Below are 112,543 nucleotides of genomic sequence, written 5' to 3' on the forward strand. Positions count from 1 at the left end.
GGCCAGAGCCCGCACACCCCCACGACCCGGGCCAGGTCGGCCCGCGTCCACACCCACCCAAGACCCGGAACAGCCCTAATTCAGCAGTCTCCTAGGGAGCGTCTGACGGACCCCCGCCGGCCCGCGACGCCCCAGGCGGGCACCCCGCGGCGTTGGCGCCGAACCCGAATACACCCGGTATGAGGGCTCGGCGCCGCCTTGCGGGGCACCCACCTGAAACGCCGCGGACTCGACGGCGATCCGTCAGACACTCCCTGGGGCCGTCAGCCCTCCCAGTCCGGGCCGCGGCGCAGGAGCAGGTGGGCGGTAATGCCTGCGACGGCGAGCAGGGCGAGGATCAGCGCGAGCGCCGGGGCGGGGCCTGCGGTGCGCACGATGAGCGCGCCGACCGTCGCCCCGACCAGCAACGCCAGCACCGCCGCGGCCCGGCGGTACACCGTCTGGCGGCGCAGGTGCCGGTAGTCCGCGGCGAGCCCGACCATGCTCATCGAGATCACGCTGGTGTTGAGGTCGGGTACCGCGATGCGGCGGGCCACCGCGTTCTGCAGACCCATGGCCAGGGCCGCGACCGCCGCGGCGATCACCGTCGAGGCTCGCGAGCTCGCGCCGGGGCCGGGCGGCCACACCAGCACGATCGCCAGGCAGAGGGCGAGCAGCACGATCTCGGCGCCGATGGCGAGCCGCAGGAGCTCCCCGCGGGACGGGAGGCGTTCGACCAGCGTCCCGGCCGCCGCCGCGCCGATGAGGAAGGCCGCGAGCGCAACACACGAGGTGAGCAGCGAGAACTCCGGTACGCCCGCGACCGCGAAGCCCATGATCACCACGTTGCCGGTCATGTTCGCGACGAACACCCGGCCGAGCGCGAGCAGGCTGACCGCGTCGATCACGCCGGTGACCAGCGTGAGCAGCAGTAGGAGGAGGGGGAGGGAACCGTGGCGCGGGTCCGCGAGGTGCCACCAGTGCCGTTCCGGCATGCGCGAAGTCAAGCAGCGGCCACCCCGTCGGCGACAGGGCTGCGCGGCCGAATCTCGCGTCGCGGGTGTCGCGGCCCGATCGAGCGTTCGCCGGGACTCGGTGGGCTTGCCGGCGCGCTCAGGGGGAACCCTGACCCGGATGGGGACGTTCTCCGGATGTCCCCGCCCGAGATCACGGGCAGGGTGGACGTGTGGCGGTGAGACCCGCCGCCCGCCGACGAAGGAGACTGACCCTGATGGCCTCGACGCTCACCCGCCCCCGCAACGGCACCGTGATCGCCGGTGTCTGCGCCGGACTGGCCCGCCGCTTCGGCTTGTCGCCGTTCGTGGTGCGGCTGCTGTTCCTGCTGTCGTGCCTGCTGCCGGGTCCGCAGTTCGTGATCTACATCGTGCTGTGGATCATCATGCCCAAGGCGGACTACTGAACGCGTCCGAGTGACGTCGGCGGGGCGGCCGTCCGCCCCGCCCGCACCTGTGGCATGCTGACCGCCGTGATGGACCGGACGAGCCGCCGCCCCCTCGCGGGCCGCTGCTGTCCGGGGTGTTGTCGCTTCTCCCGCTGACCACCCCGTCCGTCCCGCCGTCCCCGCACGGCACCGCACAGTCTGCGAGCTCATCCCGCTCATGGCCGTCACCGCGCCCTTCCCGTCCGTTCCCGCTCACGCTCCACTTCGGACCGAGCCCGACCTGCGCGGACAGACCGTGGTCGCGCTGCACCCGCACCCGGACGACGAGGCGATCTTCACCGGCATCACGTTGCGCAGGCTGGCCGACGCGGGCGCCCGCACCGTGCTGGTGATGGCCACCGGCGGCGAGCTCGGCGGCTCCCGGATCCCGCTGTCGGACGGCGAGACCGTGCGGCGCAGGCGGCTGCGCGAGCTGGAGCGTTCCGCCGAGCTCCTCGGCGTGTCGCGGCTGGTCCTGCTGAACCGGCGGGACTCGGGGCTGCCCGGCGGCCCCGACAACAGCCACGCCCGGGCGCTGGCGGGCGCCGAGCCGCTGTCGCTGGCCACCCGGGTGGCGGAGGTCGTCGACGAGGAGGGGGCGGGCACCCTGCTCGCCGACGACGAGCAGGGCGTCTACGGCCACCCGGACCATCGGATGGCGGGCGTCGTGGGCACCATCGCCGCCGAGCTCACCGGGGCGCAGGCCTACCTCGCGACGGTGGACCGCACCGGTCTCGCCGAGGGCGGCCACCTGGTCCACGGCGCGGCCCGCGCCGCCGCCGTCGGGTTCGGGAGGGCCTCGGACGAGATCGCCCTGACCGTCACCGGCGACGCCCGCCACCTCACCGTCAAGCGTGCCGCGATCCTCGCCCACGCGAGCCAGGTCGACCCGGCGGCGCTCCCCGAACAGGACTTCGCCGCGGCGTACGGCCGGGAGTGGTTCCGCCGCACGGGCGGCGCCGACGCCCCGGGCGTCCTCGACCTGCTCTGACCGTGCCCGTCACCGCGCTGGCCACCGCCCGGTCCGCGTTGGGCGCGATCCCCGTCGGTCCGGCCGATCTCGACCGGCCGATCCCGTGTGCGGAGTTCGACGTCCGGGGCCTGCCGACCCACGTCGTCGGCTGGCACCACGTCTTCGCCGCGTGCCTGGCGGGGACGGCGGCACCGGGTGATCCCACGCACGTCCTGCTGGACCCGGTCGCGGACCTCCGCGTCTCGTCGCGGCTCCTGCTGGACGCCCTCGACACCGCTCCCGACGAGGCCGAGCTGCCCTACCGCGGGCGCACCCCGGTCCCGCTGCTCGTGACCGAGCTGGTGGCCGAGACCGTGCTGCACGGCTGGGACCTCGCGACCGCGCTCGCCGCCCCGTTCGCCCCGTTCGCCGTGGACGGCCCGGTCCTGGCCGAGGCCGAGCGCGGGCCGGCGCTCCTGCGGGGCGAGGTGTTCGCCGCCGAGGCTTTCCACCCCGCCGCCGGGACGGGCGTCGGAGCGGGCGGGTTGCCCGGCCTCGTCGCCCGCAGCGGCCGCGACCCGGGCTGGAGACCTTCGTGACTTCGTCACCACGGCCTAGGCTCCTCTCGTGGCCGCCCCCGCCCTCGATCCCACCCCGCCGCCCGCCCGGACCCGGGTCGCCCGGCTCGGCGTGCGGCTGCTGCTCGCCGCCGCCGCGGGCGTGCTCCTGTACGTGAGCTTCCCGCCCCGGGACCTGTGGTGGCTCGCCCCACTGGTGTTCGCGGTCCTCGGGCCCACCCTGCGCGGCGTCCGCGCCCGGCGCGGGTTCCTGCTGGGCTGGGTGTTCGCCCTCGGGTTCCTCGTCCCCCTCCTGTCCTGGACGGGCGGGTTCGTCGGGGCGCTGCCGTGGCTGGCGCTGTGTCTGTTCGAGGCGCTGTTCTTCGGGCTCGCGGGTGCCGGGATGGCCGTGACCGCCCGCCTGCCCGCCGCGCCGCTGTGGGGCGCCGCGGTGTGGGTCGGCATGGAGGCCGTCCGCAGCCGGGTGCCCTTCGGCGGGCTGCCGTGGGGGCGGGTGGGGTTCGGGCAGGCGGAGGGCCTGTTCCTGCCGGCGGCCTCGGTGGGCGGCGTGCCGTTCCTGTCGTTCGTGACCGTGCTGGCCGGGCTCGCCCTGGGGGAGCTGGCCCGACGGCTGGTCCGCCGCGAGATCGGGGGCGCCGCCGTGCCCGCCGTGCTGCTCGTCCTGGCGCTGGCCGCGGGTCCGCTCGCCGCCCTGGTCCCGGTCACCGTCAACGCACCGGACCGACAGCTCACCGTCGCGGCGATCCAGGGCAACGTGCCGCGGCTGGGCCTGGACTTCAACGCCCAGCGCCGTGCCGTGCTGGACAACCACGTCCGGGTCACCGAGCAGCTCGCCGCGGACGTCGCGGCGGGTAGGCAGCCGCAACCCGACGTCGTGCTCTGGCCGGAGAACTCCTCGGACATCGACCCGTTCCGCAACCCGGACGCCGCGGCGGAGATCTCCCAGGCCGCGGCGGCGGTGCGCGCCCCGATCCTGGTCGGCACGGTGCTGGTCAACAGCGACCGCACCACGAGCAACTCGGTCCTCGTCTGGGACCCCGTGCAGGGTCCGGTGGCCCGCAACGACAAGCGCCGCATCCAACCCTTCGGCGAGTACATGCCGTGGCGGTCCTTCTTCCGGCTGTTCTCGTCCTACGTGGACCGGGCGGGCAACTTCGTGCCCGGCCCCGGGCCCGGGGTGCTGCAGGCGGGCGGCGCCGAGATCGGCATCACGATCTGCTGGGAGGTCGCGTTCGACGACCTCGTCGCCGACAGCGTCGACGCCGGCGCCACCCTGCTGGCCGTACCCAGCAACAACGCCACCTTCGGCCTGTCCGAGATGACCTACCAGCAGCTCGCCATGTCCCGGGTGCGGGCCGTCGAGCACGACCGGCCCACGGTGGTCGCCACGACGTCCGGCGTCTCGGCGCTCATCGACACTCAGGGCACAGTGACCGGACGAACCGGACAGTTCGTGCCCGGGACCCTGGTCGGTGTCGAGACGCTGCGGGACACGACTACGCTGGCCACTCGGTTGCGGTCCGGCCCCGAGTGGGCGCTGACCGCAGTGGGGGTCGCGGCGATCGCCGCCGCGGTCGTCGGTCGGCGTCGCGGTCGCGCGGGGTCGCACCCGGCGGGGACAGGAGAGGACATCGATGGCTGAGCCTCCGGGACCGGTCCTGGTGGTCATCCCGACGTACGAGGAGCGGGAGAACCTGGGGCGCGTCGTCGCGCGGCTCAACGCGGCGGTCCCCGCCGCGGACATCCTCGTCGTCGACGACGCCAGCCCGGACGGCACGGGCGAGCTCGCCGAGGAGATGGCGGCGGCCGACCCGCGGGTGCGGGTGCTGCACCGCGAGGGCAAGAACGGTCTCGGCGCCGCCTACCTCGCGGGCTTCCGGCACGCCCTCTCCGGCGAGCACCAGGTGGTCGTGGAGATGGACGCGGACGGCTCGCACGCCCCCGAGGACCTGCCGGCCCTGCTCGCCGCGCTGGACGACGAGGGCGACGACGGGGCGGGCGGCGCCGACCTCGTGATCGGGTCCCGGTACGTGCCCGGCGGGCAGGTGGTGAACTGGCCGCTGCACCGCCAGTGGCTCTCCCGCGGCGCGAACCTCTACGCCAAGCTCGCCCTGGGCGCACCGGTGCAGGACATCACCGCCGGGTACCGCGTGTACCGCCGCGAGGTCCTGGAGGAGCTCGACCTGGACTCGGTGATCTCGCAGGGCTACTGCTTCCAGATCGACCTGGCCTGGCGGGCGCTGCAGGCCGGGTTCCGCATCCGGGAGGTACCGATCACCTTCACCGAACGGGAGAAGGGCTCCTCCAAGATGGACGCCTCGGTGATGGCGGAGGCGTTCGTGAACGTCGCCCGCTGGGGCCTGGAGCACCGCACGTCGTGGCTGCGTCCGAGGGCGCGCGTGTGACCGACCCGGACGAGCGCGAGGTCCTGACCTGGGAGCTGTTCGGGCTCGCGGCCCGCGAGCTGGCCCAGGAGGTCGCCGACAGCGGTTACCGGCCGGACATCATCCTGTCCATCGCGCGCGGCGGGCTGTTCGTGGCCGGCGCGCTGGGCTACGCCCTCGACGTGAAGAACCTGCACGTGATGAACGTGGAGTTCTACACCGGCGTCGGCGAGCGGCTGGCGTTGCCGGTCATGCTGCCGCCGGTGCCGAACGTGGTCGACCTGTCGGGGCAGAAGGTCCTCGTCGCCGACGACGTCGCGGACACCGGAGCCACGCTGAAGCTGGTCCGGGACTTCTGCGGCGAGTATGTCGCGGACGTCCGCTGCGCGGTGGTCTACGAGAAGCCGCAGAGCGAGGTGCGGTGCGAGTACGTGTGGCGCCGCACCCCGCTCTGGATCAACTTCCCCTGGTCGACGCAGCCGCCGGTCGTGCCGAACGCGTCGGTCCTGGACGCGTAGGGCGCTCTAGAGCGCGGCCAGCTCGGCCTCCAGGTCGTCCAGCCCCAGCGAGCCCTGGGACAGGGCGGCCATGTGCCAGGCCTTCAGGTCGAAGCCCGGCTTGCGGGAGGCCGCCGCCCGACCCGCGAGCCAGGCCCGCTCGCCGAGCTTGTAGCTGATCGCCTGGCCGGGCCCGCCGAGGTAGCGCAGCAGCTCGGAGTCCAGGAACGCGGCGTCTCGTCCGCAGTGGGCGCCGAAGAACTCCCGGGCCCGTTCGGGCGTCCACGGGGCGCCCTCGTACTCGAGCTCCAGGTGCATGCCGATGTCGATGATCACCCGGACGATCCGCATCATCTGCGCGTCCAGGTAGCCCATGCGCTCGCCGGGGTCGACGAGGAACCCCAGCTCGTCCATCAGCCGCTCGGCGTAGAGCGCCCAGCCCTCGATGTTGGCGCTGACCATCCCCGCGGACGCCTGGAACGACGAGAGCCGGTCGCTGCACAGCGCCCACTGCGCCAGCTGCAGGTGATGCCCCGGCACCCCCTCGTGGTACCAGGTGCTGACCAGGTCCCACATCGGGAACCGGTCGCGGCCCAGCGTGGGCAGCCAGGTGCGGCCCGGCCGCGCGAAGTCCAGTGAGGGCTGGGTGTAGTACGGCGCCGCGGCGCTGCCCTCCGGGGCGATCATCGCCTCGACCCGCAGCAGCGGGGGAGCGAGATCCACGTGCGTGCCCTGCAGCGCCGCGATGGTCGAGTCCATGATCCCCTGCAGGCGCTCCCGCACGGCCGCCACGCCCTCGACGACCTCCCCGTGGGTCTCCAGGTGGGTCATCGCCTCGCGCGGGGTCGCGCCGGGGAGGATCTGCTCGGCCAGGACGGTCTGTTCCGCGTACACGCGGTGGAACTCCGTCCAGGCCCAGTCGTAGGCCTCGCGCGGGTCCGCGTCGGCGCCGTTCCAGCGGCGCACCGCCGCCCGGTACCGCTCCTCGCCGACGCCGTCCCGCACCCCGTCGGTGTGCGGGCGGTACTCCCGGGCCAGGAAGTCCCGCAGCTCCACGACCGCGGCGGCCGCAGCGTCCGCGGACCCGTCCGGCAGGCCGGCCTCGGCGGCGAAGTCGCCGAACCACCCCGCCCACGGCCCCAGCTGGTCGACCACCGCGTCGACCTGGCGCGGCGCCGCGAGCAGCCCGCGCGCGATCCCCTCCCGGAGGGTCGCGGTGTACCCGGCGAAGGCCTCCGGGACGGCGGCGAGCCGGGCGGTGAGGTCCGCGCGCTGCGCGGGGGTGTCGGTCGGCATGAGGGTGAGGACGGTGCGCAGGTCCTGGACCGGACCGAAGAGGATCTGCACGTTGCGGAGATGCTCACCGAGGGCGCGGGTGCCCTGGGCGCTGGTCAGTCGCTCCCGCAGCAGGCGGGCGCAGCGGCGCTCGTCGCCGTCCTCGTCGTCCGGGGTGCCCGCGGCGTCGAGGGCGCGCAGGGTCTCCTGTTCGAGAGCGGCCAGGGCCTCGTCGCCCGCGGGGGAGAGGTCGGGGAGACGGTCCTGGCCGGTGGGCAGGCCCAGCGAGGTGGCCAGCAGGGGGTCGAGCTCGGCGTGGGCGGCGACGTGGGCGTCGGCCAGGTCCCGGAACGTTCGTGCCATGTGGGAACCCTAAGGGGGAGGCGGTCGGCGGGCCGCCCCTCGGACACGACGAAGCCGGGCCCCACGGGAGGTGGCCCGGCTTCGTGGTTCGCGCGACGCGACCCGTTCGGGTGGGTCGGTCAGGCGATCTCGGCGCGACGCTCGCGCAGGAGGTCGAGGCGCTCGTCGAGCAGCTCCTCGAGCTCCTTGATGGAACGACGCTCCAGGAGCATGTCCCAGTGGGTGCGCGGCGGCTTGGTCTTCTTCTGCTCCGGCTCGATGCCGTCCATGCGGCGGCCGATGCCGCCCTGCGGCGACTCCCACGTGGCGGGAGCCTCGGCGTCGTTCGCGAACGGGACCTCGAACTCGAAGCCGTTCGCCGACACATAGCGGACCAGCTGCCGCGGTGCGAGGTCGTGGTTGCGGTCCGTCTCGTAGCTGACAGCCCCGAGTCGGCTGCCACGGAGCACGCGGTCGGCCATGTGTCTTCCTCCCGTTCTGCCGAGGGGCGAGCCCCTCGACTGTCGCATCACCACCGGGTGTAACGTCTGAGGAGCAGACGTACATTCCCCGGCGGGAGAATCTCCCGGGCTGCGTCGGTGGCGTGCGGCCACCGACAGCCCTCTCGTGTCCGAGGACAGAGTCTCCCCGAAGTCGCGCTTTGCCACACGCGATTGTGACGTGTCAGCCTTCTGTGACTTAGCTCACTACGCTGGCGCCGAGAGTTAACACAGCCGTCGGTCCGCGTTACCCGGGCGACCGTCCGGTTCGAGTTTCCGCAGGTCGGAGTGGTGGCACGTGGCAGCGTCCGTTCAGACGAGGGCGGGCGAGCGCACTCGCCAGAGCGCGACGAGCCCCGCCGCCAGCACCACGAGGATGCCCAGGATCCCGAGCTTCGGGGACACCAGTGCGAACACCCCGAACAGCGTCGGGGCGAGGAACGACACCGCGCGGCCGGTCGTGGCGTAGAGCCCGAAGAGCTGGCCCTCGTGCCCGGGCGGACAGAGCCTGCCGAGGAACGTGCGGGACGAGGACTGGGCGGGCCCCACGAACAGGCACAGGAACAGACCGAAGATCCAGAACATCGTGGGTCCGGACACGACCAGCAGGATCGTGCCCGCGGCGAGCAGCCCGACCAGGGAGCCGACGATCACCGGCTTGGGCCCGATCCGGTCGTCGAGCCAGCCCCCGCTCAGCGCGCCGAGGGCGGACACCACGTTCGCCGCCACCCCGAAGATCAGCACGTCGGCGGCGCCGATGCCGTACACCGTCACCGCCAGGACCGCGCCGAAGGTGAACACCGCGGCCAGCCCGTCCCGGAACAGCGCGCTCGCCCCGAGGAAGTAGACGGTGTGCGGCGAGGTCCGGTACAGCTCGCGCAGGTCGCGGACGAGCTTCCGGTAGGCGGCCGCGGCGGACAGCCGCTCCCCGGGGGCGACCGGCGGACGCTCCGGGACCAGCACGAACAGCGGGATCGCCGCGAGGACGAACCACGCCGCCGCGACGAGCGCGACCACGCGGATGTTCCAGCCGTTCTCGGTGGCGAGCCCGAGCGCCCCACCCTCCCCGGCGATGAAGAGCACGTACACGAGCAGCAACAGCACGATGCCGCCGAAGTAGCCCATCGACCAGCCGAAGCCGGACACCCGGCCGATGGTCGCCGGTGTGGAGACGCGGGCCAGCAGCGCGTTGTAGGAGACCTCGGCGATCTCGAACGTGACCGATCCCAGGGCGAGCAGCAGGACGCCGAGCCACAGCCAACGCCAGTCGTCCTGAACGAAGAAGCCGAGGGCGGTGGCGACGATCGTCAGCGCCGTCCACACCGCCGTGGACCGGACGACGTGCCCGCCCCGGTCGGCGGCCTGCCCCATGACGGGCGCGAGCACCGCGATCACGAACCCCGCGGCGCCGATCGCCCACGCGAGCCAGGTCTCGGCGCCGACCGTGCCCGGCAGGTCCGCACCGACGGCGTCCGTGACGTACACCGAGAACACGAACGTCAGGAAGATCGTGGTGTAGGCCGAGGAACCCCAGTCCCACAGCCCCCAGGCCGCCACCTGCCTGCGCGGGATGCTCACGCCGGTGACCCTAGTGCGGTGACCACGAACGTCCGTGGTCACCGCACTAGAGGTCGATCAGGAGATCCGGGCGGTCCGTCAGCAGCCCGTCGACGCCCAGGTCGAGCAGCGCGCGCATCTCGGCGGGGTCGTTCACCGTCCACACGTGCACCTCGACGCCCAGCTCGCGGGCGCGGCGCAGCACGGCGGCGTCGGTGACCGTGAGCGGGCCGACGCGGTGCGGGAGCTGGGCCAGCCCGCCTGCGATCGGCAGCAGCCGACGCCCGGTCCACGCCCAGGTCCGCAGGCCGAACACCGAGCCGGTGCCCATCGACGTCAGCAGGCGGGGGCCCGCGGCGCGGGCGCGGCGCAGCCGGGCGTCGCTCGCGGAGCCGAGGCAGACCCGGTCCCAGGCGTCGAGACGTTCGAGGACGGCCAGGGTCGGCGCGACGACGTCGTCGGACTTCAGCTCGATGGTGACCCGGGTGTCCGGCAGGGCGGCCAGCACGGTCTCCAGCCGCGGGACCGGCTCGCGGCCCCCGACGCGCACCTCGGCCAGTTCGTCCGCCTGGCGGGCGACCAGCGGACCGGACGCGTCCGTGGTGCGGTCGAGGGTGTGGTCGTGGTGGACCATCGGCACGCCGTCCGCGGAGGCGTGCACGTCGAGCTCGAGGTAGGCGTACCCGCGCTCGACGGCGTGGGCGAACCCGGCGAGGGTGTTCTCCAGGCCTGCGAGCTCCCCGACGTGCCAGCCCCGGTGGGCGTAGATCCGGGGATGGGGTCCGTCGAGGTAGGGGTGGTGATCGCTCACGACGGGGACCCTCCCATCCCACGGCGAGGCAGCCGTTGCCGCTCGGTGAACAGCAAGGGTTCCAGCAGGTCACCGTGCTCGTCCAGGCGCGCGGGCAGCGCGTCGGCGGTGAACACCAGTTCGCTCGCCCGCCGGCACGCCCGCACCTCCTCCCAGGTCACCGGGGTGGCCACCGTGGGCCGGGCGCGCCCGCGCAGCGAGTAGCTGGCGATGGTGGTCTTGGCGGTGTTGTTCTGGCTCCAGTCCACGAAGACCTTGCCGCGCCTGCGTTGTTTCGCCATCACCGACGTGACCGTGCGCGGTGACTCCTCGGCCAACCGCTCGGCCAGGGCCTTGGCGAACTCGATCGTCTGCTCCGCGCGGGTCACGGTGACCGGCAGGTAGAGCTGCAGCCCCTTCCCGCCCGACGTCCGCGGATAGGCGACGAGGGAGTCCTCCGCCAGCACGTCGAAGATCGACTCCGCGACCCGGCAGCACTCCACGACCGTGGTGCCCTCCCCGGGATCGAGGTCGAAGACGAGCAGGTCCGGAGCCTGCCTGCCGCCCCGGGGGCCCACCGTCCACTGCGGCACGTGCAGCTCCAGCGCGGCGAGATTCGCCGCCCAGGCCAGCCCCTCCTCGCTCTCGATCAGGGGGAAGTCCGCGGACTCCGAGCGGCCGCCGGGGGTGCCCACGCGCTCGGTGCGGATCCACGGCGGTGCATGGCGCGAGACGTCCTTCTCGAAGAACGAGGGCTTCTCGACGCCGTCCGGCCAGCGGACCATCGTCACCGGCCGGTCGGCCAGGTGCGGCAGCATCACCGGCGCGACGGCCCGGTAGTGGGCGAGGACGTCCGCCTTCGTGGTGCCGGTCAGGGGGTAGAGCACCTTGCGCGGGTTGGTCAGCCCGGCACGGCCGACGCCGCGGGTGGGTGCGGCCGCGGCGCGGGCTCCCGCCTCGACCCAGTCCGCGGACTCCGCCGCGGGCACGTAGGGCGAGTCCGCCCGCTTCGCGACCACGTCGAGGCCCTGCGCCCGGACCGCCTCGAGCACCGCGGGATCGGCCGGGTAGACGGGCGCGAGCCGCCGGTGCGGCCCGGCGAGCGGGAGCTCCTCGAGCAGCGCGTACCGGTCGGTGAAGGGCAGCGCGCAGGTGTCCCGCCCGTCGAGGAAGAGCAGGTCCCCGATCCACAGCTCACCCGCGGTGGTCAGTTCGGCGTCGAGCAGCATCGTCGTGGCGCCGACGGACGGGCCGAAGTCCGCGAGGGACCGCACGGTGATCTCGTCACCGTCGGCCAGCACGCGGACGCGGCCGCCGTCGAGCTCGACGAGCACCCGGCGGCCGCCGAACCGGACCTGCAGCCGCCACCCGTCCCCGGTCGGCGCCGCGCCGGACACCCCCCGCATGGGCGCGGTGTCGCGGGGGAGGGGGGTGGCGCCGGGTCGGGCCGGGTTCGGCTCCGTGCGCTTGAGCAGCCAGCCGTCCCGCCGGTCCCGTTCGCTCTTGATCAGCACGTAGCGGCCTGCGGCGCGGTCGCCGTGGAGCCGGAACGCCACCTCGCGCTCGGACCACTTCTCGGTCTCGTACCGGCCGGTGTCCCAGATGCTCATCGTGCCGCCGCCGTACTCTCCGCGCGGGATCTCGCCGGAGAACTCCAGGTACTCCAGGGGGTGGTCCTCGGTGCGCACCGCGAGCCGCAGCGTCTCGGTGTCCACCGGCAGGCCCTTCGGGACCGCCCAGGAGACCAGCACGCCGTCCCGTTCGAGCCGCAGGTCCCAGTGCAGCGCGCGGGCGTGGTGCTCCTGGATCACGAACCGGTCGCCCGCCCCTGTGACCTGGGGATCCTCCGCCGGGACGGGCTCCGGCGTGCGTGACCGGTCGCGCTTGCGGCGGTACTCGTCGAGCGGCACCCGGTCACTGTAGGCGGGGCGGCCTTGCCAGAGTCGATGATCAAATGTCAGCATAGGCATACCTCATTGATGGAAAGGGCGCCCTCGTGTACGTGTGCATCTGCTACGCGGTCACCGACGTCGAGCTGAGGGACCACATCGGCCAGGGCGCGCGGACCGTCGACGAGATCGGGGACGCCTGCGGCGCGGGCACCGGCTGCGGCACGTGCCTCGACCGCCTCGACGTGCTCCTCGCCGCGCAGCTCGCCCCCTCGGTGCTCTCCGAGCTGCCGATGCCGGCCTGAGGGCAGCCTGCCCGATCGTCAGTCCGTCCTTCGTGGATGCGGTGTGACCGGGGGCACTAGCCTGGGGGCATGCGCGGCGACCCGGAGATCATCAGCCTGCTCAACGAGCAGCTCACCAGCGAGCTCACGGCGATCAACCAGTACTTCCTGCACGCCAAGATGCAGCAGAACTGGGGTCTGACCAAGCTCGCGAGCTACACCAGGGCCGAGTCCATCGACGAGATGCGGCACGCCGAGAAGATCACCGACCGGATCCTGTTCCTGGAGGGCCTGCCGAACTACCAGCGGCTCTTCCAGCTGCGCATCGGCACGAACGTGCGCGAGCAGCTGCAGTCCGACCTCGCGATCGAGCTCGAGGTGGTGCAGCGGCTGCGCCCGGGCATCGCGCTGTGCCGGTCCAAGGGCGACATCACCACGGCGAACCTGTTCGAGGAGATCCTCGCCGACGAGGAGCACCATATCGACTACATCGAGACCAACCTCGAGCTGATGGACCGCCTCGGCGAGCAGCTCTACCTGGCCCAGCTGGTGGACCAGCCGCCGACCCCGGGCTGACCGCGATACCGCTTAGCATGAGCGCATGGCCGACCTGGAGGACCTGCGGCGGTTGCGGCGCGTCCGTGACCGGATCGATCGCGAGTACGCCCAGCCGCTGGACGTCGAGGCCCTCGCCCGCGGGGCGCACATGTCCGCCGGGCACCTGAGCCGCGAGTTCAAGCGCGCCTACGGGGAGTCGCCGTACTCCTACCTGATGACTCGCCGCATCGAACGCGCCATGGCGCTGCTGCGCCGCGGGGACCTGAGCGTCACCGAGGTCTGCTTCGCCGTGGGGAGCTCCTCGCTCGGGACCTTCAGCACCCGGTTCACCGAGCTGGTGGGGATCTCGCCGGGGGCGTACCGGAAGCAGCACGAGACGCTGGACGTCCCGTCCTGTGTGGCCCGCGTGGCCACGAGACCGGTCAGGAATCGAGAAGCCCCCGGTCCCGCGGCGCCGCTAGCGTCGGCGCCATGAGTTCCGACGCCATCACCTCAGACATCGTCATCTCCCAGACCTACCTCCCGCACAACGGCAAGGACGCGGCCATCGCGTTCTACCGGGACGTCCTCGGCTTCGAGGTCCAGCAGGAGGTCGGCTACAACGACCTGTACTGGATCACCGTCGCGCCTCCCGCGCAGCCGGAGATCGGCATCGTGCTGACCCCACCCGCCGTCGACCCCGGGGTCACCGACGAGGAGCGCCGGACGGTCACCGAGATGATGGCCAAGGGCACCTACGCCGCCATCAACCTGGCGACCAAGGACCTGGACGCGACGTTCGCGCGCATCCAGGCCGCGGACGCCGACGTCGTGCAGGAGCCGATGGACCAGCCCTACGGGGTCCGGGACTGCGCGTTCCGGGACCCGGCGGGCAACACCATCCGCATCAAGCAGGCCTGAACCGTTCCGACCCGGGGGGACCTCTCGTGAGCACGGCAGAGCGCACCGCACACGCCGCGGACAGGCACGACATGATCCGGGTGACCGGGGCGCGGGTGAACAACCTGAAGAACGTCAGCGTCGAGCTGCCCAAGCGCAGGTTGACGGTCTTCACCGGCGTGTCCGGCTCGGGCAAGAGCTCGCTGGTCTTCCACACGATCGCCGCCGAGTCGCAGCGGATGATCAACGAGACCTACAGCACCTTCGTCCAGGGCTTCATGCCCTCGCTGGCCCGCCCGGACGTCGACGTGCTCGACGGGCTGACCACCGCGATCATCGTGGACCAGCAGCGGCTCGGGGCGGACCCCCGGTCCACGGTCGGCACCGCGACGGACGCCCACGCGATGCTGCGCATCCTCTACTCGCGCCTCGGCGAGCCCAACCTCGGCTCGGCGCAGGCCTTCTCGTTCAACGTCGCGTCCATCAGCGGCGCGGGCGCGGTGACGATCGAGAAGGACGGCCGCACCGTCAAGGAGCGGCGCACCTTCTCGATCACCGGCGGCATGTGCCCCAGGTGCGAGGGCCGCGGCTCGGTGAACGACATCGACCTGGCCGCGCTCTACGACGAGACCAGGTCCATCAACGAGGGCGCCATCCGGATCCCCGGCTACAGCATGGACGGCTGGTACGGCCGGATCTTCCGGGGCTCGGGCTACTTCGACTGCGACAAGCCCATCGCGCGGTTCACGAAGCGGGAGCTCGACGACCTGCTCTACCGCGAGCCCACCAAGCTCAAGGTCGAGGGCATCAACCTCACCTACTCCGGGCTCGTCCCCTCGATCCAGAAGTCCATGCTGTCCAAGGACATCGACTCGCTGCAGCCGCACATCCGGGCGTTCGTGGAGCGGGTCGCCACCTTCACCACGTGCCCCGAGTGCCACGGCACCCGGCTCAACGAGGGCGCCCGCTCCTCGACGATCAGGGGCAAGTCCATCGCGGACCTGTGCGAGATGCAGATCAGCGACCTGGCCGAGTGGGTGCAGGACCTCGAGGAGCCGTCCGTCGCGCCGCTGCTCACCACGCTCCGGCACACGCTGAGCTCGTTCGTCGAGATCGGGCTCGGGTACCTGTCGCTGAACCGCCCGTCGGGCACGCTGTCCGGCGGCGAGGCGCAGCGCACCAAGATGATCCGGCACCTGGGCTCGGCGCTCACCGATGTGACCTACGTGTTCGACGAGCCCACCATCGGGCTGCACCCGCACGACATCGCGCGGATGAACGAGCTGCTGAAGGCGTTGCGGGACAAGGGCAACACCGTGCTGGTGGTGGAGCACAAGCCCGAGGCCATCGCCATCGCCGACCACGTCGTGGACATCGGACCGCGGGCGGGCAGCGCGGGTGGTGAGGTGGTCTTCGAGGGCACCGTCGAGGGGTTGCGCGCCAGCGACACCCTCACCGGGCGGCACCTCGACGACACCACCGCGGTCAAGGCCGAGGTCCGGACGCCGACCGGGGCCATCGAGGTGCGCGGCGCGGACACGCACAACCTGCGCAAGGTGGACGTCGACATCCCCACCGGCGTGCTGGTCGTCGTCACCGGGGTCGCGGGGTCGGGCAAGTCCTCGCTGATCCACGGCTCGGTGGCCACCCGGGAGGACGTCGTCGCGATCGACCAGGGCGCCATCCGCGGCTCCCGGCGCAGCAACCCCGCCACCTACACCGGGCTGCTGGAGCCGATCCGCAAGGCGTTCGCCAAGGCCAACGGGGTGAAGCCCGCGCTGTTCTCGGCGAACTCCGAGGGCGCCTGCCCGAGCTGCAACGGCGCGGGCGTGATCTACACCGACCTGGCGATCATGGCCGGGGTGTCGACCCCCTGCGAGCTGTGCGAGGGCCGCCGGTTCGACGGGTCCGTGCTCGAGTACCTGTTCGGCGGCAAGGACATCAGCCAGGTCCTGGCCATGTCGGTGGCCGAGGCGGAGGAGTTCTTCCGGGACGGCGCGGCGAAGCTCCCGGCCGCGCACCGGATCCTGGAGCGGCTCGTCGCCGTCGGGTTGGGGTACCTGACGATCGGGCAGCCGCTGACCACACTGTCCGGTGGTGAGCGCCAGCGGCTCAAGCTGGCCACGCACATGGGGGAGAAGGGCGGCACGTACGTCCTCGACGAACCCACGACGGGCCTGCACCTCGCGGACGTCGCGCAGCTGCTCGGCCTGCTCGACCACCTCGTGGACTCCGGCAAGTCCGTGATCGTCATCGAGCACCACCAGGCCGTCATGGCGCACGCGGACTGGATCATCGACATGGGTCCGGGCGCGGGCCACGACGGCGGCGCGGTGGTCTTCGAAGGCACCCCGGCGGACCTCGTCGCCGATGGGAGCACCCTCACCGGCCGGCACCTGGCCGAGTACGTGCGCTGACGCGCCCGTGCGTGGTAAGTGGTGCTCTGGCACCACTTACCACGCACGAGCGGCCGTAGGCTGCCGGCCATGAGCACGGAACGGCAGTTCGACCTGGTCCTGTTCGGCGGCACGGGGTTCGTCGGGACGTTGACCGCCGAGTACCTGGCCGGGGCGGCGCCGGACGGGCTGCGGATCGCCCTGGCGGGCCGGTCGCGGGACAAGCTCGAGCGGCTGCGGGCCACGCTGCCCGAGCGCGCGCAGGGCTGGGGGATCGTCGTCGCGGACGCCACCGAGCCGCGGGCGCTCGCGGAGTCCGCCCGCGTCGTCGTCACGACCGTCGGGCCGTACGCGCGGTACGGGATGCCGCTGGTCGAGGCCTGTGCCCGGGCGGGCACCCACTACGCCGACCTCACGGGCGAGGTCCTGTTCGTGCGGGCCGCGATCGACCGGTGCGACGCGCTCGCCCGCGAGTCCGGGGCCCGGCTCGTGCACTCGTGCGGCTACGACTCCATTCCCTCCGATCTCGGCCTGCTGCTGCTCCGCGACGCGGCGGGTGCCGACCTGGCGGACGTCACGGCCGTCGCGACGCTGCGCGGCGGCTTCAGCGGCGGCACCCTCGCCTCGCTGCTCGGCCACGTCGAGGCGGTGGCCGGCGACGCGGACGCCCGCCGGATCGCGGGCCGCCCCCACTCGCTGAGCCCCGACCCGACCGCCGAACCCACCCCGCGACAGCCCCGGGACACGAGCCCGCCGCGCCGCGAGCCCGACGGCGGCTGGACCGCCCCGTTCGTCATGGCGCCCTACAACACCCGGATCGTGCGGCGGAGCAACGCCCTCACCGGCTGGTCCTACGGGCGAGGCCTGCGCTACGCGGAGCGGATGGCGGCCGGGCGGGGCATCGGCGGGGCCGCCACCGCCGTCGGGATCACCGGCGGGCTGGGCGCCCTCGTCGGGGCCGCGGCGCTGCGCCCCACCCGCGCCCTGCTGGAGCGGGTCCTGCCCGCGCCCGGCACCGGACCCGACGAACGCGCCCGGGCCCGCGGGTTCTTCCGGCACGCGTTCACCGGGACCACCGAGGACGGCCGCACGGTCACCGCACGGGTCGCGGGCCCCGGCGATCCGGGGTACGCCGCCACGGCGGTCATGCTGGGGGAGAGCGCCCTCTGCCTCGCCCTCGGCGGCGCGGGGCTGCCCGACCGCGCCGGCTCCCTCACCCCCGCGACGGCGATGGGGCACGCCCTGGTCGACCGGCTGCGGGCCGCGGGGCATACCTACGAGGCGGCCTGATCCGGCTCAGGCGAGCAGCGCGCGAGCCTCCGCCCACATCCGGGTGACGATCTCGCCCGCCGGGTCGGTCGTGGCGAGCGCCGCGGACTGTCCGGCCCAGTGGTTCACCCGGTCCACCGTGGCGTCGCCGCGCCGCCACCGCCCGACGAGCGCCCGCTGCACCGGGTAATGGGCGGCCGGCGGCGCGTCGGGGGCGGCCCACGCGGCGACGTAGTCCGTGGCCGCGGCCCGGCCCAACCGCCCGGAGTAGGCGCGGGTCGGGACCGTCCGCTCGGGGGCGAGGCCCGCGAGCGCGGCCGACCATCCGGCGTCGATCGCCGCCTCGGGGGAGCGGAGCAGCGCCGTGCCGACCTGCACGGCGCTCGCGCCGAGGGCGAGCGCCGCGGCGACCCCGCGCCCGTCCGCGATCCCGCCCGCGGCGACGACCGGGACGTCGAGCCGGTCGACGAGATGGGGGAGCAGGGCGAACAGGCCGACGTCGGTGCGCTCGGCCGCCGCCGGATCGAAGGTCCCGCGGTGCCCGCCCGCCTCCATCCCCTGCGCGACGATCACGTCCGCGCCCGCGGCCTGGGCGGCGAGGGCGTCGGTGAGGGTGGTGGTGCAGGCGAACCAGGCGATCCCCGCCGCGTGCAGAACTCCGCGACTCGTGCGTGCACGCGCCGAACCTACCCGCGCGGGGCCGCGCGGGTGGGGAGCCGGGGTCAGCCCGAGCGCCGGCGGCTCCGGTAGGCGGCGACGCCGGCGCGGTGGGCGCAGGTCCGCGTGCAGTACTGCTTCGAGCCGTTGCGGGAGAGGTCCGCGAAGGTGGCCCGACAGGCCTGCCCGGCGCAGACCCCCAGGCGGTCCGGGCCGAGCGTGGTGATCACCGCGGCGAGCGCCCCGAGGGTGAGGGCGGCCAGGTGGGCCGCCGGGCGGTCGGGGTCGGCGGCGGTGACGTCCGCCGCCCATCCGTCCTCGTCCCGCCGGATCGCCGGCGTGACGCGGTGGTGGCGCAGCCCGGCGTTGAGGATCTCCGCGGCGCCCGCGGCGTCGGTCCCGGCCCGCTCCAGCACGGCCCGCACCGCCTCGCGTACCGCCCGGACCTCCCCGAGATCGTCGTCGGTGAGCGCCCACGACTCACGCCCCCCGGCAGGCAGCCGGCCGTCCAGGAAGGTCCGCAGCTGCGGCACGGTCGCGAGATCGTCCTCGCCCCGGATCGGCCGCCAGGTGTTGGCCAGGTCGACGGCGATGGCCACGCGGTCCCGGCTGCCACGCGCGTTCAGCATTTGACGGAGACTCCACTCGTTCCTAACGTGACACGCATAACGAGTCTAGCGTGTCACCGAAAGGTCATCTCATGACCGTCGAACAGTTCGAGGTCACGGTCTCCGACGCCGAGATCGCCGACCTCCGTGACCGGCTGCGTCGGACCCGGTGGCCCGAGCGCGAGCCGGTGGCGGACCGGTCGCAGGGCCTGCCGCTCGACGAGGCGCAGGAGCTGTGCCGCAGCTGGGCGGAGGACTACGACTTCGGGTTCGCCGCGCGGGTGAACGCCTTCCCGCAGTTCCGTACCACGATCGACGGGCTCGGCGTCCACTTCCTACACGTCCGCTCGCCCGAGCCGGACGCGTTCCCGCTGGTCCTCACGCACGGCTGGCCGGGCTCGGTGCTCGAGTTCCTCGAGGTGCTCGGCCCGCTGACCGACCCGCGCGCCCACGGCGGGGACCCGGCCGACGCGTTCCACGTCGTCGCCCCGTCGCTGCCCGGCTACGGATGGAGCGACAAGCCCTCGTCGACCGGCTGGGGTGTCGAGCGCACGGCCCGCGCCTGGGACGCGGTGATGGTCTCGCTGGGCTATCCCCGCTACGGTGCCCAAGGTGGCGACTGGGGCTCGGCGGTGTCCGGTGCACTGGGTGAGGTGGCCCCCGACCGGGTCGCCGGCGTCCACGTGAACCTCGGATCGGTCGCACTGGGCGGGTTCGACGACCCGACGCAGGCGGAGCGCGCCGCCGCGCAGGCCGAGCAGGAGTTCGCCCGCACCGGCCGGGGCTACTCGGCCCTGCAGGCGACGCGCCCGCAGACGCTCGGCTACGCCCTGACCGACTCCGCCGCCGGTCAGGCCGCCTGGATCGCCGAGAAGTACCTGGCCTGGAGCGACGAGGCGAGCGCGCTGTCGCGACAGGCGATCCTCGACGAGATCTCGGTCTACTGGTTCACCGCCTCCGCCACCTCCTCGGCCCGCCTGTACTGGGAGAGCTTCGCCCACTTCCGCGACCCGGTGCACGCACCGTCCGGGCTGTCGGTCTACCCCCACGACCTCACCCGGCCCTCACGACGCGAGGCCGAACGGCGCTTCACCGACCTGCGCTGGTACGCCGAGCTCCCGCACGGCGGCCATTTCGCGGCACTGGAACAGCCGGTGTCGTTCGTCGAGCAGGTGCGCGGCTTCTTCCGTCTCGTCCGCTGAGCGGGTCCTGCGGGCCGTCGGGGACGGGTGTCGGTTGGTCGGGCCTGGGACATCATCGCGTCGAGCCGATAATCGACGTTATGACAAGTGAGGTGCGGATCGACCCTCCCCGTGTCCGACCCTCCGGGCCGCCGGATACGTCTCGTCCCCGTCTCACGGGGTGAGGCGGCGGCCGACGACCTGCGTCGTCGCCCCACTGAGGTGGACGGAGGTGCTGACGGTGCACCCCCGGCGGCGATGGCGGCCCGCCGTCGACCGCCGCAGATTATGACAGGTCCATGACTCTGGTCGGTCCCGTCCCCTCGCCGGGCCGCGCCTATACCGTCAGGCGGTCCAGCAGCGTCCGGAGCGGGTCGAGGTCGCCGTTCACCGCAGCGCGGGAGGCGCTGACGTTCTCGCCGGGATCCAATGCCTCCCAGCGGATCCGGTGCCCGCACTCCTCCGCGAGCTGGCGCAGGAAGGTCCGTTGGGTGCGGCCGTTGCCCTCGCGGAAGGGGTGCAGCTCGTTGATGCCGGCGAGGAGCGCCGCGAGGCCCGCGACCGTGGCGGCGCGGTCGAGCCCGCGCAGATGGTCCACCGCCGCGAGTCCGTCGAACAGGGCGGTGGCTCGGACCCGGATCTGCTCCGGCGGACAGAAGGCGTGGCCGCCCTTGCCCATCCGCACGGTGCGCAGCTGCCCGGCCCAGGGGTAGACGTCTCCGAACAGGTGCCAGTGGAAGGCCTGCAGGTGCCCCAGGTCGAAACCGCCGGGAAGCGGGGACCGCTGCAGTCCGAAGATCCGCGCCGTCGTGTACTCGGCCTCGGCGGCGGCGAGCGCCGCGGCGTCGGTCAGGCCGAGGCGGTTGCGCAGGACGCCGGACTCGAGATCGAGGTAGGGGTCCCAGCTCATTCAGCCGCGGTAGTGCGCCGTGAGGCGGGCGCAGGCCTCCTCGGCGTCGATCTCGCCGCACGCCAGGGCCGCCAGGACCGTGTGTCCGAACGCGCTCGGCTCGAGGCCCTCCGCGCGAACCGATCCGAGCGCGTCCGCCATGGACTCCGCGCACGTCGGCGGAGCCAGCGGCTTCCGGGTCCTCGGCACGAGCGGAGAATACCCCATCAGGCGGTCGCGACGGCCTTCGACTGCTCGACGGCGAGTCGGTCCACCAGGTCGTTCATCTCGTCCCCGGAGTGCCCCTTCACCCAGCGGAAGGACACGTCACCGCGCTCGTTCACCAGGTCGACGAGCGGCTCCCACAGGTCCCGGCTCACCACGGGCTTGCGGGCGCTGGTCTGCCAGCCGCGGGCGATCCACCCCTTCCACCAGCCGTCGCGGAAGCAGTTCACGACGTAGGTGGAGTCGGAGACGACGACCAGCGGCCCCTCGAGCGCCCGCACGGCCTCGAGTGCGGCCTTGATCTCCATGCGCTGGTTCGTGGTGCGGGCCTCCCCGCCGGAGGCCTGCCTGCCGTCTCGGGTGGCCCAGGCCCAGCCGCCGGGGCCGGGGTTGCCCGAGCACGCGCCGTCCGTCCAGACCTCCAGGGCGCCCTCGACCGACGGCATCTCCGCCCGCGGGGCCTTCGCCGGCGGGTTCGCGGCGCACGCCACGTGCCCGTACCGCGATCCGGCCTTGGCGATCTCGTCGCCGGGGCTGATGGGCTTCGAGCAGACGCCGCAGGTGGTGGCGTACTTGGCGGTCATCGGCACGGCGACGACTCTACGACGACCGTCCGAGCGGCTACGGGCGGACCCGGACCAGCACCTCGCTGTCGGTCACCCGTTCGACGCCGACGGTGAACCCGGCCGCCTCGGTCTCCCCGCCGACCGGCACCCGGACCGTCTGCCCGGCGACGACGAGCTCCGCGGTCTGGTCCTGCACACCCACCAGGCGCGCCTCCACCCCGAGGACGGACACGGCCGCCTCGCCGGAGCGGGGGAAGGCGACGGTGCAGCCGTCGAGCCCGCAGTCGGTCGTCGAGCCCCCTCCCCCACACCCGGCGAGGGTCATGGTCAGGGCAGCGGCGACGACGGCGAGGCGGATGCGCACCGCGCGAGCGTATCGTCCCGTTCGCGAAGATCCACTTCGTGATGCGCGCCACGGCGGGGAAGCCCCGCGCACGGTTGAGCGCTCTACTGTTTCGTGACGACTTCGACCACTGCCCAGAGTCTGCCCGTGCTCGACGAGGCGGGCCGCGCCGCGTTGTTCACCGAGGCCCGGACGTCGAACACCTTCTCCCCCGAGCCCGTGACCGACGAGACGCTGCGCGCGGTGTGGGACCTGGCCAAGTGGCCGCCGACGGCGGCCAACACCCAGCCGCTGCGCGTGGTGTTCGTCCGCACCGAGGCGGGCAAGCGCCGGCTGCTCCCCCTGCTCAGCGAGGGCAACCGGGCCAAGACCGAGGCCGCGCCCGCGGTCGCGATCCTGGCAGCGGACCTCGACTTCCACGAGTTCGTGCCGCGGACCTTCCCGGCCCGCGCCGAGATGAAGGACTCGTTCGAGGCCTCCGGCCGCGAGGGCCGCGCGCCGATGGCGAGGTTCAACTCCTCGCTGCAGGCGGGGTACTTCCTGCTGGCCGCCCGCGCCGAGGGCCTGGCCACCGGGCCGATGGCCGGGTTCGACGCCGACGCCGTCACCGCCGAGTTCCTCCCCGGCGGCCGTGAGCAGGCCATCCTCGTCGTGAACCTCGGCCACCCCGGGGAGAACCCGTGGTTCCCGCGGCTGCCGCGGCTCGAGGAGGCGGACGTCGTCCGCTGGGCGTGAACGCCCTTCACGGTCGGTGAAAACCGGTCGTGGCGGCGCGGCGGGGCGAGTACGACTTACCGGCATGACCGGTCTCCTGCACCCCCACCTCGTCGACCGCCTCGCCCGTGACCACCACGCCGACCTGCTCCGCGAGGCGCGCGCCGCGACGCTGCGCAGACAGGCGAGACGCTCCCGGCAACGGGCGGGTCCGCTGCGGACCCGGGTGGGCTGGATGCTGGTCGAGGTGGGGCTCAGGCTGGCGGTCCCCACGGCCTGAGCGGCCCGTCGCCGACCTCCTCGGGCTGCGTGCCGCGCCGGAAGACGCGGGCGCGGCCCGAGAGCGTCACCGACTCCCCCGACACCCGCAGCAGGCCACCCTCGCGCAGCCCGACGACGGGGGTCTCGTTCTCCTCGTGGAACTCCCGGATCCGCTCGGCGCGGGTCTCCCCCATGTGCGTGGAACCCGGGAGCGGGTCGAGGTAGTGGGCGTTGACCTGGAAGTCGACCAGGCCGAGCGCGGCGAACCCGGCGGGCTCGACGATGGGCATGTCGTTCGTGGTGCGGATCGTCGGGCAGGCCAGGTTGGTGCCCGCGCTGGCACCGCCGTAGTGCGCACCCGCGGCCACCGCGGTGCCGATCGCGAGCAGCCCGTCGATCCGCTGGAGCGTGGCGAGGAGCCGGAACGTGTTGCCGCCGCCGACCCACACCGCCTCCGCCGCGGCCAGCGCCGCCGCCGGGTCGGTTTCGGTGTGCACGCTGCGCAGGGCCACGCCCGCCCGGGCGAACGCCTCCCCGATGCGGGTGGCGTACCCCGCGTGGTCGGCGAGCGCGTAGGGCACGAAGAGGACCGTGCGCCCGCCGTAGAACTCGGCCAGTGGGGCGTGGTCGAGGGGCTGCGCGCCGTGGTTCGTCGAGTTCGAGAGCAGCAGCAGTTCGCTCATGACGCGATCATCGCGCGCCGGGTCGCCCGCGCCGTACCCGACACCATCGCCTCCAGCGGCCCGCGCACCCGCAGCAGCCGCACGGCCGTCCCGATCGCCAGGCACCAGGCGACGTGCTCCAGGTAGACGGCGGGGCCCTCGCCGCCGAAGAGCGCCAGCGACACGACGTGCAACGCGTAGAGCGTCAGCGGCACCGCGCCGATCACCGCGAACGGGACGACGAGCCACGGCAGCGCCCGCGCCACGAGCAGACACAGGCCCAGGACCGCGAGCGCCGCGCCGGTGGTCTGCAGCAGGTCCAGGGGGGTGCCGGTGTGCGGCAGCTCGGTGGCGAACCACCACCACGTGTCGGTCGGGAGGGTCCCGTAGCGCTGCACGTCCAGCTGCCGGGCGCCGCCGATCGCCGCGAGCCCCTCGGGGGTCAGGAGCAGGTGCGACGCCCCCGTGGCGGCCGCGGACAGGGCGGCCCCGCCCCCGAGCAGCCACCCGGCCGTGCGCACCGACCGCAGCTCCAGCCGTCCGACGGCCATGCCCGCGAGCAGGTACGTCGTCCAGGTCAGGACCGGGTAGTACCCGGTCAGCAGCAGCGTGACGAGCTCAGGCCCGGGGTCGCCGAGCGCGGCGAACCCGACCTGTGCCCCCGGTCCCGCGGGCAGCCCGGCCCGCAGCAGCGCGCTGAGCACCGGGGTGCCGACCGCCGCGACCACCGCACCCGCGGCGAGCAGCGGGGTCGGCGCCCACAGCAGCGGGATCGCGACCAGGATCAGCAGCGCGTAGTAGGTGAGGATCACCGCCACGGGCGGGTCGAAGCCCACCAGCACCAGCCCGACGACGCCGGTCAGGACCGCCCGCACCACCAGGCCGGCCGCGGCGGGCCCCCGCGGCGCACGGGCGCCCAGCGAGATCCCGACCCCGAGGAGCACCGCGAACAGGGCCGACGCCCGACCCGCCGCGACCGCGCCGACGACCGTCTCCCCCGCCGCCGTGTGCAGGGGCAGGACGTGGGTGGCCATCATGCCCAGCAGGGCCAGGCCGCGCGCGGCGTCGACGCCCGCCAGCCGCGGGGCGGCGGTCGCCGCGGCGTCGATCCCCGCGGCGGGGCTGCCGCTCACGGCCGCGGCGACCCCGCGCCCACGGTCGTGCCGGCCGCCGGGACCCCGTTGCGCCGCAGCCACTCGTCGAGCTGCTGCTGGGTCGCGGCGAGGTCCGGCCTGCGGTTGGGGTCGCTGCGCAGCGCCTGCTTGAGCAGCGACAGGTGGGCGGTGCGCCGGGGCAGGTGCGTGAGCCGCGCGCCCGACGCCGCCGCCCGCAGCCCCGACAACGCGTCCGCGTGGCCGCCGCGCGGCGGGTACCCGGTCAACGCGAAGGAGACGGTGGCCGCGAGCTGCCAGACGTCCGAGCGGACGCTCGCCTTGGCGCCGCCCGCCACCTCCGGGGCCAGGTAGTCCGGCGTACCGAGCACGAACCCGGTCATGGTGAGCGTGGAGTCGCCTGCGCGCCGGGCGATGCCGAAGTCGATCAGGTGCGGGTGGCCCGCCGGGTCGACGATCACGTTGCCGGGCTTGAGGTCCCGGTGCAGCACGCCCCGCTGGTGGGCCGCGTCGAGCGCGCCGGCGACCCCCGCCCAGATGCGGGCGGCGGCCACGTCGTCCACCGGGCCGCGTTCCCGGACGAGCGTGGACAGGGGCACGCCCTGGACGTGCTCCATCACGATGACCAGGCCCTCGAGCTGCGCGAGTCCGGCGTCCGACCGGGCGTGGACGAGATCGTGGATGCGGACGCACAGCGGGTGCCGGACCGCGGCCAGTGCGGCGGCCTCGCGGCGGATCCGCTCCTCGGTCTCCGCGTCGGGGGCGTGGGCGGACTTGAGGGCGACCGTGCGGCCGAGCTTGGCGTCGTGGGCCAGCCACACCCGGCCGAACCCGCCCGCGCCGATGCGCTCGATGAGCCGGAAGCGCTGCCCGCGGGGCGCGGGCGGCGGGACGACCCCGGCGAAGGCCGGCGACGGACCGGCTGCGACGGGACCCACCGGGCCTCCGGCGACCGGACCGGCCGTGCCGCCCCCGGCGACCGGCGCGACCCGGGTCCCGGTCGGTCCGACCGGTCCGCCGGGGCGGCGGCCCGGGACGGGCGGGAGCGCCCCCGGCTCGGCGGCCAGGGGCGCGGAGGCGCGCTGCTCGGGGACCGGCGGTGTCGGCGGGGCGCTCGGGAGCCGGGCGCTGTCGAAGGTGGCGTAGGTCGGCTTGGGGCCGGTCGCGGCGGGCGGCGGGGTGCGCTGCACGATCGGCTGCATCCGCTCGCGCAGGTCCGCACGGGGTTGCGGCGGGACGCCCCGGGAGGCCGCGCCGGTCGCGCCCTGTAGGGACCGGCGGACGGTCTCCCGCGAGGGCGGCGGCACCGCGATCAGCAGCAGCATCCCCGCGAACGCACCGATGAGGGCCCCCGCCCAGAGGTGCTCGGCGGCACCGGCCGGGACCCGCGCGGTCAGCACCGCGAGCGCCAGCGCGGGGATCCAGAAGAACTTCGCGGGCCAGGCCGGGCCCCGGCGCAGCACCAGGCGCGCCTGCGCGGCGACGAAGAGCGCGGTCAGCACCGGCACGATCCCCAGCAGCAGGACGGCGACCCCGAGGCCCACCGGGTCGTTCGGGTCGAAGGCCGCGCGGACCGACCCTCCTCCCAGGTAGGCGCTCTGCGGCCCGACGAAGCAGGCGCTGGTCTCGAGCGAGCGGGCGGCGGCGCTGCCGAGGCCCGGCACCGGGCGGCCCGCCGCCGCGGCGGCGAACACCCGACCGGTCGCGACGAACAGCAGCAGCGGCAACACACCGGCGAACACCACGCCCACGGCGCCGAGGACCAGCCCGCGGCCACCGCCGTAGCCGGACCCCATCCGCCTGCGCAGGAGTGCCACGACGAAGGCCCCGACCGCGGGCAGCAGGCCGACCCCGAGGCCCAGCAGCGAGGTCGCCCAGGCCCAGACGCCGGGACAGAGGTCCGGCGCGGCGGCCGAGCGCAGGCCGGACAACAGCTGCCCGACCAGGGCGACCAGCGAGTCCACCGGCGCTCCCCTCCCGTCCCGACGGTCGTGTGGCGCGCCGCGCCCCGTCCCGTCCCGCTGCCCCCACTATGGCATCCCGGCGGGGTGGCCCGGCGCCCGCTCCGGGCGGCGGGCGTGTCTCGGGCCCGAGATCGGCTCGGCGCCGGCTCGGCGTCGGCTCGGCGCCGGCTCAGCGTCGGCTCAGCGGCCCCCGTGCGCCCGGTACTCGTCGAGGTCGGTGTTGAAGCGGGCCAACAGCGACCCCAGCAGGTCCCGGTCCTCCTGCGGCCAGCCCTCCAGCACCGCGTGGAGCGGCCCCAGCCGGGCGTGTCGCACCAGCTCGCGCTGGGCGGCGCCCTCGGGGGTCAGCGAGATGACCACCGAACGGGAGTCCCGCGAGTCCGGCCGGACCGCGACGAGCCCGGCGCGCGAGAGCCGCGAGACCTGCCTGCTCGCCGTCGGCTTGCTCACCCCGAGCCTGCCGGTCAGCACGGTCAGGGACTGCTCACCGTTCTCGTCCAGCGCGGCCAGGGCCGGGTAGGTGTAGCGGTCCACCGCCTCGTGGGCGCCGTACCCGCCGGACCACACCGGCTCCACGGTCCGGCGGATCAGCACGGTGATCTCGTGCTCCAAGCGGTGCAGGGAGTCCGGTCCGGTCTCCACCGGCGCGACGCTGCTCGGGCTCACGGGCCTCACCTCTCACAAATCGGGACATACAGCACGAATCATACACTTCGATTCCCGTCACAACGTTGCGCTGAACAACAGTCTCCCGGAACAGGACGCCGCCCGCCGCGGTTGGGGGTGACATGGGACTCACCCGCGCCGACGGACCGCTCGCGCCGAACCCGCCGCACACCGTCAACTACCGACTGGACGGCCCCGCCCACAAGCTGTTCGCCCAGCCCTTCCCACGCCGCGTGCGCGCCGAGCTGGGCGGGCGCACGATCCTCGACACCACCGCAGGCGTGCTGGTGCACGAGACGGCGCTGCTGCCGGTGCTCTACGTGCCCTTCGAGGACCTCGACGCGGACGTCCTGGTCCCGACCGACCACAGCACCCACTGCCCGTTCAAGGGAGACGCGAGCTACCACTCCCTCGTCGTCGGCGACCGGACCGTGGAGAACGCCGTCTGGTCCTACCCGGAACCCAAGCCCGAGGCGCCGTGGCTCAAGGGCTACGCGGCGCTCTACTGGTCTGCCGCGGACGCCTGGTACGACGAGGACGAAGAGGTCTTCGCCCACCTCACCGACCCCTACACCCGGGTCGACGTGCGCCCCACCAGCCGCCACGTCGAGGTGCGCCACCGCGGCGAGGTGATCGCCTCCTCGGACGCGCCGTTCGTGCTGAGCGAGACCGGCCTGCCCAACCGCTGGTACCTGCCCCGGGACGCGGTGCGGGTCCCGCTGCGGGCGTCGGAGACCCGGTCGCGCTGCCCGTACAAGGGCGAGGCCCGGTACTGGACCGCCACGCTGCCCGACGGCACCGAGCTCGCGGACGTGGCCTGGGAGTACCCCGACCCGCTGCCGGAGTCGGCCCGGATCGCGGGCCTGCTCAGCTTCTGGGGGGACGACGTGGAGGTCGTCGAGCAGCGGGGTTAGTCGTCGTCCTCGAGCAGGGCCTCGATCGCCGGCAGCGCCGCCCGGATTACCTCGCGCTGTCGGGGATCGAGCTTGCTCAGCCGCCGGGCGACGAGCGCGGTGCGGTGCGTCTTGATCTCGTCGAGGCGGGCCCGCCCGGAGTCGGACAACGTGATCAGCACGCCGCGGGCGTCCTGGGGGTCCGGGGTGCGCACGACGAGCCCCTGGTCGTCCAGCGCGCCCAGCACCCGGGACATGGTGGGTGCGGTGACCGCCTCGCGCTTGGCGAGCTCGGAGAGCCGCAGCGGCGCGTGCAGGGCGATCGTGCTCAGCGCGGAGAGCTGCAGGGGCGGCAGGGAGTCGCCGCCGTCGATGCGGATGCGTCGGCTCAGCCGCCCGACCGCGAGCCGCAGCCGGGTGGCCTCCTCGGTCAGCAGCGCGTCGTTCTCCGCGGACATGCGGACATCCTTGCAGGATGCGGGGGACGCCCCGGTAGGGGGCACTAGTGCCCCGTCCAGAAACGTTCAGGACCGAGCTCGGCGGCCACCGATTCCGGCCCCGACGTTCCTGGACGGGGCACTAGACCTTGCGGAGCCGGATCCGGGTCACGTCGTGGCGGGGGCCCTTCGTCAGCACGAGGCTGGCCCGGCCGCGGGTGGGCAGGATGTTCTCCGCCAGGTTGGGCCCGTTGATCGTGGCCCAGATGCTCTGGGCGTGCTTCACCGCGTCCTCGTGGTCGAGCTCGGCGTAGCGGCGGAAGTAGGACGCGGGGTCCCGGAACGCCGTCTCGCGCAGCCGCAGGAACCGCTCGACGTACCAGCGCCGCAGGTCCGCGGGGGCGGCGTCGACGTAGACCGAGAAGTCGATGAAGTCGCTGACCGTCAGCGCCGAGTTCGCGCCCGCCGGCTGCAGCACGTTCAGGCCCTCGATCAGCAGGATGTCCGGGCGGCGGACGACGAGCCGCTCGTCCGGCACGATGTCGTAGACGAGGTGGGAGTAGACCGGCGCCGTCACCTCGGCGCGCCCCGCCTTGACGTCGGTGATGAACCGCAGCAGCTTGCGCCGGTCGTAGGACTCCGGGAAGCCCTTGCGCTGCATGAGGCCGCGCGCCTCGAGCACCGCGTTCGGGTACAGGAAGCCGTCGGTGGTGACGAGCTCGACCCGGGGGTGCTGGGGCCACCGGGCGAGGAGCAGCCGCAGCAGCCGGGCGGTGGTCGACTTGCCCGCGGACACCGAGCCCGCGACGCCGATCACGAACGGCGTGCGCGCCGCCGTGCCGCCGAGGAAGGTGCGGTAGGCGCGGTAGAGCCGCCCGCCCTCCTGGACGTGCAGGTTCAGCAGCCGCGACAGCGGGAGGTAGACCTCGCGGACCTCGTCCAGGTCGATGTCGTCACCGAGGGACCGGACGCGCTCCAGCTCGCCCGCGGTCAGCGGCAGCGGGCTGGTCTCCCCCAGCCGGGCCCAGGACGCTCGGTCGAAGTCGATGAAGGGCGAGTGCCCCGGACCCCGGTGATGGTGCTGGAGGTGCTCCGGGAGCATGGTCGAGCCGTGCACCTGCGCCGTCGCGGGCATCCTGACCTCGGTCCTGTCTGAGGGCCGGTCCGGGCCTCTGCGCTCCGGACCGGACGGGTCGTCGATCTCTCCTCCGATGGTGGTCCAACCTAGACCGCCGGTCGGCCGTTCGCGGCCCGGACGTGCTGTGGACCACTCCGCGCCATCTCGCGGGTGTCGGGTTCGTCGGTGATGTTCCCCCGGTCCGCGTCGGGGGTATCCGGCCGCGGGCCTACGCTGACCCCGATCCCTTTCCGCTGAGGAGCCTCGTGACGGTCCTGCTCTCCCTCCTCGGGCTGCTGGCCGTCGTCGCCCTCACGCTCGGCACGGCGATCTCCGTCGCGTCGGAGTTCTCGCTGACCGCGCTCGAACGCAGCCAGGTGGACGCGCACGTCGCCGCGGTGGACGACCGCCGCGCCCGCGCCGTGCAGCGTGCCCACCGGACGTTGTCGTTCCAGCTCTCCGGCAGCCAGCTGGGCATCACGGTGACCACGCTCGCCACCGGCTACATCGCCGAACCCGCCATCGCCGAGCTGATCCGGCCCGCCCTGTCGGGGCTGAGCGAGAGCGTGGCCGCGGGCGTCGCCACGCTCGTGTCGCTGGTGATCGCCACCACGCTGTCCATGGTGTTCGGCGAGCTCGTGCCCAAGAACATCGCGATCGCCAAGCCGCTGGAGACCGCGCGGGCCGTGGTGTGGCTGCAGAGCGGGTTCGCGCGCGCCTTCCGCTGGCTGATCGACCTGCTCAACCGCAGCGCGAACGCGATCGTGCGCAGGCTCGGCGTCGAGCCCGCCGAGGAGCTGCGGTCGGCCCGCTCCCCCCACGAGCTCAGCTCGCTGGTCCGGTCCAGCGCCGAGCACGGCACCCTCGACGAGGGCACCGCCACCCTCCTGGACCGCTCCCTGCGGTTCACCGACCGCGTCGCGGAGGACCTGATGACGCCCCGGGTGCGGGTCGACACGCTCGACGCCGCGGACTCCGTCGCCGACCTGATCGGGCTCGCCCGCCGCAGCGGGCACTCCCGCTTCCCCGTGCACGACGGCGACCCGGACACCGTCCTGGGTCTCGTGCACGTCAAGCAGGCCTTCGGGGTGGCGCCCGAGGACCGCGAGTCCACCCCGGTGCGCACGCTGTGCCTGCCCGCCGAGACCGTCCCCGCGTCGCTCGACGGCGACGAGCTGCTCTCCCGGCTGCGCGAGACGGGCCTGCAGACCGCCGTCGTCGTCGACGAGTACGGCGGCACCGCGGGGCTGGTGACCCTGGAGGACCTGATCGAGGAGATCGTCGGTGAGGTGCTCGACGAGCACGACCGCGCCGAGCAGGCGGACGTCCGGCCGCTCGGGCGGGACTCCTGGCTGGTCAGCGGCCTGATGCGGGCGGACGAGATCGCCGAGGTGACCGGCTTCCGGATGCCCGAGGGCGACTACGAGACCATCGCGGGGCTGGTCCTGGAGCGCCTCGGTCGGATCCCCGCCGTCGGGGACGACGTCACGGTCGACGGCTGGCGGCTCACCGTGATGCGCCGGGACCGCAACCGGATCGCCGAGCTGCGCGTGGCCAGGATGGCGCATGTCTGACGTCTGGGCCGTTCTCGCCGCGATCGCCCTGCTCGGGGCGAACGCGTTCTTCGTCTCCGCCGAGTTCGCGCTGATCAGCGCGCGCAAGGACCGGCTCGAGGCGATGGCCGACCAGGGCGTGGGCGGGGCCCGCACCGTCCTGAACGCCACCGCCCACCTGTCCCGGATGCTGGCCGCGTCCCAGCTCGGCATCACGATCTGCTCGCTCCTGCTCGGGCGGCTCGGCGAACCCGCCGTCGCCCACTTCATCGAGGCGCCCCTGGAGTGGGTGGGGGCGCCGACCGCCGTGGTCCACCCGATCGCGTTCGCGCTGTCCCTCGCGCTGGTGTCGGTGGCGCACATCCTGCTCGGCGAGATGGTCCCGAAGAACATCTCCATCGCGGGGCCCGAGCGCGCGGCGATCCTGCTCGTGCCGCCGTTCCTGCTGTTCACGAACGTGATGCGGCCGTTCATCTCGCTGTTCAACGCCATGGCCAACGGCACGCTGCGGCTGCTGCGGATCGAGCCCAAGGACGAGCTGGAGAGCGCGTTCACCTCCGGCGAGCTGTCCGAGATGATCGCGGACTCCCGCCGCGAGGGCCTGCTCGACGACGAGGAGTCCACCCGCATCTCGCGGACCCTGCGGTCGGCCGAGGCCACCGTCGCGGACGTGGTGGTGCCCTCGTCGGATCTCGTGTCGCTGCCGGTGAACCCGCGGGTCGAGGACGTCCAGCGGGCCGTCGCCGCCACCGGCTTCTCCCGCTTCCCGCTGCGCGCGCCGGAGGGCCGGTTCACCGGATACCTGCACGTGAAGGACGTGCTGGACGTCATGGACGACCCCGGCGCCGCCATCCCCGTCGCCCGGGTCCGGGGCCTGCCGGAGATCCCCGCCGACGCCCGCCTCGACGAGGCCGTCGCCGCCCTGCGCACCACCCGGGCCCACCTGGCCCGCGCCGTCGACCGCACCGGCGCGACGGTCGGCATGGTCGCGATGGAGGACCTGATCGAGCGCTACGTCGGCACCGTGCGGGACGCCACGCACACCGGGGCGGAGTGACCCCCGTGCCGGCGCTGTCCGAGACCGAGTGGCGGGCCAGGGCCGCGGCACACCGCGCCCGGATGGAGCGCTGGACGGTCCCGCACCGCGCGCGGCGACAGCGCGGCGAGACGCACCCCGTCGAGGACTTCCTCTTCACCTACTACTCGCTGCGCCCGCAGCACCTGGAGCAGTGGCAGCCCGGGCCCGGGGTTCGCGCGGTCGGGTTCGCGCGGGCCGGGTACCGGGACGGGATGCTCGACGGTGTGTCCGACCGCGTCCGGCGCACGGCCGGGTTCGTGCACGGCCTGGTCGGCGCCACGGCGGCGCGCCCCGGCCGGTTCGGCTGCTTCGGCCTGCACGAGTGGGCGATGGTGTACCGCACCGCGGACCCCCGCCACCCCGTCCCGCTGCGGCTGGGCGCGGCGGGCACGGACGCCGTCGTCGAGTCGCTGCCGGTGACCTGCACCCACCACGACGCCTTCCGGTTCTTCACCGCGGCCGCCCGCCCGCTGAACACGCTGCAGCCCCGCCGGGAGGACCAGGCGGCGCTGGAGCAGCCCGGCTGCCTGCACGCCACCATGGACCTCTACAAGTGGGCCTACAAGCTCCTGCCCGCCACCCCGGCCGAGCTGCTCGGGGACTGCTTCGCGCTCGCCGCCGAGGTCCGGGAGCTGGACATGCGCGCCAGCCCCTACGACCTGCAAGAACACGGCTATGCACCGGTCCGCATCGAGACCGCGGAGGGGCGCGCCGAGTACGCGGCCGCCCAACGCGGGTTCGCCGACCGCGCGGCGCCGCTGCGCACCCGCCTCCTCGCCCTCTGCAGCACCCTCACCGAGGCCCCGACCCCGGCTGATCCCCCGGCGAACGGCGCGTCCGCTCACACCTAGCGAGCGAACGCGCCGTTCGCTCAGCTGGAGTACGCGTCGATCGGGGGGCAGCTGCAGACGAGGTTGCGGTCGCCGTGGGCGCCGTCGATGCGGCGCACCGGCGGCCAGACCTTGCGGTCGTGGACGCCGGGCGTCACCGCCATCGGGTACGCGGCCAGGTCGCGGGAGTACGGGTGGTCCCACTTGTCGACCAGGCAGGCCGCGGTGTGCGGGGCGCCGCGCAGCGGGTTGTCCTCCACCGGCCACTCCCCCGCCTGCACCCGCGCGATCTCGGCGCGGATGCCGATCATGGCGTCGACGAAGCGGGCGATCTCCGCGAGGTCCTCGCTCTCGGTGGGCTCGACCATCAGCGTGCCCGCGACGGGGAAGGACATCGTCGGTGCGTGGAGCCCGTAGTCGGCGAGCCGCTTGGCGACGTCGTCGACCGTCACTCCGGACTCCTTGGTGATCCCCCGCAGGTCGAGGATGCACTCGTGGGCCACGCCGCCGTCCGCGCCCGCGTAGAGCACCGGGTAGTGCTCGCGCAGCCGCACCGCGACGTAGTTGGCCGCGGCCACCGCGGTGAGCGTCGCCCGGCGCAGGCCGGGCACCCCCATCATCCGGATGTACGCCCACGGGATCGGCAGCACGCCGGGGCTGCCGAACGGCGCCGCCGACACCGCGCCGACGACCCCGCGGCCGGGCAGGAACTCCGCCAGGTGCTCCGCGACGGCCACCGGTCCGACCCCCGGCCCGCCGCCGCCGTGCGGGATGCAGAAGGTCTTGTGCAGGTTGAGGTGTGAGACGTCGCCGCCGAACGCCCCCGGCCGCGCCAGCCCCACCAGCGCGTTGAGGTTGGCCCCGTCCACGTAGACCTGCCCGCCCGCCTCGTGCACGGCGGCGCAGACCTCCCGGACGTCGGTCTCGTAGACCCCGTGCGTCGACGGGTAGGTGATCATCAACGCGGCCAGGGTGTCCCGGTGCGCGGCGATCTTGGCGCGCAGGTCCGCGAGGTCCACGTTGCCGAGCGCGTCCGTCGCCACCACGACGACCCGCATGCCCGCCATCACCGCGGACGCCGCGTTGGTGCCGTGCGCGCTCGACGGGATCAGGCAGACGTCACGCTGCTCGCCGCGGGACCGGTGGTACGCCGCGATGGCCAGCAGCCCGGCGAGCTCGCCCTGCGAACCGGCGTTGGGCTGCACGGAGACCGCGGCGTAGCCGGTCAGCTCGGCGAGCCAGCGCTCGAGCTGGGTGATCATCTCCCGGGTGCCCGCGCTGTCCGCGGTGGGCGCGAACGGGTGCAGGTCGGCGAACTCCGGCCAGGTGATGGGCTCCATCTCGGCGGTGGCGTTCAGCTTCATGGTGCACGAGCCGAGCGGGATCATCGTGCGGTCCAACGCCAGGTCGGCGTCCGCGAGGCGGCGCAGCCAGCGCATGAGCGCGGTCTCGGAGCGGTGCTCCGAGAAGGTCGGGTGGGTCAGGAACTCCGACGTCCGGTGCAGATCCGCGGGCAGGGCGTCGTCGGTGTCGGTCGGGACGGCGTCGATCCCGAAGGCGGTGAACAGCGCCTGCAAATGCGCAGTCGTGGTCAGCTCGGAGCACGCGAGGCCGAGCTCGGTGTCCGAGACCCGGTGGACGGAGATCCCGAGGTCGTGGGCCTTGTCCGCGACCGCCCCGGCGTCCGCCACCCGGACCCGGACGGTGTCGAAGAACTCCCCGTGCACGACGTCGACCCCGCTGGCCCGCAGACCGGCCGCGAGGATGGCGGCCATGCGGTGGGTGCGGCGCGCGATCCGGGTGAGCCCCTCGGCGCCGTGGTAGACCGCGTAGCACGCGGCGACGACGGCGAGCAGCACCTGCGCGGTGCAGATGTTCGAGGTCGCCTTCTCCCGGCGGATGTGCTGCTCGCGGGTCTGCAGCGCCAGCCGCAGCGCGGGGTTGCCGTCCGCGTCCCGCGAGACGCCGACGAGCCTGCCCGGCAGCTGCCGGGCGTAGGTCTGCTTGACCGACAGGTAGCCCGCGTGCGGGCCGCCGAAGCCGAGCGGCACCCCGAACCGCTGCGTGGTCCCGACGACCGCGTCCGCCCCCAGCTCGCCGGGCGGGGTGAGCAGGGTGAGCGCCAGCAGGTCGGCCGCGACGGCGACGAGGCCGCCGCGCTCGTGCACCGCGTCGATCAGTGCGGAGGGGTCGACCACGCGTCCGGAGGCGCCCGGGTAGGACAGCAGCGCGCCGAACAGCTCGCCCTCGGGCAGCCCCGCGTCGAGGTCGGCGACAACCAGCTCGATGCCGAGCGGCTCGGCGCGGGTGCGCAGCACGTCCAGCGTCTGGGGCAGGGTGTCGGCGTCGACGACGAACCGGGCGGACTTCGCGCGTCCGGCCCGGCGCAGCAGGGTCATGGCCTCGGCGGCCGCGGTGGCCTCGTCGAGCAGGGAGGCGCCGGCGACGGGCAGCCCGGACAGGTCGGCGACCATGGTCTGGAAGGCGAGCAGCGCCTCGAGCCTGCCCTGGCTGATCTCCGGCTGGTACGGCGTGTAGGCCGTGTACCAGGCCGGGTTCTCCAGGACGTGCCTGCGGATCACGGGCGGGGTGACGGTGCCGGAGTAGCCGAGCCCGATCATCGGGACGGTCACGGTGTTGCGGGCGGCCAGGGCGCGCAGCTCGGCCAGCATCTCCGTCTCCGACGCGGCGGCCGGGATGGTCGTCGGCACGTCCGCGCCGTCTCGGATGGACGGGGGCAGCGCCCGGTCCGCCAGCTCGTCCAGGGAGCCGACGCCGATCGCGTCGAGCATCCGTGCCAGCTCGGCGGGCCGGGGCCCGACGTGCCGGTCCGCGAACGGCGGGTCGACGAGCTCGGCAAGAGTGGGACGGTCGCTCACGGGGCCTCCGGTGGGCAGACGGATCTCGGCGCGTACTGCCCTCCCCCTCTGTCGATACCCCGAAGGGCGCCTGAGAGATTCACCCCCGGTGATGCAGGGTTTTCCCCGTCGGCGGGCACGCGGCCGCTTTCCAGAGGCGTCTCGCCCACGCGGTCTCGGGTGCCTGAGAGGTTCCGGGGAGGAGTTGCTCCTTCGGCGCCCGGCCTGTGGTGCCTGCAGTGCTCGGCCGGGTCTCTCCCGCGTGGGATCGGCGACTACGGACGACAGCGTAGTCCCGTTCCGGTAGTTCCACCGAGGACCGGGGCGTGGATCACGCCCAGAATCACCCCATGAGCAGCGACGACCGCGCCACCTCCAGCCCGACGACGGCCGCCTTCCACCTGCAGGCCGTCCTCTCCTTCGGGATCGCGCTCGCCGCGGTCGTCGTCGGAGTGCTCTACCTACCCGCCGATCCCTGGGTGCGGGCCTTCCTCGCGGTCAGCGTGCTCTACGTGACCACCAGCGCGTTCACCCTCGCCAAGACGGTGCGGGACAAGCAGGAGCGCAACACGGTCCTGTCCCGCGTCGACCAGGCCAGGCTGGAACGCCTCCTCGCCGAGCACGACCCCTTCCGCCCCACCTGACCGAGATGAACCTCAGCCACTGTCGATCATGGTCGCCGCGTGGCTGAGGTTCATCTCGGCGGGGGATTTGACCATTCCGCCCACCGCCGACGCCCGTGACGTCACAGTGGGCGGATGCTGACGACCGAGGTGCCGGGCTGGCCGGCGGTCTTTCGTGGGTCCTGGGCGGTGCGCGCCGGGCTGGTGACGCGACGGCACCTCGAGGGCCCGCGGTTCGTGCGGGTGTTCCCCGACGTCCACGTACCGGCGGGCGGGGCACTCGACCTCCGTCTCCGGTCACACGCCGCCTACCTGCACATGCAGACGCGTGGTGTCCTGTCCGGGTACGCCGCGGCCGCGCTCCACGGCGCGGCGTGCGCGCCGACGGTGGACGTCCTTCCCGACATCACGGTCCCGGGCGGCGGCTTCCGTGCGCCAGACGGATTGCGGCTGCATCGCGAGACGCTGTCCGAGGGTGAGGTCATCGAGATCGACGGGCTCGCCGTCACGAGTCCCGAGCGCACCGCGTTCGACCTGGCCCGCTGGGCGGCGAGCCTGAACGAGGCGGTCGCGGCCGTGGACAGGCTGGCGAACGTCGCTCGGTTCCCTCCGGCTGCGATCCTGCGACTGAACGAGCGGCACCCCGCGATGCGCGGGTGCGCTCGCTTGCCGGAGGTGGTCGACCTCGCCGACCATCGCTCCGGATCGCGGCCGGAGACCTTGCTCCGCCTGCTCCTGGTCCAGTCCGGGCTGCCCCGTCCTGAACTGCAGTGGGTGGTGCAGGACGTCGTCGCGAAGGAGGCGGTGTGGGTCGACCTCGCCTACCCGCGGCAGCAGGTCGGCATCGAGTACGAGGGTGCGCCCCACGTCGAGGCGGCGCAGGTGCTTCGCGACATCGCTCGAACGACGATGCTCACCGACAAGGGGTGGCGCATGCTCCGCTTCACCAAGAACGACGTCTTCCGGCGCCCGGAGTACGTCGTCACCACGGTCGGCCGGGCCCTCCGCACGTCGAGATGAACGTCAGCCACGCCGAGACCATGATCAAGAGTGGCTGAGGTTCATCTCGGCTAGCTGATGGCGCGGCGCGCGCGGCGCTTGCTGAGCTCGTCCTCGGGGGACTCGTCCACCGTGCCGCCGTCCGCGCGCTCCACGGGGAAGTCCTTGATGCTGCCCGTGATCTCGCGCATGGCGCCGGAGACCGCGATGCCGAAGACGCCCTGGCCGCCCTGGAGCAGGTCGACGACCTCCTCGGGGCTGGTGCACTCGTAGACCGTGGTGCCGTCCGAGAACAGCGTGATGCCGGCCAGGTCCCTGATCCCGCGGCGGCGCAGGTGCTCGACCGCCACCCGGATGTTCTGCAGGGAGACCCCGGCGTCGAGCAGGCGCTTGACGACCTTGAGGACCAGGACGTCCTTGAACGAGTACAGCCGCTGCGAGCCGGAACCGGCTGCCCCGCGGATCGACGGGACGACCAGGCCGGTACGCGCCCAGTAGTCCAACTGCCGATACGTGATGCCCACGACCTGACAGGCGGTGGGACCACGGAACCCGACGAGCTGGTCCGGGAGACCGTCGAGGCCCTCACCCACCAGCGGGTCCGGGAAGAGCTCGCCCTGCGAGGGCCCGTCGGACGACGACCCGTCCACGGCTCTCCTTCCCGCCTACCGAGACCGACCGGGCCCCGACGACCGCTGCAGCAACTTGACGGAACCGACCGTAAGCGTGCCGACGCTCCCGGTCAACGCGGCGCGCCGCCGCATGACCGGCTCACCCGGGCGTGTCGGCGACAGGCCCGTCACCTCACGGCCGCACCTAGCCCGGCTGGGCGCCCCGGAAGTCCTCGGGCGAGACGTTGTCGAGGAACTCGCGGAACTTCTCGACCTCGTCCTCCTGCTCGTCCGGGATCACCAGGCCCGCCTCGGCGAGCACGCTCTCGTCCGCGTGGATCGGGACGCCGATCCGCAGCGCGAGCGCCACCGAGTCGCTGGGCCGCGCCGACACCGTGATCCCGCCGTCGAAGATCAGCTCGGCGTAGAAGGTGCCCTCCTGCAGGTCGGTGATCCGCACCTGCTCCAGCCGCCGCCCCAGCGCGCCGATCACGTCCTTGAGCAGGTCGTGGGTCAGCGGGCGGGCGGGCTTGACGCCCTGCTGCTCGAGCGCGATGGCGGTGGCCTCCACCGAACCGATCCAGATCGGCAGGTAGCGGTCGCCCTGGGTCTCCCGCAACAGGAGGATCGGCTGGTTGGCGGGCAGTTCGACCCTGACACCCACGACACGCATCTCACTCATGCGGCCCGCCTCCTCATCCTGGGGTCCTGACCCTGGAGTCCGACCCTGTCGACGCTACACGCGCCGTCCGACATCCGCGCGCCTCCGGACGGGCGTGTGTTCCCGCCCGGCGACCCGCTCAGGCCCCCGCACCGGGCTCGACCGGCCCGGTGAGGAAGACCAGCCGGAACTTGCCGATCTGGACCTCGTCGCCGTTCGCGAGCACGGCGGTGTCCACCGGCTCCCGGTTGACGTAGGTGCCGTTGAGGCTGCCCACGTCCACCACGACGAACTCGCCGGAGTCCCGGCGGAACTCCGCGTGCCGCCGCGAGACGGTCACGTCGTCCAGGAAGATGTCGCTGTCCGGGTGCCGGCCCGCGCTCGTGGTGGGCCGGTCCAGCAGGAAGCGCGAGCCCGCGTTCGGGCCCCGCCGCACCACCAGCAGCGCGGAACCGGGCGGCAGCCCGTCGACGCCCGAGACGGGCTGCTCCTGGGCCGGGGGCTCGACGTCGGCCAGGAAGTCCGCGCGGAAGACCGACGTGGTCTCCGGGGAACGCTCCGGCGGGACGCCGGGCCCGTCGTTCGTGGTCACCTCGGGGTCTCCTCCTGCGATTGCGTCGTACAGGTCGAACCTAGCGTGCGCGGCCCGGCGGTGCGGGCCCGACCGGGGCTCAGGCGCCGGCCGTCAGCTCGCGGTAGCCGGCCGCGTCGAGCAGGGCGGCGACGGCGGCCGCACCGTCCTCGGTGGGCTCCAGCTCGAGGAGCCATCCCTCCCCGTACGCCGACGAGTTGATCAGCTCGGGGGTGCCCTCGAGCGCGGTGTTCACCTCGACGACGGTGCCGCCGACCGGGGCGTAGATGTCCGAGACCGACTTGGTCGACTCGACCTCGCCGAGCGCGTCCCCCGCCGCGAACTCGGCCCCCACGTCGGGGAGCTCAACGAACACGACATCCCCGAGCTGGGACTGGGCGTGGTCGGTGATCCCGACCCGGACCCGGCCGGACTCCAGGGTGCGGACCCACTCGTGGGCCTCGGTGTAGCGCAGGTCCTCGGGCGTCTGCTCCGTCACGCGGCGGAGCCTAGCGCGAGCCACCGACACGAACGGGACCCGCCCGCAGTGCCAGCCCGAACTGCGTCAGGTACAGCAGGCCCGACCACAGGTAGAGGGCCACGCCCCAGGCCGCGAAGGCGTAGCCGAACGGCTGGGCGAGCGCTCCCCAGAACCCGCCCTGGGTGCCCAGCAGCAGGATCGGGAAGGCGTAGAGCAGCAGGAACGTGGCCGCCTTGCCCAGGTAGGTCACCGGGAACGGGCCGTATCCCAGCCGCCGCAGCACCGCCACGCAGACGCCGAGGACGAGGTCCCGCGCGACCAGCACGACCACGACCCACCAGGGCACGATCTCGCGCACCCCGAGCGCCACCAGGGCCGCGAGGATGTAGAGCCGGTCGACCGCGGGGTCGAGCAGCTCGCCGAGCCGCGAGTACTGGTCCAGCAGCCGCGCGAGCTTGCCGTCCGCCCAGTCGGTGAACCCGCCGACCGCCAGCACGAGGATCGCCCAGCCGTCCGCCTCCGGGCCCAGGAGCAACCAGAGGAACAGCGGCACCCCCGCCAGCCGCAGCAGGCTCAGCAGGTTGGGGACGGTCAGCACCCCTTTCACGGCGCGAAGGCTATACGTGGGTCACGATGGGCCCATGGACGCCACTCGGCTCAAGGACGCGCAGGCTCCCCTGAAGAAGCGCTACGCCGAGGACGCGGGCTCCGCGCTGGTCACGTTGCGGGCCTCCGGGGAGCTCGACGGCAGCGGCGTGGCCTGCAAGGTGCAGACCTCGACCGCGCTGGTCGAGGCCGGGTTGCACCCGGCCACCGGCGGGGACGGGACCCAGCTCTGCTCCGGCGACATGCTCCTGGAGGCGCTGGTCGCGTGTGCCGGGGTCACCCTGCGGGCGGTGGCCACGAGCCTGGGGCTGGACGTCGAGGGGGCCGTGCGGGCCGAGGGCGACCTCGACTTCCGCGGCACCCTCGGGGTCGACAAGCAGGCTCCGGTGGGCTTCCGGGACATCCGGCTCACCTTCGACCTGCGGACCTCGGCGGACGAGGAGCAGGTCGCGTTGTTGATGAAGCTCACCGAGCGGTACTGCGTGGTGCTGCAGACCATCGCGGGCAACCCGGGGATCGACGTGTCGGTGACCCGTGGCTGAGCAGGCGCCCGACGCCACCGGCGCCGCCGTGCTGCTCGGCACCCTGGCCGACGCCGGCGTCACGGCCTGCTTCGCCAACCCCGGCACCTCCGAGATGCACCTCGTCGCGGCACTCGACGGCGAGCCCCGGATGCGGGCGGTGCTGACCCTGTTCGAGGGGGTCGCCACCGGCGCGGCGGACGGGTACGCCCGGATGGCCGACCGCCCCGCGGCGACGCTGCTGCACCTCGGGCCGGGCCTGGCCAACGGGACCGCGAACCTGCACAACGCCCGCCGCGCGGGCACCCCGGTGGTCAACGTCGTGGGCGACCACGCCCGGGACCACAAACCGCTCGACGCCCCGCTCGAGTCGGACGTCGACTCCCTCGCCGGTGTGGTGTCCGCCCGTGTGCACCGCACCACCGATCCCGAGCGCCTCGGGCCGGACGTGGCGGACGCCGTCGCCGCCGCGTGCGGGCCGCCGCCCGCGATCTCGACGCTGCTCGTCCCCGCCGACGTGGCCTGGGGCCCCGGCTACGCACGCGGTGTCCCACGCCCGGTGAGCCCGCTCGGTCGCGGCGCCCTCGACGCCGACGGGCTCGAGTCGGCCGCCAAGGCGCTGTGGTCGGGCGAGCGCTGCACCCTGCTGATCGGCGGGACCGGCCTGCGCGCCGCGGGACTGCGGGCCGCGCAGCGGATCGCGGCGGCCACCGGCACCGCCCTGCTGGCGGAGTGCTTCCCCACCCGCACGGAGCGCGGGGCGGGCCTGCCGGACGTCCCGCGCCTGGCCTACCCCGGAGACGTCGCCAGGGAGCAGCTCGCGGGCACCGCCCACCTGGTCCTGGTGGGTGCCCACTCCCCCGTCACCTTCTTCGGCTACCCCGGCAGGTCCGGCGACCTGGTCCCCGAGGGCTGCACGGTCCACCGGGTCGCGGAGACGGGCGCCGCGGGCGAGATCGCGCTCCTGGCGCTCGCCGACCTCGTCGCGGCGGACACCCCGGACCCGACGGTCGCCACGGCCGCACGGCCCGAGCTGCCCACCGGCGCACTGACCGCCCCGCTCGCGGCGGCCGTGGTGGGCGCGCTGCTCCCGGAGGGCGCGATCGTCGTCGACGAGTCGCTGACCAGCGGCACGGGGCTGCCCCAGGCCACCGCGGGCGCGCCGCGGCACGACTGGCTCACGCTCACCGGCGGCGCGATCGGCTTCGGCATGCCCGCCGCGATCGGCGCCGCGGTCGCGTGCCCGGACCGCCCGGTCTGGAGCCTGCAGGCGGACGGCAGCGCGATGTACACCGTGCAGGCGCTCTGGACCCAGGCCCGCGAGGGGCTGGACGTCACGACGGTCCTCTACGACAACGGGGCCTACGCGATCCTGCGCGGCGAGCTCCTCGGCGTGGGGGCGACCCTGGCCGAGGACTCCCCCGCCCGGTCGCTGCTGGACCTCGGCTCGCCGCGGCTGGACTTCGCGGCAATCGGCGCGGGCCTCGGCGTCCCGACTACCGTGGCGACGACCGCGGAGGAGCTGGCCGACGGGTTGCGGCGGGCGACCGCCGAACCGGGGCCCCACCTCGTCGTCGCCCGCGTACCACCGCTGGTCCCGTAGAACCGACCGCTCGCCGGACCGCTCGCCGCCGTGTTCTCGCTGTTCGGCGCGGCGTGCACCATTCGCGGGACGGCTCACCCCGCCGGGGCCCGTAGCGTGTCGCCTTGATCACGGACGGCAGCAGAGGGACTCCGGAAGCGTGGACGTGCGAACGGCGGAGGACATGCGCGCGGGTGACCACGCGTGCGCGGTCCCGGTGAGCGACGAGGGGCTGTGGGAGCTCACCTCCCGGTTCCTCGCCCGCGGCCTGTCCGTCGGGGAGAAGGTCGTCTACTTCGACGACGGCACGTCCGAGCGGGTCCTGGACCGGCTGACCGAGGACCGGATGCCGGTCGCCGGGGCGCTGCGGAGCGGGCAGTTGCAGGTGGTCCCCGCGGACGTCACCCGCGGTGCGTTCCGGTCGCCGGTCGCGGACGTCCGCTCGCTGCTGCACTCCTACGTGGACGGGTCGGTCGCGCAGGGCTGGTCGGGCCTGCGGATGACCGGCCAGCTGAGCTACGGCGCGGGCTCCCCGGGTGGGGTCCCGCTGTCGGACTACGACCGGGCGCTGGACGAGGTGGTCGTCGAGCGCGGGCTGACCGCCCTGTGCCTCTACGACCACACCCGCTACACCGACGCCCAGATCGAACACATGCGCGGCGTGCACCGCGAGGAGCTCGACGCCCCCGCCGCCTACGACGACGGGCTGCTGCGGATCACCCAGACCGGCCGCAACTCCGCGCGGCTGGCGGGCGAGGCCGACCACAGCAACCGGCCGATGATCCACCGCATCATCGGCGAGGCGCTCGACCGCGCGCTGCGGGCGGCCGACTCGGACACCGACATCGAGCTGAACCTGGCGTCGCTGCGGTTCCTCGACGTCGCGGGCGCGGTCGCGCTGGTGCACGCGGCCGAGGAGTTCCCGAGCATGCACCGGCTGGTGCTCAGCGACGTGCGACCCGCGGTGCTGCGCGTCCTGGACCGCTGCGGGGCGCCGTTCGCGGCGCAGCTCGTGGTGCGGGAGGCCCGCGCCCACGGCGCGGGCGGCGGATCGTGAGGACGGCGTCGTGAGGGTGGCAGCGTGAAGGTCGAGTCCCGGGTCCCCGAGACCCACCGGCTGCGCCACGCCGTCGCCTTCCACGACCGGTCCGAGGACCAGGTCCGGCGCGCGGTGGCGCTCGCCCGCGCCGCCGTCGGGCGGGGTGAGCGGCTCGCGCTCGCGGTGCCGCCCGCGGTCGAGTCGGCGGTCCGGGAGGCTCTGGGGGACAAGGACTTCGTCGCCCTCACGGTGCCGCACGGGGCGAACGGCGGGTCCGGGCAGACCACCGCGGCGTTGCGGGCGCGGGAGCTGCGCGCGCTCGTGCAGGGCGGCGGGACCCACACGGGGGTGACCGTGCTGTCCGCCCACGACCCCGGGCTCGACGGTGTCGACGGCGGCTACTGGACCGAGCTCGACGCTGCGCTGAACGTCGCCCTCGGCGACCTGCCCGTCGACCTCGTGTGCCTCTACCCCGGCTTCCCGCTGCACCTCGAGGTGCTGGAGGGGGCCCGGGTCAACCATCCGCTGCTGGTCGAGGGGGACGGCTTCCGCGACAACCCGAGCCACCGCTGCCCGGTCGAGGTGCTGCGCGACCGCGATCCCAGCACGCCGCTGGTCCTCGGCCCGCCGGACGTCGTCCACCGCTACAACTCCTGGCAGCTGCACGAGGTCCGGGCGATGGTCGCGCAGCTCGCGCCCGCCCTGGGCTTCGACCCGGTCCGGTCGGAGGACCTGGTCCTGGCGGTCAACGAGGTCGCCACGAACGCCGTCGAGCACGGGTCGCCGCAGGCCGAGATCCACCTGTGGGCGACCTCCGGCGGGCTGGTGTGCGAGGTGCACGACTCGGGTGACCTGCACGAGCCGCTGCCGGGGCTCGTGGCGCCGCACCCGGCGGACCCGCGCGGGCGCGGAGTGTGGATCGCCCGGCAGCTGTGCGACCTGCTGCACGTGTGGCGGGACGGCCGCGGCACGCACGTCCGCCTGCACGCCACCCCGTAGGCACCCGTCCACGGAGCGTGGTCTATGATCACTGCAGGATCGTCACACCGCGGCTGTACCTGCGACTCGTCATATAGGTATGCACAGATCGTAACTGTGACGAAACAGCCCCTTGGCAAGCGGCGCGCGCCGGAGAACACTGTTGCGCGGGCCGGGCCCAAGAGGCCGCCCTCACAGGTCACACAGCAGCGTTCCATCACATTTGGGATCACCATGCCTGACGGTCACCGCCGATCCTTCGCCGAGTGTCCGAGCCACCGCATCGCGGTGCTCGGCTCGTTCGGCCTCACCTCCGACGGCGCGAGCGTGCCGCTGAGCGTCGACGCCCGCCGCGTCGTCGCCTACCTGGCGGTGCACCGCCGCCCGCAGCCGCGGACGGGTCTGGCCGCAGACCTGTGGCCCGGGGTCCCGGCCGAGGCCGCCGCCCGGCTGCTCGCCGAGGCGGTCGAGGCCATCGACGTCCCGGGGCTGCTCGTCGGCGACCCGTCGGACGCGGCGGCTCCCCTCGCGCTGGCCGACGAGGTCGAGGTCGACCTGTCGGACGCGATGCTGCTGGTACGCGCCTTCTCCGGCGGTGGCCGACTCGACGAGCGCCCCGCCACCGACCTGCTGTCCCAGGACATCCTCCCGGCCTGGACCTCGCCGTGGATCGCCGTCGAGCGTGAGCGCTTCCGCCAGCTCCGGCTCGCCTCCCTCGAGGAGGTCTCCGGCAAGCTCTCCGCCGCGGGTCTGCACGCGGACGCCGTGGACGTCGCCGAGATCGCCGTGGCCGCCGCCCCCAGCCGGGAGAGCGCGCGCCGGGCCCTGATCGAGGCGCTGCTCGCCAAGGGGGACGTGGTCGAGGCCGTCGCCCAGTACGACGCGTTCCAGGAGCTGCTGCGCACCTCCGTCGGCCCGGTCTCCGCCGGCCTCGAGGGGCTGTTCGCCCCCGCGGGCGGGTTCCCGATGCGACCCGCGGTCGGCGGCTACCGCCCGGTCCCGTCCCGGTCCGCGGTCGTGCTGCCCGGCCTGCGTGCCGCCCGCCCGGCCACCCTCGGCGGTCCGCGCCGACTGGTCGCGGGCGGTTCCGTCCCCGGCCGCTAGTCCCGGCTCGCCCGCTTGTGTGACGCTTGGGCGTCCCGAGCGTCGCTGAGTGGTGCTTGGGCGTCCCAAGCGTCAACGCCTGCACCCGCGCTGCTGATGCTTGGGCGTCCCAAGCGTCGCTGAGTGGTGCTTGGGCGTCCCAAGCATCAACACCCGCGCCCGCGCCGCTGACGCTTGGGCGTCCCAAGCGTCACTGAGTGGTGCTTGGGCGTCCCAAGCGTCAACGCCCGCACCTGCGCCGCTGACGCTTGGGCGTCCCAAGCGTCACTGAGTGGTGCTTGAGCGTCCCAGGCGTCAACCGTCAGCGGCCGCTCACGAGACCGCGAGCTCCAAACAGACCTGCGTGCCGGTCGGCGTGGCCGCGACGTCGAGGAACTGCGCCAGGGCGCGGATCATCGGCAGACCCCGCCCTCGATCTCCCGCGTCCGCGAGGCTCGGGCGCCAGCGGCCGCGGTCGGAGATGCGCGCGGTGACCACCCGACCGGCGCGGTCCGCGCGCAGGCCCAGCTCGATCTCGACGGGGCCGGGCGGGCCGCCGCGGTAGGCGTGGTCGACGACGTTCGCCGCCGCCTCCCCCACCGCCAGCAGCAGGTCGACCAGGCCGTCTGCGGACAGGCCCACACCGCGCGCCCAGGTGGACACGACGGCGCGGATGCCCGCGAGCGCGTCGGGCGTCGCGGTCCGCACCACGCGCAGTTCCTCGGCCGCCGAGTCGGTCGGGTCGGCCGATACGGGCGTGCCGCTCGGGCGGGTCCCGCCCCCCGTCAGACCCTGGACGTTCACGCGCGCACCGCTCCCGGCGATCGGAGGTCCGGCGCCGGATCCGGCGCCCGTCCGGGAGTCCCCCGCCGGCGACGGACCCAAACCGTGTCGGAGGCCTCCCGCGACCCGCTCAGGGATGGAAGCGGGGAGCCCGCTTCTCCCCGAACGCGCGCAGGCCCTCCGCCCCCTCCGCGCCCGCGGCGCTGGCGGAGATCGCCTCGGCCTCGGCGTCGAGGTGGGCGCGCAGTGGACGGTCGTAGGCGGCGGCCAGCAGCGCGGTGATCCGGCCGAGCGCGGCCGTGGGCCCCTGGGCGAGCCGGTAGGCGGTGGCGTCCGCCTCGGCGGCGAGGTCGGCGTCGTCGACCAGTGCGGAGGCGATGCCGAGCCCGAGCATGTCCTCGGCGCCGAGCACCTGGTCGCTGAGCAGGATGTGGCGCGCCCGCGCCAGGCCGACGATCCGGGGCAGCGTCCAGCTCATCCCGCCGTCCGGCGAGAAGCCGATGCCCGGGTAGGCCGGGCGGATCTTGGTGGACCCGCCCACCACCACGATGTCGGTGGCGAGCACGATGCTCATCCCCGCGCCCGCGGCCCAGCCCTGCACCCCGGCGACCGTCGGCACCGCGGCGGCGACGTAGGCCTCGAGGAAGTCGTGGAACACGTCCGCGACGCCCTTGACGAAGGTCCCGCGGTCCTCGGCGGCGGCGAACGAGCGGACGTCCCCGCCCGCGCAGAAGTTGCCGCCGGGGTGGACCAGCTGCACCGCCCCGATCCCCTGCGCCGCAGCCTGCTCGACGGTCGCGAGCTCCCGCAGCGCCTGCGCGGCCTCGGTCATCGCCGCCTCGTCGAGCGCGTTCGCCCGCCCGGCGGCGACGCGGACCTTCAGGACCCGCCCCTCCTGCACGATCACCGGGTCACCCATGGTCGTCTCCTCCTCGTCCGCCGCCGGGTCGCACACTAACAGTCAGCACTGACCGTGCAGATCGTCGCGCGGATCACACTGCTCAGCCCAGCGCCCGCAGCTTCGGCAGGACGTCCTCGGCGAACTGGGACAGGAACCGCTCCTGGTCGTGGCCCGGTCCGTGGAACACCAGATGGTTCAGGCCCGCGTCCAGGTAGGGCTTGATCTGCGCGACCGCCTCGTCCGGGTCCGACGCCACGATCCACCGCTTGGCCACCTGCTCGATCGGCAGCTCGTCGGCCAGGCGCTCCATCTCCTGAGAGCTGTTCACCGAGTGCTTCTGCTCCGCGGTCAACGACAACGGCGCCCAGAACCGGCAGTTCTCCAACGCCACGTCCGCGTCCCGGTCGTAGGACATCTTGATCTCGATGGTGCGGTCGATCGAGGCCGGGTCACGGTCCTCCTTCTCCGCCCCCTCGGTCACCGCCGGCATCAGCTTGTCGGTGTAGAGCTCCATGCCCTTTCCCGACGTGCAGATCATCCCGTCACCCGCCCGCCCCGCATAGCGGGCCACCTGCGGGCCACCCGCGGCGATGTACACCGGCACCGGCTTGGCCGGGCGATCGTAGATCGAGGCACCCACCAGCGTGTAGTACTCGCCGTCGAAGTCCACCTCGTCCTCGGTCCACAACGCCCGCATCAGCCGCACCGCCTCCCGCAGCCGGGCGTAACGCTCCTTGAACTCCGGCCACTGCATGCCGGACACCGCAACCTCGTTGAGCGCCTCACCCGTACCCGCGCCCAGGATCACCCGATCCCCGGTCAGCAGCGCCATCGTGGCGAAGGTCTGGGCCATCACCGCCGGGTTGTACCGGAACGTCGGCGTGGTCACCGACGTGCCGATCACCACCCGCTCGGTGCGCTCCCCCACCGCCGCCATCCACGTCAACGCCGACGGCGCGTGCCCGCCCTCGTGCCGCCACGGCAGGAAGTGATCCGACACCCACACACTGTCCAGACCCACCTCCTCGGCCCGCACCGCGTACTCCACCAGATCACGGGGCCCGAACTGCTCCGCCGAGGCCTTGTACCCGATCTTCAGTTCCACGCTCGTCCTTCCGGCGTCCGGTGTCTGCCCTGTGTCTACCACCTGCGGGCGACGGGTAACTCGGGTGCGGCATACCACGTGGCTTCGTAGGCTTGAACCCACCATGAGCGCCCCTCCCGACCCGGAGCAGGCGACCCCCACGACGACCGCCGCGACGCGGGAACCCCCGCCCGTCGCGACCCTCGCCGCGCTGCGCCGGCTCGCTCCCTACATCCGCCCCCACCGGGCCGTCCTGCTCGGCTCGGCCGCCGCCGCGCTGGTCGGGAACCTCGCCGCGCTCGCCGTGCCGCTGGTCACCCGGCGGATCGTCGACGGCCCGATCACCGCGGGCGACCTCTCGCTGCTGCCCTGGCTGGTCGCGGGCGTGCTCGCTCTCGGTCTCGGCGAGGCACTGCTGCTGTTCCTGCGCCGGAGGCTGGTCGCCCGGCCCACCACGCTCATCGAGGCGACGATGCGGGCCGACCTCTACGCCCACCTGCAGCGGCTGCCGCTCTCCTTCCACGACCGCCGGCCCTCGGGGCAGCTGCTGTCCCGGGCGATCCAGGACCTGTCCACCCTGCGCCGCTTCCTCGCCTTCGCCGGGGTGTTCCTGGTGGTGAACACCATCACCGCGATCGTGGGCATCGTGGTCCTCGGCGCGCTGTCGTGGATGCTCGGGCTCGCGCTGCTGGTCCTGGCGGTCCCGATGGTGGCCGTCACACTGCGCATCGAGAGCCGCTTCTCCGCCGTCGCACGCCGGGCCCAGGACCAGGCGGGCGACCTCGCGACCGTGGTCGAGGAGTCCGCGCTCGGCGTGCGGGTGCTGCGGTCGCTGGGGCGCCGCCGCGAGATCACCGCCGCTTCCTCGCGGACGCCCGCAGCCTCCGCGCCACCGAGCTGCGCAAGGTGCGGCTGCGGGCGGCGCTGTGGTGCGTGTTGGTGCTGCTGCCCGAGGCCGCGATCACCGTGATCCTCGCGCTCGGCACCTACGGGGTGTCCACCGGCGTGCTGACGGTCGGCACCCTGGTCGCCGCCGTCACGATCATGACCTATCTGTACTGGCCGATCGCGTCGCTGGGCTGGCTGCTCACCGAGGCCGGGAACGCGGGGGCCGCGAGCAGGCGGTTCTGGGAGGTCATGGACGTCGAACCCGCGATCACCGACCCGGAGGTCCCCGAGTCCCCCGCCGACGGGGACCGGCGCGGGCGGATCGAGTTCCGGGACGTGCACGTCGGCACGGTCCTGCGCGGGGTCGACCTGACCGTCGAGCCCGGCGAGACCCTGGCGCTGGTGGGGGCCACCGGCGCCGGCAAGACGCTGCTCACGTCGCTGGTCGGCAGGCTGGTGGACGTCACCGACGGGTCCGTGCTGGTCGACGGCGTGGACGTGCGGCGGTGGCGGCTCGCCGACCTGCGCCGGGTGGTCGCCACGGCGTTCGAGGAGCCGGTGCTGATCTCCGCGAGCGTGCGGGAGAACGTGGCCCTCGGCGTCCCGGACGCGCCGGACGACGCCGTGTGGGAGGCCCTGGAGGTCGCGGGCGCCCGCGGCTTCGTCGAGGCCCTGCCGTGGGGGCTCGACACCCGGATCGGCGAGCAGGGGATGTCGCTGTCCGGCGGGCAACGGCAGCGGCTCGCGCTGGCCCGCGCCGTGATCGGCCGCCCGCCCGTCCTGGTGCTCGACGACCCGCTCTCGGCCCTCGACGTCCACACCGAGGCCGAGGTGGAGGCCGCCCTGCGCCGCGTGCTGGGCGGGGTGACCGCGCTGGTCGTGGCGCACCGCCCGTCGACGGTGCAGCTCGCGGACCGGGTGGCGGTGCTGGCGGACGGCCGGATCACCGCGCTGGGGCGGCACACGGAGCTGCTGGCGCAGGACGCGACCTACCGAGACCTCCTGTCGGCGGAGCTGGTGCGGTCGTGAGCGAGCGTGCGAGCGAACCATCAGCACAGCCCGCGCAGCGGGCGAGAGCGATGAGCGCGGACCTCGAGTGGCAGGGGGTCGGGGACGACGACCAGGAGGTCACCCGGGCCGCCGGGCTGCGGCTCGCCCGCAGCGCCCGACGGCTGGTGGGCTCGCTGCTGCGGCCGCACCGCGGCGGCGTGGCGCTCGCGCTGCTGATCCTGGTGCTGGAGAACGCGGTCATGCTGACCGGGCCGCTGCTCGTCGCGCTGGCCATCGACACCGGCGTGCCCGCGGCGCTCGACGGGCGGCCGGGCGAGCTGGCCTGGGCGATCGTCGGGTACGCGGCGTGCGGGCTGGCCTCGGCCGGGCTGCGCGCCGGGTTCCTGCTGCTCTCCGGCCGGATCGGCCAGGACGTGCTCCTGGAGCTGCGCCGCCGGGTCTTCACCCACGCCCAGCGGCTGGCCCTGGAGTGGCACGAGTCCTACACCTCCGGGCGGCTGATCTCGCGGCTGACCAGCGACCTGGAGTCGATCGACGACCTGCTGGAGACCGGGCTCGACGGCCTGCTCGGCGCCCTGCTCTCGCTCGGCGGGATCACCGTGCTCCTGCTGGTGATCGACCCGGTGCTGGCGGGGGTGGTGCTGGCCGGGTTCGTGCCGTTGGTGCTGCTCACCCGCTGGTTCCAGCGCTCCTCGCGGGCGAGCTACCGGCTCACCCGCACCTGGGTGGCGCGGGTGATCGTGCACTTCGTCGAGTCGATGAACGGGATCCGGGCGGTCCAGGCCTACCGCCGCGAGGCCCGCAACGAGTCGATCATGGACCAGCTCAACGGGCGGTACCGGGACGCGAACGCCGCGGCCCTGCTCACACTGTCCTGGTTCGTCGCGTCGGTGCGCGCGGTCGGCAACGTGACCCTCGCGCTCGTCCTGCTGATCGGTGCGCTGCGGGTGACCGACGGGGCGCTGGAGCTCGGCGCGCTGACCGCGTTCCTGCTGTACCTGCGCCGGTTCTACGACCCGCTCGACCAGCTCGCCCAGTTCCTCAACGCCTACCAGTCCGCCGCGGCGGCCCTGGAGAAGCTCGCGTCGGTGCTGGACACGCCCGAGACGGTGCCGGAACCGGAGCACCCGCAGCCGCTGCGGGCCCGCGGCGAGCTGGAGTTCGACGAGGTCACCTTCGCCTACCCGCGCCGATGGTCGTCTCCGCAGGCTCCGTCTCCGCGCGCGCCCGAACGCCCGGTGCTGCCCGAGCTGTCGCTGCACGTGCCCGCAGGTCAGACGGTCGCACTCGTCGGCGCCACCGGCGCGGGCAAGACCACGATCGCCAAGCTGGCCGCCCGCTTCCACGACCCCACGTCCGGCCGCGTGCTGCTCGACGGCGTGGACCTGCGGTCCCTGGCGGACGACGACCTCCGCCGCGCGCTGGTGATGGTCACCCAGGACCCCTTCCTGTTCTCCGGCTCGGTGGCGGACAACGTGGCCCTCGGCCGCCCGTCCGCGACCCGCGCCGAGATCGAGGCGGCCCTGGCGGCGGTGGGTGCGGAGTTCGTGCAGGACCTGCCCGAGGGCGTGGACACCGACGTCCGCAAGCGCAGCGGGCGCCTCTCCGCGGGCCAGCGCCAGCTCGTCTCGCTGGCCCGGGTGGTGCTCGCGGACCCGGCCGTCGTCCTGCTGGACGAGGCCACGTCGAGCCTGGACATCCCCAGTGAACGCGCCGTCCAGGCCGCGCTGGAGACGGTGCTGGCCGACCGCACGGCGCTGATCATCGCCCACCGCCTCTCGACCGTCGCGATCGCCGACCGCGTCCTGGTCCTGGAGCGGGGCCGGATCGTCCAGGACGGCACCCCGCGGGAGCTGCTGGCCACCGACGGCGACTTCGCCCGCCTCCACGCGGCCTGGGAGTCGAGCCTGCGCTGACGCGCCCGTGCGTGGTAACTGGTGCCAGAGCACCACTTACCGCGCACGAGCGGTCGGGGGCCGCCGTCGCTCCCCTACGATCGGTGGCGTGACTGCTCCCCCCGCGTCCGCCGCCCTCGACGTCCTGCACCGGGTCTTCGGCTACGACGCCTTCCGCGGGCCCCAGGCGGAGGTCGTGGAGCACGTCGTCGCGGGCGGGGACGCGCTGGTCCTGATGCCGACCGGCGGCGGCAAGTCGCTGTGCTACCAGGTGCCCGCGCTGGTCCGCGAGGGCACGGGCGTGGTGGTCTCGCCGCTGATCGCGCTCATGCAGGACCAGGTGGACGCGCTGCACGCGCTCGGCGTCCGCGCCGGGTTCCTCAACTCCACCCAGACGCCCGACGAGCGCCGCGAGACCGAGCGTGCGCTGCTCGCGGGCGAGCTGGACCTGCTCTACCTGGCCCCGGAGCGGTTGCGGCTGGGCTCGACGGTGAACCTGCTGGACCGCAGCACGATCGCCCTGTTCGCCATCGACGAGGCGCACTGTGTCGCGCAGTGGGGCCACGACTTCCGCCCCGACTACCTCATGCTCTCCGAGCTGCACGAGCGGTGGCCGAGCATCCCGCGGATCGCGCTCACGGCGACCGCCACCGAGCACACCCGCGCCGAGATCGCCGAGCGGCTGGACCTGACGACGGCCAAGCAGGTCGTCGCGAGCTTCGACCGGCCCAACATCCAATACCGGATCGTGCCGAAGGCGGAGCCCCGCAAGCAGCTGCTGGAGCTGTTGCGCACCGAGCACGCGGGGGACGCCGGGATCGTCTACTGCCTGTCCCGCAAGTCGGTGGAGCAGACCGCGGAGTTCCTGACGGCCCAGGGCGTCAAGGCGCTGCCCTACCACGCGGGGCTCGACGCCGCGGTCCGCCGCGAGCACCAGGCCCGCTTCCTCCGCGAGGAGGGCCTGGTCATGTGCGCGACCATCGCGTTCGGGATGGGGATCGACAAGCCGGACGTCCGGTTCGTCGCGCACCTGGACCTGCCCAAGTCCGTCGAGGGGTACTACCAGGAGACCGGGCGGGCGGGCCGGGACGGGCTGCCGTCCACCGCGTGGCTCGCCTACGGGCTCGCGGACGTCGTGCAGCAGCGCAAGATGATCGACGACTCCGAGGGCGACCGGGCCCACAAGCAGCGCCTGTCCCAGCACCTCGACGCGATGCTCGCGCTCTGCGAGACCGTGGAGTGCAGGCGGGTGCAGCTGCTCGCCTACTTCGGGCAGCGCGGCGAGCCGTGCGGCAACTGCGACACCTGCCTGACCCCCGCCGAGACCTGGGACGGCACGGTCCCCGCACAGAAGCTGCTGTCCACGATCTGGCGGCTGAAGAAGGAGCGCAACCAGTCCTTCGGCGCCCAGCAGACCGTGGACATCCTGCTGGGCAAGAAGACGCCCAAGGTCGAGCAGTTCCGCCACGACGAGCTGTCCACCTTCGGCATCGGCACCGAGCTGGCGGACGGCGAGTGGCGCGGTGTGGTCCGCCAGCTGCTGGCCCGGGAGCTGCTCGCCGTGGGCGGCGCGTACAACACCCTGCAGCTCACCGACGGCAGCCGCGAGGTGCTCGGCGGGAGCCGGAAGGTGATGCTGCGCAAGGACCCCGAGCGGACCCGGACGCGGCGCAGCACGTCGAAGCCCGCCCCCGCCGACCTCCCCGCCGCGGCCGCGCCGATCTTCGAGCGGCTGCGGGCCTGGCGCGGGGCCACGGCGAAGGAGCAGGGCGTCCCCGCCTACGTGATCTTCCACGACGCCACCCTGCGCGCGATCGCCACGCTCGCCCCGGCGTCGTTGGCCGCGCTGGGCACCGTGAACGGGGTGGGCGAGAACAAGCTGGCGAAGTACGGCCAGGGCGTGCTCGACGCCGTGCGCGGCAGCGGGCAGGGCGGCGGGCAGGGCAGTGGGCAGGACGGCGGGGCCCCTCCCGCGCGCGAGGAGCCGCGGGACGAGTGGCCGGTCGAGGAGCCCCCGGAGCCGGACTACCCGGACGAGGACCCCTGGGGCTGAGCCCCGAGGGCCCGGCCGCGCGGCTCAGGTGTGGAACCGGTGGGCCTCGTCGAGCACCCGGACCAGCTGCCCGACGCCCGCCTCGAACACCGCCTTCCCGTGCTCGACCGTGGCACCGGTGGGGTCGCCGACGTGCCCGTCCGGGCCGAAGTCCTCGGACAGCCAGCCGAACGAGACCGGCTTGCCGAACCCGATGAGGGAGAACTCCCGCAGCCCCTCCGGCACCCGCCGCACGGCGAGGTCCATCTGCACGAGGTCGGGGCGCAGGTGCAGCATCAGCGAGGTCTCGCCGTGCCCGCCGTGGATCCCCATGCCGTACTCGGACTCCGCCGAGGACCGCCCGCCCTGGTCCGCGGGCACCGACAGGTGCGCGAAGAAGGTCCGCAGGCCGAACTCGCGCCGCAGCTGCCGGCACGCCACCTGTCCCAGCGCCGAGTTGCCGCCGTGGCCGTTGACGAACAGCAGCCGGGTGATCCCGGACGCGGCCAGCGAGCGGCCGAGGTCGACCAGGGTGCGCATGAGGGTGTCCCAGGACAGCCACAGCGAGCCGGGGAAGGCGTGGTGCTCGTCGGACTTGGTGTAGGCCAGGCCGGGGAGCAGCACGCAGGGCACGCCCGCGGTCGTCGCGGCGGCGACGGCGGCCTCCGCCGCGGCCGTGGCGGTCACGTGGTCGGTGGAGACCGGCAGGTGCGGGCCGTGCTGCTCGATCGCCCCCAGCGGCAGGACGGCGACGGTGTCCGCGGGCAGCGCCGCCACCTGCGGGCCGGTCAGGTCGGTGAACCTCATCGGACCACCCCGATGTTGACCCGCGAGTCCACCGGCGGCGCGTCGACCAGCTTGCCCGGGTTGAGCAGCCCCTTCGGGTCCGTCCGTCGCGCGGTCTCGCGGGCGAGCTCGACGTTGCGGTCCACGTACCACTGGTGCGGCGAGTGCACGCCCACCCCGATCGCCTCCAGCCGGTCCATCCCGGCGAGCAGGTCCGCCTCCCCGGTGTACTCCGCGACGATCATGGCGCCGGGCCCGTGCTGGAACAGCTCCAGGTGCAGGTGCACCGGGCCCGGGTAGCAGGCGCGCACCGCGTCCGGGTCGTCCCAGAGCGGGGTCCCGGAGCTCTCGATGTGGAACAGCCGCGGCTGCGGCGCCGCCTGCTGCAGGAAGTAGACGGGGTGGTTGTAGGACATCCCGGAGAGCACGTCGGTCTCGGCGTAGTCGCGGGCGACCCGGACCACCTCCCCGTGCGTCCGGATCCGCGCCGTGACCTCGTCGACCGTGGAGGCCTCGGCGATCACCCGCAGGCTCCACCGCGCCGGGTCGAGGTCGACCGGCAGTGTCGGGACCAGCGCGGGCTCGTCCCCCGACGCCAGCCGGGGCGCCACCGACAGCGTGGTCAGGGTCCGGTGCACGGCGACCAGGTCGGCGTAGGAGCCGAAGGACCCGTACACCGCCGCCCACTCCCGCGCCGGGTCCGTGCGGATCTCCACCTCGACGAGCACCCCGGTCACGCCGTAGGTGTGCACGAAGGGCTCCAGCTCCGCGCCGGAGACCGTGAACAGGGACCCACTGCCGTCCATCGGGGCGACCACGGCGGACACGACGAACCCGTCCGACGTCGTGCGGTGCTCGATCGTGCCCGTGCCCGCCGAGCCGCCGCCGACGAACCCGCCGACCGTGGACCCCTTGGTGCTCGGGAAGATCCAGACGTCCCGGCCCGCCGCCCGGGCGACCTCGTCGACGGTGGTGAGCTTGGCGCCCGCCCCGGCCCGCACGGTCTCTCCGGTCACCTCGACCGTGTCGAGCCCGCGCAGGTCCAGGACGATCCCGCCGTCGAACGGCGTGGCCTGGCCGTAGTTCCCGGTCCCCGCGCCGCGCGGGGTGACCGGGACGTCCTGCCGGTAGGCCACCGCCAGGACGTCCGCCACCTGCTGCGCCGACGTCGGCCGCACCACGAGGTCCGCGACGTACCGCCCGGGCGGCAGCTTGTCCTGCAGCACCGGGGACATGCGCGACCAGTCCGAGGAGACCTTCAGCAGCAGCTCGCGGTCGGTCGAGACGTCGACGCCCAGGTCCGCCAGCTCGGACTCCAGGGTCACGAGGTCCCCATCGAGATCGACGGGTCGATGAACTCGTTGGTGTACAACGACTCCGGGGTGGGTGCGGGGCCGGGGAGCGAGCCCTGCGCCTGCAGGATCGGCACGAAGGTGTTCACGATCTCCTGCATCCGCGCCGGGTCGAACCGCCCGAACACACCCGATGCCGGGTCGTTGGTCACGAAGCCCTGCTCGAGCTGGGCCTTGGCCGAGAACGCCGCGACGCCCGCCGAGTAGGTCCAGCCGGTCTGGTACTCGTTCACCAGCTCGACGATCAGGTCGTTCGTGGGGCCGGGGTTCGCCAGGTAGTCGAGCTGCGCCCGCTGCATGATCGGCACGAGCTTCTGCAGGCAGGGACGCAGCGCGTCGAGCTTGTCGGCGCGCACGGCGAGCGGCTCGGGGTAGATCGAGTAGCCGACGTCCGCCGCCTTCTGGAAGGCGATCGGCTTGTTCCACTGCGGGATCTCGTTCTCGTAGATGTAGGGCTCGGCCGTGGCGAAGCCCTGCTGCAGGATCGTCGGGTCGGCGACGAACCGGGCGGGCGTGCCCTCGTAGGAGGTGTCCGACTGGGAGGGGGCCATCACGCCCTTGGCGGCGAGCAGCGCGGGCAGCACGTCACCCGAGGTCACCACGGGCGCGCCGCCCGCGGCGGCCTGCTGGATCGTGGTGGCGCCGGGGTGGCTCGCCGGGTCCCACATGATGATCTGCGGCGACACCGTGAGCTGGGAGGCCACCGCGACCACGGCCTGGTTCCCGGTCGCGGTGAGCGCGACGTCCGTGTTGACCGCGCCGAGGGTGATCGAATCGTCCAGCGCCATCAGGGCGGGCACCGGCTGGAACCCGACGTTCGGCCCGCCCGGCCGCACCTCGACGTCCACCCCGGTGTCCACCCCCTGCGCCACGAGCGAGCCGGTGACCGACTTGTTCGCGGCGTCGATGGTGCGGTCCGGGCCGACGACCGAGTACATCGCGCCGTGCTCGGCCTCCGGCTGCCAGTCCTGCTGGAAGACGATCTTCGCCGGGCAGCCCGCGGCGGCGAGGTCGAGCGGGCCGCCCGCGGGGGCGGCGGGCGCGGCGGGGCCCGAGGAGGCGGCCTGGGTGCCGCCGCCGCACCCCGCCAGCACCAGGGCGGTGATCACGAGCAGACCTGTCCTGCGCAGCATGGGACCTCCGAGAGTCATCTGGTGTGCCCGCCGTACCAGCGGCCGACCACGGCCTTGTCCAGCGCGGCGAAGATCGAGAACACGACCACCCCGAACAGCGCGGTGAGGGTGACCGCCGTGAGCAGCGCCTCCATCTGCAGGCGCAGTGTGTAGGTGCGCAGCAGGCCGCCGATGCCCGGCGCCCCCTGCTGGAAGTAGAAGTCCGCGACGATCACGCCGATCACCGACAGACCCGCGGCGTTCCGCAGCCCGGTGAAGATCGACGGGACGGCGGCCGGGAACTGCAGCTTGACCAGCCGCTGCCACCGGCTCGCCTTGTTCAGGGTGAGCAGGTCGTGTGCGGCGGCGCTCGCGGACTGCAGCCCGAACAGGGTGTTGGAGATCATCGGGAACAGCGCGATGATCACGCACACGACCACCCGGGCGGTGAACGCGTACCCGAGCCAGATGCCGATCAGCGGCACCAGGGCGAGGATCGGGATGGTCTGCAGGATCACCGCGTACGGGTAGAGGACCCGCTCGGCCCACCCGGACTGCGACATCACGGTGGCGTAGCCGATCCCCAGCACCACCGCGATCACCAGGCCGACCAGCGCCACCACCGCGCTGCGGCCCAGCGCCTCCAGCATCGGGCCCATCAGCGCGCCGTTGCCCAGCGCGCTGCCGTAGGCCTCGTGCGGCGGGGGCAGCAGGAAACGCTGGTCCGCGGGCAGCACGAGGTAGGTCACGGCGTACCAGAGGACGGCGATGCCGCCCAGCGCGGCGAGGATCGGCAGGGAACGGGCAAGTGCGGTGCGCCACCAGGGCCGCCCCGGAACCGCCCGCGCCTCGACCGGCAGTCCGGTGGTCGGTGCCTCGACGGTGGTCATGAGTGCTCTCCCAGGGCTTCGCTGACCCGGCCGGTCAGCTCGGCGAACTCGGGTGCGTACCGCAGCTCGGGCGGTCGCGGGTAGGCGAAGGGCACCGGGATCTCCGCGACGATCCGGCCCGGACGACCGCTCATCACGACCACCCGGGTGGAGAGGTAGACCGCCTCGGACACCGAGTGCGTGATGAACAGCCCCGCGAAACCCTTGAGCTGGAACAGCTTCTGCAGCTCGGTCTGCATCTGCAGGCGGGTGATCTCGTCGAGCGCGCCGAACGGCTCGTCGAACAGCGCGAGGTCCGGGTCGGCGACCAGGGCGCGGGCGAGCGAGACCCGCATCCGCATGCCGCCGGAGAGCTTGCGCGGGTGCTGCGCCTCGAACCCGGTGAGCCCCACCAGCTCCAGCGCCTCGAGGGCCCGGCGGCGGCGTTCCTCGCGCGGCACCCGGCGCAGCTCGCCGACGAGCTCGACGTTCCGCAGTGCGCTGCGCCACTCCAGCAGCGTCGGGTCCTGGAAGACGTAGCTCGTCGACGCGGCCTCGACGGCCACCGTGCCGCGGGTCACCGTCTCCAGGCCGGACGCCAGCCGCAGCAGCGTGGACTTGCCGCAGCCCGACGGCCCGACGACCGTGACGAAGTCCCCCGGCGCCAGGTCGAGGCTGACCTCGCGCACGGCCACCGTGCCGGTGTCGAACTGTTTGGTGACGCCCTCGAGCGTCAGGGTTCCGGTCATGCGACCACCTCGGGGAGCTCGGACGGGGACAGGGCGACCTGCCGGGCGACGCGGGAGTCGGCGACCACGCGTCCGCCCGCGAGCACGATCCGGGCCTCGGGGGCGCCGGCGAGCAGGTCCCCGGGCTCGGTGTCCGGGACCAGGAGCAGATCCGCCCGCTCCCCCGGCCCGACGCCCGCGGCCGGGAGGCCGAGCACCGCGCGGGCGCCTCCGGTGACCGCGTGCAGGGCCTCGCCCGCCCGCAGGTGCCCGGCGGTCTGGAGCAGGGACGTCGTCTCGAAGGGATCGGCGCGACCGGCCGGGTTGAACGGGTCCCGCAGGTTGTCCGCGCCCGCGGCCAGCGGCACGCCCGCCGCGAGGATCGCGGGCAGCGGGGCGAGCCCGCGCGGGTTGCCCGGGATGCCGCGGCCCTGCAGGTAGAGGTTGGTGATCGGGAGCGTGACGATGCCGATCCCGGCCCGCGCGGTCAGATCCAGGACCTGGGCGAGCCGGTCCGGCGGGAGCATCCCGAGGCGCACGCAGTGGCTCGCGGTGACCCGCTGCCGCATGCCGCGGGCGAGCACCTGGCGGGCCATCTCCTCCAGGTCCAACGCGTGCCCGACGTCCGTCTGCTCGTCCGCGTGCAGGTCGACGGGCAGGTCGTGGGCCTGCGCGACGTCCAGCATGCGGGTGATCTCGTGCCGCGGGTCCGGCGCCAGGTGCGGGCAGCCGCCGACCACGTCCACCCCGCGGGCCACGGCCTCGGCCACCACCCCGTCGTCCGCCTCGGAGCCGGCGAGCAGGCACACCTGCAGGTCGACGGTGCCGCGCAGGCGCTCCCGGAGCCCGACCAGCGCGTCCACCCCGCGGAAGCGGTCGCCCTCCAGCGGGACGTCCACGTGGCTGCGGATCGCGGTGATGCCGTTGGCGAGGTAGCGGCCGACGGCGGCCAGCGCGCGGGACTCGATGTCCGCCCGGTCGATCCCGGGCAGGATCGAGCGCCACTGGGCGATCGCCGTCGGCAGGTCGTTGCCCGCGCCCGGGTCCATGCGCGGCGCGGTGAGGGCCTTGTCGAGGTGGGCGTGCGGCTCGCAGGCGGCGGGCAGCACCCGCCAGCCGGACGCCTCCAGCGACACGCCCGGACCGGGGGTGTCCGCGACGGAACCACCGGAGAGCAGCACCTCACCGCGGGTCCCGTCCGGCAGCCGCACGCCGTGCAGCGCCGCGACCTCGACCCCCGCCAGGCAGGGGGCGGCCGACGGCGCCCCGACCGACGCACTCACTCTGACCTGCAAAATATTGATGGAGTCACAACACGGGGCACGCTAGGCTCCTCGTGTTTCGTCCCGATGTCCCCCGTTACCGGACGTGTGAAGGATGCCCATCCGAAACCCCCAGAAGGCAGCCGACGTCCGACTCGGCCAGGCCATCCGCTCCCGCCGCCGCGCGCTCGGCCGCACCCTCGCCCAGGTCGCCGCCGCGTCCGGGCTGTCCCAGCCGTTCCTGTCCCAGCTCGAGCTGGGCCGCACCCGGCCGTCGATGCGGTCGCTGTTCCGGATCGCCGAGGCGCTCGGCACGACCCAGCAGGCCCTGCTCGCCGAAGCCGGGGACGACGGCGCGGTGCTCATGGTCGACTCCGCGCGCTCCCTCTCCGGCGAGGCCTCCAGCGGCGCCGGTCCGGGGGCGCGGCTGCTGCACCACGATCCCGACCTCACCGAGTTCGTGGGGCTGCCGCGGGAGTTCCAGGAGTTCTTCAGCCACGCCCGCCGGGAGGCGCTGTACGTGGTGCGCGGCACGATCGAGGTGGAGCTGGGCGCCACATCGGCCGAGCCCGGGGCCACCCGGGTGCTCGGCGAGCGGGACACCCTCGCCTACCCGGGCGAGACGCCGCACCGCTACCGGCAGCTCGGAGCGGAGCAGGCGATCGTGCTGGTCGTGCACTCGTCGGGGGGAGACGGACATGCCTGAGGCCCTGCCGCCGGGCGGCGGCATGGAGGTGCTCGCCTCCTGGCTGCAGGACGCCCGCGAGCTCGGCTGGACCATGACGCTGGCGACCGCGGGCCCCGCCGGACCCTCCGCCCGCACCGTGGTCGTCACCGCCGTCGACACGGAGTCGGTCCGGTTCCACACCTCGGCCCCCACCGGCAAGACGGTCGACCGCGCCGCGGACGACCGCGCCGCCGGGGTGTTCCACTGGCCCGCGCTGGGCCGCCAGGCGGTGCTGACCGGGCGCCTGGTCGAGCTCCCCCGCGAGGTCACCGAGGCCGCCTACCGCACCCGCCCGCGGCAGCTGCAGCTCGTCGGCTGGGTGTACGACGACCTGCTGCCGCAGCTGCACGGCCCCGACCACGAGGTGCCCGCCGGCGCGGTCGAGGAGCGCTTCGCCGCCCACGCCGCCGGCGCGGCGACGGCCCCGCCCAGCTGGACCACCCTCGCCCTGGTCCCGAGCAGGCTGGAGCTCTGGCGCGCGGGCACCGCCGACACCCCACCCGCCCGCACCCGCTACGTCCGCGAGGCCGACACCTGGCGGAGAAGACAAGTGCTCCCGTGAGCGGCGATGGTCGCCCTGGCGACTATCGCCGCTCACGACGGTGGTCGAGCAGGCGGCCGAGCGCGGACACGATCTCCGGCTCGGGCCGGGTGACCAGCACGTAGTCCTCGACCACCACGCGCCCGCCCACCACGACGTGCCGGGGGCGGCGGCCGGGCGCGGCCCACAGCAGGCCCGCGAGGGGGTCGGCGACCCCGGCGTCCGCCACCCCGGTGACGTCCCAGCAGACCAGGTCGGCGGCGAACCCCGGGTCCAGGCGGCCGAGCATCGGGAACGCGCCGGGGGTGGTCCGGCCGAGCCCCGCGGCGGACCCGGCGGTCGCCCAGGTCAGCACCTCGCGGGCCGCCACCGGACGCCCGACGAGCGGGGCGACCTGCATCGCCAGCCGGGCGTCCGCGAGGAGGTGTCCGGCGTCGTTGCTGCCCCCGCCGGAGGTGCCGAGCCCGACCGCGACCCCGGCGTCCGCGAGCGCGGCGGCGGGCGCCACACCCCACCCCATCGGCAGGTCGCAGCCCGGTGCGTGGGTCGCGGACACACCCGCGGCCGCGACCCGGGCCAGCTCGGCATCGGTGATGCCGCAGAGGTGCGCGAGGGTGACGTCGGGGGCGAGCCAGCCCCACTCGTCGAGCAGGTCGAGGGGGCGGCGCCCGTACCGCGCGGCGGCGATCTCGACGTCCACCTGCTCGTTCGCCTGGGTGCGGCGGCGCAGCCCGTGGCGCGCGGCGACCTCGCCGAGCAGCGCGAACGTCTCCGGCGCGTCGCTGTGCACGCCCGCGGGCCCCACCGCGACCTGCACGTCCGTGCCGGCGAGGGCCTGCACGACCGCCTCCGCCGAGGCGGCGGCCTGCTCCGGGTCGTCCCGCGCGGAGCCTCGCACGAACACCAGCCGGGCACCCAGCTCGCCCGCCGCCCGGGCCACCGCCGACGCCACGGCGACCCCGTCGCCGGGCGGCCAGTTGAGCTGGTGGTCGGCCACCGTCGTGACCCCGCAGAGCAGCGCCTCCGCCAGGCCCACCGACGCCGCGGCGTGCGCGGACTCGGCGTCGATCCCGACGGCGGCGTAGGCGGCCGCCATCGCGGGCAGCCACTCCCGCATCGGGACGCCGCGGGTGCCGGGCAGGGTCCGGAACGCGCTCTGCAGGAGATGGTGGTGGGCGTTGACCAGGCCGGGGGTGACCACGCAGCCCGAGGCGTCCAGCACCCGTCCCGGCACGGGGTCCGCGACGACGAGCCCGTCCCGGCAGGACACCGCCCCGCCCGGGACCTCCGCCGACCCCGTCCACACGAGGTCGGCGCCGCGGACGGTGAGCATCAGTGGCGCCGCAACCGCTTCAGCGGCTCGGGCAGGTCGGCGGCGTGGACCACCGTGAGCCGCTGGGTGGCGCGGGTCAGCGCGACGTAGAGGTCGTTGAGGCCGCGCGGGCTCTCGGCGAGCACCTCGGCGGGCTCGACGAGCACTACGGAGTCGAACTCCAGGCCCTTCGAGGCCCCCACCGGCAACACGACGACCGGGGTCTCCAGGTCGTCCTCGGGTGCGTCCGGGCCGAGCAGCACCCCGCGCAGGGTCGCCGCGCGGGCGGACGGGACCAGCACCGCGGTGCGGCCCTCCCCCACCGCGGCCCGCTCCTCGTCGACGATCCCGGCGAGCACGCCGTCCGCCCCCTCCAGGGACCCGGGCGCCACCGGGACCGCCCGCGGCGGGACGCCGGTGCTGCGGACCGAGCTGGGCGGGCTCAGCGACGGGTCGATCGCGGCGAGCACGTCGTCCGCCACGTCCGCGATCTCGGCGGGCGTGCGGTAGTTGACGGTGAGCTGCTCGAGCCGCCAGCGGTTCTGCACGAAGGGACCGAGCGCGTCCCCCCACGACGTGGTGCCGCCGATGTCCCCGGTCTGCGCGACGTCCCCCACGACCGTCATCGAGCGGCTCGGCACGCGGCGCATCACGGTGCGCCACGCCATCGCGGACAGCTCCTGCGCCTCGTCCACGATCACGTGCCCGTAGGTCCACTCCCGGTCCGCGGCCGCGCGGTCGGCCGTGGACTCGTACGTGCGCACCTGCATGCGCTCGGCGAGCCGGTCGGCGTCGACGATGTCGGTGGCGCGCAGCAGCTCCGGGTCGAGGTCCTCCTCCAGGTCCAGTACGTCGAGCACCCCCTGGGCGTACTCGACCTCCTCGCGCAGGGCGGCCTGGGCGGCGGCCCGGGCGGCCGAGCCGTCGTCCCCGAGGAGCTCGGCGGCCTCGTCCAGCAGCGGGACGTCCGCGGCGCTCCAGCGCAGCTCCTCCGGGCCCTCGGGCGGGCGGCGCTCCAGCAGGGCGCGGTCCTCCGCCGGGATCCGGCGGGCGATCGAGTTGAGCCTGCGTGGGTCCCCGAACAGGTCGGTGAGCAGCTGCTCGGGGGTCAGCGTGGGCCAGAGCAGGTCCAGCTCGCGGTTCACCGCCGCGTCCTCGGCGAGCTCCTCGCGGATGTCCTCGACGTCCAGCCTGCCGAGCAGGTTGCGGCCGCCGAGCGTGCGCGCGACCTGCTGGGCGAGCAGCTGCAACGCCTCCCGGCGGAAGATCCGCTTGGCCTCGTTGTGCGGCTTGCGGGAGCGGCGGGCGCGCGAGCGGGCCTGGTTCACCAGGTCCCGGTCGATCCGCGCGGGCTGCTGCTCCACGACCAGCTCGATCGGCCGCCGCGGCAGCTGCTGGCGGTCCCGCACGGCCGCCGCGATGACCGCGGCCATGTCCACCCGGCCCTTGACCTCGGCCGTCCGGGCGTCCTCGGGCCTGCGCGCGTGCAGGCCCGGGTAGAGCTCTCCGGGCGTGGCCAGGACCACGGCCGTCTCCCCCAGGGAGGGCAGCACCTGCCCGATGTAGCGCAGGAACGTGGGGTTCGGGCCGATCACCAGCACGCCGCTGCGGGCCAGCCGGTCGCGGTGGGTGTAGAGCAGGTACGCCGCCCGGTGCAGCGCGACCGCCGTCTTGCCGGTACCGGGGCCGCCCTGCACCACCAGCACGCCCGACGGCTTCGACCGGATGATCCGGTCCTGCTCGGCCTGGATCGTGGCCACGATGTCGCCCATGCGGCCGGTGCGGGCCTCGCTCACCGCGGCCATGAGCGCGGCCTCGCCCGCCAGGCCGGACGAGGACGTCCGAGCGGCCGCGTCGGTGAGGTCCAGCACCTCGTCGTCCACCGCGACGACGGTGCGCCCGCGGGTGCGCAGGTGCCTGCGGCGGCGCATGCCCTCGGGGCTGGCCGCCGTCGCCGTGTAGAAGGGCTGCGCGGCGGGCGCGCGCCAGTCCATCAGCAGCGGCTCGTACTCGTTCTCCTCGTCCAGCAGGCCCAGCCTGCCGACGTAGCGCACCTCGCCCGACTCCGCGTCCAGCCGCCCGAACGCCAGCCCGTGCTCGGCGGCGCGCAGGGCGGCCAGCCGGTCGGTGTACATGGCGGCCGCGGCGTCCCGCTCGGTGAGCGCCTGCGGCGTGCCGACGGTCTCGCCGTGCAGCACCTCGTCCAGCCTGCGCGCGGTCTCCCGGCGGCGGTCGTCCAACCGGCCGTAGAGCATCTCGACGTACGCACGCTCGTGCGCGAGCGGCGTCTCGCCATCCGAGGCAGGGTCCGAGACAGACACGGTGGGGGGATCCTCCGGGACGGGAGCGCGAGCGGACCGCAGCGTGCGGCGCGGCTGACCAACCTACCAGCGCCACCGCCGCGTTTCCGGGTCGGCGCCCCCGGGTAGATGAACCCGTGACCGCCGGCGAACCCGCGCCCGCCCCCGACCGGGGCTCGTCCGAGTACGCGCACCTCGCTCCCCTGTTCGACAAGCTCGCCGCCCTGCCCGCGGGCCATGCCGAGCGGGAGGCCCTGCGGGACGAGCTGGTGACCGGGCACCTGCCGGTCGTGCGGCACATCGCACGCCGCTTCGCCAACCGCGGCGAGCCCGTCGACGACCTGGAGCAGGCGGGCACCGTCGGGCTGATCAACGCGGTGGACCGGTTCAGCCCGGACCGGGGCGTCGACTTCCTGTCCTACGCCGTCCCGACGATCACCGGCGAGGTGCGCAGGCACTTCCGGGACCGGACCTGGGCCATGCGGGTGCCGCGCAGGCTCAAGGAGATGCAGTCCGCCATCACCTCCGCGGTCGGGCCGCTGTCCCAGGAGCTCGGCCGGGCCCCGAAACCGTCGGAGATCGCCGAGCGGCTGGGGATGCCGACCGAGGAGGTCCTGGAGGGTCTCGACGCCCAGCAGGCCTACCGCGGCCCCTCGCTCGACGAGCTGGTGTCGGGGGCCGACGCGCCGCTCTCGGACACCCTGGGCAGCGCGGACGCCGAGCTGGACAAGGTCGAGTACCGCCAGACCCTCGCGCCGCTGCTCGACGAGCTCCCCGCCCGCGAGCGCACGATCCTGGTGCTGCGGTTCTTCGGCAACAAGACGCAGACGCAGATCGCGGACGAGATCGGCATCTCCCAGATGCACGTCTCCCGGCTGCTCGCCCGCACCCTCGCCCGCCTGCGCGAGCAGCTGAGCGAGGACTAGCCCCCCGATCGCGCCGAGATGAACCTGAGGGCGATCCGGGCGGGCTCGGAATCGCCCTCAGGTTCATCTCGCGTGGGTCAGCCGGTGATCAGGCGGGCCACCGCCCGCTCGACGACCGCGCGTTCCCGGTCGTCGGTGAGCGAGCCCGCCCGGCTGACGGCCCGCAGCACGGTCCGCCCCTGCTCGAACCGCTCGATCACCCGCGGGTCGACGTAGGAGTTGCGGGCCACCGTCGGGGTGTTGCCCAGGTGGTCCGCGACCGTGTCGACCGCGGCCTTCACCATGCGCGTGCGGGCCCGCTGCGCCCCCGGCACGCGCCCCTCCTGCGCGACGGCGGCCGCGAGCGTGACCGCCGCCAGCACCGTCGCGTTCCAGGTGCGGAGGTCCTTGCAGGTGAACGACTCCCCCGCCAGCTCCTTGACCGCCACGTTCAGGTCGGCGGAGGTGACGTCGTGCCAGTCCCGGCCGGTGCGGTAGACCAGCAGGTCCGCCCCGCCGCCCTTGCGCCGCAACAACCCGCCGACCAGCCGGTGGAGCAGGGCGTCCCGCAGGTCGAGCCGGCGTGGGATGCCGCCCTTGGCCGGGTAGTCGAACCGGACGAGGCCGCGGCGCAGCGACACGTGCTCGCGGCGCAGGGTCGCGAGCCCGAAGGTGCCGACCTCGTCGTGGTCGTCGCCGTCGTGGTCGCACTCCGTGTCGCTGCAGGCGGGCGCGTACTGCTCCCCGCCCGCCCGGAAGACCCCGATGTCCAGCATGCGCACCGCGCCGGCGAGCACCCGGTCCCGGTGCAGGCCCGGCGTCTCCAGCCGGGTCCGGACCTCGGTGCGCACCGCGGCGAGCCTGCGGCCCAGGGCCAGGACGCGGTCGTGCTTGGCGGCGTCCCGCGCCCGCCGCCAGTCGTCGTGGTAGCGGTACTGGCGGCGGCCCGCGGCGTCGGTGCCCACGGCCTGGATGTGGCCGTGTTCGTTCGGGGAGATCCACACGTCCTGCCAGGCGGGCGGGATCACCAGCGCCTTGACCCGGGCGACCGTCCGCGGGGGGAGCCGCTCGCCGTCGGCTCCGAGGTAGGTGAACCCCCGCCCCGACCGGCGCCGGCCGTAGCCCGGTGTGGCGGGGTCGGAGCGGGTCAACCCGGGCGGCGGCTCGGCTGCGGCGGTCACGGGCGGCGGATACCCCGCCCCCGACCCCCTGAACCGACGACCCGCACGTCCCCGCCGAGATGAACCTCAGGGCGATTCCGGGACAGCCTGGATCGCCCTGAGGTTCATCTCGGCGGGTCAGGCGGTGTGCTGGCGCTGGCGCGGGGCCCGGCCGTAGGGCTGCTCCACCGGGTCCACGGTCGGCGGGGCGGGCATGGGCCGGATCTCGGGCTCCTCCGCCAGCGCGACGGGCTCACCGTGGTGGCGCAGCCGCATGGGCGGCCCGCTGACCAGCTTGTACTCCACCTCGTCCTGGGTGACGGTGACCCGCAGGTGCCTGCCCTGCCACCGCAGCCCGAAGGACAGCCGCGACAACGCCGACGGCAGCACGGGCGCGAACGCCAGCCCGGTGGCGTCGCACGTCATGCCGCCCAGCCCGGTGGTGATCGACACCCAGGTGCCCGCCATGGACGCGATGTGCATGCCGTGGTCGGTGTTGCCCGCCAGGTTGTTCAGGTCGATCAGCGCGGCCTCGGCCAGGTAGTCGTACGCCAGGTCGAGGTGCCCGGTGCGGGCGGCGACCATCGACTGCGTGCACGCCGACAGCGACGAGTCCCGCACGGTGATCGCCTCGTAGTAGGCGAAGTTGCGGCGCATCTGCTCGGCGGTGAAGGCGTCCGGCCGCAGCTGCATCGCGAGCACCAGATCGGCCTGCTTGATCACCTGCTTGCGGTACAGGTCGAAGTAGGGGTAGTGCAGCAGCAGCGGGTAGGTGTCCGCCGGGGTGTGCTCGAAGTCCCAGATCTTGTGCTTGGTGAAGCCCTCGGACTGCGGGTGGACCTTCAGCTCCTCGTCGAACGGGATGCGCATCGAGGACGCGGCGTCCCGCCAGGAGGCCATCTCCTCGCTGTTCACCCCGAGCTTGGCCGCGCTGCGCGGGTGCTTGGCGGCCACCTCGGCGGCGTAGCGCAGGTTCAGCTGCGCCATGAGGTTGGTGTAGACGTTGTTGTCCACGATCGCCGAGTACTCGTCCGGCCCGGTCACCCCGTCGATCCGGAACTCCCCCGCCGAGTCGTGGTGGCCCAGCGAGCGCCACAGCCGGGCGGTGGCGACCAGGATCTCCAGGCCCACCTCCAGCTCGAACTGGGTGTCCCCGGTGGCCGCGACGTGCCGGCGCACCGCGTCCGCGATGTCGGCGTTGATGTGGAAGGCCGCCGTGCCCGCCGGCCAGTACCCGGAGCACTCCTCGCCGCGGATCGTGCGCCACGGGAACGCGGCGCCCTTGAGTCCCAGCTGCTCGGCCCGCTCGAAGGCCGACGGCAGGATCGACTGCCGCCAGCGCAGCGCGTCCGCCGCGGCGTCCGGGGCCAGGAACGACAGCACCTGCAGGCAGAAGGTCTCGGTGTCCCAGAAGGTGTGGCCGTCGTAGCCGTCCGCGGTGAGGCCCTTGGCCGAGATGCAGCGGCGCTCGGCGCGGGCGCCCGCCTGCAGCACGTGGAAGGTCGCGAGCCGGACGGCCTGCTGGAGCTCGGCGTCCCCGTCGATCTCGACGTCCGCGGTCTCCCAGAAGTCGTCCAGGTACTCCTGCTGCTCGCGCAGCAGGCCGTCCCAGCCGGTGTACCGGGCGGCGGCGGACGCGGCCCGGACCTGGTCGTAGACCGCGGGCAGGCTGCGCCGCGAGGACCAGCCGTAGGACAGGTACTTCACGACCTTGAGCGTCTGCCCCGGCTCGACCCGGCCGATGATCGTGGTGCTGCCCGCGTCCTCGGTGGCGTCCGAGGTGATCTTGATCCCCTCCGGCCCGTGGACCTCGTGGTCCATGGCCGCGGCGACCCGCAGCTCGGACTTGCGGGTGCTGTGCACCAACGTCGCCCCGGCCTCGTCGGCGCGGAACATCTCCGACTGCAGCGCGTTCGTCAGCGCGGCCTCGAGCCGGGGGTCGTCGCCGCCGCGGGTCGGCAGCTGCTCGTTCGCGACCAGCTCGGACTGCACGACGAGCAGCGCGGGCTCGTCGAGCACCTCGACCTCGTAGCAGATCGCGGCGATGGCGCGCTGGGTCATCGAGACCAGGCGTTTGCTGCGCACCCGCACCACGCGCCCGGCCGGGGACTCCCACTCGACCTCGCGGGTGAGCGTGCCCGCCCGCAGGTCCAGCACCCGCTCGTGGCGGCGCAGCTTGCCGTACCGCAGGTCGAACGGCTCGTCGTCGACCAGCAGCCGGATGAGCTTGCCGTTGGTCACGTTGATGATCGTCTGCCCCGACTCCGGGTAGCCGTAGCCGCCCTCGGCGTACGGCAGCGGCCGGACCTCGTAGAACGAGTTGAGGTACGTGCCGGGCAGGTGGTGCGGGTCCCCCTCGTCGAGGTTCCCGCGCAGCCCGATGTGTCCGTTCGACAGCGCGAAGACGGACTCCGTCTGGCCCATCGCGGCGATGTCGAGGGTCTGCTCCCGCACGACCCAGGGCTCGACCGCGAACGTACGGCCCGAGTCCGGCTTCACTCGTCCTCCAACAGCTCAGAGAGATCCTCGACCACGACGTCCGCGCCGTGCTCGCGCAGCGCGTCGGCGTGCCCGAGCCGGTCGACGCCGATCACCCGGCCGAACCCACCCGCCCGACCCGCCTCGACGCCCGCCAGGGCGTCCTCGTACACGACCGCCACCTGGCGGTCCACCCCCAGCTCCTCCGCGGCGAGCAGGAAGGTGTCCGGCCGCGGCTTCCCGGGCAGGCCGCGCTCCCGCGCGGTCACCCCGTCGACCCGGTGGTCGATCAGGTCGGTCAGGCCCGCGACCTGGAGCACCTGCTCGGCGTTCGCGCTGGACGACACCACCGCCGTCTTCATCCCCGCCGCGCGCACGGCCTCGAGGTAGGGCTTGGTGGCCGCGTAGACGTCCACGCCCTTCTCCCGGATCACGACCTGGACGAGGTCGTTCTTGCGGGTCGAGAGCCCCCACAGCGTCTCGGTGTCCGGGGAGTCGTCCGGCGTGCCCTCCGGCAGCGTGATGCCGCGCGAGGCGAAGAAGCTGCGGGTGCCCTCCAGCCGGGGCTTGCCGTCGACGTACGGGCCGTAGTCCTTCGCCACGTCGAACGGGCGGTACCCGGGTCCGTCGTGCTTCTCCAGGTACTCGTCGAACATCGTCTTCCACGCCGTGGCGTGCACGCTCGCCGTGTCCGTCAGGACGCCGTCGAGGTCGAACAGGCAGGCACGTGCGCCCGCGGGGAGGCCCAACATGCGCCGAACCGTAGCGTTTCGGAGATCGCGCTCGGAGACCGGCGGTGCGATCCGGACCGTGTTTCACACGCCGTTCACACAGTCGTGGCGCTGGGTGCCGGGAGCACCACGCGGGTGGACGTGTGGCCCTCGTCCACCACCTCGACCACGGCCCCGCCCCCCGCCGGGACCACGGTGACCACGAGCCTGCCGCCGTCCGGGCGCTGCTCGATCGACCGCTGCACCGTCTCCCGGACGACGGCGAGGATCTGCAGCGGCGCCACCTCGACCTCGGCGACCTCGGCGGCGACCTCGACGACCGGGTCGAGCCTGCGGCCGAAACGCGCCTTCTCGATGTCGAGGTAGGCGCGGACCGCGGCCAGCTCCTCGGACAGCGGGATCGCGGGGCTGCCGACCCGGTCCGCCGTCCGCGAGAGGTCGGCGAACCCGAGCAGCAGCTCGCGGGCCTTCCCCGCGTCCGTCCGCATGATCGAGGCGATGGTGTTGAACGTGTTGTAGACGAAGTGCTGCTCGAGGCTGCGGTTCAGCGAGCTCGCCGCGAACGGGGCGGGCGGCGGCGTGGGTGCGGTGGGTGCGGTGGGTCCGGTGGGGGCGGCCGGGGGCGCGGGCGGGGGGTCGAGCCCGGGCCCGAAGACCTCCCGTTCCTCGGCGGCGGGGGCCTGCTCCTGGTGCCAGGGGGTGCCGTCCCACTCGTCCGGCTCGATCTCGTCCGGCTCGACGAGCCCGCCCCAGACCGGCAGCCGCAGGTGGGCACCGCGCGTCCAGCCCTGGTACTCCGCCCGGCCGACGAGCTCGGGCCGCAGCCAGCGGGCGCCCGCGGCGACCGGGCCCGGCACCGCACCGGGCCCCTCGGCCGCGAACGACGAGGTCCGGGCGTTCATGGTGCGGATCAGGCCGGCGATCTCCCGGCGCGCCTGGGTCGAGCCGACCCCGACCCGCCCGACGTAGCGCAGCGGCCCGCCGGGGGACTCCGGGATGCCGAGCAGCAGCGCCGCGATCCGTCCCCGGCCGTCCGCGGGCAGCCACCCGCCCACGACGACGGGGCGGCTGCGCCGCAGCGGGACCCGCAGCCAGTCCTTCGTGCGCCGACCGGACTTGTAGGACGCGTCGACCCGCTTGAGGTGCAGCCCGTCGAGCCCGTAGCGCTCGGCGGCCTCCATCACGAACTCGGCCTCGTCCGCCGGGTGGCTCGGCGGCACGAGCACGGGCGGCCCACCGATCTCCAGCTCCTCCAGCAGCGCGCGGCGCTGGTGGTAGGGGCTGCGGAGCAGCGAGCGGCCGTCGAGCCACAGCAGGTCGGTGACCACGAACCCGATCGGCACCCGGTCCAGCAGGCCCTCGCTGGGGGCGATGGTGGCGGTGCGGCGCATCAGGGGCAGCCGGGAGGGGCGGCCCGCGTCGTCCAGGGCGACGACCACGCCGTCCAGCACCATCCCGGCGCCGGGTGCCCGCTCGCGGAGCACCGCCAGCTCCGGGAAGCTGTTGGTGACGTTGCGGGCGGTGGAGGACAGCAGCCGCACGCGGTCGGGCTCGGCGTAGGCGACGCAGCGGAACCCGGCCCACGCGAACTCGACGGCCCAGTCCGCGCGGCCGCGCTCGGGCAGGTCGCCCTGGGAGGGGAGCATCGGCGAGACGACGGAGGGAATGGCGGAGGGCACGCCGCTGCCCGCACCCCGCCTGGTCACGTCCTCACGGTAACCCGCCTGACCTCCGGTCCGTCACCCTTTCGGCCGTACGGTGGCGCTCACGCGCCCAGCCGGCCGTCGGATGCGGCGGGTGGTGGACAATCGGTGCATCATGACCTCCTCCCTGCTCACGGACCGCCTGCCCCCCGGTGACGACCCCGACGCCCTGGTCGAGACGTTCGCGGACTGGGCCTTCGAGGAACGGGGCCTGTCGCTGTACCCGGCGCAGGAGGAGGCGCTGCTCGAGATCGCGACCGGCGGGAACGTCATCCTGTCCACCCCGACCGGCTCCGGGAAGTCGCTCGTCGCCATCGCGGCCCACGCCGCCGCGCTCGCCCGCGGCGCCCGCACCTTCTACACCGCGCCGATCAAGGCGCTGGTCAGCGAGAAGTTCTTCGCCCTGATCGACGTGTTCGGCCCCGAGAAGGTCGGCATGCTCACCGGGGACGCCGCGGTCAACGAGGGCGCGGAGATCATCTGCTGCACCGCCGAGATCCTGGCGAACATCGCCCTGCGCCAGGGCGCGCGGGCGGACGTCGGGTCCGTGGTGATGGACGAGTTCCACTTCTACGCCGACCCGTCGCGCGGGTGGGCGTGGCAGGTGCCGCTGGTCGAGCTGCCGCAGGCGCAGTTCCTCCTGATGAGCGCCACGCTCGGGGACACGACCTTCTTCAAGGAGGATCTGACCCGGCGCACCGGGCGGGACACCGTGGAGATCACCTCGGTGGAGCGGCCGGTGCCGCTGTTCTACGAGTACGTCGTCACGCCGATGCACGAGACGATCGACGACCTGCTGAAGGGGCAGCAGGCGCCGGTGTACATCGTGCACTTCACGCAGCAGTCCGCCGTCGAGCGCGCCCAGTCCCTGATGTCGGTCAACGTGACGACGAAGGAGGAGAAGGCGGCGATCGCCGAGCTGATCGGGAACTTCCGGTTCACCGCGGGCTTCGGCAAGACCCTGTCGCGGCTGGTGCGGCACGGGATCGGGGTGCACCACGCCGGCATGCTCCCCCGCTACCGACGGCTGGTGGAGACCCTGGCCCAGGCCGGACTGCTCAAGATCATCTGCGGGACGGACACCCTCGGCGTCGGGATCAACGTGCCGATCCGGACGGTGCTGTTCACGGCGTTGTCGAAGTACGACGGCACGCGCACGCGGCCGCTCAAGGCGCGCGAGTTCCACCAGATCGCGGGGCGGGCGGGCCGCGCCGGGTACGACACGATCGGCACGGTCGTCGCGGAGGCGCCGGAGCACGAGATCGAGAACGCCCGGCGGCTGGCCAAGGCGGGCGACGACGTCAAGAAGCGGCGCCGGGTGGTCCGGGTGCAGGCGCCGGAGGGGTTCGTCGGCTGGTCGCAGACCTCGTACGAGAAGCTGCAGACCGCCCAGCCCGAGCCGCTGACCAGCCACTTCCAGGTCACCTTCGCCATGCTGCTGAACGTGATCTCCCGGCCGGGGGAGGCGTTCGCGGCGATGCGGCACCTGCTCGAGGACAACCACGAGCCGCGGCCGCGACAGCGCAGGCACATCCTGCGCGCCATCCAGATCTACCGGGCGCTGCTGAAGGCGGGCATCGTCGAGAAGCTCGACGCGCCGGACGCCGAGGGCCGCACCATCCGCGTCGTCGGCGACCTGCAGCTCGACTTCGCGCTGAACCAGCCCCTCTCCCCCTTCGCTCTGGCGGCGTTCGACCTGCTGGACAAGGAGTCCCCGGACTACGCCCTGGACGTCGTCTCGGTGGTCGAGGCGACGCTGGACGACCCGCGCCAGGTCCTGCACGCCCAGCTCAACAAGGCCAAGGGCGAGGCGGTCGCCGCGATGAAGGCCGAGGGCATCGAGTACGAGGAGCGGATGGCGCTCCTGGAGGACGTCACCTACCCGAAGCCGCTCGACGAGCTGTTGACCGCGGCGCTGGAGACCTACCGGCAGGGCTCGCCGTGGGTCGAGGACGCCCAGCTCTCGCCGAAGTCCGTGGTCCGGGACATGTCCGAGCGGGCGATGACCTTCCACGAGTACGTCGGCTTCTACCAGCTGGCCCGCTCGGAGGGGTTGGTGCTGCGCTACCTGGCGGACTGCTACCGGGCGCTGCGCCAGACCGTGCCCGCCGCCGCGCACACCGAGGAGCTCACCGACCTGATCGAGTGGCTCGGCGAGCTGGTGCGGCAGGTGGACTCCTCCCTGCTCGACGAGTGGTCGGAGCTCGCCGCGGGCGGCGGGGTGTCCGACGAGACGGCGCCCCCGACCGTCGACGCCACGCCTCGGGGGGTCACGGGCAACGCGCGGGCCTTCCGGGTGCTGGTGCGGAACGCGCTGTTCCGGCGCGTGGAGCTGGCCTCGCTCAACCGCTGGGACCTGCTCGGCGAGCTCGACGGCGCCGCGGGCTGGACCGCCGACCGCTGGCGCGCGGCGTTCGCGCCCTTCTTCGAGCTGCACGGCTACGGCGGCATCGGGATCGGCCCGGACGCCCGCGGCCCCAAGATGATCGACATCGTCGAGGAGCCGGAGCGCTGGCTCGTCCGGCAGGTCATCGACGACCCCGAGGACGACCACGACTGGGCGATCACCGCCGAGGTGGACCTCGCCGCGTCCGACGAGGCGGGCGAGGCGGTCGTGTGGATCACGGGGTTCGGGGACTAGGGCGTGTCTCCCAATCCGCCACCGTCGCTCCCGGCGCCCACGCCGCCGCCGGCGGCGTTGCCGGACCGCCCGAATACGCCCGGTATGAGGGCGGCCCGGCTGCCTTGCCGGCGGCGACGTGGATCACCGGGCCCGGCGGTGGCGGATTGGGAGACACGCCCTAGTGCTCCGCCCCCGGGCTGCGACCGCGGGTGGAGGACGATCTCCACCCGCGGCCCGATGTGGGGGCCCGGGCGGTCCGCCAGGGTCGAGGGCATGGCGGAACGGGTGAACGGGGTCGACGCCGCGCGGGGGCTCGCCGTGCTGGGCATGGTGCTGACGCACGTCGCGGTCGCGGCGGCGGGGACCGTGCCGTTCACGGTGGCCGCCGGGCGGTCGGCGATCCTGTTCGGGGTGCTGGCCGGGGTGTCGCTCGCGCTGGCGACCGGCGGGCCGGACGCTCGGGTCACCCCGCGGGCCCGCGGCCGGATCGCCGTGCGGTCGGCGCTCCTGTTCGCGCTGGGCCTCGGGCTGGCGACGGTCTCGACGGGCCCGATGGTGATCCTCTGCACCTACGCGCTGCTGTTCCTGCTGGCCCTGCCCGCCCTGCGGTGGCGGCCGCGGGCCCTGCTCCTCACGGCACTGGCCTGGGCGGTCGTCGCGCCTGCGGTGTCGTTCCTGCTGCGCAGCGCGTTCCCGAGCGACACCGCAGGAGGGTCGGTCTCCCCCGGGGACCTGACGTCCTGGGCTGCGGCCGGGGACGCCGCCGTCCGGTTGCTGCTGACCGGCGCCTACCCGGTGCTGACCTGGGTGCCGTTCGTGCTGGTCGGGCTCGCGATCGGGCGGCTGGACCTGCGGGCCGCGGCGGTCCGCATCCGGGTCGCGTTCGCCGGGCTGGGCGCCGCCGTCGCGGGGTACGGCGGCTCCCGACTCGCGCTCGACGTCCTGGGCGGGCGCGCCGCGATCCGCGCCGCCCTCGCGCCGATCGCCGCGCAGACCGGGGTGCCCGTCGACCAGCTCACCGCGGTGCTGGAGCAGGGCGCGCTGGGCACGACCGGCACGATCACCCCGGCGTTCCTGCTGGTCGCGACCCCGCACAGCGGGACGACCTTCGAGATCCTAGGCTCGGCGGGTGTGGCGGCGATGATCATCGCGGGGGCGTGCGCGCTCCCGTCCCGGGTGCTCGTCCCGCTGTCCGCGGTCGGGCGCCTCGCCGCCTCGGTGTACGTGCTGCACATCGTCGCGATCGCGCTGCTCGACGGCCTGGCCCCCGGCTGGAACGGCCGGCCCTCGACCGCCTTCGTCGCCACCGCCGTCTTCGCCGCCGTGATCCTGGTGGTCGCCCTGCTGTGGCGGCACCGGCGCGGGCCGGTCGAGTGGGTGCTGCACACCCTCCCGGAGGCGGTCGTCCGCCCGCGGCGGGCCGCGGTGGCGGCGTGACGGCGGCCGAGCGGGCGGCGGACTGGCTCCGCGCCCATCCGCTGGTGCCCGATGCGGTGATCGCCGCCGCCGTGATCGCGGTCGGGCTGCTCTCGACCCGTGGCCTGGGGCCCGCGGAGATCGTGGTGGCGTCGGTGGGCGGTGCGTCGCTCGTGCTCCGCCGGACCAGGCCGATGGTGGGCGCGCTCGTCGTGCTGGCCTGTGGGCTCGCGACGGTCGGGTTCGGCCTGGTCGCCATCGCGATCACCCCGGCGGTGGTCGCGACGATCTACTCGCTCGCGGCGTGGGGGCCGCGGCGCTCCGGGCTGCTCGCGGCGGGGATCGCGGTGCTGGGCGGGGCGGGAGTCGGCGTGACCTGGCTGCTCCGCGGGCTCGGGGACCAGCGGTGGGGGGTCTTCCTCGTGCTGGTCGTCGGGGCGGCCCTCGCGTCGGCGACGGCCTGGCTCGGCGGGGCGCTGCGCCGCCTGGGCCGCCGCGAGGTCGTGCACCTGCAGGAACGGGCGATGCTGCTGGAGACCGAGCAGGAGCAGCGCGAACGGCTCGCCGTCCTCGCCGAGCGGGCCCGGATCTCGCGGGAGATGCACGACATCATCGCCCACTCGCTCTCGGTGATCGTCGTGCAGGCGGACGGCGGCCGGATCGCCGCGGGCGCGGGCCGGACCGCGCAGGCCACCCGGGTGCTCGAGACGATCGCGCAGACGGGGCGCGGCGCGCTCGCGGACGTCCGGGCGCTCCTGGGCCTGCTGCACGACCGGCAGGCCGAGGGGGCACCGCCACAGCCCGGGCTGGACGCCGTCCCCGGCCTGGTCGAGGACGCGGGCGCGCGGCTGCGGACGACCGGGACCGCCCGGGCCGTCCCGGCGGGCCTCGGGCTCACCGTCTACCGCGCCGTGCAGGAGGCGCTCACGAACACCGTCAAGCACGCGGGCCGCGAGGCGCGGGCCACCGTCGCGCTGACCTGGCAGCCCGACCTCCTGGAGGTGGAGGTGACCGACGACGGGCCCGCGGGGCCCGTGCTGGGGACCGCGGGCACCCTGGGCGGGCACGGGCTGGCCGGGATGCGGGAGCGGGTCGCGGCCCACGGCGGTGAGGTCGAGGCCGGTCCGCGGCCCGAGGGCGGGTTCCGCGTGCACGTGCGGCTGCCCGCATGATCAGGATCTGCCTGGCCGACGACCAGGACCTCGTCCGCGCCGGGTTCGGCATGGTGCTCGGAGCGCAGCCGGACATCGAGGTGGTCGCCGAGGCGTCCGACGGCGACGAGGTGCTGCCCGCGCTCGCCCGCACGCCCGCCGACCTGGTGCTGATGGACGTCCGGATGGCCCGCGTCGACGGCATCGAGGCGACCCGGCGCGTGGTGGCCGCGCACCCCGAGGTGAAGGTCGTCGTGCTCACCACCTACGACCTCGACAGCGCCGTGACGGCCGCGATCGCCGCCGGGGCCAGCGGGTTCCTGCTCAAGGACGTCACGCCGGAGTACCTGGTGGAGGCGGTGCGGACCGTCCACCGCGGTGACGCCGTCGTGGATCCCGCCTCCACCCGGCGGCTGCTCCGCCAGGCCGCACCGCTGCTCGACCGCACGGCGGAGCCCGCCCGACTCGCGGACCTGACGCCCCGCGAACGGGACGTGCTGACCCTCATCGGGCAGGGCCTCACCAACGCCGAGATCGCGGCCGAGCACGTGGTCTCCGAGGCCACGGTCAAGACGCACGTCGGCCACATCCTCGCCAAGACCGGCTCGCGGGACCGCGTGCAGGCGGTGGTCCTGGCGTTCCGCACGGGCCTGGTCCGATGACCGCCCGGGTGCGCGGCGCCTTCGCTCAGCCCAGGGGGCTGCGGGGCAGCAGCCGGTCGGCGATGATCTTCTGTTGGATCTCGCTGGTGCCTTCGAAGATCGTGGTCAGGCGGGCGTCCCGCCAGTAGCGCTCCACCCGGTGCTCGGTGGTGTAGCCGTTCCCGCCGTGCAGCTGGATGCCGTCGCCGGTCACCTCCGCGGCCATCTCGGTGGCCAGCAGCTTCACCATCGCCGCCTCCCGTTCGCACGGTTCGCCCTGGTCCAGGCGGTGGGCGACGTGCTGGTAGAACGACCGCGCCTGCTCCACGCGGGCCGCCATCGCGGCCAGCTTGAAGCGCACGGCCTGGAAGTCGCCGATCGGGTGGTCGAACTGTTCGCGCTGCTGCAGGTAGACGATGCAGTCCTCGACGGCGCCGCGCGCGAGCCCCACGGCGCGCGCGGCGGTGTGCACGCGGGCGATGTTCAGCCACCGCTGCGCGTCGGAGAACCCCTGCTCCCCCAGCAGGTTCGCCGCCGGGACGCGCACCCCGTCGAACTCCAGGTCCCAGGTGACGAACCCGTGGTAGCCGATCTTGTCGATCGGCCTGCCGGTGAGCCCGTCCGGGAAGGTCCCCCGCTCCTTCTCCACGACGAGCGTCGCCAGCCCCGCGGAGCGCTTCTCCCCCGGCTCGGGGTCGGCCGTGCGGACGAGCACCTGGAGGAAGTCCGCCGCCTTGGCGTTGCCGATCCAGCGCTTGCGGCCGGTGATCACGAAGTCGTCGCCGTCCCGCTCCGCCCGGGTGGCGACGGCGGCGAGGTCGGACCCGGCGTCCGGTTCGGAGAGGGCGATGGCCCCGATCCACGTGCCCGCGGCGCTGCGGCGCAACAGCTCCGCACGCCGGTCCGGGTCGGCCACCCCGGTGCCCGCGCCCTGGGCGCGGGCGATGATGCTCCCGACGCTCATCCAGCCGCGCGCCAGCTCCTCGGCGATCAGGCAGTACTCGAAGGCGCCGAGGCCCAGGCCGCCGAACTCGCGGTCCACGGTGATGCCGAAGTAGCCGAGGGCGCCCATCTCGTCGAGCAGGTCGCGCGGGATCTCGCCCTTGACCTTGTCCAGCTCGTCGGCCACCGGCAGCACCCGCTCGGTCGCGAACGCCCTGGCCTGCTCCTGCAGCTTCGCGCGCTCCGGGGTGTGGAAGGGGGCCGCGACGGTCGGGACGGGCGGGGGCAGGAACTCGCTCATGGACGAGTTCTGCCACAGATCGGCCGGGCCCGCCGCCCGAGGGCCCGGCCGTTCGGTCAGAGCCTGCGCAGCCCGGCCAGCACCCGCTCCATCAGCGCCACGTCCGGGCCCTCGGCCGCCACGGTGCTGTGCACCTCGAGCGCACCCGTCACCGCCAGGTCGCCGACGACGACCCGGGCGACGCCGAGGGGGATCCCCAGCAGCGCCCCCACCTCGGCGACCGACTTCGGCTCGCGGCACAGGTCGAGGACCACCCGGTGCTCGACGAGCTCGGGTCGGGTCAGCGCCCCGGCCTGTGTGGACACCAGCGTCTCGATCGCCAGCTCGTAGCGCGACCGGGTGCGGCCCTTGGTGTAGAAGTACGGGCGCACGGCCAGGGAGCGGCCGGACTCGTCGAACTCCTCGTAGGCCGGTTCCTCGACGACGGGCGCGGCCGGCTCGGGGAGCACCAGGATCGGCTCCGGGTGGGCCTCCTTGTCCCGGCGCCGCCGCGACGACCCGCCGAACCGGGCGCCGGTGTAGCCGACGTCCGGGACCTCGTGGAAGCCCGCGGGCTCCTGCGGCACGGCGGGCTCGGCAGGGGCCGCGGGCTCGGCGTCCACGACGGGGATGGCGGCCGTGTCCACCTCGGCGACGGCCTGGTCGTCCTTCTTCTTCTTGCGGCGCTTGCGCGGCGCACCGCCGAATCGCGCACCGGTGAATCCGATGTCGTAGTCGTCGGCCGGGGTCATTGCTCTCCCTCTGCGGGCGCCGGGGTGTCCGGGGGGCGTCTTCGAGTCGCACGGTCCCCACGTCTCGTTACGAACCTGTGTCGCAGCGGTTCCACCGGGATGACGTTCGCGCTCCGTGTCCGGCTTCCGGCGATCGGGTGACCCGGCCGTGACGCTGCGTCCGCCCAGACCGACCGAAAGGGGACGAGCCGGACCGTCACCTGATCGCGCAGTGATCGTTATCGCCGCACGCGCGGCCCGCACACTACGTTTCGCGGGTGGCTCGGTATCTCCCGCTGGCGCGGCCCTGGTTCGGGCTCGTCGCCGCCGTCGCGCTGCTCGGCGTGCTCGTCCAGCTGATCGGCACCGCCACGGCGGGGCCCGCGCTGACCCCCACGTTCCCGACGCGCGGCGCCCAGGTGGCCAACGTCTTCGCCTACTTCACGATCCTGTCGAACCTGCTCGTCGGTGTCGTGCACGTGGCGCTCGCGATCCGGCCCGAGCGGACCTCCACGCTCTGGCGGGTGCTCGTGCTCGACGCCGCGGTCGCGATCGCCGTGACCGGGATCGTCTACAACCTGGTGCTGGCCCCCCTCGTGCACCTGACCGGCATCCACGAGGTCGCCACGGTGCTCTGTCACATGGTCACCCCGGTGCTGGCGGTGCTCGGGTGGCTGCTGTTCGGGCCGCGCGGGCTCACGAGCGTGCGCGTCGTGCTGCTCACCGCCGTCTATCCCGTCGCGTGGCTCGCGTTCACCCTGGTGCGGGGTGCCGTCATCGCCTGGTACCCGTATCCGTTCGTCGACGTCGTCGCCCTCGGGTACGGCCGGGTCGCGATCAACTGCGTGGTGGTGGCGGTGCTGTTCCTCGGGTTGGGCTTCGGTGCGCTCGCCCTGGACCGCAGGCTCCCCGGCGTCCGCACCGACCCGGCATGATGGAGCCATGGCCATCACCCGTGGTTTCACCGGTCGGCGCAAGGACCGGGATCCCCGCCTGCCCCCGGGGCAGTACGACTCCGGCCGGGACTGGCCGGTGCTGAACGCCGAGCCCACCCCTCGGCTGCACACCGACCGCTGGACGTTCACGATCGAGGGCCTCGTCGCCGAGCCCGCGACGTGGACGTGGGACCAGATCCAGGCCCTGCCGCGCTCCCGCTACGAGGGCGCGATCCACTGCGTCACCACCTGGTCACGCTTCGACACGACCTTCGACGGCGTCTCCGTGGACACCCTCCTCGAGTCGGTCGAGCTCGACCCGGACGCCGCCTACGTGATGGCGACCTCGCACACCGGCTACACCACCAACCTGCCGCTGGAGGACGTCACCGACGGGAAGGCGTGGGTGGTCTGGGACGCCGACGGGGCGCCGCTCACCCCCGAACACGGCGGCCCGGCGCGGCTGCTGGTGCCGCACCTGTACTTCTGGAAGTCCGCCAAATGGGTCTCGGGCCTGCGGATCATGGCCGAGGACGAGCAGGGGTTCTGGGAGCGCAACGGCTACCACGACCGCGGCGACCCCTGGCTCGAGCAGCGCTACCAGGGGGACTGAGGTGCCGAGCTGGCAGACCGCGACCGTGGTCGACGTCCGTCGGGAGACCCCGTCCGCCAAGACGCTGCGCCTGCGGCTGCCGACGGTCTCCGCGCACGTCGCCGGGCAGTACTACGTGCTGCGCCTGACCGCGGACGACGGCTACACCGCCTCCCGGGACTACTCGGTCGCCTCGGTACCCGGGTCGGACACGATCGACCTCACCGTGGAGCTGCTGCCGGGCGGCGAGGTCTCGGGCTTCCTGCACGACGTCGTCGAGGTCGGCGACGAGCTGGAGGTCCGGGGGCCGATCGGCGGCTGGTTCGCGTGGGACGGGTCGGCGCCCGCGCTCGGCGTCGCGGGCGGGTCGGGCGTGGTGCCGCTGATGTCGATGCTGCGCCTGTCCCGGGAGCGGACGACCGCGCCGTTCCGGCTGCTGGTCTCCGCCCGCCGCCCCGCGGACCTCTACTACGCGGACGAGCTGACCGGCCCCGAGGTCTCCGTCGCCTACACACGCCAGACCCCGCCGGGCTACGGCCGCGCCGCGGGCCGCCTGGTCGCCGAGGACCTCGCGGGCCTGCTGACCCCGGACCAGACGGTCTACGTCTGCGGCACCCCGCCCTTCTGCGACCACGCGACGGACCTCCTCCAGTCCGCGGGCGTGGACGCGAGCCGCATCCGCGCCGAACGCTTCGGCCCCAGCTGACCCGCGAGTCCCCCGTTCCGGACCCGCGAGTCCGCGCTCCGCTCACGCCCGGCGGTACATCTCCGCCGCCGCTCGTGAGAAGCCGTCGGGGACGCCCGCGGCGAGCAGGGTGTCGGCCGCCTCCTCCATCTCCGCGACCCAGCGCCAGCCCTTCTCCTTGGCGACCCGCGACGCGGCCCCGAGCCGGGCGGGGTAGTCCACCCCGGTCCGGGCGAGCTCCTCGCGCAGCGCCTCGTCGACGTCGAGGGCGCGGGCGGCCTCGTCCAGCGCAAGCCAGATCGCCGACAGCGCCTTGCTCTGCAGCGCGAAGCACGCCTTGAGCGCGCTCGCCCGACCCAGCTCCGGCCCCAGGTGGCGGGCCTCGAACGGGGTCCCCGCGAACAGGGCCTCGACGAGGGGTGCGTGCGGCCCGGACAGCCAGAGCACGGTCGTCCCCCGCTCCCAGGCGGGCGGGCCGATGACGGCGCCGTCGACCAGGCCGTCGTCCGGGAAGAGCTCGGCCATCCCGGAGACGGTGGCGGGCGACACGGCGTTGGCGTCGACGTAGAGCGGGCGCCGCGGCTGCCCCTCGACGGCGGCCGCGACCTGCTCCGCGACCTCGCGTGCCGCGCCGGGCGGGCAGATCGAGATGACGACGTGGGCGCGGCGGGCGAGCTCGGCGACGTCCGGGACGGCGACCAGGTCGGCCAGCTCGGCGCGCTTCGACGTGGCCTGCGAACGGTCGGCCGCGGCCCAGATCACCGCGCCGGCGCGGGGTTTGAGCGCCGAACCGATCGCGGCGCCCATCGCGCCCGGGTGCAGGATCCCGATGACGGGCCGGTCCGGCAGCTCCCACTCGCTCACGGCTCCATCATGCCCCTCCGGCCGGGGGCGTGCCGATCATGGATCCGAGTGCGGTGAGCCGGTCGCGCAGGTCGAGCAGGACCTCGAGCCGCGCCCGGGACCACCCACACGGCCAGGGCGAGGGTGGCGGCGGTCAGCACCGGGGCCACCAGCAGCGACTCGACGCGGCCGCCTGCGCGGAACCGGAGTGAGCGCGGGCTCCCCACCGGGTACCAGTGCCTGCCGCGGATCGGCAGCGGCCAGAGCAGCGGTGCGCCGGACTCGGTCACCGCGTCGCCGAGTGAGTGCACGAGCATCCCCAGCCCGACCGCGAGGCCGAGCCAGCCCGCCGTCCCGGCCGTCCCGGCCGTCCCACCCGGGAGGGCGGTCTCCGCGGCCCAGGTCAGACCCGCGGCGATGACCAGCGACGGCGGACCGGGGACGAGGCCGTCGAGCCCCTTGATCGCGAGCGCCAGGCAGACGAACAGCACCCCGACCGTGACCGGGGTCCCCCACCGCGCGCTCGCCGCGGCCACTGCGCCGCCCAGCAGGAGCGCGCCGGCGAGGGTGTGGGTGAGGCCGCGGTGCGTGCCGCGGCCGCTGTCGCGGGGCCCGCGCGTCAGCCGGAAGACCAGGGCGGACAGCGGGCGCACGGCGTGGGCCGCGAGCCAGGAGGCCCACGAGAACCGGCGGGTCGCGGTCGAGCTGGGATGGTCGAGGTCCGGCAGGAGCGCGGCACCCGCCGTGACCCCGGCGAACGTGAGGATGCCGCCCGCCGTCGGCGTCATCCCGACGGTCTGCGGCGCCAGCCCCGCGATCACCAGCCCGAGGGCCGCTCCCGACGTGGCGTGACTGACCCCGAGCACCGGGTGACCCTATGCCGCCGCGGCTCCGCATCCGGGCCACCACGCCGTGCCCGGCGACTCGCGCCTCCGGGCTCGCCGACGCTTGGGCGTCCCAAGCGTCGCTCACCGGCGCTTGGGCCGCCCAAGCGTCACTCGCCGACGCTTGGGCGTCCCCAGCGTCGCTCAGCGACGCTTGGGCGTCCCAAGCGTCACTCAGCGGTGCTTGGGCCGCCCCAGCGTCAGACCTCGCGCGCACGGAGCCGAGGACTCGCGAGGCCGGGCCGCGCGGGGTAGGACTCGGGGGTGGAGATTGGCGCCGGGGCGGTCGTCGGGTGGTGTGCGGTCGGGGCGACCGCCACGGTGGAGATGGTGGCGCGATCGGGGGTGGACCTCGTCTGTCTCGACGCCCAGCACGGCGTGCTCGGTGATCTCCTCCCCCTGCTCCAGGCCTGCGGCGAGACGCCCGCGCTGGTCCGGGTGTCGCACAACGCTCCGGAGCCCATCGCCCAGGCGCTCGACCGGGGCGCGGCCGGGGTGATCGTGCCGTTGGTGGACTCGGCCACGGAGGCGGCCGCCGCGGCCGCGGCGTGTGCCTACCCGCCCGCGGGCACCCGCAGCTTCGGGCCGTCCCGCGTGGGGTGGACCGGCCGGGACGTGCTCGCCCCCGGCGGCTGCGTGATCATGATCGAGACCATGGCGGCCGTCGCCGACCTGGACGCGATCGCCGCGGTCCCCGGCGTCGACGCCCTGTTCGTCGGGCCCTCGGACCTGTCGTTGAGCTCGGGACGCGGCGCGGTGCCGCCCCTGGACGACCCCGGCTACCGCGACCTGCTGCGCGGGATCACCGGCGCGACCGACCTCCCCGTCGGGGTGTTCTGCGGCGATCCCGAGTGGGCGCCGCGCTACCGGGAGCTCGGGTTCACGTGGCTGACGTTGCCCGCGGAGGCGACGCTGTTGCAGCAGGGGCTCCGAGCGGCGGTGCGTCGGTCACGCGGCTGAGGTCGCCGCGCAGGCCGTCGAGCCAGACCCGCAGGTCGGAGAGGTGGAACAGGTCCGGTCCGAGGTCGGTCGGCCAGTCCAGCACCGGCGGGGGCAGCGTGGGGGCCGTGAGTGCGGTGCGGTCCCGACGCGCCAGGCCGAGCGCGACGTGCTCGAAGCGGGCCGCGACGTCCGCCGCCGCCTGGTCGAGCGGGCCCACGCAGCTGAGCAACCGGCCCGTCGGGCAGTCCCGGACCAGCGTCTCCGCGCCGCGCACGGCGTGGTGGCCCGCGGAGAGCGTCGCCTGCCAGTCGACGATCCCCTGCTTGGGGTGTCGCTCGGCGGCGTAGAGGGCGTAGGTCGTCTCGGCGAGCAGCCCGGTCCGGCGGGCGCGCGGCAGCGCGTCCCCGGGCCGCGCCCCCTCGGCCACCACCCGCACGGTCTCCCGCACGACGCCCGCCGCGTCCGCCAGGAACTCCGCCACCGACCGGTGCAGCTCCCCCGATCCGCCGCGCGGCCAGGCCACGAGCCCGGCGGCGATGCCGACGACCGCCCCGACGGCGACGTCGAACAGCCGGGCCTCGGCCAGGTGCCAGTCGGCGGGACTGAGCTGGGCGAACACCATCGAGATGACCAGGGTGAACAGCGCCTGGGCCGCTCCCGCACCGAGCAGCGGCCCCGCTGAGAACCCGACGACCATCACGACCGGCAGCACCACGGCGTAGACCAGGGGCGGGAACCCCACCACCAGGATCGCGGCCGCGAGCAGCGCGCCGCACGTGGTTCCGATGATCGCCGGGCGCAGCGTCGAGCGGGTCTCGGCGGCCGTGGTGCGCAGGACGGTGAGGATCGTGAGCAGCACCCAGAAGCCGTGGGACAGGTCGAAGAAGCCGGCGAGGAACCGGGCCGCGCCGAGCGCCAGCGCGAGCCGCAACGCGCCCTGGAAGAACACCGACCGCGGGGTGAGGTGCCCGCGCACCCGCCGCCAGTAGAGCGCCGGTTCGCTCTCGTGGGCGAACCAGAACAGCCCGGGCCGGGCCTCGGGGGGCGTGCGGTCCGGCGGGACGGGGGCACCCGCCGCGATCCGCAGGGCCGTGACCAGCGAGGTCGCCCACTCCGCGAGCATCAGCGCGGTCGAGCCCAGCCGAAGGTTCTCGACCGGGAGGCCGTCGGGCGAGGTGGCCGACCGGACCGCCCGGAACCCGGTGAGCGCGGCGGTCATCCGGTCGGTGTCCGGCAGCGGCCCGGTGCCGCCGAGCCAGGCGCCCGCGGCCGCGACACAGCCCGCGACCTCGCGCAGCAGCGCGGTCGCCGCGGGCAGGTCGGGCCCGGTCCGCTCGTCGCGGCGGGTGAGGTCGGCGGCGCGCCCGATGAGCAGGCGGGTGGTGGCGGCGGCGATGGTGAGCGCCCGGTCGCGTCGGCTCGCCGAGGCGGGTGTCTGTCCCGGCGGGAGCCGCGACGGCCGCAGCTCCTCCGACGCGTCCAGCGCGGCGGGCAGCGCCGCGGCCAGCCGGTCCCGCCCGCCGCCCGCCCAGTCGTCCGCCACGGCGTCGAGACACACGGCCAGGGACGCGACCGCCGCCCGCAGCCGGTCCCGGTAGGGCCGGGGATCGGGCTCCGGCCACAGCAGCACCTCGGCGAGGGCCAACAGCGCCACCGCCAGCACGAACCCGAGCAGCCGCCAGCCCAGCGACCCGGGATCGTAGGGCGGGAAGGACGGCAGGATGTAGAGCAGCTGGCTGCCCGCCGCGATCCCGACGAGTCGCGACCCGCCGACCCCCACGAAGCTCACGGCGAACCCGAGCACGAGCATCCCGAGGGTGGCCGTGGCGAGGTGCACGGACAGCAGCGTGCCGAGGGTGATGAGCACCGAGCCGACGGGCAGCATCAGGGCCAGGGTCCGCAGGCGCCGCGCGCGGTCGCCGGTGATCTGGGACAGGATCCCGAGGGCGACCGCGCCGAACAGCGCGTAGGTGGCCATCACGGCGTTGTCGAGGGCGTACCGGCTCAGGTAGAAGCCGAGGCACGCGACGATCGTGACGCGCGCAGCCCGCCGCACCGCGACCAGACCCGGGTCGTGCCGGCGCAACCAGCCCACCGGCGGAGCCTACTGCGGCGGGGCCCCGCCGCGGCACGTCCGCGCGGTGGACGAGCTCACCCCAGGTGCGGCTGGGGGACGGTGCCCCGGCGGTCCTTGAGCCGTTTGGGCCAGAAGTGCTGGATGGACGCGTTGAAGTGCGCACCGACCACGATCGCCATGCCGATGAAGAAGGTGGCCAGCAGGAAGGCGATGGGCGCGGCGAGCGCGCCGTAGGTGTACCCGGTGCCGAGCAGCCAGTTGATGTAGACACGCAGGCCGGTGGCCCCGACCAGGAACACGACGGCGGCGAGCACCGCGCCGGGCAGCCCCCGGTACCACGGCGGCTTGGCCGGCAGCGCCAGCTTGTAGAGCGTGGTCAGGGCGAGGATCAGCCCGACCCCGAGCACCGGGTAGTACAGCCAGCCGATCAGCTGGATCGCCGTGTCCTGCCAGGACGCGGGCAGCAGCTTCGGCAGCCGGTCGGGGCCCAGCGCGAGCAGCGGCAGCGAGACGATCCCGCCGACCAGCCCCACGATGTACATCAGCAGCGCGAGGATCCGCTGCCACACGGGGTTGCGGACGCCGTACTGGTCGTGCGCGCGGGTGATCGCGTCGACGAACGACGACATCGCCGACGAGCCGGACCACAGCGAGATGACGAAGCCGAGCGAGACGAGCTCCCCGCGGCCGGTGGTGAGCAGTTGCTCGATGGTGGGCGCGATGATCTCGTCGACCGCGTTGTCGCTGAACACGATGGAGGCGCCTGCGACGAGCTGGCGTTGGGCGAGGTTGATCGTGTCCGGCCCGAACCAGTCCCCGATGTAGCCGAGCGCGCCGAGCAGCCCCAGCAGCAGCGGCGGGAGGGAGAGGGTCTGCCAGAACGCCGCGGAGGCGGACTCGCTGAAGATGTTGTCGTCCCAGGCCCGCACGGCGGTCCGCTTGAGCAGCAGCCAGACCCCGCGCAGGCCGCTCGGGCGGGGCCGCCCGTCGGCGGTCAGCTTCACCGTGGGCGCGTCCGGGCCGGGGTCGAGCTGCGGCTCGGGCGCGTCCGGGCGCGCCTCCGCGCGCTCGGTCTCCCGCCCGGCCACATCCGTCATGGGACCAGCATGCGCCCTGGCGCAGCCGCTGTCAGTCCGGGCGCGCGGGCACGACCAGGGAGTTATCAACCCGTGAGTGGCGATAGTCGCCAGAGCGACTATCGCCGCTCACAGGAGGTCGAGGATCTCCAGGGCGGCCGTCGTGGGGGTCTGGGTGCCCTCGCGGACCTCCGCCGTGAGCTCGGGGAGGCGCTGTCGCACCTTCGGGTCGGAGGTGAGCCGGTCCAGGAGCTGTTCGCGGATCATCGCCCACATCCACTCGACCTGCTGGTCCGCGCGCCGCGAGGCCAGCTCGCCGTGCTTCTCCAGGGCCGCCCGGTGGTCGAGGATCTTGCCCCACACCGCGTCCAGCCCCATGCCGGTCTGGGCGGAGCAGGACAGGACCGGGGTGCGCCAGTGCTCCGACAGCGGGGTCATCATGTGCAGCGCGCCGGCCAGATCGCGGGCGGCGGCGCGGGCGTCCTGCTCGTGCGGCCCGTCCGCCTTGTTCACCGCGACGACGTCCGCCAGCTCCAGGATCCCCTTCTTGATCCCCTGCAGCTGGTCGCCGGTGCGGGCGATGGCGAGGAACAGGAACGTGTCCACCATCCCGGCGACCGTGACCTCGGACTGGCCGACACCGACGGTCTCGACCAGCACGACGTCGTACCCCGCGGCCTCCATCAGCACCATCGTCTCGCGGGTCCGCCGGGCGACCCCGCCGAGCGTCCCCGCGGACGGCGACGGCCGGATGAACGCGTTGTCGTCCACGGCGAGCGCGGCCATCCGGGTCTTGTCACCCAGGATCGACCCGCCCGTCCGGGTGGACGACGGGTCGACCGCGAGCACCGCGACCCGGTGGCCCTGGCCGGTCAGCCGGGTGCCCAGGGCCTCGATGAACGTCGACTTCCCGACGCCCGGCACCCCGGAGATGCCGACCCGCACCGCTCCCCCGGCGTGCGGCTGCAGCTCCCGCAACAGCTCCTGGGCCTGGGCCCGGTGCGCCGGCTTGGCCGACTCGACGAGCGTGATCGCCCTGGCCAGCAACGTCCGGTTGCCGTCGAGGACCCCCTTGGCGAGGGTCTCGACGTCGACCTTACGAGGCATCTTGCTCCGCGCGCAGCTTCTCCAGCAGCGAGATCGCCGCCTCGGAGATGACCGTGCCGGGCGGGAACACCGCGGCCGCCCCCATCTCGATCAGCTCGGGGACGTCCGCGGGCGGGATCACCCCACCCACGACGATCATGATGTCCTCGCGGTCCAGCTTCTTCAGCTCCTCCCGCAGCTCGGGCACCAGGGTGAGGTGTCCGGCGGCGAGCGAGCTGGCCCCGACGACGTGCACGTCCGCCTCGACGGCCTGCCGCGCGACCTCGGCCGGGGTCTGGAACAGCGGGCCCACGTCGACGTCGAAGCCCAGGTCGGCGAACGCCGTGGCGATCACCTTCTGGCCGCGGTCGTGCCCGTCCTGCCCCATCTTGGCGACGAGGATGCGGGGCTGGCGGCCCTCCTCCTCGGCGAACTCGCTCACGAGCTCGCGGGCCCTGGCGATCGCCGGGCTGGCCCCGGCCTCCTCGGAGTACACGCCTGAGATGATCCTGATCTGCCCGGAGTGCCGCCCGAAGACCTTCTCCAGGGCGTCGGAGATCTCGCCGACGGTGGCCTTGGCGCGGGCCGCGTCCACCGCGAGGGCGAGCAGGTTCTGGTCGAACTCCCGCGCCGAGCCCTCCGCGATGGCCGCGGCCGAGTTCGTGAGCTTCTCCAGCGCCGAGTCGACCGCGCGGCCGTCCCGCTCCGCGCGCAGCCGCTCGAGCTTCTCGATCTGCTCACGCCGCACCTGCGCGTTGTCGACCTTGAGGACGTCGATGACCTCGTCGGAGTCCACCACGTACTTGTTCACGCCGATGACCGGCTGGCGGCCGGAGTCGATGCGGGCCTGGGTGCGGGCCGCCGCCTCCTCGACGCGCAGCTTCGGGATGCCGGCGTCGATGGCCTGCGCCATCCCGCCCGCCTTCTCGACCTCCTGGATGTGGCCCCAGGCCCGGCGGGCGAGGTCGTAGGTCAGCTTCTCGACGTAGTAGGAGCCGCCCCACGGGTCGATGACCTTGGTGGTGCCGGACTCCTGCTGCAGCAGCAGTTGGGTGTTGCGGGCGATGCGCGCGGAGAAGTCCGTGGGCAGCGCGAGCGCCTCGTCCAGGGCGTTGGTGTGCAGCGACTGCGTGTGTCCCTGGGTCGCGGCCATCGCCTCGACGCAGGTGCGGACCACGTTGTTGTAGACGTCCTGCGCGGTCAGCGACCAGCCCGAGGTCTGCGAGTGCGTGCGCAGGCTCAGCGACTTCGGATTCTTCGGCCCGAACTCGTTCACCAGCTTCGACCAGAGCAGGCGCGCGGCCCGCATCTTGGCGACCTCCATGAAGAAGTTCATGCCGATCGCCCAGAAGAAGCTCAGCCGCGGCGCGAACCTGTCGACGTCCAGCCCGGCGTCGATGCCGGAGCGCAGGTACTCCACGCCGTCGGCCAGGGTGTAGGCGAGCTCCAGGTCGTTGGTCGCCCCCGCCTCCTGGATGTGGTAGCCGGAGATGGAGATCGAGTTGAACTTCGGCATCTTCTGCGAGGTGTAGGTGAAGATGTCCGAGATGATCTTCATGCTCGGCTGCGGCGGGTAGATGTAGGTGTTGCGGACCATGAACTCCTTGAGGATGTCGTTCTGGATGGTCCCCGCGAGCTGCTCCGGCGCCACCCCCTGCTCCTCGGCCGCGACGACGTAGAGCGCGAGCACCGGGAGCACCGCGCCGTTCATGGTCATCGACACCGACATCCTGTCCAGCGGGATGCCGTCGAACAGCTGACGCATGTCGTAGATCGAGTCGATCGCGACGCCCGCCATGCCGACGTCCCCGCCGACGCGCGGGTGGTCGGAGTCGTAGCCGCGGTGCGTGGCCAGGTCGAACGCGATGGACAGGCCCTTCTGCCCGGCCGCGAGGTTGCGGCGGTAGAAGGCGTTCGACTCGGTCGCGGTGGAGAAGCCCGCGTACTGGCGGATGGTCCACGGCTGGCTGGCGTACATCGTGGGGTACGGCCCGCGCAGGTAGGGCGTGATGCCCGGGTAGGTGCGCAGGAAGTCGACGCCCTCCAGGTCCGCGCCGGTGTAGAGGCGCTGCACCGGGATGCCCTCGGGGGACTCCCACGGCTCGCCCGACGCGCGGACCTCCCCTGCGCCGGAGCCGAGGTCGACCTTCGTGAAGTCGGGGATGCTCATGCGAACGCCTTCCACACGTCGTCGATCACGGCCAGGGCGTCGCACCCGGCGTAGAGGTAGCCGTCCACACCGTCGACGTCTCCCCGGCCCGCCAGCAGGATGCGCGTCGCCCCCGCCTTCCGCAGCGCGGCCGCGGTGTCCGCGGCGCGCTCGGCGTAGAGCCTGTCGGTGGAGCACAGCACGACGACGGGCTGGCCGCCGTAGGCCGCCACGACGTCCTCGGCGGACTCGGTCGGTCCGGCCTCGACGTCCGCGATCCCCCCGGCCTGCAACAGGTTCCGGGCGAACCCGGCCCGCGCGGTGTACGCGGCGAGCGGGCCCAGGGTGGCCAGGAAGGCCGTCGGGCGCTCCCCCGCCGCGTCCGAGCGGTCGCGGTACTCCTCGTAGGCCTCGGCGGGCCGGTACAGCGGCAGTCCGCCGCGCTCGACGGGCGCCGGCAGCGGGGTCCGCACGACCGGCTTCTCGTCCAGGTTCGGGAACTCGGAGACGCCGGTGAGCGGGGTCCGCCGGGTTGCGATCCCCTTCTCCCGCGTGGTGCGCACGGCCTCGACGGCGGAGGCGACGAACCCGGAGTCCAGCGCCGCGACGGCGCCGCCCGCGGCCTCGATCTCCTGGAAGAAGGCCCACCCGGCCTGCGCGAGGTCCGCGGTCAGGTGCTCGACGTACCAGGAGCCGCCCGCCGGGTCGAGCACCCGCGCGAGGTGCGACTCCTCGATCAGCAGCGACTGGGTGTTGCGCGCGATCCGGCGGGAGAACGGCTCGGCGGCGCCGAGGGCGATGTCGAAGGGCGGCACGGTGACCGCGTCCGCTCCCCCGATGCCCGCGGCGAAGCCCGCGACGGTGCCGCGCAGCATGTTCACCCACGGGTCGCGCCTGGTGAACAGGGTCGGGCTCACCACGGCGTGCTGGGTCTGGACACCCGTCGTCTCCGACGCCTCGAGCACCCGCGCCCACAGCCTGCGCGCCGCGCGGAGCTTCGCGATGGTGGGGAACTGCTCGGCGGTGGCGGCGAAGCGGAACTCCAGCACCCGGGCGGCCTGCTCGGCGGTGAGCCCGCCGTCGGTCAGCGCCCGCAGGTACGCGACGCCCGAGGCGAGCGCGAAGCCCAGCTCCTGCGCCTCGGAGCCGCCGGCCTCCTGGACCGGTGTCGCGTCGACGACCACGGCCTTGACCAGGGGGTACTCGGCCGCGACCCGCGCGGCGAGCGGGACCACCGAGGAGACGTCCGGGCCGGTGCCCGCGCGGGCCCGCAGCCCGATCGGGTCGAGGCCCAGCGTGCCGAGCAGGGTGTCGGCGGGGACCTCGCGGTCGGCGGCGAGCGCCAGGAACGCCTCGCCCGCCTCGAGGGCCGAGGACCCGCCGTCGAGCACGACCGGGGCGAGGTCGAGGTACACCTCGTCGAGCACGGCGGGGAGCTCGGCGACGGGCACCCCGCCCGCGCCGACGGCCAGCCAGATCGAGGTGACGCCGTTCTCCAGGTCCGCGAGGATCGCGGCGCGCGCGGCCGAGCCGGACTCGCCCGCGTGGTGCTGGCGGACGTCCCATCGCTCGCCCTCGCGGGCGAACCGGGGGGCCTCGGCCCCGTCGTCGGCCCCGTCGCCGGCCCCGTCGTCCGCGGTGTAGAGCGGCTGCACGTGCAGGCCGTCCGCGGTGTCCCAGGCCAGCTTCTCGACGCCGGCGCCGAGCGGGGCGTCCTCGCCGATCCGACCGGACTTGCGGACGACGGCGTCCACCGCGGCCGCCCACTGGTCCCGGGTGGGCTCGGGGAAGGCCGCGGCGAGGACGAGGTGCTCCGGGGGCTCCGGGGCGTTCTCTCCGAGCTCCGCCTCGTCGACCTGGTCGGTCGGCGACTCGCTCCCACCCATTCGCTACTCCTCACCGGCCCCGGCGAGCGAGCGCGCCGTGGTGCGTCGTCGCCACCCGGGGTTTCGTCGGAGTCTAGTGAGGGCCGGCGACAACGGTCAGCCGTGACCGTCGTGACGTCGGTCCCAGGGCTGCTAGGCCAGCGTGATGGAGTCCCCGCTCACCGTGATGGCCTTCTCCGGCAGCGGTGAGCGCGCCGGGCCGTCGGTGACCGCACCGTCGGCGATCGCGAAGTAGCTGCCGTGGCAGGGGCAGATCATCTGGCCGTCGGTCACCTCGTTGACGTTGCAGCCCTGGTGGGTGCACACCGACGAGAAGGCCTTGTACTGCCCGGCCGTGGGCTGGGTGACCACGATCTCCTGCGCGGCGATCACCACGCCGCCGCCGACCGGCACGTCGCCGGTGCGGACGAGCGGGGCGGCTGCGGCGCCCGGCTGCGGCGCGGCGGTGCCCGGGTTCTGCGGCGGGTTCTGGGGCTGGGGCGCGGTCTGGGGCGCGGTCTGGGGTGTCGAGCTGTAGGTGGCGCAGCCGGCGAGCGCGGCACAGCCTGCGGCGCAGGTCCCGACGAGCGCGGCGCGGCGGGTCAGCGGGGAGGTCATGGGGTGGTCCTCTAGAACGTCAGGCCCCGGGTGCTGAAGAACCACACCGAGGACGTCAGGAACAGGGCGGTGAACAGCACGAACACCAGTCCGCCGAGCACCGGCAGCGCCCAGCGGGGAGCGTCGCGCCGGGGTAAGACCAGCATCTTGGCGGTGAAGGCGCCGTAGAAGAAGCAGCCCGCGAGCGAGTGCAGCAGCACGCGCAGGCTCGAGTCCTCGTAGCCGAGGGCGTAGAGGCAGTGGACCGCCACGGGGATGGTCAGCAGCACCGCGGCGCGGCCCGCCCAGCGGTGCACGAAGGCGGTCCGCGGGCCGGCCGGGCCGCGGCGTGAGAGCCGCCCGTACATCCGCATCGAGGTCCACAGCTGGACCAGGACCAGCACGAACGCCGCCGTGGTCAGCCAGGTCTTGGCCGCGAGGCCCGAGGAGAAGCCGGCGATGTTCAGCGCCGACCCGGTGCCCTCGTGCAGCCTGCCGTACACCCCGAGGCCGACCGAGACCGCGATCCCGACGGCGACCGGGACCAGCAGGGCGGCGAGCCGCCGGGGTGTGGGTCCCGGGGTCTTGTCGGGAGCCTGGGGCAGCTCGTCGGACTCGTCGTCATGGTCCTGGTACTCGTCGTCGTAGTCCTCGCGCTCCCAGGTGCGGGCCTCCCAGCTCGGGTCGTGCCAGGCCTCCTGCTCCCGGGTCGCCCAGCCGTGCGCGACGTCCGGGCTGGCGAGCGGGTCGGCGGGCGGATCGGCGGGCGGGTCGGCCGGCGGGACGGAGTCGACGGGCCCGTGTTGGCGCGGGATCACGGTCGTCACCTGCAGGTCCGGCTCGCCGTAGGCGCCCGGGTCGTAGGTGGGGCCGTACGGCTGCACCGGCCGCAGCGCGGGGTGCGTCGGCGGGTCGTAGGGGGAAGCGGCGAGGGCGTCCTCGATGCGGTGGGTCGACACGGTGTCTCTCTCCCTCACGCGGAGCCGAGCTCGGACAGGGTGGCGCGGTCGGTGGGGGCGGCGACGCCCTTCTTCAGCTGGGCCGAGAAGGGCCAGCTCTTCCCCCCGACCGCCACGGTGCCGAGCACCGCGGTGTCGGTGGTGTCGGCGGTCAACTCGCCGTCCGTGCCGCTGAGCTGCAGCTTCCCGTCGGTGGTGGTGCCCTGGAACCAGGACTCGATCTTCTTGCCGTCGCAGACGTAGGCCACGACCCGGTCGCCGTCCCTCCCGATGGCGAGGGTGACCTCGTTGCCGGCCGACCGCCCGGCGAAGGCGCCGGTCACCGGGGCGGCCTGCGCCGCGGGCGCGGGGGCCGCCTGTGCGGCTTGCGGGGACTGCTCGGGAGCGGGTGCGGGCGCTGCGCCGTAGGGATCGGCGGCGGGGGCCGCGCCGTAGCCGTCGGACGCCCCGTAGGGGTCCTGCTGGGCGGCGGGGGTGACGACCTGCGCGGGGACCTGCGCGGGGCCGGGGCCGACGAGCACCGCGTTCACGGTGAACACGGCGGCGCCGACGGCCAGCACGGCCAGCAGGGTCAGCAAGGGACCACGTGCCCTCATGGGGAGACCTCTTCTTCGCGGGGAGCGATTCACCTACCCACACGGGTCCGCGGCCGGAACGGTTCACCCCGATTCCCGACCGAGATCTCCGGCTGAGATTTCGGCTGAACCGTTCCCCGCCGCCGTCCGTGTCGGAGACGTGGACTTCGCTACCCTCACCGGGCCTGAGGCCCATCCTGAGCCGGGAGCGTGCATGGTCGAGTCAGCTCACCGGGCGCGCGGGCGCACCCGGCAGCGGTCGGGGCCACGTGACCCCGACGAGGCGCTCATCCGCGCCGTCTACGCCGAGCACGGGCGGGCGCTGTTGGCGTACACCACCCGGCTGCTCGGTGACCGGGCGGCCGCGGAGGACGTCGTGCAGGAGGTCCTGGTGCGGGCCTGGCAGCACTCGGACGTCCTGACCAACGGCCGCGGCTCCGTCCGCAGCTGGCTGCTCACCGTGGCCCGCAACCTGGTCACCGACAGGGTCCGCGCCCAGCGGGCCCGGCCCGCGGAGGTCGAGGAGGACGCGGCGCCGCCCGCGGCCACCCGCGACCACGCGGACTCGGTGGTGGACGCGCTGACCGTGCTGCCCGCCCTGGAGAAGCTCTCCCCCGACCACCGGGACGTCCTCGCGGAGGTCTACTTCCGCGGCCGGACGCTGCCGGAGGCGGCCCGGGTCCTCGGCGTCCCGCCGGGGACGGTGAAGTCCCGCTCGTACTACGCGCTGCGTGCCCTGCGCAGCGCGCTCGGCCCGACCGCGAACGAGCCCGAGGGGGTGCTCGGATGACCACCTGTGGAAGCGTTGCCGGCGGCGAGCTGTCCGCGCACGTCCTCGGCCTGCTCGACCCCGACGAGCAGGCGGAGGTCGAACGCCATCTCGAGCAGTGCGCGCAGTGCCGCGCCGAGTGGGAGGACCTGCGCGCCATGACGCAGACCCTGGACGAGCTCCCCGACGAGGCCCTGCTGGAGGGCCCGCCCGACTCCGACCTGGTGCTCCACCGTGCCCTGCGCGAGATCCGGTCCGAACGGGCCGCGGAGCACCGCCGCCGGCTCTGGACCCGCGGGATCGCGGCGGCCGTGGTGGGCGCCGCGCTCCTCGGCGGCGGCGTCGTGGCCGGTCAGGCCCTGGCCCCGCAGTCACCGCCCGCCCTCACCCAGGCCGCGGGCGCCCGCACGATGGAGACGACGCAGGGGGCCGTCACCGCCGCCGTGACGGTCACCCCGGCGAACGGCTGGGTCCGGCTCGCCGCGAATGTCAAGGGCGTCCCCGCGGGCGAGCACTGCCGGATGGTGGTGGTGGCCAAGGACGGCACCGAGGAGATCGCGGGCGGCTGGGTGGTGCCGGCGCAGGGCGAGGCGAACGGCGTGCACCTCGACGGCAGCGCGGGCGTCGCGCCCGACCAGGTCCAGTCGGTCGTCGTGGAGAACACCGCGGGCGAGCGCTACGCCACCCTGACCCTCTGACCGGTCAGAAGCGGCGGTTGGCCAGCACCGGGATGGCGGCCCGTGCCCGCTCGACGACGGCGAGGTCCAGGTCCTGGACCAGCAGGTCCGGCTGCGCGTCGAGCTGGGCCACGATCTCGCCGAACGGGCTCGCCACCAGGCTCGCCCCGATCCCGGTCGGCGCCCTGCCCGCCGCGCGGCCCACGGTCGTCGGGTCGGCCTGGTCGCACGCCGCGACCACGCACGTCGAGTCCAGCGCGCGGGCGCGGACCAGCAGGTCCCACTGCGCACGCTTGCCCGGGCCCGCCCCCCAGGACGCCGGCATCAGCACGACCTGCGCGCCGAGGTCGCCCAGCTTCTGGAACAGGCCGGGGAAGCGCACGTCGTAGCAGGTGGCGAGGCCGACGGTCACCCCGTCGACCTCGACGGTGATCGGGGCGGCGCCGGGGGCGACGGTGTCCGACTCGGCGAACCCGAACGCGTCGAACAGGTGGATCTTGTCGTAGTGCGCCTCGACCCCGCCGCCGGTGGCGAGCAGGGTGTTGCGCACGCGACCGTCGGGGTCCGGGGTGAACATCCCGGCGACCACGGTGACACCGTGCTCCGCCGCGACCTTCCGGACGCCCGTGGCCCACGCGCCGTCGAGCGGCTCGGCGGGCAGCCGCACCCCGAAGCAGCACATGGTCGCCTCGGGGAACACGACGACCCGGGCTCCCGCCTCGGCGGCCCGGGCGGTCTCGGCGGCCACCAGCTCGAGGTTCTCCGCGGGCGACGGGGTCGACACGATCTGGGCCAGGGCGATCCGCACCGGGCTGCCTCCTCAATTCGGAACCGACTGTGCTGTATACCTACTGTATGCCGATCTCGGGCCGCGACAAGGCGCTCCACCACCTGCGCGAGGCCGTCCTCGTCGACCCGGAGGTCGAGGGGACGTTCCTCAACGAGGGCGAGCTCGCCACCCGCATCGGGGTCAGCCGCACCCCGGTCCGCGAGGCGCTGCTGCTCCTCGTCGCGGACGGGCTGGTCGAGATGATCCCCGGTCGCGGCGCCTACGTGCCACCGCTGACCGGGCGGCAGATCCGCGAGCTGATGGAGCTGCGGGGGGTCCTGGAGCGGCACTGCGCCGAGCGCGCACTGGCCGAGGGCACCGTCCCGTTCGCGACCCTGCGCCGCGTCCTCGCCGAGCAGGACGAGCTGGCCGAGACCGGCGCGGACGCCACCGCCTTCATCGACCGGGACATGGTGTTCCACCAGGCGCTGGTCGACGCGGGCGGCAACACCATGCTCTCCCGCACCTACGCGGGCCTGCGGGTCCGCCAGCGCAGGCTCGGCGTGGCCGCGGTCCACGCCAGCAGCCCCCGCCAGCGCGCGGTGTGCACCGAGCACGAGCGGATCGTGCGGGCGCTGGCCGAGGAGGACGTCGTCGAGGCCAGGGCCGCGATCGACGACCACCTCGCCCTCACCCAGCGGGTACTTCTCGAGGCCTGAGGTAGGCCTCGTCCTCGGCGTGGTCGGGGTTGCGGCCCAGCAGCAGCCCGACGAGCGTCAGCACGCACGCGACCAGCACGTACAGCGCGACGGCCACCCAGCCGAACCCGCCGTTGAGCGCGGTGAACGCCAGCGGGGCGATCGCCCCGCCGAACACGCCCGCGATCGTGTAGCCGAGCGAGCTGCCGGTGTAGCGCAGTCGGGGACTGAACTGCTCGGTCACGAACGCCGCCTGCGGCCCGTACATGAACGAGTGGCACAGCAGCCCGAGCACGACGCCGAGGATCAGCGGCACCATCGCCCCGTCGCCGACCATCCCGAAGAACACGAAGGGCCACACCGCACCCGCCACCGCGGCGACCGCGTAGACCAGCCTGCGGTTGACCCGGTCGGTCAGTGCGCCCGCGAGCGGGATGCAGAACAGCTGCAGCGCCGCGCCGACGAGCGTGGCACTGAGCACCTGCGCGCGGCTGTAGCCGTGCGTCGTGCCGTAGGACAGGACGAACACGGTGAACAACGCGTACAGCACGTCCGGCCCGATCCGGCTCAGCACGGCGGCGAGGAGCCCGCGCCACTCGTCCCGGAACACCTCGGTGACCGGCGCGGTCGGCCGGTCGCCGGACTCCTCGATCGCCTTGAACACGGGCGTGTCCTCCAGCTTCAGCCGGATCCACAGCCCGAACGCGACCAGCACCGCCGAGAGCAGGAAGGCCACCCGCCAGCCCCACGAGAGGAAGGCCTCCTCGGACAGCACGGCGGTGAGCACGGCGAGCACGCCGTTGGACAGCAGGTTGCCCGCGGGCGGGCCGACCTGGGCGGCGGAGGACCAGAAGCCGCGCTTGCGCGGGTCGCCGAACTCGCTGGAGAGCAGCACCGCGCCGCCCCACTCACCGCCGACGCCGACACCCTGGGCGAACCGCAGCAGCACCAGGATCACCGGGGCCGCGACGCCGATGCTCGCGTAGCTCGGCAGCGCACCGATCAGAAACGTGGCCACGCCGATCAGCAACAGCGTGACGACGAGGACCTGCTTGCGGCCGATCCGGTCCCCGAGCCTGCCGAACACGATCCCGCCCAGCGGCCGGGACACGTACCCGACGGCGTAGGTCGAGAAGGCCAGCAGCGTGCCGGTCAGCGGGTCGGAGGACGGGAAGAACAGCTGCGGGAAGACGAGCGCCGCGGCGGCCGAGTAGACCGCGAAGTCGTACCACTCCAGCGAGGTACCGGACAGGCTCGCGGCGAACGCCTTCCTCAGCGACCGTCGGTCGACGGGAGGTGTGGTCATGGGAGCTCCTCTCCTGGACGCGCCCCATACTTGCTGTATACAGTCGGCATGCGCAAGGTATGGAACAGGATCGACACAGGAGGCCCCGTGCTCAGCTTCGCCCTGCCGGACGGCAGCACCCGTTCCGTCGCCGTCACCCGCGTGTTCAACGCCGGGTACGCGGGCCGCGCCCAGGAGGAGGTGGCCGCGCACGTGGCGGAGCTGGCCGAGCTGGGCGTTCCGGCACCGGAGGTCACCCCTGCCCTGTACCCCGTTTCGCCCTATCTGGCCGCACAGTCCGAGACCGTCCCCGCCCAGCACGGGCGCACCTCGGGCGAGGCGGAGTGGGCGCTCGTCCTCGGCGAGGACGTCTCCGACCCCCTGCTCACCGTCGCCTGCGACCACACCGACCGCGACCTCGAGGTCCACGGCGTGGCCTGGAGCAAGAACGCGGGGCCGGACGTGCTGGGCACCCGGGCCTGGCGGCTGTCCGAGATCGCGGACGTCGACGCCGTCTCGCTGCGGGCGTGGGTCCGCCACGGCGAGCACGAGCAGCTGATCCAGGACGCGAAGCTCGGCGCCCTGCTCGCCCCCGCCTACTGGCTCGACGTGCTGCGCGAGCGCGGCTGGCTCGTGCCCGGCACGGTCCTGCTCTCCGGCACCGTGGCGATGGTCGCGGGCGTCGACCAGTTCGCCGACGGCTGGCGGGTCGAGCTCGCCGACCCCGCCACCGGGGACGTCCTGTCCCTGGCGTACGCGGTGGACCGGCTGCCCGACCCCATCGGCTGATGAGCCGGCCGATCCGCTCCGAGCACGAGTTCTTCCCCGTCACGTCCGTCCCGTGGACGCCTGCGGGCGAGGGGGTCGAGGAGCGGGTGCTCAGCCGCGGGGACGACGGCGCGCTCACCCGGATCACCCGCTGGGCGCCCGGTCGGGACACGAGTCCGGCCGGGGTGATCCGCGGCTGCGCCGCCCGTGCGTGGTAAGTGGTGCCAGAGCACCACTTACCACTCACGACCGAAGGCGGATCACGGCACGCCCAGCATGCGCGCGGCGAGGTCCGCGTAGAGCTCGGCCAGCTCGTGGGGGCTCCAGCGCCCGCGCGGGCCGTACCAGCGGGCGACGTCGATCCCGAGGGACAGGACGGCGGCGGCCGCGCCGGGGACGTCGGACACGGCGAAGACCCCCGCGTCGACGCCGCGGCCGAGCAGGTCCCGGACGATGCGCTCGGTGTCCCGCCGCAGGGCGGCGATCTCGAGCGCGTGCCCGTGCTCCAGCGCGCTCTGCTCGTACTGCACCACGCGGGCGATGGTCCGGTGCTCGGCGTGCCAGTGCGTGAACGCCGCGACCAGCACCGACAGCGCCCGGGCGGGCTCACCCTCCGCGGCCTGGGCGACGAGGTCGCGGGCCAGGGCGTGTCCGCGGCGGGACAGCGCGAACAGCAGCTCCTCCTTGGACGCGAAGTGCACGTAGAGGGCGGCGGTGGACAGGCCCGACCCGGCCGCGATGTGCTTGAGCGAGGTGCCGTGGAAGCCGCGCTCGGCGAAGGACTCCAACGCGGCCCCGACGATCCGGCGCTGGGTGGGCGAGGGCCACTCCGCCCAGAGGTCGAGCCCCGCGAGAATGGCCTTGACCCGATCCTGCATGACGCCCATCCTAGGTTACTGATCGATCAGTAACCTAGGGGTGGGCATGCACGAGCGCAACCTGATCCTGTCGCGGCGAGACCTGGAGTTCCTGCTCCACGACTGGCTGCGGGTGGAGGAGCTGACGGCGCTGCCGCGCTTCGCGGAGCACTCGCGGGAGACGTTCGACGCGGTGCTGGAGCTGGCCGCGGACCTGGCGACCGAGCGGTTCGCCCCACACAACAAGCGCAACGACGCCGAGGAGCCCCGGTTCGAGGAGGGCCGCGTCGTGCTGCACGACGAGGTCGCGCCCGCCCTGCGCGCCGCGGCGGAGGCCGGGCTGCTCAGCGCGACCATGGACGAGTCCGCGGGCGGTCTGCAGCTCCCCCACGTCGTCGGGACGGCGGTGCAGGCCTGGTTCCACGCGGCCAACGTGGGCACCTGGGCGTACGCGATGCTGACCGTCGCGAACGCGAACCTGCTGCTCGCCCACGCCGCGCCCGAGCTCGTCGAGCGGTACGTGCCGGACATGCTGGCCGGCCGGGTGCACGGCACGATGTGCCTCTCCGAGCCGCAGGCGGGCTCGTCCCTGGCCGACATCACGACCCGCGCGGAGCCGCGGTCCGACGGCACCCACGTCCTCACCGGCACCAAGATGTGGATCTCCGGGGGCGACCACGAGCTGGGCGAGAACATCGTCCACCTCGTGCTGGCCAAGGTTCCGGGCGGTCCGCCCGGGGTGAAGGGCATCTCGCTGTTCCTGGTGCCCAAGGTGCTCCCGGACGGCACCCGCAACCCGGTGGTGCTCACCGGGATCAACCACAAGATGGGCTGGCGCGGCACCGTCAACACGGTGCTGAGCTTCGAGGGCGCGACCGGGTGGCTGGTCGGCGCCGAGGGCCGCGGCCTGGCCGCCATGTTCCACATGATGAACGAGGCCCGGGTCGGCGTCGGGGCGGGCGCGGCCGCGCTGGCCTACACCGGCTACCTCAAGTCGCTGGACTACGCGAAGAGCCGGCCGCAGGGGCGGCCCGCAGGCGCCAAGAACCCCTCGACGCCGATGGTGCCGATCATCGAGCACGCGGACGTCCGACGGATGCTGCTCGCGCAGAAGGCCTACGCCGAGGGGGCGCTGGCGCTCGTCCTCTACTGCGGCATGCTCGTCGACACCGGGGAGCGCGAGCTCCTGGAAGTGCTCACCCCGATCGCGAAGAGCTGGCCCTCCCAGTGGGGCCTGGAGGCGAACGCGCTCGCGATCCAGGTCCACGGCGGCTACGGCTACACCCGCGAGTACGACGTGGAGCAGCACTACCGGGACAACCGGCTCAACCCGATCCACGAGGGCACCCACGGCATCCAGGGTGCGGACCTGTTGGGGCGCAAGGTGCGCACCCCCGGGTTCGAGCAGCTGTGCGCGCGCATCGCGGACACCGCCGCCCGCGCCGGGTCGAAGGAGCTGCAGCAGGCGCTCGACCGGCTCGTCGAGGTCACCGAGATCCTGCACGCCCACCCGGACGCCGAGGAGCGGCTCGCGAACGCGAGCGTCTACCTGGAGGCGGCGGGGCACATCGTCGTCGCGTGGTTGTGGGTGGACCAGGCGCTCGCCACCGGCGACCGGCAGGACGCCCTCGCCCGCGGCAAACGCGCCGCGGCGCAGTACTTCCTCCGCTTCGAGCTGCCCAAGGTCGGCCCGCAGCTCGAGCTCCTCGCCACCCTCGACCGCACCACCCTGGACACGGAGCCGACCTGGCTGTGACCCGCGGCTGCGCCGCCCGTGCGTGGTAAGTGGTGCCAGAGCACCACTTACCACGCACGAGCGGCGCAGCCACGACATCCTGTCCGGACATTGGCTCGCCGACCGAAAGGACCGGTCAATCGGTCAGCGTCGTCGCCACCGCGGTCGCCACGCTCGCGAGGGTGTCCTTCGGGAGCCCGGCGCGGGCCCGGACCGACATGGGCAGCGGCGCGACCTCGGGAAGGTCGGGGCGGGGTTCGAGACCCTCCGGAGTGCTGCCCATCGTCGCGAGCAGCGCCACGCCGAGCCCGGCCCGGGCCGCGGCCAGCACCCCGGCCAGGTAGGCGGCCTCGCACGCCACACTGACCTGCACGTCTGCCGCGGCCAGGGTGCTCACGGCCCGCTCGCGCACGGCGCAGGGCTCGTCCAGCGCAACGAGTGGCAGCGGCCCCGCCGGCGCCCGCCAGCCGGGTGCGGCGAACCAGCGCAGGGCGAGGTCACCCGCGTCGGCGGCGCGGTCGTCGGTGGCCGTCCCCATGAGCAGGGCCAGGTCGAGGTCACCCCGGTCGAGCGCGGCGCGCAGGTTCACGCCGCGGTCCAACCGGAAGCGCACCGTCCCGCCGAGCACCCCGGTCAGCCGAGGGAGCAGCAGATCGGCGGCGTGCTCCGTGGAACCGAGGGTCAGCGAGGTGGGGGTGGGGGCCGACACACGGGCCAGCACCTGGTCGTGCAGCGCCAGCATCCGGCGTGCCTCCGGCAGCAGCAGCCCGCCCGCGGCGGTGAGCCGGGAGGCCCGTCCCACCTTGCGGAACAGGTTCTGGCCACAGGCCGCCTCCAGGCGGCGGACGTGGTGGCTCACGGTGGGCTGGCTGACGTGCAGGACCTCCGCAGCCCGGTGGAACCCGCCCTGGTCGCAGACCGCGACGAAACTCCGGAGCGCCACGACGTCCAGCGTCCGGTTCGGGGCGGTCACCACGTGAGTCCACCACAACCGATAGACAGCTCCTATCAACTGTGATCGGATTCGCGAGTTGGACTTTCCCGTCGCCGGCGGACACGATCAGGTCATGACGACCGCCGCGCAGCACACCCGTGTGGGTGGGCGCGCCGCCGTCGTCCTCACCCGGAGGCTCGCGGTCGATCTCGCCCGCACCTCCACCGCGACGTGTCGTCGCGCGCCGCTCGTCGTCTGATCCCGACAGCTCCCGCCACGCCGCGTCCGGCGGCGTGTGCCCCCGCGCGTCCGCCACCGCAGGACGCGCGCTCCACCCTGCGAGAGGACCGACCCATGGGTCGACAGTTGAAGCTGGGCGCCGTCCTGATGGGCGTCGGCGGCCCCGGCCAGCACGACGTCTGGCGCCACCCTGAGATCCCGGGCGACGCCAGCGTCGACATCCGCTGGTACATCGCCCGCGCCCGCCAGGCCGAGGACGCGCTCTTCGACCTGGTGTTCATCGTGGACAGCCAGTTCATCACCCCGGACTCACCGCCCCACTACCTGAACCGGCTCGAGCCGCTGACCCTGCTGTCGGCGGTCGCGGTGCACACCACGCACATCGGCCTGGTCGGCACCCTCACCACCAGCTACAACTCGCCGTTCAACCTGGCCCGCAGACTGGCGTCGCTGGACCTGATCAGCGGCGGTCGGGCCGGGTGGAACGTCGTGGCGACCGGGGACGGCGGCACCGCGGCGAACTACAGCCGCGACGAGCACTACGACTATCCCTCCCGCTACGGGCGTGCGCTGGAGTCGGTGCAGGTCTGCCAGGGGCTGTGGAACTCCTATGAGGAGGACGCCTTCCCGCGAGACCCCGAGACGGGGGTCTTCGTCGACCCCTCGAAGCAGCACCGGCTCGACCACGTCGGCGAGCACTTCCACGTGCGCGGTCCGCTGAACATCGTCCGCTCGCCGCAGGGCCAGCCGGTGATCTTCCAGGCGGGCGACTCGGACGAGGGTCGCGACCTGGGTGCGGCGGTCGGCGAGGGAATCTTCACCCACGCTCCGACGGTCGAGCAGGGGGTCGCCTTCGCCCGCGACCTCCGCAGCCGGGCGCGGGCCAAGGGCCGCAACCCCGACGAGATCGTGATCATGCCGGGAATCTCCCCGGTGATCGCGGACACCGACGAGGAGGCGCGCGCGATCGAGGCGGATGCCCGGCTGAACAAGGACTTCGCGAAGACCTTGGCGCAGTTCGGTCGACCGTTCGGCTGGCACGACTTCAGCCGCTACGACCTCGACGCCCCGTTCCCCGAGCTCGGCGACCTGGGAGCCGACAGCTTCCGCACCCAGGCGGACCGGATCAAACAGGTCGCCCGTGACGAAGGCCTGACCCTGCGCCAGACCGTCCACCGGTTCAGCACCGCGACCCCGGCGCCCTTCGTGGGGACGCCGACGACCGTGGCCGACCGGATCCAGGAGTGGTTCGAGGCCGGTGCGCTCGACGGGCTGAACATCCATGTCACGGTGCCGAGCGACTTCGCCCGGTTCACCGACGAGGTGCTGCCGATCCTGCGCGACCGCGGCGTGGTCCGGTCCGCCTACGAGGCCACGACACTGCGCGGCAACCTCGGCCTGCCCATCCCCCGCAACACGCACGCCGTCGCCCGCGAGCGACGGTCCCACCTCATCGGAGCCTGACCATCATGTCCCGCCTCGCCCGCACGTTCGCCCTGCTCACAGCCCTGGTCGCGGTCCTGGCCGGCTGCGCCGGGGTGAACGCAGGCGCCGCCCCGCAGACCCTCAAGTGGGGCTTCAACCTGCCCACCAGCTGGGATCCGGTCACCTCCAGCACCGGCAACGACATCAACACGATCAGCCTCGTCTACGCCTCGCTCACCCAGCTCGACGAGAAGGGGACCGCCGGGCCCGGCCTGGCGGAGTCGTGGGAGTACGAGGCGGGCGGCACGGCCGTGACCTTCGCGCTGCGCCCCGGCCTGACGTTCACCGACGGCACCCCGGTCGACGCCGAGGCGGTCCGGCAGAGCCTGCTCCGCGGCAAGACGCAGGAGAACTCCCTGCTCAAGGACCAGCTCTCGACCATCACCGACGCCACGGTGGTCGACCCGACGCACGTCCGGCTGCAGCTGGCCGCGCCGGACTACCAGATCCCGAACCTGTTGGCGGGCAAGACGGGCGCCATCGTCAGCCCGAAGGCGTTCACCGAGAACGCCGCGGCCATCCCCACCGCGCCGGTCGGAGCCGGGCCGTTCATGTTCGAGAGCTTCGTCCCGGAGTCGGAAGCCGTGCTGGTCAAGAACCCCGGCTACTGGAACGCCGACGCCATCGACGTCGAGCGCCTCGAGCTCACCGCGGGCACCGACCCCACCTCGGTGATCGCCGCGGTGCAGTCCGGCGCCCTCGACGTCGCCACGATCACGGGGCGGCAGGTCGAGCAGGCGAAGGCGGCCGGGCTGGAGGTCGACGTCGTCGACTCCTTCACCGTGACCCAGGTCGACGTGCACGCGGGGCTGGCCCCGCTGACCGACCGCCGGGTGGTCGACGCGCTCAAGTACGCCGTCGACCGGCAGGCGATCATCGACGTCACCAACGGCGGCGTCGGGAACGTGACCTACCAGCCCTTCCCGCAGGGCTACGTCGCCTACAACCCGGAGCTGGACCAGGCGTTCGCCTACGACCCGGGCAAGGCCAGGGCGCTGCTGGCCGAGGCCGGGTACGCGCCCGGCAGCCTCGATCTCACGGTGACCGTGAACTCGGTGTCGCAGGCCACCGCCGAGCTGGTGCAGCAGCAGCTGCAGGCGGTCGGGGTCAACGCGACGATCAAGGTCGTCCCGCCGGGCTCGTCGACCTGGCAGCAGGAGGTCTACCTGGGCCGCAAGGCGCAGTTCGCCCTCGACGGCACCGTGGGCCGCGAGTCGCCGGTCCAGAACCTCACCGTGGTCTACGGGCCGCAGGGCCTGATGAACACCTCCAAGGAGTCGTCGCCGGAGTTCCTCGCCGCGCTCGACGAGGTGCGCCGGACCCCGCTCGACGACCCCCGCTACCCCGCCGTCCTGCAGAACGCCGTGAAGCTCGGTGTCGAGATGTCCCCGAGCTTCTCGCTGGGCACCAGCCCGCGGATCGCGGTGCGCAACCCGCGAGTCTCGGCGCTGCCGCACTTCCTGTCGCAGTACCGGTGGGAGGGCGTCACGGTCGCGGCGCCGGGGAGCCGGGCGTGACGGCCACCCTGGACCGGCCCGCGTACGCCACCTCGGTCGCCGTCCCGGTCCCGCGGCGACGGCGGTTCGCACTGCTGCGCCTGCTCGGCCGCACGATCGGCGTCACGGTCCCGGTGTTCCTGCTAGCCACCCTCGTGACGTTCCTGCTCGGCGCGTTCAGCGGGCTCAGTCCGGCCGGGCAGCTGCTCGGTGACGCCGCCACGCCGGCGGACGTGGCCCGGGTGAACGCCGAGCTCGGCCTCGACCGACCCGTCCTCGTGCAGTACGTCGACTGGCTCGGCCACGTCGTCCGCGGCGACCTCGGCACCTCGTGGCTGAACGGGGTGAGCGTGACCGAGCAGATCGGGCAGCGGCTCGAGGTCTCGCTGTCGGTGGCCGGTTTCGCGCTGGTCATCGGCGTGGTCGTGGGCACTGCGCTCGGCGTGCTGGCCGCCGTCCGGCAAGGATCCTGGACCGACCGGGCCGTCACGGCCTTCTGCACGCTGATCTCCACGCTGCCCCCGTTCGTCGTGTCCATCGGGCTGATCGTGGTGTTCTGCGTGCTCTTTCCGCTGTTCCCCTCGGCCGGGTACGTCTCCCCCACCGAGAACCTCAGCGCGTGGCTCACCTTGATCACGCTGCCCGCGGTCGCGCTCTCGCTCGACGCCGTGTCCGACATCGCTCGCCAGCTCCGCACCGGCCTGGTGGCGGCCCAGCGGGAGAACTACGTCGTCGGGCTGGTGGTGCGTGGCCTGCCGCCGCGCCGCATCCTCTGGCGGCACGTGCTGCGCAACGGGTCCGGTCCCGCGTTGTCGGTGCTCGGGCTGCGGGTGCCGATGCTGATCGGCGGGGCCGTGGTCACCGAGAGCATCTTCGGCATGGCCGGGTTCGGTCGGTTCGCCGCGGACGGCGCGGTCCGCGGCGACGTCCCGGTCGTCCAGGGCACGCTCGTCGTCGCGATCGTGGTGGTCCTGTTGTTCAACCTGCTGGTCAACGCCGCGTTGGTGCGGCTGCGCCCGGCCGCGCAGCGGGGGTTCTAGGTGCGCGCGATCCTCCGGCACCGACTGGGTGCCGCCTCCGTGACCTTCCTGCTGCTCGTGGCACTGCTCGCGGTCGTCGGGCCGTGGGTGGCGCCCTACGACCCGCTGGCCCAGAACCAGGACGCGCTCCTGCAGGGGCCCTCCGCCGCGCACTGGCTCGGCACCGACAACCTCGGGCGCGACGAGCTGTCCCGCCTGCTCGCCGGCTCGCGGCTGTCCCTCCTCGCCGCGTTGGAGGCGGTGCTCGTCGGGCTGGTGCTCGGAACCGTGCCCGGCCTGCTGTCGGTCTACCTGGGACGGGTCTTCGAGTGGACGACGCTGCGGGTGATGGACGCGTTCGTCACCCTGCCGTTCCTGGTCTTCGCCGTGGCGATGACCGCGCTGCTGGGCAACGGGCTCACCCAGGCGATGCTCGCCGTCGGCATCCTGGTCTCGCCCGCCTTCTATCGGGTCACCCGCGCCGCCGCGTTCCCGGTGGCGGGTGCGCAGTACGTGGAGGCCGCGCGGCTGACCGGCGCGCCGGCGTGGTTCGTGCTGCGCAGGCACGTCTGGCCGAAGGTGCTGCCCGCCGTCGCGGTGACCACCGCGGCCACACTCGGCAGCAGCCTCGTCATCGTCTCGTCGCTCACCTTCCTCGGCATCGGGATCCAGCCGCCGGAGCCGACCTGGGGCGGGATGCTCGCGACCTCGCTCGAGTACCTGTTCCAGCGGCCCACCGCGCCGCTCGTCCCCGCCCTGCTGGTGATCCTTACCGTCGGGGCGTGCAACGGACTGGCCGACGCACTGCGCGACGTCACCGGGAGCAGGGAGGCACGCCGTGTCGCTGCTTGAGGTGAGAGACCTGTCCGTGCACCTGGACCGTCCACTGGTGAGCGGGGTGGACCTGACGCTGGAACGCGGGGGAACCCTCGGCGTCGTCGGCGAGTCCGGCTCCGGCAAGTCGCTGACCTGCCGGTCGGTGCTCGGCATCCTCCCGCCGGAGCTGCGGACCGGGGCGGAGACGTCGATCCGGTTCGACGGCGTCGAGCTGACCGGGCTCGATGCCGCGGGCTGGCTCCCCTACCGGGCCGACCGGATCGGCGCGGTCTTCCAGGACCCCGGCTCCTACCTCGACCCGTCGGAGCGTGTCGGCAGGCAGCTCGCGGAGGTGCTGCGGGTCCGCGGCGGCCTGGGACGGCGGGCGGCCCGGGACCGCGCGCGGGAGCTGTTCGCCGAGGTGGGTCTGCACGCGTCGACGGTGGACCAGTACCCCTACGAGCTCTCCGGCGGGATGCAGCAGCGGGTGCTGATCGCCATCGCCGTGTCGCGCGAGCCCGACCTGCTGATCGCGGACGAGGCGACCACCGCCCTCGACGTCACCGTGCAGGCCGAGGTCCTCGACCTGCTCGCCGACCTGCGGGAACGGCACGGTCTGGCGCTCGTGCTCGTGTCACACGACCTCGCCGTGGTGGCACAGGTCTGCGAGGAGGTGGTGGTGATGCGGCACGGGCGGGTCGTCGAGCGCGGCACGGCTGCGCAGGTGCTGCGCGCCCCCGAGCACCCCTACACCCGGTCCCTGGTCGCGGCGCACGCGCGCTTCGGCATCGAGCACGTGCGGGAGGCCCGCCTTGTCTGAACCGGCAGCAGAGTCTGAACCGGCCGCTGAGTCCGAACCGGCGGCTGCGCTGGCGGAGGTCCGCGACCTCGTGGTGTCCCTGGGGCGTCGGGAGATCCTGCACGAGGTCGACCTGACTGTGCGGCCCGGCGAGATCGTCGGGTTGATCGGTGAGACGGGTTCCGGGAAGACGACCCTCGCCCGCAGCCTGCTGGGGCTCAACCGGATCGAGCGCGGGTCGGCCCGCGTGGCGGGGGTCGACGTGGCCGGGCTGCGCGGCCGGGCGCTGCGGGAGTTCCGCCGCGCCGGGGCCGTGCAGTACGTGTTCCAGGACCCGCTGCAGAGCCTCGACCCGGACCTGCCGGTCGGACGGTCCGTCGGCGAGGCGTGGGAGGTCCGCGGGGCTGCGGACGTGGCCGGTCGCGTCGCGGAGGCACTGGTCCGGGTCGGCCTCGACCCGGACCTGGCCGCCCGGCTCCCGTCCGAGGTGTCCGGCGGCCAGCGCCAACGTGCCGCGATCGCCCGCGCCATGATCACCTCTCCGCGGCTGCTTCTGTGCGACGAGCCGGTCAGCGCGCTCGACGCGAGCAGCCGCACCGCCGTGCTGGAGCTGCTCCTGGACCTGCGGTCGTCGGTCGGTCAGCTGTTCATCTCCCACGACCTCGGGTCCGTCGCCGGGGTCACGGACCGGATCGCGGTGCTCTACCAGGGCCGGATCGTGGAGGAGGGGCCCACGGCGCAGGTCATCGGCGAACCGCAGCACCCCTACACCCATCTGCTCGTCGGCTCCGCCCCGACGCTCGGCGGCGAGTCGATGTCCCGCCACGATCGGGCCGCCCTGCGCGCCCAGCTGTGATCCGCGGCTCCGCCGCCCGTGCGTGGTAAGTGGTGCCAGAGCACCACTTACCACTCACGAGCGCGGCCGTCAGACCATCACGATGCCGCCGTCGATCATCACCGACTGGCCGGTCATGTAGTCCGCGTCGGGACCGGCGAGGTAGGACACGAACCCGGCCACCTCCTCGGGGGTCTGCACCCGCTTGAGGGTGATCAGCTCGGTGTAGGCCTTGAGCGTCTCGCCGCGCTCCTTGCCCAGGTAGGGGCCGAGCTTCTCGTCGATCAGGTCCCACATGTCCGTGCCGACGATGCCCGGGCAGTACGAGTTGACCGTGATGCCGTGCGGCCCCAGCTCCTTCGCCGCCGCCTGGGTCAGCGCCCGCACCGCGAACTTGCTCGCCGAGTAGTGCCCGAGGAAGTCGAACCCCGAGTGCCCGGCGATCGACGAGGCGTTGACGATCTTCCCGCCGCCGTGGTCGCGCATGTGCCCGGCGGCGGCCTGGATGCCCCACAGCACCCCGCCGACGTTGATCCCGAGCATCCGCTGCAGGTCCTCGGGAGTGACCTCGAGGAGCGTCTTGACCTGGGCGATCCCGGCGTTGTTGACCATCACGTCCAGCCCGCCGAGCTGGGCGACGGTATCGGCGACCAGCCCGAACACCGCCTCGCTGTCCCCGACGTCACCGCCGAGGGCGAGCGCACGGCCGCCCGCCGCGGTGATCGCGGCCGCGACGTCCTCGGCGCCCGCCTTGTTCACGTCGTTCACCGCGACGGCGTGGCCGTCCTTCGCGAGCCGGAGCGCGATCGCGCGGCCGATGCCGCGGCCGGCTCCGGTCACCAGGGCGACGGTCATGCCAGGACCTCCTTGGGCGACACCAGGATCTTGACGTTCTCCTCCTTGTTGTCGATCAGCTCGCGGAACCCGCCGGTCACCAGGTCGTCGAGCCCGATGCGGCCGGAGATGAACTGCGCGGCGTCCACGCGGCCGCTCTGCAGCAGCTCGATCACGGACGGGTGGTCGTCGCAGTAGGCGAGCGAGCCGATCAGGTTCACCTCGCTCATGACCAGGTCGTTCACCGCGACCGATGGGACGTGGCCCCAGATCGCGACGTTGCAGACCGTGCCGCCGGGACGCACCGACGCGATCGCCGAGGCCAGTACGGCGTCGATCCCGGCGCACTCGAACGCGACGTCCGCGCCGCCGCCGGTCAGGTCCAGCACGGCGGCCGGGGCGTCGTCCGTGACGGGGTCGATCACGACGTCCGCGCCCGCGGGCCCGGCCTTCGCCTTCCGCGCCGCCGCCGGCTCGACGACGATCACCCGACCCGCGCCCGCGGCCTTCAGCGCCGCGGTGGTGACCAGGCCGATCGGCCCGGCGCCGTAGACGACGGCGGTGCCTCCCGGCCGCATCCCGGACAGCCGGACCGCGTGGTAGCCGACGGCGAGGGGCTCGACGAACGCGCCCAGGTCCGTCGGGAGGTCGCCGAGCGGGTGCACCCAGCGCTGGTCGACCACACACCGTTCGGCGAACCCGCCCTGGTCCCCGGCGAGGCCAACGAACCCGAGGCTGCGGCAGACGTTGTAGCGCCCGGACCGGCAGGCCACGCACGTCCCGCACACCCAGTACGGCTCGACGGCCACCCGGTCGCCCTCCGACACCCCGCTCACCCCGGCCCCGACCGCCGCCACCACCCCGGCGAACTCGTGGCCCAGCACCACCGGGAGCTCGACGCCGGTGAGCGGGTGCGGCTCGCCCTTCGGGGGGATGAAGATGGGGCCCTCGAGGTACTCGTGCAGGTCCGTGCCGCAGA

111 protein-coding genes and 1 riboswitch (1 of these 112 cut by a window edge) are annotated in these 112,543 nt (G+C 73.8%); of the genes, 54 read left to right on the forward strand and 57 right to left on the reverse strand.

Annotated features, from left to right (window positions below; genetic code table 11):
* Window positions 1–263: 263 nt before the first annotated feature.
* Complete coding sequence (locus BLS43_RS00005) at window positions 264–974, reverse strand: YoaK family protein (RefSeq protein ID WP_093074582.1); 711 nt, start codon at window positions 972–974, stop codon at window positions 264–266.
* A gap of 236 nt (window positions 975–1,210) precedes the next feature.
* Here BLS43_RS00005 and BLS43_RS00010 point away from each other — a divergent pair, with 236 nt between their 5' ends.
* The 6 genes from BLS43_RS00010 (at window position 1,211) to BLS43_RS00035 (ending at window position 5,852) form a co-directional block, all read left to right on the forward strand.
* Window positions 1,211–1,399 carry a PspC domain-containing protein gene (locus BLS43_RS00010; RefSeq protein ID WP_093074586.1) on the forward strand — a complete coding sequence of 63 codons (189 nt, stop codon included), beginning with the start codon at window positions 1,211–1,213 and terminating at the stop codon, window positions 1,397–1,399.
* Window positions 1,400–1,598: 199 nt separating this feature from the next.
* Window positions 1,599–2,411, forward strand: coding sequence for a PIG-L deacetylase family protein (locus BLS43_RS00015; RefSeq protein ID WP_093074589.1), 813 nt, complete (start codon window positions 1,599–1,601; stop codon window positions 2,409–2,411).
* A gap of 2 nt (window positions 2,412–2,413) precedes the next feature.
* The gene (locus BLS43_RS00020; protein ID WP_093074593.1) at window positions 2,414–2,971 is read left to right on the forward strand and encodes a maleylpyruvate isomerase N-terminal domain-containing protein; all 558 of its coding nucleotides are present in this window, start codon (window positions 2,414–2,416) and stop codon (window positions 2,969–2,971) included.
* 28 nt (window positions 2,972–2,999) lie between these two features.
* Window positions 3,000–4,592, forward strand: coding sequence for an apolipoprotein N-acyltransferase (gene lnt, locus BLS43_RS00025; RefSeq protein WP_093074596.1), 1,593 nt, complete (start codon window positions 3,000–3,002; stop codon window positions 4,590–4,592).
* Window positions 4,585–5,355, forward strand: coding sequence for a polyprenol monophosphomannose synthase (locus tag BLS43_RS00030; RefSeq protein ID WP_093074599.1), 771 nt, complete (start codon window positions 4,585–4,587; stop codon window positions 5,353–5,355). The genes lnt and BLS43_RS00030 overlap by 8 nt, the downstream gene beginning before the upstream one ends.
* Window positions 5,352–5,852, forward strand: coding sequence for a phosphoribosyltransferase (locus BLS43_RS00035; protein WP_093075935.1), 501 nt, complete (start codon window positions 5,352–5,354; stop codon window positions 5,850–5,852). Before BLS43_RS00030 ends, BLS43_RS00035 begins: the two co-directional genes overlap by 4 nt.
* A 6-nt stretch (window positions 5,853–5,858) precedes the next feature.
* On the opposite strand, the gene BLS43_RS00040 is transcribed toward BLS43_RS00035, so the two are convergent.
* The 5 genes from BLS43_RS00040 to ligD form a co-directional block, all read right to left on the reverse strand.
* Complete coding sequence (locus BLS43_RS00040) at window positions 5,859–7,469, reverse strand: DUF885 domain-containing protein (protein WP_093074603.1); 1,611 nt, start codon at window positions 7,467–7,469, stop codon at window positions 5,859–5,861.
* Between the two features lie 119 nt (window positions 7,470–7,588).
* The gene (locus BLS43_RS00045) at window positions 7,589–7,930 is read right to left on the reverse strand and encodes an RNA polymerase-binding protein RbpA (RefSeq protein WP_093074608.1); all 342 of its coding nucleotides are present in this window, start codon (window positions 7,928–7,930) and stop codon (window positions 7,589–7,591) included.
* A gap of 330 nt (window positions 7,931–8,260) precedes the next feature.
* Window positions 8,261–9,526, reverse strand: coding sequence for an MFS transporter (locus BLS43_RS00050; protein WP_245707211.1), 1,266 nt, complete (start codon window positions 9,524–9,526; stop codon window positions 8,261–8,263).
* 46 nt (window positions 9,527–9,572) lie between these two features.
* Window positions 9,573–10,316 (reverse strand): glycerophosphodiester phosphodiesterase family protein, encoded by a 744-nt coding sequence (locus tag BLS43_RS00055; RefSeq protein WP_093074611.1) that lies wholly within the window; start codon window positions 10,314–10,316, stop codon window positions 9,573–9,575.
* Entirely contained in the window at window positions 10,313–12,205 is a 1,893-nt protein-coding gene (gene ligD / locus BLS43_RS31840) for a non-homologous end-joining DNA ligase (RefSeq protein WP_218129654.1), read from the reverse strand. The genes BLS43_RS00055 and ligD overlap by 4 nt, the downstream gene beginning before the upstream one ends.
* A gap of 86 nt (window positions 12,206–12,291) precedes the next feature.
* On the opposite strand from ligD, the gene BLS43_RS00070 reads away from it, so the two are divergent.
* From BLS43_RS00070 to BLS43_RS00095, 6 genes are all read left to right on the forward strand, one after another.
* Window positions 12,292–12,489, forward strand: a complete 198-nt coding sequence (locus BLS43_RS00070; RefSeq protein WP_093074614.1) for a (2Fe-2S)-binding protein — start codon at window positions 12,292–12,294, stop codon at window positions 12,487–12,489.
* Window positions 12,490–12,558: 69 nt separating this feature from the next.
* Window positions 12,559–13,044 carry a bacterioferritin gene (gene bfr / locus BLS43_RS00075; RefSeq protein WP_093074617.1) on the forward strand — a complete coding sequence of 162 codons (486 nt, stop codon included), beginning with the start codon at window positions 12,559–12,561 and terminating at the stop codon, window positions 13,042–13,044.
* A 25-nt stretch (window positions 13,045–13,069) separates the two neighbouring features.
* Window positions 13,070–13,501 (forward strand): helix-turn-helix transcriptional regulator, encoded by a 432-nt coding sequence (locus BLS43_RS00080; protein WP_093074621.1) that lies wholly within the window; start codon window positions 13,070–13,072, stop codon window positions 13,499–13,501.
* The gene (locus BLS43_RS00085) at window positions 13,498–13,926 is read left to right on the forward strand and encodes a VOC family protein (RefSeq protein WP_093074624.1); all 429 of its coding nucleotides are present in this window, start codon (window positions 13,498–13,500) and stop codon (window positions 13,924–13,926) included. The genes BLS43_RS00080 and BLS43_RS00085 overlap by 4 nt, the downstream gene beginning before the upstream one ends.
* A 71-nt stretch (window positions 13,927–13,997) precedes the next feature.
* Window positions 13,998–16,322 carry an ATP-binding cassette domain-containing protein gene (locus BLS43_RS00090; protein WP_093075944.1) on the forward strand — a complete coding sequence of 775 codons (2,325 nt, stop codon included), beginning with the start codon at window positions 13,998–14,000 and terminating at the stop codon, window positions 16,320–16,322.
* 69 nt (window positions 16,323–16,391) lie between these two features.
* A complete protein-coding gene (locus tag BLS43_RS00095) occupies window positions 16,392–17,591 on the forward strand; it encodes a saccharopine dehydrogenase family protein (RefSeq protein WP_093074627.1) in 1,200 nt (399 codons plus the stop codon).
* Between the two features lie 6 nt (window positions 17,592–17,597).
* Here the strand turns inward: BLS43_RS00095 and BLS43_RS00100 are convergent, their stop codons facing one another.
* Entirely contained in the window at window positions 17,598–18,407 is an 810-nt protein-coding gene (locus BLS43_RS00100) for an NAD(P)H-dependent flavin oxidoreductase (RefSeq protein WP_093075947.1), read from the reverse strand.
* Window positions 18,293–18,856 (reverse strand): CGNR zinc finger domain-containing protein, encoded by a 564-nt coding sequence (locus BLS43_RS00105; protein WP_093074630.1) that lies wholly within the window; start codon window positions 18,854–18,856, stop codon window positions 18,293–18,295. Before BLS43_RS00105 ends, BLS43_RS00100 begins: the two co-directional genes overlap by 115 nt.
* 71 nt (window positions 18,857–18,927) lie before the next feature.
* On the opposite strand from BLS43_RS00105, the gene BLS43_RS00110 reads away from it, so the two are divergent.
* Window positions 18,928–20,037 carry an epoxide hydrolase family protein gene (locus tag BLS43_RS00110; RefSeq protein ID WP_093074633.1) on the forward strand — a complete coding sequence of 370 codons (1,110 nt, stop codon included), beginning with the start codon at window positions 18,928–18,930 and terminating at the stop codon, window positions 20,035–20,037.
* Between the two features lie 316 nt (window positions 20,038–20,353).
* Here the strand turns inward: BLS43_RS00110 and BLS43_RS00115 are convergent, their stop codons facing one another.
* From BLS43_RS00115 to BLS43_RS00125, 4 genes are read right to left on the reverse strand one after another with little or no spacing between them, the layout of a single operon-like run.
* Window positions 20,354–20,926 carry a Fic/DOC family protein gene (locus BLS43_RS00115; protein WP_093074636.1) on the reverse strand — a complete coding sequence of 191 codons (573 nt, stop codon included), beginning with the start codon at window positions 20,924–20,926 and terminating at the stop codon, window positions 20,354–20,356.
* Window positions 20,927–21,115 carry an antitoxin VbhA family protein gene (locus tag BLS43_RS29195; RefSeq protein WP_143029898.1) on the reverse strand — a complete coding sequence of 63 codons (189 nt, stop codon included), beginning with the start codon at window positions 21,113–21,115 and terminating at the stop codon, window positions 20,927–20,929. It abuts the gene before it with no gap.
* Window positions 21,116–21,132: 17 nt separating this feature from the next.
* Window positions 21,133–21,714: an RNase H family protein gene (locus BLS43_RS00120; RefSeq protein ID WP_093074639.1), complete on the reverse strand. Its 582-nt coding sequence runs from the start codon at window positions 21,712–21,714 to the stop codon at window positions 21,133–21,135.
* A 37-nt stretch (window positions 21,715–21,751) separates the two neighbouring features.
* A complete protein-coding gene (locus BLS43_RS00125; protein WP_218129655.1) occupies window positions 21,752–22,060 on the reverse strand; it encodes a hypothetical protein in 309 nt (102 codons plus the stop codon).
* A gap of 93 nt (window positions 22,061–22,153) precedes the next feature.
* Between BLS43_RS00125 and BLS43_RS00130 the strand changes: the two genes are divergently transcribed.
* Both BLS43_RS00130 and BLS43_RS00135 read left to right on the forward strand, forming a co-directional pair.
* Window positions 22,154–22,774 (forward strand): malonic semialdehyde reductase, encoded by a 621-nt coding sequence (locus BLS43_RS00130; protein WP_093074642.1) that lies wholly within the window; start codon window positions 22,154–22,156, stop codon window positions 22,772–22,774.
* A gap of 64 nt (window positions 22,775–22,838) precedes the next feature.
* Window positions 22,839–23,033: a hypothetical protein gene (locus tag BLS43_RS00135; protein WP_093074647.1), complete on the forward strand. Its 195-nt coding sequence runs from the start codon at window positions 22,839–22,841 to the stop codon at window positions 23,031–23,033.
* Here BLS43_RS00135 and pepE read toward each other — a convergent pair.
* The 4 genes from pepE to BLS43_RS00155 form a co-directional block, all read right to left on the reverse strand.
* The gene (gene pepE, locus BLS43_RS00140; RefSeq protein WP_093074650.1) at window positions 23,008–23,697 is read right to left on the reverse strand and encodes a dipeptidase PepE; all 690 of its coding nucleotides are present in this window, start codon (window positions 23,695–23,697) and stop codon (window positions 23,008–23,010) included. The genes BLS43_RS00135 and pepE overlap by 26 nt on opposite strands.
* Window positions 23,694–24,809, reverse strand: a complete 1,116-nt coding sequence (locus BLS43_RS00145) for a heparan-alpha-glucosaminide N-acetyltransferase domain-containing protein (protein WP_143029899.1) — start codon at window positions 24,807–24,809, stop codon at window positions 23,694–23,696. The genes pepE and BLS43_RS00145 overlap by 4 nt, the downstream gene beginning before the upstream one ends.
* The gene (locus BLS43_RS31575; protein ID WP_281245796.1) at window positions 24,806–26,752 is read right to left on the reverse strand and encodes a serine/threonine-protein kinase; all 1,947 of its coding nucleotides are present in this window, start codon (window positions 26,750–26,752) and stop codon (window positions 24,806–24,808) included. Before BLS43_RS31575 ends, BLS43_RS00145 begins: the two co-directional genes overlap by 4 nt.
* 180 nt (window positions 26,753–26,932) lie before the next feature.
* Window positions 26,933–27,418, reverse strand: coding sequence for a MarR family winged helix-turn-helix transcriptional regulator (locus BLS43_RS00155; protein WP_176921109.1), 486 nt, complete (start codon window positions 27,416–27,418; stop codon window positions 26,933–26,935).
* Between the two features lie 122 nt (window positions 27,419–27,540).
* On the opposite strand from BLS43_RS00155, the gene BLS43_RS00160 reads away from it, so the two are divergent.
* Window positions 27,541–28,332: a DUF427 domain-containing protein gene (locus BLS43_RS00160; protein ID WP_093074660.1), complete on the forward strand. Its 792-nt coding sequence runs from the start codon at window positions 27,541–27,543 to the stop codon at window positions 28,330–28,332.
* Here BLS43_RS00160 and BLS43_RS00165 read toward each other — a convergent pair.
* Both BLS43_RS00165 and coaA read right to left on the reverse strand, forming a co-directional pair.
* Window positions 28,329–28,769: a MarR family winged helix-turn-helix transcriptional regulator gene (locus tag BLS43_RS00165; protein WP_093074664.1), complete on the reverse strand. Its 441-nt coding sequence runs from the start codon at window positions 28,767–28,769 to the stop codon at window positions 28,329–28,331. The two genes, BLS43_RS00160 and BLS43_RS00165, sit on opposite strands and share 4 nt — an antisense overlap.
* A 121-nt stretch (window positions 28,770–28,890) precedes the next feature.
* Window positions 28,891–29,850, reverse strand: coding sequence for a type I pantothenate kinase (coaA, locus tag BLS43_RS00170; protein WP_093075956.1), 960 nt, complete (start codon window positions 29,848–29,850; stop codon window positions 28,891–28,893).
* Window positions 29,851–30,131: 281 nt separating this feature from the next.
* On the opposite strand from coaA, the gene BLS43_RS00175 reads away from it, so the two are divergent.
* Genes BLS43_RS00175 through BLS43_RS00185 form a run of 3 tightly spaced genes read left to right on the forward strand, consistent with a single transcriptional unit; the run spans window position 30,132 to window position 33,347 of the window.
* Window positions 30,132–31,439 carry a hemolysin family protein gene (locus BLS43_RS00175; RefSeq protein WP_093074667.1) on the forward strand — a complete coding sequence of 436 codons (1,308 nt, stop codon included), beginning with the start codon at window positions 30,132–30,134 and terminating at the stop codon, window positions 31,437–31,439.
* Window positions 31,432–32,475, forward strand: coding sequence for a hemolysin family protein (locus tag BLS43_RS00180; protein WP_093074670.1), 1,044 nt, complete (start codon window positions 31,432–31,434; stop codon window positions 32,473–32,475). Before BLS43_RS00175 ends, BLS43_RS00180 begins: the two co-directional genes overlap by 8 nt.
* A complete protein-coding gene (locus BLS43_RS00185; RefSeq protein ID WP_093074674.1) occupies window positions 32,472–33,347 on the forward strand; it encodes a 3-methyladenine DNA glycosylase in 876 nt (291 codons plus the stop codon). The genes BLS43_RS00180 and BLS43_RS00185 overlap by 4 nt, the downstream gene beginning before the upstream one ends.
* A gap of 20 nt (window positions 33,348–33,367) precedes the next feature.
* On the opposite strand, the gene gcvP is transcribed toward BLS43_RS00185, so the two are convergent.
* The gene (gene gcvP, locus BLS43_RS00190; protein ID WP_093074678.1) at window positions 33,368–36,205 is read right to left on the reverse strand and encodes an aminomethyl-transferring glycine dehydrogenase; all 2,838 of its coding nucleotides are present in this window, start codon (window positions 36,203–36,205) and stop codon (window positions 33,368–33,370) included.
* Between the two features lie 140 nt (window positions 36,206–36,345).
* Window positions 36,346–36,455, reverse strand: a riboswitch (glycine riboswitch).
* Between the two features lie 79 nt (window positions 36,456–36,534).
* Here gcvP and BLS43_RS00195 point away from each other — a divergent pair.
* Both BLS43_RS00195 and BLS43_RS00200 read left to right on the forward strand, forming a co-directional pair.
* Window positions 36,535–36,828 (forward strand): YiaA/YiaB family inner membrane protein, encoded by a 294-nt coding sequence (locus BLS43_RS00195; protein ID WP_093074681.1) that lies wholly within the window; start codon window positions 36,535–36,537, stop codon window positions 36,826–36,828.
* A gap of 114 nt (window positions 36,829–36,942) precedes the next feature.
* Entirely contained in the window at window positions 36,943–37,827 is an 885-nt protein-coding gene (locus BLS43_RS00200) for an endonuclease domain-containing protein (protein ID WP_093074684.1), read from the forward strand.
* Between the two features lie 50 nt (window positions 37,828–37,877).
* On the opposite strand, the gene BLS43_RS00205 is transcribed toward BLS43_RS00200, so the two are convergent.
* From BLS43_RS00205 to clsA, 5 genes are all read right to left on the reverse strand, one after another.
* On the reverse strand, window positions 37,878–38,456 hold the full coding sequence (locus BLS43_RS00205; protein WP_093074688.1) for a MerR family transcriptional regulator: 579 nt from the start codon (window positions 38,454–38,456) through the stop codon (window positions 37,878–37,880).
* Between the two features lie 166 nt (window positions 38,457–38,622).
* Window positions 38,623–39,099, reverse strand: coding sequence for a bifunctional nuclease family protein (locus tag BLS43_RS00210; RefSeq protein ID WP_093074691.1), 477 nt, complete (start codon window positions 39,097–39,099; stop codon window positions 38,623–38,625).
* 118 nt (window positions 39,100–39,217) lie between these two features.
* Entirely contained in the window at window positions 39,218–39,670 is a 453-nt protein-coding gene (gene garA, locus BLS43_RS00215; protein WP_093074695.1) for a glycogen accumulation regulator GarA, read from the reverse strand.
* Window positions 39,671–39,749: 79 nt separating this feature from the next.
* Window positions 39,750–40,148: a glycine cleavage system protein GcvH gene (gene gcvH, locus BLS43_RS00220; RefSeq protein WP_218129656.1), complete on the reverse strand. Its 399-nt coding sequence runs from the start codon at window positions 40,146–40,148 to the stop codon at window positions 39,750–39,752.
* A 10-nt stretch (window positions 40,149–40,158) separates the two neighbouring features.
* Window positions 40,159–40,737: a cardiolipin synthase ClsA gene (gene clsA / locus BLS43_RS00225; RefSeq protein WP_093074701.1), complete on the reverse strand. Its 579-nt coding sequence runs from the start codon at window positions 40,735–40,737 to the stop codon at window positions 40,159–40,161.
* A 34-nt stretch (window positions 40,738–40,771) separates the two neighbouring features.
* Here clsA and BLS43_RS00230 point away from each other — a divergent pair, with 34 nt between their 5' ends.
* The 5 genes from BLS43_RS00230 (at window position 40,772) to BLS43_RS00250 (ending at window position 45,960) form a co-directional block, all read left to right on the forward strand.
* The gene (locus BLS43_RS00230; RefSeq protein ID WP_093074704.1) at window positions 40,772–41,278 is read left to right on the forward strand and encodes an OsmC family protein; all 507 of its coding nucleotides are present in this window, start codon (window positions 40,772–40,774) and stop codon (window positions 41,276–41,278) included.
* The gene (locus BLS43_RS00235) at window positions 41,271–42,860 is read left to right on the forward strand and encodes an acetolactate synthase large subunit (RefSeq protein WP_093074707.1); all 1,590 of its coding nucleotides are present in this window, start codon (window positions 41,271–41,273) and stop codon (window positions 42,858–42,860) included. Before BLS43_RS00230 ends, BLS43_RS00235 begins: the two co-directional genes overlap by 8 nt.
* 139 nt (window positions 42,861–42,999) lie before the next feature.
* Window positions 43,000–43,896, forward strand: coding sequence for an MEDS domain-containing protein (locus tag BLS43_RS00240; protein ID WP_093074710.1), 897 nt, complete (start codon window positions 43,000–43,002; stop codon window positions 43,894–43,896).
* Between the two features lie 24 nt (window positions 43,897–43,920).
* Window positions 43,921–44,877, forward strand: coding sequence for an ATP-binding protein (locus tag BLS43_RS00245; protein ID WP_093074713.1), 957 nt, complete (start codon window positions 43,921–43,923; stop codon window positions 44,875–44,877).
* Window positions 44,878–45,090: 213 nt separating this feature from the next.
* The gene (locus tag BLS43_RS00250) at window positions 45,091–45,960 is read left to right on the forward strand and encodes an AfsR/SARP family transcriptional regulator (protein WP_143029900.1); all 870 of its coding nucleotides are present in this window, start codon (window positions 45,091–45,093) and stop codon (window positions 45,958–45,960) included.
* Between the two features lie 312 nt (window positions 45,961–46,272).
* Here BLS43_RS00250 and BLS43_RS00255 read toward each other — a convergent pair whose 3' ends face one another.
* The 3 genes from BLS43_RS00255 to fgd form a co-directional block, all read right to left on the reverse strand.
* Window positions 46,273–46,743 carry an ATP-binding protein gene (locus BLS43_RS00255; protein ID WP_176921110.1) on the reverse strand — a complete coding sequence of 157 codons (471 nt, stop codon included), beginning with the start codon at window positions 46,741–46,743 and terminating at the stop codon, window positions 46,273–46,275.
* 109 nt (window positions 46,744–46,852) lie between these two features.
* Entirely contained in the window at window positions 46,853–47,641 is a 789-nt protein-coding gene (locus BLS43_RS00260) for an enoyl-CoA hydratase-related protein (RefSeq protein WP_093075959.1), read from the reverse strand.
* An 82-nt stretch (window positions 47,642–47,723) separates the two neighbouring features.
* The gene (fgd, locus tag BLS43_RS00265; protein ID WP_176921111.1) at window positions 47,724–48,728 is read right to left on the reverse strand and encodes a glucose-6-phosphate dehydrogenase (coenzyme-F420); all 1,005 of its coding nucleotides are present in this window, start codon (window positions 48,726–48,728) and stop codon (window positions 47,724–47,726) included.
* A 103-nt stretch (window positions 48,729–48,831) separates the two neighbouring features.
* Between fgd and BLS43_RS30770 the strand changes: the two genes are divergently transcribed.
* From BLS43_RS30770 to recQ, 4 genes are all read left to right on the forward strand, one after another.
* On the forward strand, window positions 48,832–49,677 hold the full coding sequence (locus tag BLS43_RS30770) for an ABC transporter transmembrane domain-containing protein (RefSeq protein ID WP_245707213.1): 846 nt from the start codon (window positions 48,832–48,834) through the stop codon (window positions 49,675–49,677).
* Window positions 49,614–50,624, forward strand: coding sequence for an ABC transporter ATP-binding protein (locus BLS43_RS30775; RefSeq protein ID WP_245707214.1), 1,011 nt, complete (start codon window positions 49,614–49,616; stop codon window positions 50,622–50,624). Before BLS43_RS30770 ends, BLS43_RS30775 begins: the two co-directional genes overlap by 64 nt.
* 50 nt (window positions 50,625–50,674) lie before the next feature.
* Window positions 50,675–52,522 (forward strand): ABC transporter ATP-binding protein, encoded by a 1,848-nt coding sequence (locus BLS43_RS00275; RefSeq protein WP_093074724.1) that lies wholly within the window; start codon window positions 50,675–50,677, stop codon window positions 52,520–52,522.
* 88 nt (window positions 52,523–52,610) lie between these two features.
* The gene (gene recQ, locus BLS43_RS00280; protein WP_245707215.1) at window positions 52,611–54,554 is read left to right on the forward strand and encodes a DNA helicase RecQ; all 1,944 of its coding nucleotides are present in this window, start codon (window positions 52,611–52,613) and stop codon (window positions 54,552–54,554) included.
* 24 nt (window positions 54,555–54,578) lie between these two features.
* On the opposite strand, the gene BLS43_RS00285 is transcribed toward recQ, so the two are convergent.
* From BLS43_RS00285 to BLS43_RS00310, 6 genes are read right to left on the reverse strand one after another with little or no spacing between them, the layout of a single operon-like run.
* Entirely contained in the window at window positions 54,579–55,340 is a 762-nt protein-coding gene (locus BLS43_RS00285; protein ID WP_093074727.1) for a creatininase family protein, read from the reverse strand.
* On the reverse strand, window positions 55,337–56,644 hold the full coding sequence (locus BLS43_RS00290) for an FAD-binding oxidoreductase (protein ID WP_218129657.1): 1,308 nt from the start codon (window positions 56,642–56,644) through the stop codon (window positions 55,337–55,339). The genes BLS43_RS00285 and BLS43_RS00290 overlap by 4 nt, the downstream gene beginning before the upstream one ends.
* Window positions 56,641–57,804 (reverse strand): substrate-binding domain-containing protein, encoded by a 1,164-nt coding sequence (locus BLS43_RS00295; protein WP_093074730.1) that lies wholly within the window; start codon window positions 57,802–57,804, stop codon window positions 56,641–56,643. The genes BLS43_RS00290 and BLS43_RS00295 overlap by 4 nt, the downstream gene beginning before the upstream one ends.
* Window positions 57,805–57,818: 14 nt before the next feature.
* On the reverse strand, window positions 57,819–58,673 hold the full coding sequence (locus BLS43_RS00300) for an ABC transporter permease (protein ID WP_093074734.1): 855 nt from the start codon (window positions 58,671–58,673) through the stop codon (window positions 57,819–57,821).
* On the reverse strand, window positions 58,670–59,401 hold the full coding sequence (locus BLS43_RS00305; protein WP_093074738.1) for an ABC transporter ATP-binding protein: 732 nt from the start codon (window positions 59,399–59,401) through the stop codon (window positions 58,670–58,672). Before BLS43_RS00305 ends, BLS43_RS00300 begins: the two co-directional genes overlap by 4 nt.
* A complete protein-coding gene (locus tag BLS43_RS00310; RefSeq protein WP_093074741.1) occupies window positions 59,398–60,663 on the reverse strand; it encodes an amidohydrolase family protein in 1,266 nt (421 codons plus the stop codon). Before BLS43_RS00310 ends, BLS43_RS00305 begins: the two co-directional genes overlap by 4 nt.
* Window positions 60,664–60,757: 94 nt before the next feature.
* Between BLS43_RS00310 and BLS43_RS00315 the strand changes: the two genes are divergently transcribed.
* Window positions 60,758–61,348, forward strand: coding sequence for a helix-turn-helix domain-containing protein (locus tag BLS43_RS00315; protein ID WP_093074745.1), 591 nt, complete (start codon window positions 60,758–60,760; stop codon window positions 61,346–61,348).
* A complete protein-coding gene (locus BLS43_RS00320; RefSeq protein ID WP_093074749.1) occupies window positions 61,341–61,931 on the forward strand; it encodes a pyridoxamine 5'-phosphate oxidase family protein in 591 nt (196 codons plus the stop codon). The genes BLS43_RS00315 and BLS43_RS00320 overlap by 8 nt, the downstream gene beginning before the upstream one ends.
* A gap of 22 nt (window positions 61,932–61,953) precedes the next feature.
* Here BLS43_RS00320 and BLS43_RS00325 read toward each other — a convergent pair whose 3' ends face one another.
* Both BLS43_RS00325 and BLS43_RS00330 read right to left on the reverse strand, forming a co-directional pair.
* Complete coding sequence (locus BLS43_RS00325) at window positions 61,954–63,243, reverse strand: amidohydrolase family protein (protein ID WP_093074752.1); 1,290 nt, start codon at window positions 63,241–63,243, stop codon at window positions 61,954–61,956.
* On the reverse strand, window positions 63,243–65,543 hold the full coding sequence (locus BLS43_RS00330; RefSeq protein WP_425438515.1) for a HelD family protein: 2,301 nt from the start codon (window positions 65,541–65,543) through the stop codon (window positions 63,243–63,245). The genes BLS43_RS00325 and BLS43_RS00330 overlap by 1 nt, the downstream gene beginning before the upstream one ends.
* 116 nt (window positions 65,544–65,659) lie before the next feature.
* On the opposite strand from BLS43_RS00330, the gene BLS43_RS00335 reads away from it, so the two are divergent.
* Window positions 65,660–66,448 (forward strand): RNA polymerase sigma factor SigF, encoded by a 789-nt coding sequence (locus tag BLS43_RS00335; protein ID WP_093074755.1) that lies wholly within the window; start codon window positions 65,660–65,662, stop codon window positions 66,446–66,448.
* A 77-nt stretch (window positions 66,449–66,525) separates the two neighbouring features.
* On the opposite strand, the gene BLS43_RS00340 is transcribed toward BLS43_RS00335, so the two are convergent.
* The 4 genes from BLS43_RS00340 to BLS43_RS00355 form a co-directional block, all read right to left on the reverse strand.
* Complete coding sequence (locus BLS43_RS00340; RefSeq protein WP_093074758.1) at window positions 66,526–67,608, reverse strand: DNA topoisomerase IB; 1,083 nt, start codon at window positions 67,606–67,608, stop codon at window positions 66,526–66,528.
* Window positions 67,609–67,725: 117 nt separating this feature from the next.
* Window positions 67,726–70,086: a glycoside hydrolase family 65 protein gene (locus tag BLS43_RS00345; protein WP_093074761.1), complete on the reverse strand. Its 2,361-nt coding sequence runs from the start codon at window positions 70,084–70,086 to the stop codon at window positions 67,726–67,728.
* Complete coding sequence (locus BLS43_RS00350) at window positions 70,083–70,817, reverse strand: beta-phosphoglucomutase family hydrolase (protein WP_093074764.1); 735 nt, start codon at window positions 70,815–70,817, stop codon at window positions 70,083–70,085. Before BLS43_RS00350 ends, BLS43_RS00345 begins: the two co-directional genes overlap by 4 nt.
* A gap of 74 nt (window positions 70,818–70,891) precedes the next feature.
* Window positions 70,892–72,502, reverse strand: coding sequence for an ATP-dependent DNA ligase (locus tag BLS43_RS00355; protein ID WP_143029901.1), 1,611 nt, complete (start codon window positions 72,500–72,502; stop codon window positions 70,892–70,894).
* Between the two features lie 112 nt (window positions 72,503–72,614).
* Between BLS43_RS00355 and BLS43_RS00360 the strand changes: the two genes are divergently transcribed.
* The 4 genes from BLS43_RS00360 to BLS43_RS00375 all read left to right on the forward strand — a co-directional run bounded on the left by BLS43_RS00360 (window position 72,615) and on the right by BLS43_RS00375 (window position 78,351).
* A complete protein-coding gene (locus tag BLS43_RS00360) occupies window positions 72,615–75,140 on the forward strand; it encodes a DEAD/DEAH box helicase (protein WP_093075974.1) in 2,526 nt (841 codons plus the stop codon).
* A gap of 255 nt (window positions 75,141–75,395) precedes the next feature.
* Entirely contained in the window at window positions 75,396–76,559 is a 1,164-nt protein-coding gene (locus tag BLS43_RS00365; RefSeq protein WP_176921112.1) for a DUF418 domain-containing protein, read from the forward strand.
* Window positions 76,556–77,710: a sensor histidine kinase gene (locus BLS43_RS00370; RefSeq protein ID WP_093074773.1), complete on the forward strand. Its 1,155-nt coding sequence runs from the start codon at window positions 76,556–76,558 to the stop codon at window positions 77,708–77,710. The genes BLS43_RS00365 and BLS43_RS00370 overlap by 4 nt, the downstream gene beginning before the upstream one ends.
* Window positions 77,707–78,351, forward strand: a complete 645-nt coding sequence (locus BLS43_RS00375) for a response regulator (RefSeq protein ID WP_093074777.1) — start codon at window positions 77,707–77,709, stop codon at window positions 78,349–78,351. The genes BLS43_RS00370 and BLS43_RS00375 overlap by 4 nt, the downstream gene beginning before the upstream one ends.
* Before the next feature lie 25 nt (window positions 78,352–78,376).
* Here BLS43_RS00375 and BLS43_RS00380 read toward each other — a convergent pair whose 3' ends face one another.
* Entirely contained in the window at window positions 78,377–79,573 is a 1,197-nt protein-coding gene (locus tag BLS43_RS00380; protein ID WP_093074780.1) for an acyl-CoA dehydrogenase family protein, read from the reverse strand.
* A 56-nt stretch (window positions 79,574–79,629) separates the two neighbouring features.
* Window positions 79,630–80,304 carry a DUF742 domain-containing protein gene (locus tag BLS43_RS00385; protein WP_093074783.1) on the reverse strand — a complete coding sequence of 225 codons (675 nt, stop codon included), beginning with the start codon at window positions 80,302–80,304 and terminating at the stop codon, window positions 79,630–79,632.
* Window positions 80,305–80,561: 257 nt separating this feature from the next.
* Here BLS43_RS00385 and BLS43_RS00390 point away from each other — a divergent pair, with 257 nt between their 5' ends.
* Genes BLS43_RS00390 through BLS43_RS00400 form a run of 3 tightly spaced genes read left to right on the forward strand, consistent with a single transcriptional unit; the run spans window position 80,562 to window position 82,516 of the window.
* Window positions 80,562–81,218: a Pr6Pr family membrane protein gene (locus BLS43_RS00390; RefSeq protein WP_237191565.1), complete on the forward strand. Its 657-nt coding sequence runs from the start codon at window positions 80,562–80,564 to the stop codon at window positions 81,216–81,218.
* Between the two features lie 7 nt (window positions 81,219–81,225).
* Window positions 81,226–81,831: a sulfite oxidase-like oxidoreductase gene (locus tag BLS43_RS00395; RefSeq protein WP_093074786.1), complete on the forward strand. Its 606-nt coding sequence runs from the start codon at window positions 81,226–81,228 to the stop codon at window positions 81,829–81,831.
* A gap of 1 nt (window position 81,832) precedes the next feature.
* On the forward strand, window positions 81,833–82,516 hold the full coding sequence (locus BLS43_RS00400) for an FAD-binding oxidoreductase (RefSeq protein ID WP_093074789.1): 684 nt from the start codon (window positions 81,833–81,835) through the stop codon (window positions 82,514–82,516).
* Between the two features lie 42 nt (window positions 82,517–82,558).
* On the opposite strand, the gene BLS43_RS00405 is transcribed toward BLS43_RS00400, so the two are convergent.
* Entirely contained in the window at window positions 82,559–83,359 is an 801-nt protein-coding gene (locus BLS43_RS00405; protein WP_245707216.1) for an NAD(P)-dependent oxidoreductase, read from the reverse strand.
* Entirely contained in the window at window positions 83,356–84,204 is an 849-nt protein-coding gene (locus BLS43_RS00410; protein WP_093074792.1) for a metal-dependent hydrolase, read from the reverse strand. Before BLS43_RS00410 ends, BLS43_RS00405 begins: the two co-directional genes overlap by 4 nt.
* Before the next feature lie 282 nt (window positions 84,205–84,486).
* On the opposite strand from BLS43_RS00410, the gene BLS43_RS00415 reads away from it, so the two are divergent.
* Window positions 84,487–85,182, forward strand: a complete 696-nt coding sequence (locus BLS43_RS00415; protein WP_093074796.1) for an HpcH/HpaI aldolase family protein — start codon at window positions 84,487–84,489, stop codon at window positions 85,180–85,182.
* Here BLS43_RS00415 and BLS43_RS00420 read toward each other — a convergent pair.
* The 8 genes from BLS43_RS00420 to BLS43_RS00455 form a co-directional block, all read right to left on the reverse strand.
* Window positions 85,103–87,259, reverse strand: coding sequence for an FUSC family protein (locus tag BLS43_RS00420; RefSeq protein WP_093074800.1), 2,157 nt, complete (start codon window positions 87,257–87,259; stop codon window positions 85,103–85,105). The genes BLS43_RS00415 and BLS43_RS00420 overlap by 80 nt on opposite strands.
* A gap of 56 nt (window positions 87,260–87,315) precedes the next feature.
* Window positions 87,316–88,338: a YihY/virulence factor BrkB family protein gene (locus BLS43_RS00425; RefSeq protein WP_093074804.1), complete on the reverse strand. Its 1,023-nt coding sequence runs from the start codon at window positions 88,336–88,338 to the stop codon at window positions 87,316–87,318.
* A 108-nt stretch (window positions 88,339–88,446) separates the two neighbouring features.
* Complete coding sequence (gene meaB / locus BLS43_RS00430) at window positions 88,447–89,424, reverse strand: methylmalonyl Co-A mutase-associated GTPase MeaB (RefSeq protein WP_093074807.1); 978 nt, start codon at window positions 89,422–89,424, stop codon at window positions 88,447–88,449.
* Window positions 89,414–91,573 carry a methylmalonyl-CoA mutase gene (gene scpA / locus BLS43_RS00435; RefSeq protein ID WP_093074811.1) on the reverse strand — a complete coding sequence of 720 codons (2,160 nt, stop codon included), beginning with the start codon at window positions 91,571–91,573 and terminating at the stop codon, window positions 89,414–89,416. The genes meaB and scpA overlap by 11 nt, the downstream gene beginning before the upstream one ends.
* Window positions 91,570–93,438, reverse strand: a complete 1,869-nt coding sequence (locus BLS43_RS00440; protein WP_093074814.1) for a methylmalonyl-CoA mutase family protein — start codon at window positions 93,436–93,438, stop codon at window positions 91,570–91,572. Before BLS43_RS00440 ends, scpA begins: the two co-directional genes overlap by 4 nt.
* Window positions 93,439–93,570: 132 nt before the next feature.
* Window positions 93,571–94,035, reverse strand: a complete 465-nt coding sequence (locus BLS43_RS00445) for a Rieske (2Fe-2S) protein (RefSeq protein ID WP_093074816.1) — start codon at window positions 94,033–94,035, stop codon at window positions 93,571–93,573.
* A gap of 11 nt (window positions 94,036–94,046) precedes the next feature.
* A complete protein-coding gene (locus tag BLS43_RS30780; protein ID WP_245707217.1) occupies window positions 94,047–94,973 on the reverse strand; it encodes a DUF6529 family protein in 927 nt (308 codons plus the stop codon).
* Window positions 94,974–94,987: 14 nt separating this feature from the next.
* The gene (locus BLS43_RS00455) at window positions 94,988–95,569 is read right to left on the reverse strand and encodes a hypothetical protein (RefSeq protein ID WP_143029902.1); all 582 of its coding nucleotides are present in this window, start codon (window positions 95,567–95,569) and stop codon (window positions 94,988–94,990) included.
* Between the two features lie 193 nt (window positions 95,570–95,762).
* Between BLS43_RS00455 and BLS43_RS00460 the strand changes: the two genes are divergently transcribed.
* Window positions 95,763–96,338: a sigma-70 family RNA polymerase sigma factor gene (locus BLS43_RS00460; RefSeq protein ID WP_093074825.1), complete on the forward strand. Its 576-nt coding sequence runs from the start codon at window positions 95,763–95,765 to the stop codon at window positions 96,336–96,338.
* The gene (locus BLS43_RS00465; RefSeq protein WP_093074828.1) at window positions 96,335–97,015 is read left to right on the forward strand and encodes an anti-sigma factor family protein; all 681 of its coding nucleotides are present in this window, start codon (window positions 96,335–96,337) and stop codon (window positions 97,013–97,015) included. Before BLS43_RS00460 ends, BLS43_RS00465 begins: the two co-directional genes overlap by 4 nt.
* A gap of 4 nt (window positions 97,016–97,019) precedes the next feature.
* Here the strand turns inward: BLS43_RS00465 and BLS43_RS00470 are convergent, their stop codons facing one another.
* Window positions 97,020–97,802 (reverse strand): carbon-nitrogen hydrolase family protein, encoded by a 783-nt coding sequence (locus BLS43_RS00470; RefSeq protein ID WP_093074831.1) that lies wholly within the window; start codon window positions 97,800–97,802, stop codon window positions 97,020–97,022.
* 47 nt (window positions 97,803–97,849) lie between these two features.
* Here BLS43_RS00470 and BLS43_RS00475 point away from each other — a divergent pair, with 47 nt between their 5' ends.
* Window positions 97,850–98,482 (forward strand): GntR family transcriptional regulator, encoded by a 633-nt coding sequence (locus BLS43_RS00475; protein WP_093074834.1) that lies wholly within the window; start codon window positions 97,850–97,852, stop codon window positions 98,480–98,482.
* Here the strand turns inward: BLS43_RS00475 and BLS43_RS00480 are convergent.
* Complete coding sequence (locus tag BLS43_RS00480) at window positions 98,454–99,767, reverse strand: MFS transporter (protein ID WP_093074837.1); 1,314 nt, start codon at window positions 99,765–99,767, stop codon at window positions 98,454–98,456. The two genes, BLS43_RS00475 and BLS43_RS00480, sit on opposite strands and share 29 nt — an antisense overlap.
* A 48-nt stretch (window positions 99,768–99,815) precedes the next feature.
* Between BLS43_RS00480 and BLS43_RS00485 the strand changes: the two genes are divergently transcribed.
* Both BLS43_RS00485 and BLS43_RS00490 read left to right on the forward strand, forming a co-directional pair.
* Window positions 99,816–100,535: a DUF2848 domain-containing protein gene (locus BLS43_RS00485; RefSeq protein WP_093074840.1), complete on the forward strand. Its 720-nt coding sequence runs from the start codon at window positions 99,816–99,818 to the stop codon at window positions 100,533–100,535.
* Window positions 100,535–100,732 carry a hypothetical protein gene (locus tag BLS43_RS00490; protein ID WP_093074843.1) on the forward strand — a complete coding sequence of 66 codons (198 nt, stop codon included), beginning with the start codon at window positions 100,535–100,537 and terminating at the stop codon, window positions 100,730–100,732. The genes BLS43_RS00485 and BLS43_RS00490 overlap by 1 nt, the downstream gene beginning before the upstream one ends.
* A 42-nt stretch (window positions 100,733–100,774) precedes the next feature.
* Here the strand turns inward: BLS43_RS00490 and BLS43_RS00495 are convergent, their stop codons facing one another.
* The gene (locus BLS43_RS00495; protein ID WP_093075986.1) at window positions 100,775–101,392 is read right to left on the reverse strand and encodes a TetR/AcrR family transcriptional regulator; all 618 of its coding nucleotides are present in this window, start codon (window positions 101,390–101,392) and stop codon (window positions 100,775–100,777) included.
* A 46-nt stretch (window positions 101,393–101,438) separates the two neighbouring features.
* On the opposite strand from BLS43_RS00495, the gene BLS43_RS00500 reads away from it, so the two are divergent.
* The gene (locus BLS43_RS00500; RefSeq protein ID WP_093075989.1) at window positions 101,439–103,127 is read left to right on the forward strand and encodes an acyl-CoA dehydrogenase; all 1,689 of its coding nucleotides are present in this window, start codon (window positions 101,439–101,441) and stop codon (window positions 103,125–103,127) included.
* Between the two features lie 115 nt (window positions 103,128–103,242).
* Here BLS43_RS00500 and BLS43_RS00505 read toward each other — a convergent pair whose 3' ends face one another.
* Window positions 103,243–104,079: a LysR family transcriptional regulator gene (locus tag BLS43_RS00505; RefSeq protein WP_093075992.1), complete on the reverse strand. Its 837-nt coding sequence runs from the start codon at window positions 104,077–104,079 to the stop codon at window positions 103,243–103,245.
* Window positions 104,080–104,173: 94 nt separating this feature from the next.
* On the opposite strand from BLS43_RS00505, the gene BLS43_RS31580 reads away from it, so the two are divergent.
* The 7 genes from BLS43_RS31580 (at window position 104,174) to BLS43_RS00535 (ending at window position 110,751) form a co-directional block, all read left to right on the forward strand.
* The gene (locus tag BLS43_RS31580) at window positions 104,174–104,299 is read left to right on the forward strand and encodes a hypothetical protein (protein WP_281245798.1); all 126 of its coding nucleotides are present in this window, start codon (window positions 104,174–104,176) and stop codon (window positions 104,297–104,299) included.
* Window positions 104,300–104,394: 95 nt separating this feature from the next.
* Window positions 104,395–105,744, forward strand: a complete 1,350-nt coding sequence (locus BLS43_RS00510) for an LLM class flavin-dependent oxidoreductase (RefSeq protein ID WP_093074848.1) — start codon at window positions 104,395–104,397, stop codon at window positions 105,742–105,744.
* Between the two features lie 5 nt (window positions 105,745–105,749).
* Window positions 105,750–107,282: an ABC transporter substrate-binding protein gene (locus BLS43_RS00515; protein ID WP_093074851.1), complete on the forward strand. Its 1,533-nt coding sequence runs from the start codon at window positions 105,750–105,752 to the stop codon at window positions 107,280–107,282.
* The gene (locus BLS43_RS00520; RefSeq protein ID WP_218129658.1) at window positions 107,279–108,301 is read left to right on the forward strand and encodes an ABC transporter permease; all 1,023 of its coding nucleotides are present in this window, start codon (window positions 107,279–107,281) and stop codon (window positions 108,299–108,301) included. The genes BLS43_RS00515 and BLS43_RS00520 overlap by 4 nt, the downstream gene beginning before the upstream one ends.
* Window positions 108,302–109,132 (forward strand): ABC transporter permease, encoded by an 831-nt coding sequence (locus BLS43_RS00525; RefSeq protein WP_093074854.1) that lies wholly within the window; start codon window positions 108,302–108,304, stop codon window positions 109,130–109,132.
* Complete coding sequence (locus tag BLS43_RS00530; protein WP_093074857.1) at window positions 109,119–109,916, forward strand: ABC transporter ATP-binding protein; 798 nt, start codon at window positions 109,119–109,121, stop codon at window positions 109,914–109,916. The genes BLS43_RS00525 and BLS43_RS00530 overlap by 14 nt, the downstream gene beginning before the upstream one ends.
* 70 nt (window positions 109,917–109,986) lie before the next feature.
* Window positions 109,987–110,751 (forward strand): ABC transporter ATP-binding protein, encoded by a 765-nt coding sequence (locus BLS43_RS00535; protein ID WP_245707219.1) that lies wholly within the window; start codon window positions 109,987–109,989, stop codon window positions 110,749–110,751.
* A gap of 69 nt (window positions 110,752–110,820) precedes the next feature.
* Here BLS43_RS00535 and BLS43_RS00540 read toward each other — a convergent pair whose 3' ends face one another.
* Both BLS43_RS00540 and BLS43_RS00545 read right to left on the reverse strand, forming a co-directional pair.
* Complete coding sequence (locus tag BLS43_RS00540) at window positions 110,821–111,585, reverse strand: acetoin reductase (RefSeq protein WP_093074863.1); 765 nt, start codon at window positions 111,583–111,585, stop codon at window positions 110,821–110,823.
* A protein-coding gene (locus tag BLS43_RS00545) for a 2,3-butanediol dehydrogenase (protein ID WP_093074866.1) crosses the window boundary here: on the reverse strand, window positions 111,582–112,543 show its 3' portion. 106 nt of this gene lie beyond the right edge of the window; the window shows 962 of its 1,068 coding nt (coding positions 107–1,068); its start codon lies off the right edge, out of view; its stop codon occupies window positions 111,582–111,584. The genes BLS43_RS00540 and BLS43_RS00545 overlap by 4 nt, the downstream gene beginning before the upstream one ends.

Source organism: Pseudonocardia oroxyli, from assembly GCF_900102195.1.
Lineage (GTDB): Bacteria > Actinomycetota > Actinomycetes > Mycobacteriales > Pseudonocardiaceae > Pseudonocardia > Pseudonocardia oroxyli.

Bases quoted from the DNA above. Each gene is read 5' to 3' on its own strand.
- BLS43_RS00005 (WP_093074582.1), bottom strand. From the start codon at position 974: ATGCCGGAACGGCACTGGTGGCACCTCGCGGACCCGCGCCACGGTTCC.
- BLS43_RS00010 (WP_093074586.1), top strand. From the start codon at position 1,211: ATGGCCTCGACGCTCACCCGCCCCCGCAACGGCACCGTGATCGCCGGT.
- BLS43_RS00015 (WP_093074589.1), top strand. From the start codon at position 1,599: ATGGCCGTCACCGCGCCCTTCCCGTCCGTTCCCGCTCACGCTCCACTT.
- BLS43_RS00030 (WP_093074599.1), top strand. From the start codon at position 4,585: ATGGCTGAGCCTCCGGGACCGGTCCTGGTGGTCATCCCGACGTACGAG.
- BLS43_RS00040 (WP_093074603.1), bottom strand. From the start codon at position 7,469: ATGGCACGAACGTTCCGGGACCTGGCCGACGCCCACGTCGCCGCCCAC.
- BLS43_RS00045 (WP_093074608.1), bottom strand. From the start codon at position 7,930: ATGGCCGACCGCGTGCTCCGTGGCAGCCGACTCGGGGCTGTCAGCTAC.
- bfr (WP_093074617.1), top strand. From the start codon at position 12,559: ATGCGCGGCGACCCGGAGATCATCAGCCTGCTCAACGAGCAGCTCACC.
- BLS43_RS00080 (WP_093074621.1), top strand. From the start codon at position 13,070: ATGGCCGACCTGGAGGACCTGCGGCGGTTGCGGCGCGTCCGTGACCGG.
- BLS43_RS00085 (WP_093074624.1), top strand. From the start codon at position 13,498: ATGAGTTCCGACGCCATCACCTCAGACATCGTCATCTCCCAGACCTAC.
- BLS43_RS00090 (WP_093075944.1), top strand. From the start codon at position 13,998: ATGATCCGGGTGACCGGGGCGCGGGTGAACAACCTGAAGAACGTCAGC.
- BLS43_RS00095 (WP_093074627.1), top strand. From the start codon at position 16,392: ATGAGCACGGAACGGCAGTTCGACCTGGTCCTGTTCGGCGGCACGGGG.
- BLS43_RS00105 (WP_093074630.1), bottom strand. From the start codon at position 18,856: ATGCTGAACGCGCGTGGCAGCCGGGACCGCGTGGCCATCGCCGTCGAC.
- BLS43_RS00110 (WP_093074633.1), top strand. From the start codon at position 18,928: ATGACCGTCGAACAGTTCGAGGTCACGGTCTCCGACGCCGAGATCGCC.
- BLS43_RS00115 (WP_093074636.1), bottom strand. From the start codon at position 20,926: ATGAGCTGGGACCCCTACCTCGATCTCGAGTCCGGCGTCCTGCGCAAC.
- BLS43_RS00120 (WP_093074639.1), bottom strand. From the start codon at position 21,714: ATGACCGCCAAGTACGCCACCACCTGCGGCGTCTGCTCGAAGCCCATC.
- BLS43_RS00135 (WP_093074647.1), top strand. From the start codon at position 22,839: ATGACCGGTCTCCTGCACCCCCACCTCGTCGACCGCCTCGCCCGTGAC.
- pepE (WP_093074650.1), bottom strand. From the start codon at position 23,697: ATGAGCGAACTGCTGCTGCTCTCGAACTCGACGAACCACGGCGCGCAG.
- BLS43_RS00160 (WP_093074660.1), top strand. From the start codon at position 27,541: ATGGGACTCACCCGCGCCGACGGACCGCTCGCGCCGAACCCGCCGCAC.
- BLS43_RS00165 (WP_093074664.1), bottom strand. From the start codon at position 28,769: ATGTCCGCGGAGAACGACGCGCTGCTGACCGAGGAGGCCACCCGGCTG.
- coaA (WP_093075956.1), bottom strand. From the start codon at position 29,850: ATGCTCCCGGAGCACCTCCAGCACCATCACCGGGGTCCGGGGCACTCG.
- BLS43_RS00180 (WP_093074670.1), top strand. From the start codon at position 31,432: ATGTCTGACGTCTGGGCCGTTCTCGCCGCGATCGCCCTGCTCGGGGCG.
- BLS43_RS00195 (WP_093074681.1), top strand. From the start codon at position 36,535: ATGAGCAGCGACGACCGCGCCACCTCCAGCCCGACGACGGCCGCCTTC.
- BLS43_RS00200 (WP_093074684.1), top strand. From the start codon at position 36,943: ATGCTGACGACCGAGGTGCCGGGCTGGCCGGCGGTCTTTCGTGGGTCC.
- BLS43_RS00210 (WP_093074691.1), bottom strand. From the start codon at position 39,099: ATGAGTGAGATGCGTGTCGTGGGTGTCAGGGTCGAACTGCCCGCCAAC.
- BLS43_RS00230 (WP_093074704.1), top strand. From the start codon at position 40,772: ATGGACGCCACTCGGCTCAAGGACGCGCAGGCTCCCCTGAAGAAGCGC.
- BLS43_RS00250 (WP_143029900.1), top strand. From the start codon at position 45,091: ATGCCTGACGGTCACCGCCGATCCTTCGCCGAGTGTCCGAGCCACCGC.
- BLS43_RS00260 (WP_093075959.1), bottom strand. From the start codon at position 47,641: ATGGGTGACCCGGTGATCGTGCAGGAGGGGCGGGTCCTGAAGGTCCGC.
- BLS43_RS30770 (WP_245707213.1), top strand. From the start codon at position 48,832: ATGAGCGCCCCTCCCGACCCGGAGCAGGCGACCCCCACGACGACCGCC.
- BLS43_RS00275 (WP_093074724.1), top strand. From the start codon at position 50,675: ATGAGCGCGGACCTCGAGTGGCAGGGGGTCGGGGACGACGACCAGGAG.
- BLS43_RS00285 (WP_093074727.1), bottom strand. From the start codon at position 55,340: ATGAGGTTCACCGACCTGACCGGCCCGCAGGTGGCGGCGCTGCCCGCG.
- BLS43_RS00295 (WP_093074730.1), bottom strand. From the start codon at position 57,804: ATGCTGCGCAGGACAGGTCTGCTCGTGATCACCGCCCTGGTGCTGGCG.
- BLS43_RS00300 (WP_093074734.1), bottom strand. From the start codon at position 58,673: ATGACCACCGTCGAGGCACCGACCACCGGACTGCCGGTCGAGGCGCGG.
- BLS43_RS00305 (WP_093074738.1), bottom strand. From the start codon at position 59,401: ATGACCGGAACCCTGACGCTCGAGGGCGTCACCAAACAGTTCGACACC.
- BLS43_RS00315 (WP_093074745.1), top strand. From the start codon at position 60,758: ATGCCCATCCGAAACCCCCAGAAGGCAGCCGACGTCCGACTCGGCCAG.
- BLS43_RS00320 (WP_093074749.1), top strand. From the start codon at position 61,341: ATGCCTGAGGCCCTGCCGCCGGGCGGCGGCATGGAGGTGCTCGCCTCC.
- BLS43_RS00325 (WP_093074752.1), bottom strand. From the start codon at position 63,243: ATGCTCACCGTCCGCGGCGCCGACCTCGTGTGGACGGGGTCGGCGGAG.
- BLS43_RS00350 (WP_093074764.1), bottom strand. From the start codon at position 70,817: ATGTTGGGCCTCCCCGCGGGCGCACGTGCCTGCCTGTTCGACCTCGAC.
- BLS43_RS00360 (WP_093075974.1), top strand. From the start codon at position 72,615: ATGACCTCCTCCCTGCTCACGGACCGCCTGCCCCCCGGTGACGACCCC.
- BLS43_RS00365 (WP_176921112.1), top strand. From the start codon at position 75,396: ATGGCGGAACGGGTGAACGGGGTCGACGCCGCGCGGGGGCTCGCCGTG.
- BLS43_RS00375 (WP_093074777.1), top strand. From the start codon at position 77,707: ATGATCAGGATCTGCCTGGCCGACGACCAGGACCTCGTCCGCGCCGGG.
- BLS43_RS00380 (WP_093074780.1), bottom strand. From the start codon at position 79,573: ATGAGCGAGTTCCTGCCCCCGCCCGTCCCGACCGTCGCGGCCCCCTTC.
- BLS43_RS00385 (WP_093074783.1), bottom strand. From the start codon at position 80,304: ATGACCCCGGCCGACGACTACGACATCGGATTCACCGGTGCGCGATTC.
- BLS43_RS00395 (WP_093074786.1), top strand. From the start codon at position 81,226: ATGGCCATCACCCGTGGTTTCACCGGTCGGCGCAAGGACCGGGATCCC.
- BLS43_RS00425 (WP_093074804.1), bottom strand. From the start codon at position 88,338: ATGACGGATGTGGCCGGGCGGGAGACCGAGCGCGCGGAGGCGCGCCCG.
- meaB (WP_093074807.1), bottom strand. From the start codon at position 89,424: ATGCCTCGTAAGGTCGACGTCGAGACCCTCGCCAAGGGGGTCCTCGAC.
- scpA (WP_093074811.1), bottom strand. From the start codon at position 91,573: ATGAGCATCCCCGACTTCACGAAGGTCGACCTCGGCTCCGGCGCAGGG.
- BLS43_RS00440 (WP_093074814.1), bottom strand. From the start codon at position 93,438: ATGGGTGGGAGCGAGTCGCCGACCGACCAGGTCGACGAGGCGGAGCTC.
- BLS43_RS00445 (WP_093074816.1), bottom strand. From the start codon at position 94,035: ATGACCTCCCCGCTGACCCGCCGCGCCGCGCTCGTCGGGACCTGCGCC.
- BLS43_RS00455 (WP_143029902.1), bottom strand. From the start codon at position 95,569: ATGAGGGCACGTGGTCCCTTGCTGACCCTGCTGGCCGTGCTGGCCGTC.
- BLS43_RS00460 (WP_093074825.1), top strand. From the start codon at position 95,763: ATGGTCGAGTCAGCTCACCGGGCGCGCGGGCGCACCCGGCAGCGGTCG.
- BLS43_RS00465 (WP_093074828.1), top strand. From the start codon at position 96,335: ATGACCACCTGTGGAAGCGTTGCCGGCGGCGAGCTGTCCGCGCACGTC.
- BLS43_RS00475 (WP_093074834.1), top strand. From the start codon at position 97,850: ATGCCGATCTCGGGCCGCGACAAGGCGCTCCACCACCTGCGCGAGGCC.
- BLS43_RS00480 (WP_093074837.1), bottom strand. From the start codon at position 99,767: ATGACCACACCTCCCGTCGACCGACGGTCGCTGAGGAAGGCGTTCGCC.
- BLS43_RS00485 (WP_093074840.1), top strand. From the start codon at position 99,816: ATGCGCAAGGTATGGAACAGGATCGACACAGGAGGCCCCGTGCTCAGC.
- BLS43_RS00490 (WP_093074843.1), top strand. From the start codon at position 100,535: ATGAGCCGGCCGATCCGCTCCGAGCACGAGTTCTTCCCCGTCACGTCC.
- BLS43_RS00495 (WP_093075986.1), bottom strand. From the start codon at position 101,392: ATGCAGGATCGGGTCAAGGCCATTCTCGCGGGGCTCGACCTCTGGGCG.
- BLS43_RS00500 (WP_093075989.1), top strand. From the start codon at position 101,439: ATGCACGAGCGCAACCTGATCCTGTCGCGGCGAGACCTGGAGTTCCTG.
- BLS43_RS31580 (WP_281245798.1), top strand. From the start codon at position 104,174: ATGACGACCGCCGCGCAGCACACCCGTGTGGGTGGGCGCGCCGCCGTC.
- BLS43_RS00510 (WP_093074848.1), top strand. From the start codon at position 104,395: ATGGGTCGACAGTTGAAGCTGGGCGCCGTCCTGATGGGCGTCGGCGGC.
- BLS43_RS00515 (WP_093074851.1), top strand. From the start codon at position 105,750: ATGTCCCGCCTCGCCCGCACGTTCGCCCTGCTCACAGCCCTGGTCGCG.
- BLS43_RS00540 (WP_093074863.1), bottom strand. From the start codon at position 111,585: ATGACCGTCGCCCTGGTGACCGGAGCCGGCCGCGGCATCGGCCGCGCG.